Origin of the sequence: Shinella sp. (assembly GCF_052438155.1) — a bacterium.
In the GTDB taxonomy this organism is placed as follows: domain Bacteria; phylum Pseudomonadota; class Alphaproteobacteria; order Rhizobiales; family Rhizobiaceae; genus Shinella.
On sequence record NZ_JBQVPI010000004.1, the window covers coordinates 1 to 111,688 of the forward strand.

Below are 111,688 nucleotides of genomic sequence, written 5' to 3' on the forward strand. Positions count from 1 at the left end.
GGTGCGCCGAGTTTTGCGCCGAAGGCGGCGGGCAGGCCGTAGCCGAGTGTGCCGTAACCGGTGGAGGAGTTGAAGAAGGAACGCACCTGCGGCGCCTGGTAGAACTGGTTGACGGCATAGACCGGCTCGGTCTGGTCGCCCGCCACGGTGGCGTCGGGCAGAGCTTTGGTGATGACCTCCATCAGCCTGCCATGGGTGCGGCAGGCGGGCCACAGGCCGGCGGCCACTTTTTCGCGCACCGCTTTGGCGCGGGATGCGCCGTCACCGGTTTTACGGGTTTCGCCGAGCGCGGCGCTGAGGCTTGTCGCGGCGAGTCTCGCGTCGGCGGCGATCGGCACGTCGCAGCGCAGCCCGGTGACGATCTGCGCCGGGTCGATATCGATGCGGATCAGCGGGCCGCCGAAGGAAAGCGGTTTTGGCTCGGGATACATTTCCGTCTCGCCGAACTCGGTGCCGATGGCGAGGATCGCGTCGCTTGTCGCAAGTTCGTCGAGCAGCGGTTGCATGCTGAGATTGCCGGTCATGATGCGCGGGTCGCCGGGTTTCAGGATGCCGCGGCCGTTGATCGTCATGAAGACCGGCGCGTCGAGCTTTTCAGCAATCGCAGCGATTTCGGCCGCCGCATCGGCAGCACCGCCGCCGGCGATGATCAGCGGGCGTTTGGCCGCCTTGAGGATCGTCGCCGCCTTGGCGATGCCGGCGGGATCGGCCGCGGCACGGCCGGGCAGCGGCCAGGCGTCCGTCGAAAGATGCCCGGCCTGCGCGACGATGACGTCGAGCGGGATTTCGATATGGACGGGGCGCGGGCGGGCCGAATTGAACACGGTGAAGGCGCGCGCCATCACTTCAGGCAGCTGCGCGGGATCGAGCAGCGTGTGGCTGAAGGCACTGACGCCGGCCACCAGGTTGCGCTGCGAGGGCAGTTCGTGCAGGCGGCCCTGGCCCATGGCGAGCTCGTTGCGGGCATTGACCGCGGAGATGACCAGCATCGGCACCGAATCCGCATAGGCCTGGCCCATGGCGGTGGCGATGTTGGTCATGCCGGGGCCGGTAACGATGAAGCAGACACCCGGCTTGCCGGTCACGCGCGCATAGCCGTCGGCCATGAAGCCCGCACCCTGTTCGTGGCGCGGCGTGACGTGGCGGATCTTCGTGGCCGGCAGGCCGCGATAGAGTTCGACCGTATGCACCCCCGGAATGCCGAAGATCAGCTCGACGCCGTAGGATTCCAGGAGACGGACGAGGTATTCGCCGGTGGTAAGACGGGTGTCTGCCATGATGTTATCGCCTCTTGACGCCCGGGAGGACGCAAAGCATTTCAAAGAGAAGGTTCGCCGCCGTGATCGCCGTGTTGCCGGACGGATCGTAGGGCGGAGAGACTTCGACGAGGTCGCAGCCGACGATGTTCAGACCCCAGCAGCCGCGGATGATTTCCAGCGCCTGGATGGTGTTGAGGCCGGCGATCTCCGGCGTGCCGGTGCCGGGCGCAATCGACGGGTCGAGGCTGTCGATGTCGAAGGTGAGGTATACCGGCCGGTCGCCCATCTGCGCGCGGACTTCCTCCATCAGCGGCGTCAGCGACTTGTGCCAGCACTCTTCCACCTGCACGACGCGGAAACCCTGCTCGCGCGGCCAGTCGAAATCGTCGGCGGCATAGCCCGTGCCGCGCACGCCGATCTGGATGCAGCGTTTTGTGTCGAGCACGCCGGCCTCGACCGCCCGGCGGAACGGCGTGCCATGGGCGATCGGCTCGCCGAACATGTGCTCGTTGATGTCGGCATGGGCATCGACATGGATGAGGCCGACGGGACCGTATTTTTCGCCCATGGCGCGCAGGATCGGGTAGCTCAGCGTGTGGTCGCCGCCGAGCGTCAGCGGCTTGCAGCCGTCCTTGATGATCTCGCGATAGGCGTCGGTGATGATATCGACGCATTTCGGCAGGTTGAACGTGTCGATCGCCACGTCGCCGATATCGGCCACCTGCAGGCTGTCGAAGGGGGCGGCGCGGGTCGCCATGTTGTAGGGGCGGATCATGCAGGATTCAGTGCGGATCTGGCGCGGCCCGAAGCGCGTGCCCGGCCGGTTCGACGTGCCGATATCCATCGGAATGCCGACGAAGCAGGCATCGAGCCCCTCGCTGGTCGGCTGCGTCGGCAGGCGCATCATCGTCGCAGGCCCGCCAAAGCGCGGCATCTCGTTGCCGCCAAGCGGCTGGTTGTAGGTTCTGGTCGTCATCTGTTTTCCTCCGGCGGGGCGGTGTTTCATGTCTTTTGCCCCATCCTGAATGGTACTCTACGAGACTTGTCCGAGCGGCTGGAATACCCTTTTCGATTATTCTTCGGCGCGCGGGAGGATGAGGCAGGGCACCGGCGCGTTGTGCACGATCTTGCGGGCATTCGAGCCGAGGAAGACCCGCATCAGCGGCCCCAGCTTGCTGGAACCGAGAACGAGCAGTTCTCCCTCCTCCCAGGCGAGCGACTCGAAAGCCGCCTTCCAGCTCGGGCCGTCGGCGATCTCGGCGGAAAGTCCCGCCTGTCCGGCAAGCAGGGTGGTTTGCGCATCCCGTGCCTGCTCGCGCAGCACGTTGGAGACGAAATGTTCCGCGTCGTAGCCGGCACCCGTTGGGTACATTTGCTTGTCGCGCACCACGAAGGTCACGAGGCGAAGCGGCACCGAATATTCCTGTGCGAGTGCTGCACTGCGGGCGACGATACCAGGCGCGGAAGACGAACCGGAATAGGCGGCGCTGAGTCGGCGAATACGGCTCTCGGGACCGGCCGAATAGCCATGCGGCGCCACCGCGATCGGCAGATGCGCGGAGCGCAAAAGCTCCGTCGTCACGCCGCCCTCGCCGAAGCGGCCGAACGGGGCCTCGCGCGCCGAACCGAGCACAAGGCAATCGGCTCCGATCTCGGAGGCGGTCCTGATGAGGCCTTCGCGGGCCGATGAGGCGGAAACGGCGAGGAACTCCGCGGTCACGTCGTCGGGAAGCAATGCCTTCGCCTCGGCCTGCACCGCGGCGGTGTGCCGGGCAAGGAAGCTGCCATATTCGCCATCGACGCGCGCCGGCGAGGGATAGCCCCAGGTATCGGGTGTCACCGTGCAGGCGACGAGCGAAGCCTTGCAGGACCGGGCGAGTACCGCGCCGAGCGCCAGCGCCTCCTGCCCGCCCTGGTCGGCGGAAAGACCGACAAGGATCTTCATTCTGCCGCCTCGCCGAGACCTTCCGGTTTTTCGAGCCGCGAGTTGCGGGCGGAGTAACCGAAATAGACGAGTGCGGCGATCGCCACCCAGACGCCGGTAATGGCATAGACCATCCAGCTGAGCTTGAAGATCAGGTACAGGCAGGCGACGATGCTGAGCACCGGCAGGACCGGGCCGAAGGGCACGCGGTAGCCGCGCGGCATGTCGGGCTGCGTATAGCGCAGGATCAGCACGCCGGCCGAGACCACGGAGAAGGCGGTCAGCGTGCCCATGCTCGTCAAGTCCCAGAGCAGGCCCGAGGGCACGAAGGCGGCGATCAGCGACACGAAGACCGCGACGATGATGGTGCAGGCGACCGGCGTCATGCTGCGCGGATCGACCCTGTGGAAGATCGACGGCAGCAGGCCGTCGCGCGACACCGCAAAGAGGATGCGCGACTGGCCATAGAGCACGATGAGCGTGACCGAGAAGATCGAGATCACCGCGCCGGCGGCCAGCAGGTTCGCCGGCCAGGCGGCACCCGTCAGGTTCTGCAGGATCGTGGCAAGGCCCGCCTCCTGCCCGTCGAAGGCGCCCGCCGGCTGCACGCCGAGGGCGGCCAGCGCCACCAGCACGTAGAAGCCGGTGACGATGACGAGCGCCGATATGATGGCGATCGGCAGGTTGCGCCGTGGATTGACCACCTCCTCGCCCGCCGTCGAGACGGCATCGAGGCCGACGAAGGTGAAGAAGATCGAGGCCGCCGCCGCCTGCACGCCGCCAAAACCGCTCTCGTTGAAGAAGGGCATGAAATTCGCGCTGTTGAAGGCGCTGCCGGCGATCACGATGAAGAGGGTCAGCACGGCGAGCTTGACCATCACCATGATGGCATTGGCGCGGGCCGATTCCTTGGCGCCGCGCAAAAGCAGGATGCAGCAGAGCATGACAAGGATGACGGCCGGCAGGTTGATGAGGCCGGAGCCTTCCGCGAAGAAGGCCATGGCAAAGGGATGGTCACCATCGACGACGGTGATCGGCCCCTTGATCATCCAGCCTGGCAGCACGATGCCGGTGATGTTGAAGAGCAGTTTTTCGACATATTCGGCCCAGCCGACCGCCACCGCTGCGGCGGAGATGCCGTATTCCAGCACGAGGCAGGCGGCGACGAAGAAGGCGATGCCCTCGCCAAGCGTCGCATAGGCATAGGAGTAGGAAGAGCCCGAGACCGGGATCATCGAACTCATCTCGGCATAGCAGAGCGCCGACAGGCCCGCCGCGACCGCCGCGATGATGAAGGAGAGCATGACCGCAGGGCCGGCCACCGGCACCTGCTCGCTCAGCACGAAGAAGATACCCGTACCGATCGTCGCCCCCACGCCGAACATGATCAGCTGGAACAGCGTGATCGAGCGTCCGAGATGGCCGTGCCCGTCGCCGGCACCCGACGCGTCCGCCAAGAGCCGGTCGACCGGCTTCTTGCGTGTGATTTGTTCCAGGATAGTTGACGCCATCGTTCCCCCCGATGTCTCCCCATATGCAATCACTGTAGCGTCGGGTTCGGCAAAGGTGCTGCCGTATTTCTGTCATTTTCCGACACTTGCTGCTGAGCACGGCACCCTTCTCGAAAGTTCTTGTCGCAAGGGCCAAGGGGGGACCGGGAAGGGCGAAACGGTGACCAGGAGGCCAACTTGACAGGGTCGGGACAAACGTATCCTTATGGTTCGAGGCTGTCGGGCCACGCTCATCGGGAGACGCATGGCCCGTCCATGCAGCAGGGGGCGAGTGAATGAAAGATGAAGACGGGTCGATCCGGCTCGATCAGATCGATCTGCGTATTCTGGCATGTCTTCAGGCCAATGCGCGCATGACGAACCAGGAACTGGCCGATGCCGTGGGCCTTTCGCCCAGCCCCTGCCTGCAGCGGGTGAAGCGGCTCGAAAAGGCCGGCGTCATCACCAACTACCATGCCATTATCGACCTCGCGAAGGTCTGCCGCCATGTGGACGTCATCGCCGCGGTGACGCTCAACAGCCACGGGCTTGAGGATTTCGAGATCTTCGAAACGATGGTCGAAGAGATGCGCTACGTGGTGGAATGCACCAAGGTCAGCGGGCCGATCGATTATCTCGTGCGCTTCGTCTGCCCGGATATCGCCTCCTACCAGATGCTGTCGGACGAGCTTTTGCGGCTCGGCCCCAAGATCGGCAATCTTTCGAGCTACATCGTGCTCAAGTCGAGCAAGCCCTATCGGGGCGTGGCCTTCGACGATCTCGTCTCCCCGACGCCGCGCGGCGTGCCGACCCGGCCCGCCGTCCGCACCGGCAAATAGCTTCCATAGAGATACATCATGTCAGGCACCTTTTCCGACGCAAACGCTATGCCCGCCTCCGCCGGCCGGCGGGATAATTCCCGCTTCATGATCGCCGGCATCCAGATGTCGGTGCCGATCACCGGCCGCAACATCGCGGCCATGACGATCCAGGTGGAAAAGACCATGGCGCTCTATCCGGGCACCGACATGATCGTCTTTTCCGAGCTTGCCATGCATGGTCCGCTGCATGCCTGCGCGGCGGCGGATCCGCTGGCCGACGAGGCCGTCTTCCAGGCGCTCGCCGCAAAACACCGCGTCTGGATCATTCCCGGCACATACTTCGTGCACCGGGAGGGCAGGACCTACAATCATTCGGTCGTCATCAATCCGGACGGCGAGATCGTCGGGCGCTACGACAAGATGTTCCCCTTCATGCCTTTCGAGGCGGGTGTCACCGGCGGCACCGACTTCCTGATTTTTGACGTGCCGGATGTCGGCCGCTTCGGCCTTTCCATCTGCTACGACATCTGGGTTCCGGAGACGACGCGCACGCTGACCTCGGCGGGCGTCGAGGTGCTCATTCACCCCGTGCTGACCGGCACGACGGACCGCAAGGCGGAACTCGCCATCGTCCAGGCGACGGCGGTGATGTTCTCCTGCTACGTCGTCGACGTGAACGGGCTCGATGCCGGCGGCGTCGGCCGTTCACTGGTCGCCGATCCGACCGGCAATGTCGTGCACCAGTGTGGTCAGGTCACGGAAATCTTCCCCATCAACATCGACCTCGGCCTCGTGCGCCAGGTGCGCGCCGAAGGCGCCAACGGCCTCGGCCAGGTGCTGAAATCCTACCGCGACCGCAACGTCGCCTTCACGACTTACGAGAATGGCGGGGCATCGACCTATCTCGACAGCCTCGGGCCGCTGGTTCCCATGCCGAAGCGGCGCTGATCAGGTCCAGGCGTAGCGCACGATGTGAAAGAAGACCGGGGCTGCGAAGACGAGGCTGTCGGCACGGTCGAGCATGCCACCATGGCCCTCGATCATGTGGCCCCAGTCCTTCACGCCGCGATCGCGCTTGATCGCCGAAGCGACCAGGCCGCCGAAGAAGCCCATGATGCAGGCAAGGCCTGCCAGCACGCCGGCTTCGTAGGGCGAGAAGGGTGTCAGCCAGTAGAGCCCGGCCCCAAACAGCGAGGCGCTGGCTATGCCGCCGATCAGGCCTTCCCAGGTCTTCGACGGCGAAATGCTCGGCGCGACCTTGTGCCGGCCGAAGAGTTTTCCGAAAATGTATTGCAGCACGTCGCTGCCCTGCACAGTGGCGATGAGGAAGGCGATCAGCAGCAGGCCGCGTCCCTCGTTGCCCGGAATGGGCAGGGTCACAAGTGCCGGCACGTGGCTGATACAATAGACCGAGAGCATGATGCCCCATTGCTGCTCGCTGACCCGTTCGAGGAAACGGGATGTATCACCTCGAATTGCCGTCAGCGCCGGCATGGCGAGGAAGCAGTAGACGGGAATGAAGATCGAATAGAGCCCGTACCAGTCGATCCAGATCAGGTAGTACTGCACCGGTATGATGATCAGGAACATGCCGAGCAGCGTCCAGCGGTCGGCATGGCGGGTGTTGGTCAGCGTCACATATTCGCGAAGCGCCGCAAAGGAAACGAAGGCGAACAGCAGGATCACGCCGCCCGTGCCGAACAGGAAGGCGACGCTGATGCCCGTCACCATGATCCACCAGGCCTTGATGCGCGCATTGAGATTTTCGAGCGTCGACGGCAGCGGTTTCGGGCTGCGATAGGAAAGCGCGCCGGCCACGACGCTTGCCGTAACCAGCACGGCAACGAGGCCGAAAAAGAGGCGTGTGGTATCGTCGATCATCAGCGGTTTCCATCCTTTTGCGGCGAAAGCGCCAAAAGTGCCTGTCGGGCCCTGTCGAGAAAAGCCTTGCGCTCCTCCTCGGCCTCCAGCACGATCGGCGCGCCAAAAACCACGCGGCAGAGCAACGGCACGGGCAGTACCGCTCCCTTGGGCAGCACGCGCGACATGTTCTCGATCCAGCAGGGCACAAGTTCGACATCCGGCCGGGCGGCCGCGAGATTGTAGAGGCCTGAGCGGAAGCGCAGCAGCGGCTCTTCGGTCATGTTGCGCGTGCCCTCCGGAAAGAAGATCAAGGATTCGCCCGCTTCGAGCGCCGAGAGCATGACCTGCAAAGGATCGGCCGTGCGCTCGACCCAGTTGCGCTCGACGAGCACCGTGCGCAGCAGCTTTCCGGAAATGAAACGGCGGACGGAATCCGCGTTCCAATAGTCGGCGCCCGCGACGGCGGCGGTGCGGCTGCGCTCGGCCGGATGCAGGCAGGTCGAGATCAGGATGAAATCACCATGGCTTGCATGATTGGCAAAATAGATGCGCTGCCGGCCGTTCGGTGCTGCGCCCGCCCAGATCGGCCTGACGCCGGTGACGGCGCGGGAAAGGCCCGCAAGTGCTGCGCCGGACACTTTTTGCAGGAGGGACGCTCCACCACCCGTCATGCGCCGCCTCCATCCATCGCGTCGAGGAGAAGGATGGCATAGAGCACCACACCGATGGCGAGCGATGCGCGCTGGAACCAGACAAGCCGGCGGCATCCCTGAAGACGCTCCGCCAGCGATCGCGGCGTGTGGTCCCTCGCCCGGAGCCCCGTGCGAGACAAGACATCATCGATGGCAGAGAGACCTGCCTCTTCCGTGTCATGGGACGCGGCAAGCTGGAAGAGTGCTGCGTCAAACAGCAGATGGACCGAGACGGCAAGCGGCAACAGGCAGAAGGCCAGCAGCAGCCACCAGCCGAGCGGTGCGGTAAAGCCATGCACGCCCGCCGTTGGCGGGGCGATCGCGAGGATCAGCAGAGCCAGCGCGCCGCCGATCAGGCCGTTCCGCCGCAGGCGGCGACCGGCGTCGCCTGCAACCCCCTTCCAGTCCGTCACCGCGCGGCCTCCTCGATAAGGGCATAGGCGTTAAATGGAAGATGAACCGGTCGGCCCTTCGCCTTGACCTGCGCCACGGCCGCGGCCGCATTGGTGGCGTGGCCCGACCGCATCAGCCAGCAGCTTGCAACGGCGGCGCTCCGTTGGAAGCCGAGCGCGCAACTGACGAGAACGGGGCCGTGCCGCCGCGCCTCCTCGACCGCCATCGCCGCTTCACGAATGCGCGGCGCGGAGGCAGAAAGCAGATCAAGGACGGGAAAGGCGTGCCAGGCGAGGCCAGGCACGTTATGTCCCGGAAATTCCGCCGACAGGTCGATCACCGCGACATAGGTCGAAAGGCCCCCACGGGATGGATAGCGACCGAGGAAGACGCCGTCCGCCACCTCCACTGCCGGTGGAAGCTTCCGGGTCCACCACAGGATGTTCAGCCGCGCGCCAAGGCGGTAGGGTGCAAGCAGCCATCGGCTGGCAAGGCTGACGCGTCCATCCGCCTGTTTCTGGAAAACGGCCGTCCCTGCCCCGGCATAGCTGAGTGCCACGATGGCAAGCGCCAGGCTCGGCCAAAGCAGAAGCAGCCCCGCCCCGGAATCCAACGTCGCGAGGATGGTCAGGATGAGGAACACCACAGCACCGGCGGTGTAGTAGGTCGCGAGCCGCCACGCCTTCGCATCGTTCGTCCTTTGGAAGCCGGCAAGCGGTGATGGTTTGCCCGCCGGAAAAAGCCAGAGCGCGAAGAGGCCGAGCAAGGCGCCGGTCGGGATGTCGATGACGTGATGCTGCCATGTCGTCAGCACGGAAAGGCCGATCAGCAGGCACCAGACATGCCAGACGGCAAGCCCGATCCCGCGCAGCCGCCCGCGCCAATGATCCCAGATGATGACGAGCAGCGCGATATGCAGCGACGGTGCCTGGTTGAACGGCTTGTCGAAACCGCCAAGCACGTCGAACATGAAGCCGGGCAGGCCGTCCGTCTCCGGCCGCACGAAAATGGCCTGCAAGGGCAGGACAATGAAGCAGACGACGGCGACGACCTGTGCCGTAAGATAGCGCCGTGCCAGCCGGCCCACCTCATCCGGCGTGTCGTTGACGAAGAGCGAGAGCGCATAGAAGGCGTTGATCGACCAATAGGGGATGATCGTCCAGGCGATGAAGGGAATGTTTGTTTCCCAGCCGAAAGCGAGGTTCGGCACCCCTGTCCGTAAGGAAGCAAGCCAGTTCGCGGTGCCGTAGGTCAAGTAGAAGAACGGCGCCAGGACGGCAAGCCAGAGTGCCGCCGCGCGAAAGACCGCGCGGCGATCGGTGACAAGAACCGGTACGATGCCCTCCCCCATGCCGGCCTCAGAGACGTTCGGCCAGCGAGACGGTGAAGATGCCCCACTTGTCGATGCGCTGCTCGATCTTGCGGAAGCCGGCGGCGGCAACGAGCTGGTCCATTTCCTGCTGGGTACGCCGGCGCATGATCCAGGCCTCGCCGCCACGGTGGGAGGTGAGTGCGCGGGCGATCATTTCGAGCTGCGGATGCCAGGGCTGGCCGGTATAGATCAAAAGCGACCCGGGCTCCACGGCACGCGCAAGGCCGGCAAGCGAGGCCTCGATCATGGCATTGTCCGGGAAGAGTTCGTAGAGGCCGGAGACGATGGCAAGCGTTGGCCGGGGGTCTATCGTCGCCAGCCCTCCCGTATCGAAGGCATCGGCGCGGTGGAAGGCGGCGACACCCTGAAGACCGCGCTCGGCGATCAGCGCCGTGCCCTTCTCCACGTTGATCGGCGAATAGTCCTGCACGCGGATGCTTTCGGGTTTCGCCTCCGATGCCGCCACCGCGTCGAGCACGTAGCGCCCGTGACCGGCTGCGATATCGAGCACACGAAGCGGCTTGCCTTCGGTCTTGAGGCGCGCGAGTGCCTTGCCGATCAGTTCCTCCAGATGGACCTTGCGCTGGCGGATGCCGCGCCAGCCGATGGCATCGATAAACTGCCGGTCGATCAGGCGACCCCCCGGCCCCAGGCCGCGCGGTTCGTTCTCATAAACGTAATCCAGCGTCGAGCCGGAATCGAAACCGGTGCGCACACCGGTGGCGATGCCTTTGGAAAACAGCCCACCAAAGCGGATCGAGGCGCGCGTCATCGCCCAGTAGAGCCCGCGCGGCGACAGAAGCGGCAGCGGCGTCGCCAGCCGGTCGGCCTCGTCGCGGGTGTAGCCGGAAAGATGTGCGCGACGAACATCCGCCACCACCGGCGGCTCGGCAAAACGCGCCGCGATGAAGGCGCGCACCTTCTCCAGGGCTTTCGCCCGGTCCCGCTCGCCGAGCGTGTCGTGGTAGAAGCCGGGCAGCACATGCCGTTCCTTGATCGTGCTGCCGAGATTTTCGAAGAAGCGATGCTGCGGCCCGTGGCGCACGACGAAATCAGCGCCCGAGATGAGGAGTTGCGTCGGCACGGTAATGGCGCGCGCATCGGCGACCACCCGGTCCGCCGCCTCGTAGAGTTCGAGCAGGATATTGGAGGCGATCGGGCGGGTGATCAGCGGGTCGGCCTCGAAAGAGGCGATTCGCGCCGGATCATGCGTCAGGAAGCGTGCCTTGACGTAGGAATTGACGAAGAACGTGCCCTTCAGCTTCTGCCACAGCGCAATGCCCTCCTTTGCGAAGGGCACGTAGAGCTTGACGTCGAACGCGGGTGAGGCCAGCACCAGCGCCCGGATATCCGGCGCATAGTCATGCACCCAGGTTGCGGCCAGCACGGCGCCAACGCTCTGTGCAACGACCGCGACCTGGTCCATCGCGAAGCCGCCGGTCTCGCGAATGTGGCGCACGAAGCAGTCGAGGTCGCGCACCGAATGGGCAAAGGACGGCGAATGGCCGCGCTCGCCGGGCGATCGGCCATGGCCGCGGGCATCCCAGGCGTAGATGGCAAAGTCGTCGAGGCCGAGCTCTTCGGCGATATGGGCCACCCGGCCGCTGTGCTCGTGGCCGCGGTGCAGGAGCACGATTGCACCCTTCGCCGTGCCGGAGCGTGCGGGCCAGGTGCGATAGAAAAGCTCCACGCCATCGTGGCTCGCAAACGCCGATTCGATCATACGGTCCTCACTCCCTTTCAAACCTTGTCCACTCTATACGGATGAGCCCTGCTGTTTGCAGTTGATTTCATAGCGTTGCGTCTGCATTTGTTGAAGGCAATCGAGCGGATTTAAACTTTCATGTCGATCTATAAACTGAAATCGTCCTTCCAGACCCTTCTTCGCCCGCTTGTCGGCCGGCTCGCAGGCCTGGGCGTCACCGCCAACCAGGTGACGCTTATCGCGGCCACAGTCTCGGTTGCGATCGGCGCGCTTCTTGTTCTGCGTCCCGAGCCCGCCCTGTTCGCGCTCGTGCCGATCTGGATGGTCCTGCGCATGGCGTTCAATGCCGTCGATGGCATGCTGGCCCGTGAACATGGCCAGAAGAGCGCGCTTGGCGGCTATCTCAACGAGATCACCGATGTCATCTCCGATGCCGCGCTCTATGTGCCCTTCGCGCTGATCGCCCCCTTTTCGCTGCCATGGCTCTTCGCGATCATCTTCCTTGCCACGCTGACGGAATTTGCCGGCGTGCTGGGCGTCGCGCATGGCAAGGGTCGCAACTACGAGGGGCCGATGGGCAAGAGCGACCGGGCGCTGCTGTTCGGCGCGCTCGGTGCACTGGTCGCCGTCTTCGGTGTCCTGCCGGCATGGACATGGCATATCCAGCCGATGACCTGCGTGCTGCTGGTCTGGACGGTCGTCAACCGCATCAGGGCCGGCCTCGTCGAGGCTTGAGCCTCAGCGCCCGCCGCCGAACCGGCGCGGCGTCGGACGGCCCGTCACCTGATCCCAATGCTCGTCGGCACGCCGCTCGAAGGTCGCCGCATCACGGGCGTCGCTCTGGTAGAAGCTGCCGCGCGAGACATCCGGCGCATAGACCTGTTCGCTCCAGCCGCGTCCGTCGTCATGCGGAAAGGCATAGCCGACATGGCCGAGTGCGGCCGCGCCCTTGTAATGCGCATCGCGCAGGTGCATCGGCACGGCCGACGGCGCCTCGTTTGCCACATGCCCAAGAGCCAGCGAAATGCCACGGCAGGCGGAGTTGGATTTTGGCGCACGGGCGACGTGCAGTGCAGCGTGCGCCAGAATGATCTGCGCCTCCGGATATCCGATCTTTTCCACGGCGTGCAGCGCGGCGACGGCGGTCTGCAAAGCCGTGTTGTCGGCAAGGCCGACATCTTCCGAGGCGTGAATCATGATGCGCCGCGCGATGTAGCGTGGATCTTCGCCGCCATGGATCAGCCGGGCGAGCCAGTAGAGCGTGGCATCAGGATCGGAGCCGCGCATCGACTTCACGAAGGCCGAGACGACGTCGTAATGCGCATCGCCGGACCGGTCGTGATTGACGGGAGCGGCCGCATAGGCCTCCTCGACCATGGCCTCGGTTATGACGACCGGCTTGTCCGGCACATGCCCAACCGCAAGGCCCTCCAGCACGGTCAGCGCGCGCCGCGCATCGCCGCCGGAACGGCCTGCGATACGGCGCAATTGAGCAGGCTCAAGCCGGACGTCCAGGCCGCGCGCCGCCAGATGGGCAAGGCCGCGCTGCACCACTTCCTCCATCTCCTCGAGGGTAAGCGGCTCGAGTTTCAAGATGGTCGAACGGGATATGAGAGCGGGCGTCAGCGTGTGATAGGGGTTGCCGGTCGTCGCGCCGATAAAGTCGGCGACGCCCTCCTCGCAGAGCGCCAGAAGGTGGTCCTGTTGTGTGGCGCTGAAGCGATGCACCTCGTCTGCGAAAAGCAGCGTCGGCCGCATGCGCGCCTCATCAGCGATCTTGCGAATATCGGCAACATTGTTGTGTGCGGCATGCAGCGGCCGAAAACTCTTTCCGAGCATGTTGCCGATGGCGCGCGCGATCGACGTCTTCCCCAGACCCGGCGGGCCGTAGAGGATGATGCTACCGAGCCGGCCGGCGGCGATGCGCCGGCGCAGCATCGTACCCTCGCCGATGATCTTCTCCTGGCCGATCACATCGTCCAGCGTGGCCGGTCGCAGTTCGGCGGCAAGCGGCATCGAGCCTGTGCGCGGTGCGGCATCGAAAAGATCGGTCATGGGATCCTCGTCGAAAGGTTCTGTCCGTCCGACGAGGCCAGGCGTCAACAAAAACGCCTGCCCCGGTCGAATGACGTTCGTCTATCGGCCGGAGCAGGCGGGGTCAAAGGCAATCGTCAGGGATTGCTGTCAGTGCAGCCCGAAGAGGTTCAGCAGCTCTTCGCGGTGGCGAACGAATTGCGGCGAACTCCGGTCGCGCGGGCGCGGCAGATCGATCTCGATCAACCGCGGCGCGGCGTTCTTCTCGCGCGGCAGGATGAGAATGCGGTCGGCGAGATAGATCGCCTCTTCCAGATCGTGTGTAACGAGAATGGTCGTCACGTCCTCGTCACGCCAGATGCGCGTCAGTTCCTGCTGCATGCTGATCTTGGTCATCGCGTCGAGCGCGCCCAGCGGCTCGTCGAGCAGCAGGATTTCCGGCTGGACGGCAAGGGCGCGGGCAATGCCGACGCGCTGCGCCATGCCGCCGGAGAGTTGGCGCGGGTATGCGGTCTCGAAGGCCTGGAGCCCGACAAGATGCACGTAGCGCCGGGCCCGGTTGCGCGCCTCTTCCCGGCTGACGCCGCCACGGGTATCGAGACCGAAGGCGACGTTGTCGAGTACGGTCAGCCAGGGCAGCAGGCGCGGTTCCTGGAAGATGACGGCGCGCTCGGCCCCCATGCCTTTAACCGCCTTGCCGTCGATCAGCACCTCGCCGTTGTCGGCCTCGTCGAGACCGGCAAGAATGCGCAGCAGCGTCGTCTTGCCGGAGCCGCTGGCGCCGACGATGGCGAGGCTTTCACCGGAGCGGATCTGCAGGTTGACATCGCTGAGAACCGGCAGCGGGCGCCCGTTCAGGGTGAAGGATTTGGAGAGGTGACGGATCGTCACCTCCCCGCGCACAGTCTGTTGAGCAAGGCTCATGATCGTGCCTCAGTTTGTTGCGGCGTCGGGAGAGTAAAGCACGTCCTTGGCCGCAAGCTGGCCTTCCTTCAGCTTGCCCTCGCGGACCAGCACGTCGATCCAGAACTGCACGTCCCGCTCGACCGGAAGACCGCCGGCGCGCACGCCGTAACCACGGAAATATTGCGCGATTTCAGGGTTTTCGCCGCGTTCTCCCAAGGCTTTTGCGAAGATCTTGCGGGTTTCTTCAGGGTGCTCGCGGGCATAGTCGAGGGCGCGCGCGGACTGCTCCACGAAGATCTTGGCAGCCTCCGGATGCGCCTTGATGAAGTCGCGCCGCAACACAATGAAGCCGCCGGCGATTTCGCCGAGCACCTGCGTATCGCCGAAGACCGCGCGCAGGCCGCCGGTCTTTCTAGCCGCCCCCTCGAACGTCGTCTGCCAATAGCCGAAGGCGGAAATATCCACCTGGCCGGACCGCAGGACCTGCTCGAGTTGCGGCCCAGGCACGACGATCTGGTTGGCTGCATCGGTGGGCAGGCCGACCGAATGCAGCGCCTCGCGGATGGTATAATCGAGATGGGCGCCGAGCGTATTCACGGCGATGCTCTTGCCGGCAATGTCCTTGATGTCCTTGATCGGGCTGTCTTCCAGGACGTAGAAAATCGATTCTACCTCCTTGTTGATGCCGTTTGAAGGATAGGCAGCGACGAAATCGTTGCCGCCAACAATGGAATTCAACACCGCCGCGGTTGCGGCGCTGCCGAGTTCCACGTCACCCGAGGCAAGCGCAATCAGCGAAGCCGGGCCGCCCGTGGCATAACCGACGTTTTCGATCGAGATGCCGGTTCCGTCGAAATAGCCAAGTTCGGCGGCGAGTTCATGGGCGGAGAGACCGCCCTGGCTGGCGAGATAGCGGAACTTGACGTCTTCCGCCGAGGCGGCGCCGGCAAGGCCGATAAAGAGGGCTGCGGAGAGGAGAAGCTTGCGGGAATGGAAGGCCATGGACGTGTCCTTTCGGAAAGAAAAAATGGGGATCAGGCGTTGGGCTGCGCCCAGCGGCAGAGTTTTCGCTGGAGAAGAACCAGCACCGCATTGGCAAGCAGACCGAGCAGCGCCAGCAGCAGGATGGCTGCGAACATCAGAGGAATCTGGAAATTGTACTGGGCATTCATCACCTGAAAGCCGATGCCCTTGTTGGCGCCGATCATCTCGGCGGCAATGAGCAGCAGCAGGGCCGTGGTTGCCGAAAGCCGCAAGCCGACGAAGATCGCCGGAACCGAGGCCGGAAGCACGACGCGACGGAAGATTGCGAGGCGTCCCGCACCGTAGGTTCGCGCCATCTCGATGAGTTTGGTATCGACTTCCTTCACGCCGCCGATCGTCGAAAGCAGGATCGGAAAAAGCGTCGCCCAGAAGATGACGAAGACTTTCGAGGTTTCGCCAAGGCCGAGCAGCAGGATGAAGATCGGGTAGAGCGCAAGCGCGGAGGTCTGGCGGAAAAACTGTAGCAACGGATCGAGCGCCTGCTCGACGACCCGCGCCTGCCCCATGACGAGGCCGAGCGGAATGCCGATAACCACGGCGGCGGCAAAGGCGATGCCGGCGCGCTGGAGGCTGATGGCGATATCATCCAGCAACGCCCCGCTCGAAAGGCTGCCCCAAAGAGCAGACAGGATAAGGTCGAGCGGCGGGAAGACGGACGGATTGACCCAACCCTGCGTGCTCGAAACCTGCCAGAGCGCCAGGAAGGCCAACACCAGTCCGTAACGGGCAAAGAATGCCGGTAACAGGGCATTCAACCGAGTGATGAGAGCCGGTGTCGCGCGTGGGCCGTTGGTCAGGCGGAAGTCTGCGCCGAGGGTGGAGTTGACGTTTTCGTAGGACATGGCGCTCTCCTTACTCGGCAGCCTGGGCCGTGGCGCGCGCGCCGGCCCAGCGGTTGATGGGGAACGGCAGGCCGAGATTTTCACGCAGCGTCCGGCCCTCATAGGCAGTGCGGAACAGGCCGCGGCGCTGAAGTTCCGGCACGATCAGCTCGACGAAATCCACGAGCCCTGTCGGCAGCCATGGCGGCAGGATGTTGAAGCCGTCGGCGGCCTCGTTCTCGAACCATTCCTGCAGGGTATCGACGATCGTTTCCGGCGTGCCGACGATGGTGAAATGCCCACGCGCGGTGGCGATCCACTGATAGAGCTGGCGAATGGAGAAATTGTTCTCGTCGGCAATCTGGCGGATCAGCGCCTGCCGGCTCTTCATGCCCTCGGTCGGTGGCGCGGGTGGCAACGGTCCATCGACATCATAGCCGCGCAAATCGAGCGTGCCGCCGGTGAGGCCGTTCAGCAGGCCGATGCCGTCTTCTTCTACGATGAGTGCGGTCAAACGTTCGTATTTTTCCCGCGCCTCGGCTTCAGTGCGGCCGACGAAGGGTGCCACACCCGGCATGACGAGAATATGGTCCGGACTGCGGCCGAGGCCACGGGCACGCGCCTTGATATCGCGGTAGAATTCCTGCGCCGTCTCGATGTGCTGATGTGCGGTGAAGATCACCTCGGCGGTGGCAGCGGCAAGTTCGCGTCCGTCTTCCGACTGGCCGGCCTGCACGATTACCGGATGGCCTTGCGGCGAGCGGGGAACGTTGAGCGGCCCGCGCACCTGGAAATGTTCACCGCGATGTTCGCTCTCATGCAGCTTGTCCTGATCGTAGAAGACGCCGCTCTCCTTGTCGCGAATGAAGGCGTCATCCTCGAAGCTGTCCCAGAGCTTCTTGACCACATCGACATGCTCGGCGGCGCGCCGATACCGCGCGGCATGGGGAAGCTGGGTGTCGCGGTTGAAGTTCTGTGCGGTCGGGTCGCCGGTCGTGGTGACGACGTTCCAGCCGGCCCTGCCGCCGGAGAGGAGGTCCAGCGAAGCGAATTTGCGCGCCGTGTTGTAAGGCTCCTCGTACGTCGTCGACGCCGTGGCGATGAAGCCGATGTTCGTGGTCAAGGGGGCGAGCGCGGAGAACAGCGTCACAGGCTCGAAGCCTGCGATGCGCGCATTGCCGCCTTCCCGCGCCCCTCCAAAGCCGATGGCGAGGTTGTCTGCAAGGAAGTAGGCGTCGAACAGGCCGCGTTCGGCCGTCTCGGCGAGCTGCCTGTGGAACGCGAAACTCGTTGCGCCGTCGACCGGCTGGTCCGGGTGCCGCCACGAAGCGACGTGCTGTCCCCCGCCGGGAAGGAAGGCGCCAAGTCTGATCTTGCGTGTCATCTTGTTTCCTTTCGAAGACGGCCGCGTGGCCGCAGGTTCTCGATCCCGCCAGCTGCGGGTTGGGGCATTGCAGAATGGGTGATGCCTGCGGCGGGTGGCCGCTTAGCCGTTACCGGGGCACGGCGTGATAGCGGCCGTCCTGATAGAGCAGCGAATGGCCGGCACCGATGCGGATCGCCAGAACCCTGCCGATGACGATGACGTGGCTGTGCCGCTCGATGGCTTCCTCGACGGTACAATCGATCGCCGCGACGGCATCGACGAGCAGCGGCGCGCCGCTGACGGCCGTGGTCCATTCGGCACCCCGATAGCGGTCCGGCCCACGAAGGCCGCCGCGTCCGGCGAACTGGTCGGCGAGCGCTTCATGGCTGGCGCCGACGATGTTGACGCCGAGGTGGCCGTAGCGCTCGACGACGGGCCAGGTGGACGAGGTACGATTGAGGGAGACGAGCATGCGCGCCGGCTCCATGGACAGGGCCGTCGCGGAGGTGACGGTCGCGCCCGTGCGGCTTTCGCCCTCGCCTGCCGTGATGATGCTGACGCCGCCGCCCAGCGTGCGCAGCGCCGCCTTCAGGTGATCGGCATCCGCCGGGTGATCGAGCACCGCCGTATCACGGACGTTGAAGAGAGTGTTTTCGGCATGCGCATTCATCGTTCCCGCTCCGCTTGAGACTTCGGATGTTCATAGGGATAACAAACGAAAACGAGAGGTAGCAGGCACGGATTTCTGAAATTGACTATTTTTATAGAAAATATGCATATCAGTCAGAAGGCCCGCCGACTTTCCCTGCCGGCGGGCCTGTTCGCAGGGAGAATGCGACGAAATCTCAGACGCGCCTGCGCCGCGCCGCCATCGCCGTCACCTCGACCTTCATGCCGGGATCGGCAAGGGCCGCGACGCCGACGGCGCAGCGAACCGGATAGGGCTTCTTGAAGTAGGCGCAGTAGACTTCGTTGAAGGCCGGACGCTCGGCCATGTCGGTGAGATAGATCGTCAGGTGCATTACGTCGGCAAGGCTGCTACCGGCCTTTTCCAACGAGGTCTTCAGGCTTTCCAGCGTCGCGATGCTCTGGGTCTTGATGTCCCCGGTTTCCAGCGAGCCGTCCGCTGCGAGTGGAGTATGCGTGGTGACGAGCAGGTTGCCGAGGCCGGCAACATCGGAGGAAATCTCGCCCTCGTCGGTATCCTCGATGAAGAAGGGTGCGTCGTAGTCAGCCATGGCCGATTCTCCTTTGGATCGTTTCGTCCAAGCACCACCGGCTTTGCCAGCCGCCGTCAACCAGAAATGACAGGATCGAGCCCGAGTGGGTCGGCGACACGGGGCCAGATATCGAGGCGCGCCTTGCGGTAGGGCGTCGTCGCCGGGTCCGTCGGATAGGAGGTCGGTGCCGCGATATAGACGATATCCGAGGAGACCGGCTGAAACCCGGCGTGGAAATGGTTGGTCGATTTCACCAGCAGGAAGGCTTTTTCCGTAAAATCGATGCCCTGGTTGGAAAAGATATCTGGCTCGTAGGTCTGGGTGCGGCTGGTGATCAGCACGATGTCGATCGTCGTGCCGACCGGCCGGACGACTGCGGTGCTGCCCAGCGTCACCCGGCTGTTGCGAAAGCTCTGCCAGCCGGCATCGAATACGCGCCGCACCGTCACCCGAAGATCGAGTGGCGCACCGCCTTCGGGGCCTGATTTTCCGCCGAAGCGCAGCGCAAGCTCCGCCCCCTCCCCTGCGGCATGGCAGAAGGACACGGCGATCGGATCCCAGATCGTCGCCACCGCGACGTCTTCGAAGCCGCGTTCAAGCATCCGGCGCAGGATATGCGTCGCGTCGCCCGCCACGCCTCCACCGGGATTGTCCCAGACATCGGCGATGACGACAGGCTTTTTCGGCTGCTCGGCGCGAATTGCCAGCGCCTTGCCGAGACCGGCCTCGGTATCCAGCATCGGCATGGCGGTCTGTTTGCGAAGGCGATAAAGCTCGCGGCCGAGCGCCTGCGCAAGCGCATCGCCCTTCGCCTTGTCACCATCCGTGACGACAACGATGCGCGTGCCCATCTCCGGCACGTCGCCGGCCATGAAACCGTGGATGACGGAAATCGACAGGATGCCGTCCTTGCCCTCCATCGCCTTCAGCCGGTCGACAAAGGAGCGCATGGGTTCACGGCTTGTCGGGTAGATGGTGATCATGCGGCAGTCGAAGGTCGAAATGGCCGGCTTAATCTCCCCGTTCAACGCGCGCAGCGCCAGATCGACGACATGATCGCCGCGCTCCTCGAAGTCGGTGTGCGGGAATTCGAGGAAGGCGGCTAGGATATCCAGATTGGCGACGCGCCTGGCGGTGAGGTGGCTGTGCGGATCGAATTCGACGGCGATCAGCACGTCCGGGCCGACACGGCCACGAACGCGCTCCAGAAAATCCCCCTCCGGGTCGTCATAGCCCTGCGCAACCATCGCGCCATGCAGGCCAAGCACGACAGCGTCGACCGGCATGGCGGCGTCGAGTTCGCCAAGAATCTGGTCGCGCAACGTCTCATAGGTCTTGCGCTGAATGAGTCCGGCGGGTTCCGCCCAGCAGGAAGTCCCTTCGATGACGGTAAAACCCTCCGCCCGTCCGCGATGACGTAGAATCGGCACCACGGAGGAGCACAGCGTCGGCGTATCCGGATGCTCGCCCGGCCCCGCATAGAACGCCGCCTTGAAGGCGTTCATATCGGTGGGCACGGGCGAAAACGTGTTGGTTTCCGTCGCAAGGGAGGCCGTAAAAATGCGCATGCCGTTCATCCGTGGATTTATGAGTCTTCGTGAAGGCTTGTAAATAGTTTTCACAGAAAAGGCATTTTTCTCAGATATGTCAATTATAGGCGAAGAATTTCGATAATTTCTGAAATTATATTACCATACGGTGCCACGTGCAGCCACATCCTCCACCCGTGTCACGATCCCGTCGCGATGGAAAACCATGCGGTCGAACAGGTTGCTGACGACGCAGGTATGGTTGGGCACGACCCGCACCACGCTGCCGATGGCGGGGAAACGATCCCAGCATTCGCCGATATCGACGACCGCGTGTTCTTCCGACAGGGAGACGATGCGCGCTGCCTCAAAACCTTCGATTTCGCCATAGTCGCTGAAACCGAGCAGGTCCGAGGTGAGCGCCTTCGAGCCGGCGTCCAGCACGGCGCGGTCCTCAGTCGGGCGCGAGACCACGGTGGCAAGGATGTGCATGGCGAGATCCGCCCGCGTGCAATGGCCGGCGCGCACCATGCTGCGGTCGTTATAGACATAGGTGCCGGCGCGGTGCTCGGTCGCCGAGGGTACGAGGTGGGCCTGATACAGATCGGGTGAACCACCGCTCGAGCGGATCGGGCAATCGATGCCCTTCTTCGCAAGCATTGCCATCGTCGCGGCCAGGAAAGCCTCGACCGCCTGGGCGCCAGCCGGTGCGGGATAGGTGAGGATGCCACCGAACCGAAGCGCCGGCGATGCCGTTATCCGTTCGGCCAGATGCGCCGCCGCCTCCGGCGTCTGCACGCCACAGCGCTTGCCGCCCGTATCGCATTCGACAAGCACCGTCAGCGGGTGCGCGACCTCGAAGGCCGAGGCCAGCCCCGCGACCGTCGTCTCGCTGTCGGCCACCACGCTCAAACGCGGCATGCGGTCGTGCAGGGCACGCAGACGCTGCAGTTTTGCGGCGCCGAGGATATTGTAGGTGATCAGGATATCCTCGAAGCCGGCGTCGGCGAAGACCTCCGCCTCGCTCACCTTCTGGCAATTGATCCCGATGGCCCCGGCCGTACGTTGCGCCTCGGCGACGGCGACGATCTTGTGCGTCTTGATATGCGGCCTGAATGCCTTCCCATGCGCGTCGAAATAGGCCTGCGCCCGGTGGATGTTCGCAGCGAGCCGGTCCTCGTCCACGACGGGCATGGGGGTTGCGATCTGATCGAGCGGCGTGCCGGCGGCCGGCCAGGGAGACGTCATGGGAACCTGCGGATTTTCGGCGCCGATCGGTCGAGGGCGCCCGTTGAAGCTGCCCGCCACTATGGTACGAAAGGGCGAGAGAAGAAATCGGTTTTCACGGAGCGCGTCCCTCACGGCATGCGACGCGCAGGAGTTTGAATGGATCTGTTCCACGCCCTTTCGGACGAAGAGGGCACGTTTTCGGCCCGGGAGAAGACGCTTGCCCGCCTCGTGCTGGAGGATATCGATTTCGTCGTCAACGCATCGATCAACGCGCTTGCCGAACGTGCCGGGGTTTCGCCGCCAACGGTAACGCGGTTCTGCCGCAGGCTCGGCTGCCAGGGTTTTCCGGACTTCAAGGTACAACTCGCCAAGATGCCCTATGTCGGTTTGCGTTATCTGAAACCGGACGTGCCCACACAGACGCCGGCGGAAGTAGCGGAGGACATCGTCTCCACGGCGCAGAACGCCCTATCCCAGCTTCATCGCCAACTCGATCTCGCAGCGATCGGCAAGGCGGCTGAGATGCTGCGTGGCGCAGGCTTCATCCATGCCTTCGGTGCGAGCGGAAATTCCGCGATGATCGCCAACGAACTGCACAACCGGCTCTTCCGGCTCGGCTGCCGCATCCATACGTCCAACGATCACAACATGAACATGATGCTCTCTGCCGCCGCGGAGCCCGGCACGGTCGTGTTCGCATCTTCTTTCAGCGGTCGCGACCCGGCCCTGGTGCGCTGTCTCGAGTTGCTGCGCCAGCGCGCCATCCCAAGCATCGTCTTGACACAGAGCAATTCACCGGTCGCGCAGCTCGCCGATATCGTGATCCCCATCGACCTGCCGGAAGGCAAGAACATCTTTCGCCCGACCTCGACGCGCTACGCCTATCTTGCCGTGATCGACATGCTCGCCAATCTCGTCGCCTATGCCGACCGCGACCGGGCGACGAGAAGCCTGCGCAGCATCAAGGAGGAACTGGTCCGCCGCCGCGACGGCGACGACCGACAGGCGCTCGGCGACTAGCGGCGGCGGGGAAAGTGCCGTTCCGGGCCTCCCGGTCCGGGATTAGTGCTTTGTCTCCTGCAGGATGTTCCCGCCATCCACAACCAGCACGGCGCCGTTGATGTAGCTCGCTTTCGGCGAAGCGAGGAAGGCGACCGCGGCGGCCACTTCGTCCGGCCGGCCGGCGCGGCCGCAGGGCGTGGCTCGCGCGGCACGGCGTTCCTCTTCCGTGGAGGCGCCGGTTTCGATCCAGCCGGGCGCCACTGCATTGATGGTGACGCCGCGCGGGCCGGCTTCGAGCGCCAGCGCATGCGTCATGCCGACCATGCCGGCCTTGGCGGCGGAATAGGCGGTCTCGCCGGGGTTGGCGACATAAGGCCCGGTCACCGATGCGACATTGACGACCCGGCCATAGCCGTCCGCCAGCATGTCCGGCAGGTAGATGCGGGTGGCGAGGAAGGCCGTCTTGAGGGTGACTGAAATGCCGCGGTCCCAGTCCTCTTCCTCCAGGTCCACGAAATGCCGCTGGAGCGCCGGCTGGGCGAGGCTGCCCATGCCGGCATTGTTGACGAGCACGGCGGCCGGCCCGGTCACCTGCCGGAGTTTTTCGACGGCGGCTTTGGAGGTGAGGTCACAGAGATGGCCCGTGGCCGAGAAACCCGCGGCTCGCAATTCTTCGGCACGGGCGAGAATACGGTCGCTGGTCGCGACGAGATGAACCGAAAATCCCTCTTCAGCAAGGCTTTTTGCGCAGGCAAAGCCGATGCCGTCCTTGGCCCCTGCCCCTGTGATGATCGCCGTCTTGCGCTGCATAACCGTTTCCTCAATAGCCTGCCGTCACGCCGAAATCGACCGATAGAGCGGCGCCGGTGATCGGTGCCGCGTCCGGTTCGCAGAGGAAGGCCACCATGCGGGCGATTTCCTCCGGCTTGATGAAGCGCGCCGCCGCTTTCTGGGGGTAATTGGACAACAGTTTCGCCTTGTAGCCATCCGGATCGCCGTCGCCATAACGGTCGGCCTGGAACTCGATCATCGGCGTCGCGACATCGCCCGGGCAGACGGCATTGACGCGGATCTGGCGCGGGGCCAGTTCCAGCGCCAAAGCCTTGGTGAGCAGCACGAGCCCGCCCTTCGAGGCGCAGTAGATGGCCGCGCCATTGTTGCCGACGAGGCCGGCGTCCGAGGCGATATTGACGATCGAGGCGCCGGCGCCGAGATGCGGAATGGCGGCCTGGATGAGAAAGAACGCCCCCTTGAGGTTGACGTCCATGACGATGTCCCAATCCGCCTCGGTCATCGTCACGGAATCGCCTTCGCGCCAGACGCCGGCGGAATTGACGACCACGTCGAGGCGGCCGTGCCGACCGATCACAGCTTCGACTGCAGATGCGCAGGAAGCGACCTTGCGCATGTCGAGCGGTACGGCGAGTGCATCGCCGCCCTCGGCCGCGAGCCTTTCCACCGTTGCGGTCAGGCGCTCCGATTCAAGGTCGGCGATGGCGACGGCATAGCCGTCGGCGGACAGCCGTGCGGCGATCGCCGCTCCCATGCCGCCGGCCCCGCCGGCAATGAGTGCTACTCTTCGGGTGGCCTGATCGGTCATGTCTGCCTCTGCTGGATTGGGTGCCGGCCGCTACTTGCGGGTCAGGCTGAAGGAAAAATGGCTGCCGCGATGATAATCGATCGCATAATTGACCGGCTCGCCGGCCGCGTTGAAACAGACCTCGGTGATCAACAGCGCCGGGCCGAAATCCCGCAGTCCATGGCGTTCGACCACGTCTTCCGGCAACAGGACGGAGGAGACGCTCGCCGCCGACATGCGCGGGCGGTTGCCGTATTCCTCCAGAAGGTTCAGGAGCGAACCGCTCCAGTCGATGTCGTAAAGCCGGCCCGGAATGATGCCGCGCGGCAGGTAGTCAACGCAGTAGAGGATCGGCTCATCCTCATGCAGACGGATGCGCTCGATGCGGATGACGCGGTCGGCCGGGCCAAGGCGCAGGCTCTCGGCAACGCGCGTGTCCGGCGTCTCTTCCGAGATCGACAGAACCTTGTTGACCGGGTGATAGCCGTATTGCCGCGTCATGTCGGTGACGCTCTCGAAGACGGTGATCGGCCGGTCAACCTGGACGGCGGAGAGCGCCGAGACGAAGCGTCCGCGGCCATGCTCCACATAGATCACGTCGTCCTGTTCGAGCAGTTTTAGCGCCTCGCGCAGTGCCGGCCGGGAAATCTTGAACCGCTGGGTGAGCTGCGCCTCCGTCGGAAGCTTGTCGCCCGGCCGCAGCCCCTCGTCACGGATGAGATCGGCAATCCGGTCCCGTAGTTGGACGGCGAGGGTGCGCGAATCGCGAAGGGGCTCGTCCACCGAAATGCCTCTGTGTTCATTGGTCTCACCTGCTTTCTTGTCTGACAAATTTTGAGCGGTCAAGTGTGGGCAGACGCGGCGTAACCTTGTGCAATATGTTACGCTTAGGCGTCCCCTGAAATTTCGACCCTGCCGTCTTGACAGGCAAATGCCGTGATGTCAGTTGTCAGACAACATTGAGATCATCCTCATCGGGGCAGGACCATGCTGAATTTTGACGAACCGAGATTTCTCCGCATCCAGTCTGGCGCAGTCGGCCTGCAGAAACGACTGGAAAGCGTGATCGGCTCCTGCCTCGCGGCGGGCGCCGAAAACATCTTCTTCCTCGGCACCGGCGGCGCGGCGATCCTGATGCAACCGGCGGCGCAATTGCTGCAACGCCGCTCGCGCTTCCCGGCCTTCATCGACATGCCGGCGGAACTCGTGCTCACCGGCTCGGCCAATCTGACCGAAAAGTCGATCGTCGTCATGCCCTCCCTCTCCGGCACGACGAAGGAGAGCGTGGCGCTGCTCGACAAGCTCAAGGCGATCGGCGCGACGGTCATCACGCTGGTCGGTCACGCGGAAACGCCGCTCGGCAAGGGCGGCGACCATGTCTTCGTCAACTTCGCAGAGGACGATACGTCCTGCGAGTCCTTCTATCTCCAGTCGCTCTTCGTCGCGCTCGCGATCCTGAAACATCGCGGCGAAATCGAAAACCATGACGCGATGGTCGCCGAACTCGCCCGCATGCCGGAACTGCTGCTGGAGGTGAAGCGCGCCTATGAACCGAAGGCGAAGGCATTCGCTGCGGTGCTGGCCGGCTCCGACTACCATATTGTCACCGGCGCCGGAAACGTCTGGCCGGAAGCCTTCTACTACGGCATGTGCATCCTCGAAGAGATGCAGTGGATCCGCACCCGCCCTGTCCATGCCTCCGACTTCTTCCACGGCACCCTGGAACTGGTGGAAAAGGGCGTGAGCGTCATCCTCTTCAAGGGCGAAGACGCGTTGCGCCCGCTCGCCGACCGCGTCCAGGCTTTCGTGCCGAGCTACACGGACAAGCTGACGGTGCTCGACACCGCCGACTTCGACCTGCCGGGCATTTCGCCGGAGGTGCGGGCGCTGGTCTCACCGGTGCTGTTGGCGACCGTTCTGGAGCGCATCAGCGCGTATCTCGAGGTCATGCGCAACCATCCGCTGACGACGCGGCGCTACTACAAGCGCGTCGCCTATTGAAATCAGCGGCTTGACGTCCCCTCCAAAGCTGCGAATGCAGGTAATATCGCATTCGCGGCTTTGAAGCCCATCACGAGATCCGCATGAGACCCCTCCGCTTCGCCGCCGTCGGCGACAATTGCATCGACCGTTTCCGCCCGCCCCTCTCGCAGTCGCTTGTCGGCGGCAATGCGGTGAATGTCGCCGTGCAGCTCGCCCGCCTCGGCCGGAAGTCGCTCTACTTCGGTGCCGTCGGCCCCGATGCGGCCGGCAGGCGGACACGCGCATTGCTCGCGGCAAATGGCGTCGACGTGACATATCTTGGCGAGCGACCCGGTATCACGGCCTATACTGATGTCGACGTCCTGCCCTCCGGCGACCGCATCTTTGTCTACGAGGATTTCGGCGTGTGCGCCGGCTACAGGCCCGATGATGCAGACGTCGCCCTCCTCAAGACCATGGATCACGTCCATATCGGCTGGATGGACGATGGCGGCGCCCTGCGTCGGACGCTTGCGGCCGCGGGCGTCAGCGTCTCGCAGGACATTTCCGTCAACGCGGATCCGGCCAATCTCGGCACCGATGGTCTCTCCATTGCCTTCGCCTCGGCCGGAAGCCACGACGACGTGGCCGAAATCCTGCTGCAGCGCCTTCTCGCCGAGGGGGTGCCGCTTGCCGTCGTCACGCGTGGCGGCAAGGGCTCGTTCGCCAGCGATGGCGTGGACCGCTTCGAGATCGGCATCCGACCAGTCGATGTGGTCGATACGACCGGTGCAGGCGACAGTTTCATTGCCGGGTTTCTCTCGGCCTGCATCACCGGCCAACCACTACGGCAATGCCTTGAAGCCGGCCGCGATCAGGCGGCGCTGACCTGCACGCATGTCGGCGGGTTTCCGCAGGAGCCGCAGCCGCTGTAGGCTGTGTAAGGGGTCGCGAAAGCAAAGGCTCCTATTTCAGAACCAGCCAGCCCGAAAAGATGATGATCGCCGCGCCGGCAAGCGTGTGCATCTCGATCGGCGTTGCAAAAAGAAGCACACCGTAGAGACAGCCCCAGATGATCTGGCTGTACTGGAACGGGGCCACCACCGATGCTTCGCCGACCCGGAATGCGCGCACAAGCAGCGCATGGCCGCCGAGCATCATTGCTCCGCCGGCGATTGCAAAACCCAGGTCTGCAAGATCGATCGCGATCAATCCACCAGAGCTGGCGGCGACAACCAGGACGACCGGCGTCATGACGACCAGCAGGCTTGCAACGAGCGCCTCGTCCGTTTCTCCGACCTTCGCCCGGCGCAGCAGGATGAGCGAGAAAGCAAAGAAGACGGCCGAGCCGAGGGCGGCGGCATGGCCGAGATTGAGGGGTGCCGCGCCCGGCTTCAGGGCAACGGCCACGCCGGCAAAGCCGATCAGCACACCGGCCCAACCCACTGCGGAAAGCCGTTCGCCGAGCAGGAAGAAGCCGAGCATGGCGACGAGGATCGGCGTCAGGAAAGCTATGAGATAGGCTTCTGCCAGCGGCAGTTTTGCGAAGGCGTAGTGGATCAACAGCGTATCCACGGCAAGCAGCAGCGCGCGCCAGAAGGCAAGGCTCGGCTGGCGCGGCATCAGGCGGCGAATGCGCCCCGTGACGAAGGCGTGGAGTAGCAGCAGCACAAGCGCCGTGACGGTGATGAGGAACGTCACCTGTGGCGCCGGAATATCCGCCGCCATGATCTTCACGATGGCATCGGTTCCGGAAAAGATCGAGAAGGCCACGAGCACGAGCAGCGCAGCCCGGCTGTTCGACGGCGCGATGGGTGCGCCGTCGGTCTTTATAGCCGGCGCTTCAGCGGGCATTGAAGCGGCCGAACCGTTTCTCGATGCGGGACTGGGCATATTCCAGGCCGATCGACAGGATCCAGTAGATCATCGAGGCCGTGATCAGCATCTCGATATGGCGGAATTCGGTCTGGCCCAGGGTGCGGGCGAGATACATGATTTCCCAGACGCCGACGACCGATACAAGCGACGAATCCTTCAGCATGGCGATGAACTGGTTGCCGGTCGGCGGGATGATGACGCGCATGGCCTGCGGCAGGATGACGAGCGTCATCGTCTGTGCCGGGCTAAGGCCGAGCGCGGTGGCGCCCTCCGTCTGCCCGCGGTCGATACTCTGGATGCCGGCGCGGAAGATTTCGGTCATGTAGGCGCCGTAGCAGAGCGACAGCGCGAGGATGCCGGCCGGGACCGCGCCGATCACGTAGCCCACCTGCGGCAGGCCGAGATAGATGATGTAGATCTGCATGAGCAGCGGCAGGCCCCGGAACAGCGAGGTATAGAAGGTCGCAAGCCCGTAGATGACGCCGTTGGTCGAGAGTTTCGCAATCGCGCCGGCAAGCGCGATGATCGTGGCGATGACAATGGAAATCGCGGAAATGTAGAGCGTTGTCGTGACGCCCTGCGTGATGAGAAAGCCGACCTTCTTGGCAATGAAGGCGAAGGAGAGGTCGAAGGAATAGAAGAACAGCATCAGGAGCGAGAACAGCTCGACCCAGACGGCGACGGTCTGCTGGCGGCGCGATAGCTGGCGCAGCGCCTTCCAGTTCGCGGCTACGATAAGGGCGATCAACACCGCCGATACAAGTCGTCCGGCTGCCGGGTTCTCCCCAAGCCAGGTTGCCGAGGACGGCAGGAGATGCCCGAGCCAGGCGGAACTGACCCCGATGGAATAAAGCGCCGCCGTCACCATGGCGAGGATCAGCAGGGCCCCGGCCCTGCGCGATGTTTCAGGGTAGGTGAGTATCAGTCGACCGATCATGTTCCGCCCTTGCCTTGTTGTTCTCTGTCCGCATGCTGTCGCCGCAAACGCTTCAGGCGGCGCGCTCGCGCCACCAGTCCTGTGCCTGGAGCTTCCAATAGGTGAGCTGTGCCACCGCGAGCCCCGCAAGACCGCCGGCCCAGACGAGGCCGAACGGCTCATACAGCTTGTAGCGCTCACTCTCGCCCAGAATGCCTTCCGCGATGACCATGCCGCCGATGGCCGTCGTATTGAGGCCGTGCCCGCCGAACGCGGTGCAGTACCAGACGCCGGGGCTCATGCGCCCGATCTGGGGCATCAGGTGGCGGGCATAGGACATGAGGCCCGACCAGGCGAGCTCCGTCTTCAGGCCGGCAAGCTGCGGATAGGTGCCGACCATTTCGTCGCGCAGTTCCGTGACAAGGCCTGCCGTCGAGGCGGCATGGGTGGTGATGCGCCCGCCCCAAAGCAGGCGGCGGCCGTCGTCGACGACGCGGTAATAGTCGCCCGCCCGGCGGTTATCGCCGATCGCATTCCTGGTGGTGATCGCCGAGGCGATCAGCTCCGGCGCCTCTTCGCTCACCATGACATAGGTGGCGATCGGCAGGAAAGAGCGCTTCAGCTTGCCGTTGAGCGCGCCGGTATAGCCGCCCGTCGTGAAGACCACGTCGCGGGCTTTCACCGCGCCGCCGGCCGTCTTCACACGTTTTTCCGGACCGGAAAGATCCACGGACGTCGCTGGCGACTGTTCGCAGATACGCCCGCCAAGACGCTCGATTTCCTGCGCGATGGCACGCAGATAGTTGAGCGGGTGCATGTGAAAGGCGTTCGGATTGCGCAGCGCCTGGAAATAGCGCTCGGATTTCAGCACTGAACGCACGGCATCGCGATCCATGTATTCAAGCTCGCATCCATAGTCCCTGCGTGTCGCTTCCGCATAGGCCTTCAGGCCCGCGCCATCGTCGTAGCGCAGCACGCTCATGATGCCCGACTCAGGTTTGGCATCCACGATGCCGAGCGACTGGATGTTTTCGCGAATGAATTCCATGCCTTCGACGGAAAGCTGGTGAAGCTGGCGCGCCGCGCTCTTGCCGACGACACGCGCGATATCGTCGCCGCCCGTTGCATAGCCAGGCCCAACGAAACCGCCATTGCGTCCGGAGGCGCCGAAACCGATGCTTTCGGCCTCCAGAACCGTGACGCGCTTGCCGGCGCGGGCAAGCTGCAAGGCGGCCGAAAGGCCGGCAAGGCCGCCGCCGACGATGACCGCGTCGCATTCGACCGTGCCCGAAAGGGCGGCGCGCGTCGTCTGGTCCGCCATGGTGCGTTTGTAATAGGTGTCCGGATAGGCCATGCGCATGCTCCCCATAGAATATCAGGGGCGCGGACGAGAAATCCGCCCGCGCCGGCAGTTCGTCAGTCGGCGCTGTAGTCCTTGCCGTACCACTTGGTGGTGAGCGTGCCGAGCGTGCCGTCCTTCTTCATCTCCTCGATGATGCCGCCGACCTTGGCGGTCCATTCCGGATCGACCTTTTCGGCGATGACGACGAGCGGCTCGCGGAAGGCATAGTCGCCATCCAGAACGCGCAGCGGGTAGCCGTTCTTGATGGCGTTGAGCGCGGTCTGTTCCGGCGCGATCACGGCATCGAGACGCACACCGGCGCCAAGGCGCAGGTCATCGAAGGGCAGCATGGAATCGGCGAAAGTGCGAACCTCGCCCGGCTCAAGCTTGTATTCGATCGGCGGCAGGCCCGGCGCATCGATTTCCAGCTTGCGGTTGATGAAGTCTTCCGACGTCGTCGCCGTCTCGACACCGATGACCTTGCCGTTAAGATCGGTGACGGTCTTCGCGCCGCTGTCCTTGTGCACGACGTAGACATAGGGGCTGTAATAATAGATGCCAACGAAGTCGATGACCTGGGCGCGCGCCTTGGTGGGCGTTACGGAGCCGACGCCGAGATCGTAACGGCCCTGCCAGCGGCCGCCCGTCAGCGTCGCCCAGTCCGGGGTATCGAAGGTGACCTCGACGCCGAGTCGCTTGGCGATCTCGCGCGACACGTCGATGTCGAAGCCAACCATCTCGTTGCTGTCGTCCAGATAGCTCTGGGGCGGCCAGCCGCTGTTGGTGGCGACGACCATCGCCTTCTTTTCCATGACGCGGTCAAGCGTCTCGCCGGCCTGGGCAGAGACGGCGGCTGCGACGAAAGCGGCACCTACGGCCAGTCGCATGAAGAGCGTTTTCATGTGGTCCTCCTTTTGATCCGTTACCGGAATCCCCGTTTATGTAAGATGTCTGACAACAAAGTGTGTCAGTTGGGATGTTTCGGAGTCAAGGGCGCAGAAGGCCAGAAGTCATGAAACGATGAGATGAGCCCATAGAATTCCGTGATGACTCAGCCAATCAACAACGACACGGTTCGCCACGCGATTCAGTGCAGTTGTCGTACATCTTTGCCCGAGCCTACGGAAAGTGCCGGGGGCGACACGGCCCATGATCGGGCTGTGCGACTGCCTGCTTCACCTGTCATGTTGGTTCGAGGAAATCCGTCAAGCGGCCTCGCCCTGACGCTGCCAGTCGAAAGCGCCGGGTTCTTCGCGGAAGGCAAATCGGACAAGGTGCGATTCGATGACCGACTGGCCCCAGCCGAGGCTCTCCTCATCGTCCGCCTTCACGGTCATGCGCAAACCGTCCGCATCCGCATCCAGTGTGGCGACGCCACGGTCGAAGCGGCATTCGCCGCGATTGTCCGAGTAGGTGACCTCAACCTTGTGGGCGAAGTGCTTGCACAATTGCACCAGATATTTCGAGCCGTGCTCGGTGTTCAAATAGGCGACGGATTCGATCATACCTTTTCCTCTCATCCTTGGACTGCGGCGGAACATTTGCACGCAGTTAAAACATAACCTTCATACTCATGTTTTTCGACAAGAAAAGCCGGGTGCCAAGGCCGATTCTCAGATGCCGGCCAGATGATGACCCGGCAGGAAGCATCGCGTTGCCGTCAATTCAGCCGCTGTTCCGTTTCCGCGTCGAAGACGTGAAAGGCGTCGGGATCGGCGCTGAGCACGATCTCGTCGCCAGCCTGAAGCTTCGTAGAGGCTGGAAGGGCTGCAACGATGCGCTGGTTGCCGACCATCGCGGTCACGACCAGTTCCGGGCCGGTCAATTCCGCGACCTCGCAGCGCGCCGAGAGCGACAGGACACCGTCGGTTTTTCCGATTGCCTCCGGTCGGATGCCGAGAACGAGCCGGCGGCCCGGAGCGATGGACTCCAGTCCCGGCACTGACACAACGATATCCGTACCGTCAACGCGGAGACCGCCCTCACCCGCGGTCGCTGCCAGCAGATTCATCGGCGGCGCACCGACGAAGGTAGCGACGTAAAGCGTCGCCGGCCGGTTGTAGATGTTTTCCGGCGTGTCGAGCTGTTCGATGCGGCCGTTGCGCATCACCGCGATGCGGGTCGCAAGCGTCATCGCCTCGATCTGGTCGTGCGTGACGTAGACGACCGTCGTCCGGGTCATCTGGTGCAGGCGCTTCAGTTCGGTGCGCATTTCCATGCGCAGTTTCGCATCGAGGTTGGAAAGCGGTTCGTCGAAGAGAAAGATTTTCGGATTGCGCACCAGCGCCCGGCCGATCGCCACGCGCTGGCGCTGGCCGCCGGAAAGCTGGCCGGGTTTACGTTCCAGAAGGTTTTCGATCTGCAGGAGCTTTGCGGTCTCTTGCACCGCGCGGTCACGCTCCGCCTTTTCGACTTTGCGCATTTCAAGCCCGAAGCCGATGTTCCGGTGCACGGTGAGATTGGGGTAGAGCGCATAGGACTGGAACACCATGGCGATGTCGCGATCCTTCGGATGCACGCCGACGATGGAGCGCTCGTCAATGCGGATATCGCCGCTCGTCGGCTCGGCAAGGCCGGCAATGATGTTGAGCAATGTGGACTTGCCGCAGCCGGATGCCCCGAGCAGCACGAGGAACTCGCCGCTTTCCAGCGCAACGTCGATTCCCTTCAGCGTCTCGATAGCGCCGTAGCTCTTGCGGATAGCGTTGATGGTCAGCGTGCTCATGCGAGGGCTTCCTGCACGGTCGGTGCGTAGCGTCTGGGATGGGTCGAAATGGCGCATGAGGCGACGCGGGTGCCGGCCGCAAGGCTTTCCTCGAGCCCGTTGCCGGCGGCGAAGGCGGCCAGGAAGGCCGCGTTAAACACGTCCCCGGCGCCGATCGTGTCGATGACCGTCACCCGGGGTGCCTCGGCGCGAAAAACCTTGCCGTCAGCATCGAGAGCAATCGCGCCGTTCGGCCCGCTTTTCACCACGACGATGGCATCCGTCGGCATGCCCCGGCGAAGGATGGACGCCGCCTCGGTCGGGTCGGAAACACCGGCGAGGTTTGTCGTCTCCACCTCATTGAGCAGGGCGATGCGGCAGCGCGACAGCCAGCGTCTGGCCGCCGCCTTGTTTTGCTCGGTCCAGCCCGCCAGCGGCCAGCCGGTATCGAGGGCGACGGCGATGTCGTGGCGATCCGCCCAGTCGAAGAAACGGTCGTAGTCCTCCACCAGCTTGTCGGTGAGGAAAGAGCCGCAGAGCAGTGCGATGCCGCCGGCAAGACGCGGGCCGTCGAGCACGGCGAAAACATCCTCCAGGCTGAAGAGCGGCAGATGGCCCCGCGTCGTGAAGAAGGTGCGTTCACCGTCCGGATGGGTGATGCCGACCGAGAGCGTCGTGCTTTCGCCATGCACCGGCCAGTTCTCGGCATGCGTACCAAAACTCTCCGCGAGCCAGGTTCCGAAGCGGTCGCTGCCGATGCTTGCGGCTATCTCGAAGGGCGTGCCGAGGGCGAGCCACGCAAGGGCTGCATTGCCGGCCGAACCGCCGACGCGCAACTCGTCATGGTCGACGATGATTTCCGTGCCAGGCTGCGGCCAGGGCGCGGCCGGGCCCATGATCAGGTCGATATTGACGTTTCCAATGACGGCAAGCGGTTTCACTCATTCACTCCGGGTAATCTTGCTGGAGCGCACCGGCGTTCCGGCATCGGCAACGCGTGCGGCGGCAAAGGCGATCATCAGGCGCTGTGCCGTCGGCAGCATGGCGAAGACAGCGGCAAGCCCTGTCAGCGGCGGAAAGGTAATCGTTGCCGCGCCGGCGACCGGCGGGTGGCCGCAGGCATCGAAGACCACGAGCTTGGCGCCGGCCGCGACCACGGACGTCGCCATGGCCGTTACGAGATCGGCCGTCTCATCATCGCTGCGGAACAACACGACGCCCATTTCCGGCGACAGCATTTCCATCGGCCCGTGCCGCAACTGGCCGCCTTCCAGCGAGAAGCACGGCACGCGGGAGAGTTCTGTAAAGCCGAGTGCAATGGCCTCCGCAAGACCCTGCAGCCGCCGCCCGGATGTCACGACAGAGCGGACGCCGGAAAGGGCGGCAAGAGCCTCGTCTATGGCGGGTTCCAGCGGGTTCTCCAGCGCATCGACAGCCTGCGAGGCATCTTCGCCCAGCGCTTCAAGGATGGCGAGGTGCAAGGCGAAACTCACCGTCAGGCTTCGCGTCGCGGCAAAGGCCTGTTCGGTACCGCCGTGGCCCACTAGGCAAGGGGCGGTGCGGGCGAGGAAGGAGCCGGTTTCGAGCGTGAAGCCGAAAGTCTCGGCACTGCCGCTGGTCTCCTCGAACCAGCGCAGCACTTCCGCGCTTTCACCGGATTGCGAGGTGATGAAGACAGTGCGGCCGTCAAGCGACAACGGCGCGCCGAGCTGTTCGGACAGCGGCAGGGCGATCGCGTCGATGCCGAGCAGGCGGTAGAGCGGCTCGACGGCTCGGCCGACGGCGTGCGAGCCGCCCATGCCGAGCAGCAGCAGCCTGCCGGTGCGTTTCAGGCTTGCGGCTGCTTTGGCCGCCACTTCGCCATTGGTGCGGAAGGAGGCAAGCGCATCGGCGTGCTGCCGGGCCATTTCCCGATCGATGGCGAGAAGGCCCTCCGGTCGTGTCGTCGTCATGGTCATCCTTTCACACCGCCGCTGGTGAGGCCCGAGATCAAGGCCCGTTGCATGAGGAGGCCGACCAGGACCGGCGGCAGTGCGGCAAGCACGCCGGCCGTGGCGATCAGCCCGTAATCGGAAACACGACCGCCGGCGAGGTCGGCAATGGTCACCGTCAAGGTTCGTGCGCGCTGGTCCGAGGTGAAGAGCAGCGCATAAAAGAACTCGTCCCACGCGAGCAGGAAGGCGAACAGCGCCGAGGTGGCGACGATCGGCATGGCGAGCGGCAGGGTAACGATGCGCAGCGTGGCAAAGAGGCTCGCACCGTCCATCATCGCGGCCTGCTCGATCTCGCGAGGAATGCCGTCGAAGCCGGATTTCATGAGCCAGGTCGTGAACGGGGCAAGGATGCTGAGATAGACGAGTGCCAGACCGAAGACGGAGTTGAGCAGCCCCAGGGCTGCGAGTGCCATGTAGAGCGGCACGGCCAATGCGACCGGCGGCAGCATGTAGGTGGCGATCACCAGCGACAGCGACCAGCCGATCGAGGGCGTGCGCGAGACGGCCCACCCCGCCGGAACGGCAAGCGCGATAGCCGCGATCGTCGCCATGCTGGCGACCAGGATGCTGTTGACGAGCGAGGCGGTGAAGGCAGCGCCGGCACTGTTCGGGATGGTCGACAGCAACGTGGCATAGCGCGAGAAATCGACCGTGCTCGGCCACCAGCGCAACGGTTTTTCGACGAGATCGGCTGCTGGCGAGATGCTCATGACGAAGAGCCAGAAGATCGGAGCGAGAATGACTGCGGCAAACAGAAGGGCTGCGACATGGATCAGAATGGAGGCAAGTCGGCTGCGATGTTCCATCAGGCGGCACTCCCGGCGGCGCGGCGCACCAGCATGCCGTAGCCGATCGCCAGCACCGTCACGATGAGCGTGACGACAAGGGCGAGCGAAGCCCCCGAACCTGCGCGCTGGAAGGAGAACGCCTCCTGATAGACGAGGATCGACAGGGTGCGCGTCGAGTTGGCAGGGCCGCCGCGCGTCATCACCCAGATGATGTCGAACACCTTGAAGGCCTCGATCGTGCGCAGCACGAGCGCCACCATCAGCGGGCCGGCAAGATAGGGCAGGATGACGAAACGAAAGCGGGCGAAGGAGCCGGCACCATCGACCAGCGAGGCGGAGGTAATGTCGCGCGGCACGGCCTGAAGGGCGGCGAGTGCAATGAGGGCGACGAGCGGAAAATTCTTCCAGCAATCGGCGACGATCAGCGCCGTCATTGCCGTGCCGGGTTCGCCGAGCCAGGAGCGGTAACTGTCAAGCAGGCCGATCTGGGTCAGCGCCGCATTCAGCGCGCCGTATTCCGGATTGTAGATGAGCCGCCACAGGGTCGCGTTGACGACGGTTGGCAGAGCCCAGGGCAGGATCAACAGCGCGCGCAGCACCGTGCGGCCATAGAACTGCTGGTTCAGCAGCAGGGCAGCAAGAACGCCGATCACCATTTCCGCCGTCACGGACACTACGGCAAACCAGGTGGTCGCCCAGAGAGCACGCTGGAAGTTGCTGCTGCCCAGCATTTTCAGGTAGTTGTCGACGCCGACGAAATTGCCGGAAGCTCCGACCAGCTTGGCATCGGTGAAGGACAGCCGGACCGTGTCGATCATCGGCCAACCGATCACGGCGAGCATGATTATCAGAAGCGGCAGCATGAGAAGCCATGCCCGGGTGGTCATCCAGGTGCCGGACATAGCGTCCTCGTCATCGATTGTCGGGAAGGAAAGTGTGCGGGCGACCGGAGCCGCCCGCAAGGCGTGATTATCAGAGGCCGCTGTTTTCTGCGGCGGACTTCAGCGCGTCTTCGGGCGACGCCTGATCAAGCAGAGCCTCCTGAATGGCCTGCTGGAGCGCCGTGGACAGTTCCTGATACTTCGCCGTCGTCGGACGCGGATACATCGCGGCAAGGCCGAGCTTGGCGGCGGCGATCAGCTCTTCCTGGCCGGCGGTGACGGCCGGATCTTCGTAGGAGGATGCCCAGATCGGCAGGCTGAGCTTCGCATAGGCGTTCTGCGTCTCCTGCGAGGTCATGTGCACGATGTACTTCCAGGCCTCATCGGGATTCTTGCTCGTCGTGGTGACGCCGAGGCCCATCGAGCCGTTGACGGCCGAAACCGTGCTCTTGCCCTCGACGCCCGGCGCCGGCACGACACCGACCTTGCCGGCAACCTTGCTGTCCTTGCCGCCATTGGCCATGTTGTACATGTAGGTCCAGTTCAGTGCGAAGGCCGCCTCGCCGTTCTGGAAGACGTTGCGCACGTCCTCTTCCAGGAACTCCTTGGAGTTGGGATTGGTGAGGCCGGACTTGTAGCTGTCGACCATGTACTTCAGCGCGTCGAGACCGCCGCCTTCAGTAAAGGCCGGTTTGCCGTCCTTCAGGAACTCGCCGCCATAGGCACTGACCAGCGTGGTGTAGTCGCAGATCGCGGCTTCGGCCTGCGACCAGCTCCAGGCGATCGGCGTCGCCAGCAGGCCCTTGTCCTTGATGATCTTGGCCTGATCGTTGAGTTCGGCCCAGGTCTTCGGCGGTGACTTGATGCCGGCCTTTTCGAGGATTTCCTTGTTGTAGAACAGGTATTTCGTGTCGAGGATCCAAGGCATGCCGTAGGACTTGCCGTCATAATTGACGGTCGTCCAGGCGCCCGGCAGCACGCCCTTCTTCATGTCGTCGGTAATGCGCGAGGAAACGTCGACGAGCACGTTGTTCGTCGCATATTCGGCCGGCCAGATCACGTCGAACAGCACGACGTCATAACCACTGCCGGACCCTTGCGCGAGCACCGCCTTGTCGTGCAGGCCCTCGTAGGGAACGAATTCGAGGTTCACCTTGACGTCCGGGTTCGCCTTGCTGAAGGCGTCGGTCATGGCACGCACATCGGCTTCGCTATAGGCGGCCTGCGCCATGAAAAGCGCGTTGAGTGTGGTTTCCGCAAAGGCGTGCGGCGCCGAAACGGCCGCTATCAGCGCCGCGCCAAGCAGGGATTTCTTGATTGATTTCAACATGTCTTCCTCCGGTTTGCTTCTTGATTGCGAAAGTGACGGAAAGGCGCCTGTCGTTGTGGGAGCCGGTCCGTGGTTCGTGTTCCCTGGAACTCTTTGGTCCCTATTAAGTCAAATGGCTTGACTTAAGTGTTCTGTATTATTCAAATGGTGTCAAGAGGGAATTGCCGATGCATGATTTGCGGACGATCCGTGCCAAAAGCGGGACCAATCAGGAAGGCACGAGCGCGCATAACCGGCGCGTCATCATCGAGGCCATCCGCCTGAACGGACCGCTGTCGCGCGCCGATCTCGCCCGCGCCACCCGGCTGACCAAACAGACGATTTCCAACCTCATCGAAAGCCTTGAAGCAGACGGGCTCGTCGCCTCGCAAGAGGTGGTTCGCGGCGCGCGGGGGCAGCCTTCGACGCCCTACCGGCTGGTTCCGGAGGGCGCCTTTGCGCTCGGCGTGCAGATCGACCGTCACCTGACGCGTGTCGTCGCCGTCGACCTGATGGGCCACGAAGTGGCGCGTGTCGTGGCAAACCTACCGCCCGGCGGCCCGGCGGAGGGCAGCAAGCTCATTCTCCACCTGATCGATACCGTTCGCCGCGATCTAGTCGCCCGCTTTCCGGAGTCCGTGCACCGGCTTGCCGGCCTGGGGGTCGCCATGCCGGGCCCGTTCGGGTTGCCGCCTTCAGATGACGACACCTGGATGATGGCGCAGTGGCAATCCTTTCCGCTCGTGGAAACGTTGGCGGCCGGCACGGGGCTTGTCACCAGCCTGCAGAACGATGCGACGGCCTGCGCGACGGCGGAAAGAATGAATGGGGCCGCCGATGGCCTCGATCATGCCGTCTGTATCTATTTCGGCTATGGTATCGGCGCTGGCCTCATCCTCGGCGGAGAACTTTATACCGGCAGCAACAGCAATGCGGGCGAGATCGGCATGGTGCTGTTTTCGCGGGGCGGCACCCAGTCGCCGCTCGAGCATCGCGCCTCCCTCGCCTCGCTGTTCCAGCATCTCGGCCTCGATTCGGCGACCACCGAAGCCTATGCCGACGTCGAGCGGCTCACACTTGCTGGGGATCCGCGCATCCTTGATTGGATAGCCGGCGCCGCTGCCGACATGCGGCAGGCGGTGCATATGGTCGAAACGATTTTCGACCCGCAGACGGTGATTCTTTCCGGTAGCGCGCCAAGCCCGCTCGCAAATCGGCTGTTTGAGGCGATGTTCCCCCTCCTCCCGTCGAACGCCGACCGGCCCGACCGCAGTCTGCCGCGCCTGCAGATCGGCATGATCGGCCCCTGGGCGGTAGCGCTTGGCGCAGCGGCCGAGCCGATCCGCCGCGCCTTCGACCCGCGCTTTTCGGCGATCTTGAAAGACGCCCCATAGGCGATGCGCGCTTGGTTGACATGGACAGGGCCATTGCTCATTTCTCAGGCATTTGCCGCCTGAGAGAGGCCAAACCAGCGGCTTCTGCAGTTTATTTGCACGAGCGTACCGGAATCGCCGAATCAGACCTTCCCTGCATTTCGGCAACATCCTACTGGGATATCACTCGCGCAACCCGCGAGCTTCCCCGCGTCATTGGGAGCCAAACCGTGGCGCTTGCTGCCCCGCTTCGTGCGGGGCTCTTTTTTTGTGCTCACCCCGGAAAACTCCTCGGAAATGCTTGGCGCAGCAGGGCCATGGCCGTCTTGTGCAGGGCGTCCGAGCGGGCCATGTCGGGGTTGAACGTGTCCCAGTACCAGGCGCCCTGAACGAGATAGTTCAGACCCTCGGCGAGCGTATCGGTATCCACGCCCTCGTAGCCGCCATCCAGCGCCACCTCGGCCAGCAGCGCGCGCGACTGGGCGAGATAGGCCTGGTCGCTCGGCAGGCTGATCAGGCGGTCGAGTTGCATGGTCTGCCGATCGCTGCCGAACAGCACCCAGACCGAAACCCAGTCCGGATGCTGGTTGCGGAAATGCCGGGCGCAGTCGATGGAGGCGACGACGCGTTCAGCGGCCGAAAGACCGGGCTTGTTCACCGTCTCCTCCCAGAGCCGCGCGAACTGTTCGTCCAGATATTCGAGAACCGCGCGAAAAAGCTTTTCCTTCGAACCGAAGTGAAACACCACTAGCGCATTGGAGGAACCGATCTCACGCGCGATGCGCTGCATGGTGACACCGGCAATCCCCTCCTCTGCGATGAGGCGGATGGTGGTGTCGATGATGCGCTGTGCACTTGCCTGCCCGCGCAGATGGCGACGATCCTGCCTGCCGGCCTTGGTCATCGGCGTGGAGGCGTCCGCATCGTCGTTCGGCGCCGGAGCGGCTTTCGGTGTCTTCAACGCATCGCCCCAGGTTCGCGTGGTCCGCCCTTATCGAATGACGAACCGTCGTGGTCAACGGCTGCCGGCTAGGCGGCGTTCGGCAGGTCGAAATCGAGCGTCCACTTGTCGCCGATCAAGCGGTCATATTGCGGGGGGTCGAAGCGCTCGAAGCCACCACCGGGATAGAGCGTCAATTCGCCGAGCTTGATCCAGTCGTCGCTGGCATAGAGGTCGATGCGCAGGAAATCGAAGCCGCGGCCGATGGTCTGGGCAACGCGCATCATTTCGTCGAAACGGGCCGGCTTCGGTACCTCGCCCGGATAGAATGTCAGATAGTCGGGATCGTGGAACGGCAGCTTCACCCAGTCGGGCGTGTAGTGGCACGCATAGCCCTCGCCATCAACCCGCAGATTGATCTCGATATGCGACACGACGCCGTCGAAGGTGAAGAAGCGGTAGTCCCACGGCACGCCGCCATCGACGACGAGCATGGCCTCTATGAGGACCTGCGGCTTCACACCGCTATAAGCCCATTCGCGATTGTAGTGGGCATGATCGAGCTGCAGCCATGCCGGCGCGGGGTTTTCCGCAAGCAGCCGCTGGATATCGTCCTGCGTATAAAGGAACCGCCCCTGCGCGCTGGCATGGGTGGGTTTTACCACGGCCGGCAAGGGAACCGCCGTCCAATCCACCGTCGAAAGATCCGTACCGACCCAATAGGTCGGCGTCACATAGGCCGGCCCGAGCTTTTCGGCAACGAAGGGCTTCACGGCGGCCTTGTCGACCAGCGTCGCATAGACCGGCTTGCGATCGTAGAGTTTGCGCGCCTGCACCTTCTCGCAAAACGTCCTTGGCTGGTCGATATCCGGCCATTTACCCTTGATGACCCAGTATTTCAGCTTGAGGTACGGCTTGTCCGGCAGCGGCTTGATCACGCGCCAGATCAGGTGATGGAACATCTCCTTGAGCGTCCGCTGCTGATAGCCGGGGACAAGGAACGTCTCCTTGCGCTCCGGTTTCTCCATCATCGCCCCCACCGCCTTTATTTTGCCACGCTCCACCAATGCCCGGCTTTATTTAATGCAAAGTTATCTTTTCGTGAGAAAAGGGCGAATGACCAGCATCCTCGGCTCTTCCTTGCTCAATTTGGCGGCAACACTCGTGTCGCTGATGGCAGGCTTCCTCGTCAGCGTCATAAACGCACGCGTGCTCGGCCCGGCCGGCTCGGGCACGGTCGCCTATGCCATGTGGGTGGTCGTCTGCGCCGCGGCGCTTGCGGACCGGGGTTTTCCACAGATGGTGCTGCGCTACGTAGCAGCGTTGCGTGACCAGGGCGAGGCTGCGTGGCAGCCGGTTGTGCGGCAGGCTTTCCGGTCGTTCCTGCCCGTCGTGCTGGTGGTCTTCCTGCTGCTGCTTGGTTATGGCCTCTACCACCGTACGCTGGATCGCCCTGCCCCGTGGATCTGGATCGCCGCGAGCGTGCTTTTCCTTGCCTATGTCTTTTCCGCTTTCTCCGCCGCCGCGGCGCGCGGGCGCGGGCGCTTCGGCGAGGTTGCGGCCATCACCGCCGTCGGCAGCCTTTTTCAGATACCGCTTGTCTTCATCGGCGCGTTGCTTGTGGGACCGGGCGGCGCCTTTCTCGGCATGCTGACCCGCTACCTGCCGCAGGCTCTCAGCCTGCCAAAACACCTCGGCCGCCGCTCCGCGTCGGACGCCACCGCCCTGTCGCCCGAAATGCAGGGCTACCGCCGCAGCATGTGGGCGAGCGACGCAATCGACATCGTCCTGCTCACCCGCATCGAGTACCTCGTCATCGGCTACTTCCTGGCGGATGCGGATATCGGCTATTTCGCCGCCGCAGTGGTGTTTGCGGGCCTGGTGGGCCAGATGACCCTGCAACTGTCACCCGCCTTCCTCGTCGGTCTTACGGCGCGTGCTTCCAGTGAAGGCACGTCCGGTCCACCCACGGAACTCTACAGGAACAGCCTGCGGCTGACCGCCCTCTTCATGATGCCGCTCGGCCTTGGCGGGGCTGCCGTCGTCGGCCCGCTCGTTCCCCTCGTTTTCGGCGCAGACTTTGCGCCGGCTGCAAATGCCGCCGTGCTGTTCATGCTGGCTTCCGTGCCGGCCGGGATCGCCGTGGTGCCCTGGGCCTATCTCGCGGCCGGAGCACGGGGGCGGACCTTGATGCATGTGACGCTTTTTTCCGCCGCGCTGATTTTCGCCCTGCTTTTCGTCGTCGTGCCGGCCGCGGGCATTTTGGGTGCGGCAGTGGTCCGGGTCCTGTCGGAGGCGCTGACGCTGGCGTTTTTGCTGAGGGCTGCAAGCAGCCATGGCGGTCCTACTGCGCCCTGGAGTGCGCTTTTGCGCACGCTGGTGGCCGCAAGCGCATGCGGCGTGGCAGCGTTTTCCGTCACGACCGTGGTGCCGGGCGCCATCGGGATTGTTGTGGCTATTGGTACGGGTGCTCTCGTCTACCTGGTGGCAATCCGCCTGCTCGGCCTCATCGCCGCAGACGAGGCAACGCGTATATTCCAGATGGTTGAAGCACGCCTGCCGGGGTCGCTCCGCCCCCTTGCCCAGCGGCTTGTCGGGTTGATCGCCGCATCTCCGGCGAGGAATGGCTAAGCCTCTTGCGGAAACACCGTGGCGAGCGTCTGTGCCGCCACATCCTCCCAGCTGAGGATGCCGAGACGGTAGGACCTATCGTGCGGCCAGCCGAGTGCCGTGTCGATGATTGCCCGCCAATCGTTGGCGGCATCGAGGGAATAGGTGATCTCGTTGCCGCGGGATACGGGAATGATATCCGGAAGCACGACGGGGAGCAGGCAATAGCCGTATTGCAGCAGCTTGAGGCTCGATTCCGCCAGATAGACTTCGCTGGTGTTCACCTTGTATGGCGCAAGGCCTATATCGGCATGCCGGATATAGGCGGCCAGCGTCTCGAATGACTGCTCGCCATGAACCTCGATATTGGCAGGCGCATCCCCGCGCCACTTGATGCCGAAGAGATGGAACGTCACTTCCGGCGCGACGGCAGCCATCTGTTCCACGGCGGCCTGGTCGAACAGCATGTCGCCGACGGCAACCGCGTTGCGGGTGCCCTGCGCATAGGGCGAGACCTCCGCTTTATCGAAGGCAGCCCCTTCTATGCCTTGCGGAACAAAATTCACCTTGCCACCGGGCGGAAGCATTTCGCCAAGGTGGCGCGACGGAACGCAGACGCTGTCGAACAGATCTACGACCCGGCGCTCGGTTTCGCAAAGATAGGGCGCTGCCCCCACGCTGCGCAGGAGGTCGCGGCAGAAGTAGAGCAATTTCGCCTTTGGATTCAGGCGCCTGAGAAGTGGCACGAAGGCGATCGGCGTACCACTCTCGATGACCACGAGATCAGCGTCCTTGATCTTCTGTGCCACGAATCCGGGAAGAAAACGTCCGTAGAGCGCGAAAAGCGGTTTCACCGCCGCATTGACGAGCGGATTGGACGTGCTGAAGGCGTGGACCGGCGGCAGATAGGCGCCGGCATGAAGATGCGGCTCAATCTCGGCATATCGATTGCCTTGCGTGCGGCGTAGCGCCTCCAACCGCGCCTTCTGCTTGAAGCGGCTCAGCCCGCTATGGCCGACTGTCGTGAAAAACACGTCATGACCGGCGGCTGCCCAATTGCGCGCAACAAAATGAATGCTCGCCTTCCTGAAACCGTCGAGGAAGACGTGCGACGTCAAGACGACGATTTTTCTGGCATGCATGATCGGCTCTTCCATGATCGACGCATCACGGGTGGCGTGTTTTGAATGGCTTTGCCCCATGGCCGGGCAAATTAGAGGGGGCAGCCTTAATATTGCTGGAACATGCTCCGCAAGTTCTTACAACCGCAAAATCATTCGGCGTCCGCAATCTCGACCGGCGGCTGGGCGGGTCCTTCGGCCGGAACGCCCGGATTTCGCTCGGTTCGGTCGCGATGCAGCGCCGCGCGGGCAAGCAGCATGAGCGTGACGGGCGTGGTGACCGTCACAAAGATACCGATCAAAATTTCGTGAACGACCGGCCGCGTAGAGAGCACGGTGAAGAAAATCATCGAGGCCATGACGATGCCGCCCGTGCCCCAGCTAGTGCCGAGCGTCGGAGCATGGATGCGCTCGTAGAAAGTCGGCAGGCGAACGAAACCGATCGTGCCGATCAACGCAAGACTGGCGCCGATGACCAGGAAGAAGGAAACGAGGATTGCAGCCCAGGCCGGCAGCTCGCTTGCGTGTTCGATCGTGCTCATTCGACCACCTCCCCCCGCATCAGGAATTTGGCGAGGGCCACCGTCGCGACGAAGCCGAGCATGCCGATGACCAGAGAAGCCTCGAAATAGATGACCTTGCCGGTACGGATGCCGAACACCATCAGGAGAAGCATGGAATTCACGTAGAGCGTATCGAGCGCCAGCACGCGGTCCTGCGCGCGCGGGCCGCGCGACATGCCCAGGGCGGCGAGCGCCATGGCTACGGCAAGGCAGATCTGTGCGAAGGTCACGGACCAGAGGAGGATCGTTTGGCTCATTCGAAGATCTCCATCAGCAGCGCCTCGTAGCGGGTCTTGATCAGCACGCGCCACGCCTCCTCGTCGACAAGGTCGAGCACGTGGATCAGCACCGATTTGGTCAGGGAGTTGTATTCCAGCCAGGCTGTTCCCGGCGTGCTCGTCACCACCACGGCGAGCACTGCAAGCGCCGTCGGGTTCTCGAGTTCGAGCGGCACGGTTATGAAGCCGGATTTGATGCGCTTGCTGCGCCCGGTCAGCAGGATGGAGGCGACGGCGATGTTGGAGCGCACGATGTCGTAGAGCACGATACCGACCAGCTTCGGCAGCAGATACCATTTGCGCAAACGCGGTTTGGCTGGCCGCAGTGCCGCCATGCCCCAGGAGGCGAAGACCGAAACGATGCAGCCAAGAATAAGATGGCCGAGCGTGAACCCGTTGAGGGCAAGCCACATGACGACGAGCGAGGCGCTGAGAAGCGGATAGGGCAGCATGTCAGATCCCTCCCCCGCCATCCGGCCCGCTCGGCTCGCTCACACCGGCGCGGCGCGCATTGATCACGGCATCGATATAGACCGAAGGCTGCTGCAGGTTTCGGACGGTCTCCTCCATGTAGCTCATCGCTGGCCCTGCCTTGATGGTCAGTGCGAGCGTCAGGGCGATCAGCAGCATGACGGGCGCCATTTCCATGACAAGCACGCGGGGGACCGTGCCCTCCATCGAGGCCCAGAAGGTGCGGATACCGGCACGCGTCATGGAGATGAGTGCGGCGAGCCCGGACAGGATAAGCAGCCCGACGATCCACCAGGCGGAGGCTGCGATGGGCGCGTCGCCCTGCGCGGTCGGGCCGATCATGCCCGACAGCATGGCAAACTTCGCGACGAAGCCGGAGAGCGGCGGCAGGCCCGACAGCAGGATGCCGCAGGCGGCAAAGCATATGCCGAGCACCGCAATCGTTCCCGGCATGGTTACGCCCACCTCGACCTCTTCGTCCTCCTCGTCCGCGTCGCCATAGGCTTCCATCGTCACGGCGAGAACCGATGCACCGGCGTCCTGCCCGCGCTCGACAAGTTCGATGAGCAGGAAGAAGGCGGCGATGGTGAGCGTGGAGCTTACCATGTAAAAGAGCGCGCCGGCCGTTACCACGCCGTTGTTGAGGCCGAGGACGGCGAGCAGCGTACCCGAGGAGACGAGCACGGAGTAACTCGCCAACCGCCCCAGCGCCTGCGAGGCCAGTACGCCGATCGTCCCGAAGGCGATAGTTGCCATGCCGCCGTAGAGCAGCACGTTGAGGCCGAGACCGGCGGAATCGCCCTGCCCGAAAACCAGCAGCGACAGACGCAGGATGACGTAGATGCCGACCTTGCTCATGATCGCGAATATGCCGGCGACTGGAGCGGTCGCAGCACTGTAGGCGCCCGGCAGCCAGAAATTCAGCGGCCACATGCCGGCCTTGATGAGGAAGACGATGCCGAGAATGCCGGCGCCGGCCTCCAGCAGCATACGCCGCTCGCCTTCGATTTCGCCGATGCGCACGGCGAGGTCCGCCATGTTGAGCGTGCCCGCCGAACCATAGATGGCGCTGACGCCGATCAGGAAGCAGAGTGCTGCCGCAAGGTTGACGGCGATGTAGTGCAGGCCTGCCTTGACGCGCATGGGGCCGGAGCCGTGCATCAGCAAGCCGTAGGAGGCGGCCAGCATCACCTCGAAGAAGACGAAGAGGTTGAACAGGTCGCCCGTCAGGAACGCGCCGTTGAGCCCCATCAGCAGGAACTGGAACAGCGAATGGAAATGCGCGCCCGCGGCGTGCCAGCGGGCGAGCGCGTAGACGAGCGTCGGGATAGCAAGAATCGAGGCGAGGACGAGCATCAACGCCGAGAGCCGATCAACGACCAGCACGATGCCGAAGGGCGCCGGCCAGTTGCCGAGCAGGTAGACGCCCTCGAAACTGCCGTCGCCGTTATTGGCAAGCCGGAACAGGCTGATGGCGACAGCGGCAAGCGCCAGGCCCGAGACGACGCTGATCATGGCCTTGATGACGCGCTCGCGCTCATCGAAGAAGAGCAGCGTCGCGCCGGCGACAAGCGGGATGAGGATCGGCGCGATGATGAGGTGTTGCTGCCAGCCGCTCATTTCGGCTGCTCCCTGCCGTCGACATGATCCGTGCCGGTCAGGCCGCGCGCCGCGAGCAGCACGACGAGAAAGAGCGCCGTCGTCGCAAAGCCGATGACGATGGCGGTCAGCACCAGCGCATGCGGCACCGGATCGGTCACCGCCGAGATGTCGACGCCGTCGCCGAGCAACGGCGCGGCATTGGATTTCACGCCGCCGACGCCGAAGATGAAGAGGTTGACCGCGTAGGACAGCAGCGAAAGGCCGATGATGACCTGATAGGTACGCGGGCGCAGGATGAGCCAGACGCCGGAACCCGTCATGATGCCGATGCCGATCGAAAGGACGAGTTCCATCAGGTTTCCTCCGCCTTGGTGGCTTCGAGGCCGCGGACCCGATGCGTACGTATGGACTGGTGTGCAAGCGCGATCAGGATCAGCACCGTGGCGCCGACGACAAGCGAGAAGACGCCGAGGTCGAACAGCAGCGCGGTTGCTGCCGGCACTTTGCCGATGAACGGCACTTCTATGTATTGCGAATAGGTCGTCAGGAACGGATAGCCGAACAGCCAGGCGCCCATGCCGGTAAGGGCTGCCAGCAGAAGGCCGATGCCCATCCAGCGCAGCGGCAGGATGCGCAGGCGATCCTCCGCCCAGCGCACGCCGCCCGCGAGATATTGCAGCAGGAAGGCGATCGCCATGGTGATGCCAGCGGCAAAGCCACCGCCTGGCAGGTCATGTCCACGCAGGAGCAGGTAGATCGAAAAGGTAATGATGACCGGGAACATCCACTGCATGATCACGGACGGCACGAGCAGATAGTCGCGCACGGTATCGCCGGCCGAACGCTCCGGACGCTCCGCATCATAGGCATTCTGGATGCGCTGCTGCTCCGGCTTGTCCACGCTGTCGGCAGCCGGACGGAAGCGGCGCAGCAGCGCGAAGACGGTCAGCGCCACGATGGCGAGAACCGCAATCTCGCCCAGCGTGTCGAAGCCGCGGAAATCGACGAGGATGACGTTGACCACGTTTCGTCCGCCGCCTTCCGTATAGGCCTTCTCCAGGAAATAGCTGGCGATCGCGTCCGGGACCGGCTGCTTCATGATCGCGTAGGAGAAAACGAACATGCCGAAGCCGCAGGAAATCGCGAGCAGGAAGTCGCGGAAGCGGCGGCTGCGGGCAGTAAACGATACGGAGTTGTCGACCTTCTCCGAACGCTTGGGCAGCCAGCGCAGGCCGAGCAGCAACAGGACCGTCGTGACGATCTCGACGACAAGCTGTGTGATGGCAAGGTCCGGCGCCGACAGCCAGACGAAGGTGATGCAGGTGGTGATGCCCGCACCGCCGAGCAGGACGAGTGCCGCAAGACGGTGATACTTCGCCTGATAGGCGGCACCCAGCGCGCAGAAGGCACCGATGCACCAGACGGCGGCGAAGATCGGATCGACGCCGTCAAAAACCAGCGGCGTCGGCGCAAAGCCGGCGATGTAGAGCGGTACGACACCCGCCAGCAGACCGGCCGTGGCGATGAGGCGCAACTGTGGTTGCAGATTGCGGGTACCCAGACGGCTCTCCATCCAGCGTGCCCATTTCCACGAGACGGTCACCAGCACGCGTTCGAAGATGCGCTGGCCGCCGAGATGACGGAAGAGCGGCGGACCGTCGTCGCACTTGGCAAGATAGTCCTTCAGCACGGCATAAAGCGCGACGCCGCCGACGAGTGCAATCAGGCTCATGATGAGCGGCGTGTTAACCCCATGCCAGACAGCGAGGCTGTATTCCGGCGTGCGGTCGCCAAGCACGGAGACGACGGCCGAATGCAGGAACGGGCCGATCGACAGGCTGGGAATGATGCCGACCACCAGGCAGGCAAGCACCAGGAACTCAATCGGGAAGCGCATCCAGTGCGGCGGCTCGTGGGGTTTCGGCTTCGGCAGGTCGGTCGGTTCCGGACCGAAGAACACCATGTGGATGAAGCGCAGCGAATAGGCGACCGAGAAGGCGCCAGCGAGCACCGCGACATAGGGAAGGATTCGGTCGAGGACAGAATCCGCATGCGTCTCAACCGCTTCGGCAAAGAACATCTCCTTCGAGATGAAGCCGTTGAGCAGCGGCACGCCAGCCATGGCCGCGCTCGCCACCATGGCAAGCGTCCCGGTAATCGGCAGGTATTTTAAGAGCCCGCTTAATCGTCGCATGTCACGCGTGCCGGTCTCGTGGTCGATGATGCCGGCAGCCATGAAGAGCGATGCCTTGAAGGTGGCATGGTTCATCATGTGGAAGATCGCTGCGACAGCCGCAAGCGGACTGCCGAGGCTGAGCAGCGTCGTGATGAGGCCGAGATGGCTGATCGTCGAATAGGCGAGCAGGCCCTTCAGGTCCTGCTGGAACATGGCGAAATAGGCGCCGAGAAGCAGCGTGCTGATGCCGGCGATGCCGAGCAGCATGAACCATTCATAGGTGCCCGACAACGCCGGCCAGAAACGTACGAGCAGGAAGACGCCCGCCTTCACCATGGTCGCGGAATGCAGATAGGCTGAGACCGGCGTCGGCGCCGCCATGGCATTCGGCAGCCAGAAATGGAACGGCACCTGCGCGCTTTTGGTCAGCGCACCCATGAGGATCAGGACGAGCGCGGTGAGATAGAGCGGATGTGCCTTGATCTGGTCGCCGGAGGCGAGCACCACGTCGAGATCGTAGCTGCCGACAATATGGCCGAGCACCAGCAGGCCGGCGAGCAGGCAGAAGCCGCCGATGCCGGTGATCGTCAGCGCCATGCGCGCACCGTCGCGCGCCGCGGCATTGTGGTGCCAGTAGCTGATCAGCAGGAAGGAGAAGATGCTCGTCAGCTCCCAGAAGACCGAGAGCAGGATGATGTTGCCTGACAGCACGATGCCGAGCATCGAGCCCATGAAGGCAAGCAGGAAGGAGAAGAAGCGCGGGACCGGATCCTCTTCCGACATGTAGTATCGCGCATAGAGCACGATGAGGCAGCCGATGCCGGTGATGAGCATGGCGAAGAGCCAGGCAAAGCCATCCATGCGCAGCGTGACGTTCAATCCGAGCTGCGGCAGCCATTCGAGATCGAACCGCACCTTGCCGCCATCGCGCACCGCAGGATAGAGCGCAGCCGTCAGCAGGAGCGCTACAAACGACACGGCGCCCGACATGCGCGCTGCGAGAATGCGGGAATCCGTCCGCAAGAGAATGGTCGCGGCTAGGCTTCCCGCAAAGGGAAGGCAGACAAGCAGGACCAGAATCATTTCACCTGTCATCGGATGATCGATCGCTTTCGAACGTCAGAACTTCTCACATGCCGGCACGCCGGCAACATCGGGAAGACCGCGGCGATCGACGGGAACGATCGAGGCGGCCGTCAGGCGAAATCGCGCGGGGGCGCACGCGCCCGATGCGTCTGGATACGACCATTGCCGATACCGGAAGGCGGAACAATGGCCACGTTGACGGCAATGCCGTTCTGCTGAACGTTCGCCTCTATCGGCAGACAGCCGTGGTCGATTCCGCTGCCATCAAAAGCCATCGCCTTGCCGGCCACGACGCGCTTGCGGCATTCCATATCGGCAAGAGCAGATGAGGTATTCGCCGCCTTCAGCGTGCCATACCGAAGCACTTTCGACGGAGAACTGGCGGCAGTGGGAACCGTCAGCGTCGATATCAACAACAAAAGACAGGTCAGCGAGGTGCAGAGAAGACGAAAAGTCCGACAAGCTGGTCGATGCTGTTGCCCGAATGCCGTCAAACGCCCTGCCTCTCTAGTTCGTCGCTTGTCTTGAAGATTCTGTCATTCGGACAATACGTTGGCGGGATTGGCGCTGTCCACCCGCAAGCACGAAACTTTTCCAAAATTACGCTGTTTCGCTGCAAGGAACGCGATAAAATTCCTTCCCCATCCCTCAAACGGCGATCTTGCCGCAATCCGCTCGGCTTGATGCCATTTCCCTTTGGGCGCATTCTAATCTGGCGAATCGCATGCAGCAGACCTGCTCCCGGAGGCTTCGGCCGGAGCGAAAGGTACGTCGAATATCTGGGCCTGCCGGTCGATGTTTCCCGGTCGTCCAGTGAGTTCCGTGTCCCGGTTACTGCTCGCAAATCTGCGGCATATCCGGCACGGCGTCAGTCCACTCTGGAACGGGGATACACCATGACGGATGCGAAAAGTGAATGGATCAGCAAGCGGGCCTACACCATCTGGGAAGAGGCCGGCCGGCCACATGGCCATGACGCCGACCATTGGGCTCAGGCTGCGCTTGAGCGCGAAGAGTTCGAGCGCGTAGCCCTCGTCTCAGAGGCAACGCCAGCGAGCAGGAAAAAACCGCTGATCGAAATCTCCACGAAGGCCGAGGGAAAGAAGTCAGAGGCGGCCAAGCCGAAGAAGAAGGCGGATGCTGCTGCTGAGAAACCTGCCGCAGCCAAGGCCGTCGCCAAGGCGAAGTCGACCAAGGCTTCGGCAAACAGCAAATTGATCTGAGCGCTTTCACAAGGTGGCGAGCGTTCTGTTGGCAATCGCGCCGGCATAGGCATCGCGCTGGGCCACCTTGTCTTCCAGCGCCGCGATGATGTTATCGGCGAAGTCGACATCGTAAAGGTCGAGCATTGAGTTGAGGCCGCCTGGCGTGAAGACGTTGATCTCTAGGATCTTGTCCCCGACAATATCGAGGCCGACGAGAAACATGCCGTCCTCGATAAGCTTGGGACGGACCATTTCGGCAACCTCCAGGATCTCCGGCGTGATCTCGACTGCGACCGCCGTGCCTGCTGCGTGAATGTTCGACCGCACCTCTCCCTTGGCCGGCACGCGGCGGATGGCAGCATATTTGCCATCCTGCTCCAGCGGACGCCCGTTCATCAGGAAAAGGCGGATGTCCCCTTCGGTTGCCGCCGGCAGGTAGTTCTGGACGATCAGGTATCCCTCGCCGCTGACCGCCTCGAAAATCTGGTTGAGGTTCGCTTCATCGGGAGAACCGATCTTGAAGACGTTCTTGCCGCCGGACCCTTGCAACGGCTTCATGATGACGCCTTCCTTGTGGCTGTCGATGAAGGCGCGAATCTCGTCGATGCTCTTGGAAATCAGCGTTTCCGGGCGAACCGCCCGCGGAAAGCCCTGAAAGTAGAGCTTGTTCTGCGCCAGCGTCAGGCCATCGGGATCGTTGACGACAATGCTACCGCGTGCGGCGGCCAGCCGGCCGAACATTGCGCCGACATGGGCGGCCCAGGGCCGGTCGTCGGCGTCGAGCGACGGGTCGTTGCGAAGGAAAACCACGTCGACGTCGCCCACGTCCATCGTTTCAATGGTTGCGTCGTCGCCCTGGAGGGCGGCGTGAAAACTCTCCGGCTTCTTGTAGCGTTTGCCGGGCAGAACCCGGCCGCGGATGGCGAGACTATCGTCGGCCCGCAGCACGAAGTCGCCGGGCGTTATGTAGCAAATGTCGTGTCCGCGCGCGACCGCCGCCATGGCGAGCGCTGTGGTCGTATAGGTCGGGGTCTCCCCCTCGATCGAGTTGACGAAAAAGGCGATACGCATGGTTGCTCTCCTCAAGCTTCGAGCATGGAAAGGGGTGTGAGACCGGTGCGGGCGCGTTCCAGCCTTGTGCGGCCCCGGTCGGTTTCTAGGCAGAGTGGTCGCAGGATCGGCGCCTTCAGCAGGCCGCGGGCACCAAGCTCCTCCATAACGCTGAAATGGGACGCGGAAATCTTGCCCATCCAGAACGGGTCGAGCGCGCCACCGGCCTTCAGGTGACTGAGCAGTGACAGGAGCCCCCGCAGATAAATCGCATCCTTGGCGAGCCCTCCTCCCCGGAAGACCCGTAGCAGAAGGCCGAATGATGTTTCCGCATCGAAATCATGCTCTTGCACCAAAATTTGAAAGCTTTCGACGAAAGACGCCCCAGCCAGCATGAGATCGCAGCCGATGACGCGGGCAGCCAGCAGGCGCAGGCGCTCCGGCGTAAAACCGCCGGCCAAGAACTCGGCGAAAACCGCAAGTCCCTCCTGCATGCCCTCGTAGCCGGAGAGGCCCGTCCGGAACACACGCAGCCCCTGTGCCGACCCGTTGAAATAGGTGAGAAGATGGACGCCCACTTCGTGGCTGAGCAGCGCCTCGACTCGGTGGCGCATCATGCGCGTGCGACGGGAAATGAGCAGGCGCCGCCCCGACACCAGCAAACCGGCAGGCACGTCGTCGCGCAGTTCGATGGCGGCGTCGAAACCATCGTAGCGAAGGTGATAGTCCAGCATCATCGTGCGTGCGCGGTGCTCGACGTAAAAGCAGTCCACGACCTCGTCATCATCGCCCGAAAGGGAAGGCAGGCGCCTGGCATCGGAGGTTCCATCCAGAACCTCGCGCGCCGCCTTCAACAGCGACGGCTCGACCGGACCGTAAAGCGCGCGTCCGAAGTCGACGAACCGCGCTTTTTCGCGCTCGGCGATCAGCGTCAATTGAAGATCGAGTTCCTGCTGTTTTTCCCGGTAGATCTGGTGCAGCACGGGGTCTTCGAGCCGGTCGAGCGCGATCGAATAAAGCCGGCGCTTTTCCTGCTCCACCAGCAGGCTCAACGGCCGATACAGGAAGCGCGGCGGCTTTTCGAATTTGTTCGCCTTGAATTCCTTCCAGGCCGCATCCGCATTGATTGGGGTGACGGCGAGCAGAAAATCGAAGCTCGAGGCGACCTCATCCATCCCGCGGTCCGCCCGTTCGACGGCATCGATGAACGCCTTGCGGCCAAAGGCACGGTAAGTGGTCGGCTTCGGGAAACCATCCGCATCGAGAAACGCTGCGAAGGCGCGCAGGCCCGCATCGAGGAAATTGTCGATGAGACGTTCGCGCAAATCCGGATAGGTGGCGTCCGATCCGGTGACGCGGTAGATCGGCGCGAAACGCAGCGTCAGAAGCGGCAGCCGCAGCGCCAGAAGCTCAGGGCGCACGCACGGATCGTCCTCGGCGGCGCAAAGCTCGACATGCGGCGTGCGAAAACGGGCCTCGAACCCCTTCACCGCCGCCTCGAACGCTCCGAGCGCCCGCTTCGCCGCAATGCCTGAAGTTGCCGACAGCATGACTTCGAAGGGTTGCAGAAACGGCGCATCGTCGCAAAGCAATCGGTCGCGGTCGAATTCGTCCACATCGAGCAGCACGAAGGTACCGAATTTCCGGCGGAGAGCCTCTGCAATCGGTACGATGAGTTCAACCGCATCCTCGATGCGGCTTACAAGCAGATAGGAAGCGTTTGCGGCCGCAACCTCGCGGGCCACGATATGGCCGCCCGGATCCCCGGCATGCAGGCACAGGAACGGCAACGGCCGGTCGATATGCAGGCGTCCCCCGTCGAGATCCCGGCGCACGGATTTCCCGGCCTCGAGCGCCTCGACCACTTCTTCGACGAGAGACTTCTCTTTCTTTCGTCGTGGCTTGCGGGCCGTCTTGGTGGGGCTCATGCGACCTCCCGCAGCGCCCTTTCGAGCACTGGCACGGATCCGGCTATCAGCGCGCCAAACGCCGCGATGGCCTGCCAGTCCGGTGCGCCCGTCCACTCATCCATGAAAATCTTCTTGAATTCGATCGCGATGGCGCAGCCGGTTTCGGGAAACCGCTCATGGATGAACCGCGTCTGCTCACCGCGCCCCTGGAAGGCGATGTTCTCGCGCACATCCAATCTATGGCCGAGAAAATCGAAATCGGCAGCAAAGCCCATGAACGCATCGACAACCGGCGCCCAGCGGTCGCGGTCCATCGAGATGGTGCCCATATTGATCTCCGGCGCGTCGCTCGCCTCGGTCGAGGCGGCCGCCGCTCCGGCCCGGCGATGGTTGTAGCTATGAATGTCGAGCACGATGAAACGGCCGTATTGCGCCGTGACACCCTGCAGGTAGTTTTCCAGCATGTCGTAATAGGCGTCGTGAACGGCGAGCGTCTCTGCGATCTCCGCATCGGAGGGCGTTTCGCGCCAGACCTTCAGTCCCCAGGCCTGCTCGGGCCGGAGATAGAAAGCCCCATCCCGGGCACGATTGAGGTCTACCTCGAAACGGGAACGATGAAAGACGATACGGTTTTGAAGATCGCGGATGGTTTGCGCGGTGAAGGGATCCTCTTCACGCAGGCGTTCATCCTCCTTGAGCGCCATTTTCGACAGGAGATTTTCACGAACCGCATGGCCATCGTGAATGGCTGTCGCCACCACGGGCGACGCGCCCCGGTGCGTCGTCCACCAGGCTTTCGTGTTTTCGCCTGCGGCATCATCCAACATTCGCTTCGCCCTGCCCTGTTCCAGTCGGCAAAGGAATGCCTGACGAAGATGTTCGTTCCAATCGTCGCGACGTCGTGGCCTCTTGGACACAAGGACAAAGCACTCTATCTGAACGGTCAACACCGTTTGTGATGAGGAACCTCGTGCGCTCGATCTACATGCTGGCTGGCCTGCTGATGACAGCGCTCGGCATCGTCGGGGCCTTCCTGCCTCTGCTGCCCACAACGCCGTTCCTGCTGGTCGCCGTCTGGTGCTTTTCCCGCTCCTCGCCCCGCCTGGAGCAGTGGCTTCTCAACCATCGCACGCTCGGCCCGCCGTTGAGAAACTGGCAGCGCGAGGGAGCGATCGCCGCGCGTGCGAAATTCGTCGCGGTTTCTCTCATTGCGGTGAGTTACGGCTTCTTCTGGTACCGCACGCAGCCCTCACCGCTTCTCGCTGCCATCGTCGGGCTCATCCTGTCGGGGAGCGTGCTCTTCATTCTGACCCGGCCACTGCCGAAATGATCGCCTATGTCGCGACACAAAAAGGAAACGAGACATGACGATGAAAAGTGGGCCTCCGATCATCGTCTGGTTCCGCAAGGATTTGCGCACAGACGACAACCCTGCTCTGATCGCTGCGGCCGAGACCGGCCGTCCCGTCATCACGCTCTACATACGCGAGCCGGAGGAAGCTGGTACCGGTCCGCTTGGGGCGGCGCAGGACTGGTGGCTGCATCACTCGCTGACCTCCCTTGGCGGGACGCTCAAGAGGCTTGGTACGCCCCTCACCCTTCGCAGTGGAGCGGCGAGCAAAGTTCTCGATGACCTGATCAGCGATACCGGCGCCGACAGCGTCTACTGGAACCGCAGGCACAATCCAGCCGGCGTGAAAATCGACATGGATATCAAGGCAGCACTCAAGGCGCGTGGTGTCAACGCCAGCAGCTTCGCGGCGGAATTGCTGCACGACCCGATGCGCCTGCTGACTGGAGAAAAGAAGCCGTACCGCGTCTATACGCCCTTCTGGAAAGCACTGGAGCGGGACGGAGAACCATACGAGCCGGTCGATGCGCCGAAAAAACTGACGCCTCCCACGACAGCTCCAAAATCGGAGGTACTGGACGATTGGCAGCTGCTGCCGACGAAACCGGACTGGGCAGCCTCTTTCAGCGACATCTGGACGCCGGGAGAAGGCGCGGCACGCGAGCGCCTTGACGACTTCGCCGATGGTGCAATCGACGGCTACAAGACGGATCGCGATTTTCCGGCAATCGATGCCACATCCATGCTGTCGCCCCATCTTGCGTTCGGCGAAATCTCCCCCGCCCGCGTCTGGCACGCGACCCGTGGCCTGACGTCAGCGAAGGACGATGTCGTGCATTTCCGCAAGGAACTGGCATGGCGTGAGTTCTGCTACCATCTGCATTTTCATTTCCCGGAACTGGCAGAAAAGAACTGGAACGACCGGTTCGACGCCTTTCCATGGGAGGCGGCGGGCAAGAATTTCAGGCTCTGGACACGCGGTATGACCGGATACCCCATCGTCGATGCGGGGATGCGGCAGCTCTGGAAACATGGCTGGATGCACAATCGCGTGCGCATGATCACCGCTTCCTTCCTGATCAAGCACCTGATGATCGACTGGCGACACGGCGAAAAATGGTTTCGCGACACGCTTGTGGATGCCGATGCCGCGTCGAATGCGGCAAACTGGCAATGGGTGGCGGGCTCCGGCGCGGACGCCTCGCCGTTTTTCCGCATCTTTAACCCGATCCTGCAGGGGGAAAAGTTCGATCCCGATGGGACTTACGTACGCAGCTTCGTGCCGGAGCTGGAAGAACTGGATTCCGCCTGGATCCACAAGCCCTTCGATGCGCCGGAAAATGCCCTCAGCGAAGGCGGCGTAGACCTCGGAAAAACCTATCCCAAGCCGATCGTCGACCATCGCAAGGCCCGCGAACGCGCACTCGCAGCCTACAAATCGCTGAAGAACGATTGAATTAGTCGTTGCGCGCAAGCGCCGAGGCAAGCAGCGAGACAAACGCATCGCCCGCCTCTTCGAGCGCACCGCTGTTGTCGATGACGACGGTATCGGCCGTGACGACGATTTCCGGCACGGCACGCTCAAGCCGCCTGGCGATCGCCTCGGTGCTTTCCCGGCCTCTCGCTGCAAGGCGGGCAGCGAGAATGTCGGGGCGGGCGGTGACGAGCACGACCTTCAGCCGCGGATAGGCCTCGGCAAAAGCCGGCAGTGCCGAGCGGCTGCCATTAGCGACCAGCGTCACGCCTTGTCCCAACTGCTCCAGGGTTTCGCGCGGAATGCCGTAAGACAATCCGTGCGCGTCCCAGCAAACGGCAAAGGCGCCTTCGGCCGCGTGTTGGCGAAAACCATCCGCATCGATCGCCTCATGCGCCTCCCCGCCGGCATCCGCCGGGCGGGTGATGACACGGCGCACGAAGCGCACGCGCGCCTCTTCGGCAAAATGCTGTGCGGCGTAGGACATCACGCTGTCCTTGCCGGCCCCGCTCGGGCCGACCACGACAACCATCGTGCCCGCCGCGACAGGCGATGGCCGCACGACGACCTCTTCGGCGGCCATAGTCATGCCACCCGCTTGCCCTGGCGCCAGACCGAACGCACGACCGGCACGCCTGACGGACGGCGGACGCGGGCGAGATCGGCACGAAGGCCCGTGGCAATGGCGCCGCGATCGTCGAGACCGACCGTGCGGGCGGGCGTCGTCGAAACCATGGCGATCGCCTTCGGCAGGCTCATGCCCTCGTCGGCGAGGATGAACGGTGCATGCATCAGGCTGAACGGCACGTAATCCGACGAGAGCACGTCGAGCACTCCCATATTCGCCAGATCGCGGGCGGCGATGTTGCCGGAATGCGACTTGCCGCGCACGATATTCGGGGCGCCCATCAGCACGCTCATGCCGGCGCCGTGCGATGCTTTCGCAGCCTCGAAGCTCGTCGGGAATTCGGCAAGGCGGATGCCGTAGCCGATCGCTTCTTCGACATGCTCCAGCGTCGCGTCGTCATGGCTTGCGACCGAGATGTTGCGCGCGGCACAGGAGGCGGCGATCGCGTCACGGTGCGGCTTGGCGTAGCGGGCGGAAAGGTCCTGCTGGCGCTTGCAGAAGGCGTCGAACTCATCGTCGGTGAGGCCGCGCTTCTTCTTGTAGTAGAGGATATATTGTTCCAGCGTCTGGAACTGGCGCTGGCCGGGTGCGTGGTCCATCAGCGAGACGAGGCGGACCATCGGGTCGTTCTCGAATTCCTCGTAGTGCTCCAGCACATTGTCGGTCGAAACCTCGCAGCGCAGGTGGATGAGGTGTTCGGCGCGCAGGCGATCTTCGGCCTGCGCTTCGGCGATGGCGCTGGCCATGGCCCGCATCTCGCCCTTCTCGAAACCGCCGTCCTCGTCCGATCCCATGCGCAGGCAGTCGAAGACGGTGGTGATGCCCGAGGTGACGACCTGGGCGTCATGCGACTGGATGGCGGCCGTCAGGCCCCAGCGCACGCCGGGACGCGGCGAGTAGTGGGCTTCGAGGTGATCGGTGTGCAGTTCCACGAGGCCGGGGAGCAGGAAGTCGCCTTCCATGTCCTCGCCGGCGGCGGAAGCACCTTCCGAGATGTCGGCGATGAGACCATCGCGCAACACCAGCGTGCCGTCGAGGATCTTGTCCTCAAGCACGATACGGGCATTGGAGAGAACGATTTCGCGGGTCATGTCAGGCGGTCTTTCTGTTGGCTGCTCCACCCAGCGGGAAGAGCGAATGGACGGTGAAATCGGCGCCGCGCGACTGTTCACGGAAGAGCGCGAGGCCATGAATTGCCAGCGGGCGGTCGTGGAAATCGGCGAATTGATCGAGAAGCACGCCTTCGACGGCATCGCGGCGCTCGGCCGGCACGCGTCCCGTCAGCGTCATGTGGAAGCGGAACTCGTCGAACACGTAGGGATAGCCCCATTGCACGAGGTTCTGTCGCTCGGCGCCGGTCAGTTCGTCGGGCTTGCGGCGCGCGATATCGGCGGAGGTGAGCGGCGCACGGAAGCGCTCGAAACGGCGCACGACCTCGCCGGCAAAGCTGTGCAGCGGCTCGCAGTGATCGCCGGGTACCAGCGCAAAGAAGGAACCGAGGCGCCCGACGACAAGCTCGGGGATTTCAAATGGCTCGACTTCGGAGACGAAGCGCCCGACCTCGGCCACCAACTCGGCCTCCGTGCGGCCTTCGGCAAGCGAAAACGGCGCCTTCAGCGTCGCATGAAAGCCATAGCGGCGCGGGTCTGCCGTCAGTCCTGCGAGTGTGGCCGCATCAAAACCCTGCACGGACAGCTGCGCAAGCGTGGCACCCGTAAACGCGTTGCGCCCCAACCAGCGCTGGGCGGAAAGGGTCAGCGGATCGCTTGCGGACGGGGTGAAGTAGAGGGCGTAACGCAATGGCTCATTCCTATGCAATTCAGAAGATGCCGCCGGACCGGCGACATCGAACCTTGTAGGGATTCGTGTGGCAGCATCATGCCGCCTCACGGGTCTTTCGTTTTTCGCACGTCCGGACGCAAAACCGCTCTACGCTTTTGCTGGACTGCTCAGTGCGCCGGTTTTCCCATCAGGCGCGAACGCAGCGCATTCGAGATACCGTCGAAGACGAAGACCACGATGAGGATGAGCAGCACCATGTAGGCGACGTTCTCCCAGTCGGAATTCGTGCGCATCGCTTCCCAGAGCTTGAGACCGATGCCACCCGCGCCGACCGCGCCGATAATGGTCGCGGAGCGGGTGTTCGATTCCCAGAAGTAGAGCGCCTGCGAGGCAAAGAGCGGCATGACCTGCGGCAGCACACCGTAGCGTTGTACGGCAATCGGGGCTGCCCCTACCGATTTCACACCCTCGCGCTGCTTGTCGTCAATGTTCTCCAGCGCTTCGGAATAGAGTTTTCCGAGCGTGCCGGTATCGGTGAAGAAGATCGCCGACATGCCGGCGAGCGGCCCCGGACCGAAGGCGCGGGTGAAGAACAGCGCCCAGATCAGCATGTCGACGGAGCGCAGGAAATCGAACAGGCGTTTGGTGACCTGGTTGGAGATCCAGTTGCGCGTGATGTTGCGCGCCGCAAGGAAAGCGAGCGGGAAGGCCAGCAGCATGGCGAACAGCGTGCCGACAAAGGCCATGACGATGGTCTGGAGCAGCTTCGTCCAAACGTCGAGATGCTGCCATTCCGCGTTGTAGAGAATGTTGTTCCAGGCGAGCGAGAGGTTCGATTGCTTCGCGTCGATCCGGTCTCCCGAGGTGATCAGCGAGACGACTTCCGAAGTCGACTTTCCATGGAAGGGCGAGTTCGTGTCGAAGATGAAGTTCGCCCAGCCGAGGAAGCGCCTGCGGATGCTGATATCGCCCGGCTCGATCTCGCCCCAGCCGGCAAAGCCAAATGCAAGCGTGATCTTCTGACCTGGCGTCTTCTGCGTCGCCCAGGCTGGAAGTGCGCCCTCGACTGCCATCTCGGCCCCATCCATATCGACGACCAGCGTCTCGCCGGCATGCTGCACGGTCACACGCTCCGGCACGACCTCGACGCTCGTCGAGGAATTGAGCGTGATCTTTGCACGCTTGACCACCTCTTCGTCGCGCGTCGTCGCGGTTGCCAGGCCTTCCACGGCAGCCGCCGAGCCGCCGAGGGTGGCGCCGGTTCCCATGAAGCCCATGGATGCCGGTTTCTTGGCCGCCGTGCTTGCGGCATCTGCGGCCGGCGTGGTGCGGGTCATCGTACCAAGCTCGATCTCCACCCAGTCCGGCGCGGCATTGGGTCCGAGCGGCGAAAAGCGTGGATAGGTGAGCTTCATGGCGCCATCGGGAGCGATCGCCACTTCCGGGCGCACCTCGTAGGAAACCCAGTCGGCGAGATAGGTGCCGGCAATGTTCCAGTTGGCCGTGGTCAGCACATGGCCGATGGCAAAGAACCACCAGCAATAGAGCGCGTAGAGCACGAAGCCGCCGGTGATGATGGCGACGCGAAAACGTTGCCAGAACGAGCGGTGGAAGACGGCCGGATGGCGTGCCGCGATCTCATCCATCTGTGCGGGATTGAGGGTCGTCATGGCACACTCCTATTGGGCCAGCCGGAAGGCATGATCGCCCACGAGCTTGCGGCGCAGCCAGGCGGAAAACTGGTCGACGGCGATGATGGTGATGAGGAGAAGCAGCACGATGGCAAGCGTCTTCGCCTGATGGTTCTGGCCGATCGACAGGCGCAGCAATTCGCCGATACCGCCGCCGCCGACGGCGCCGATGATCGTCGAGGCACGCACGTTGATTTCGAGGCGCAGCAGGAAATAGCTCACGAAGTTCGGCAGGACCTGCGGCACGATGCCGAACCAGACGCGCTCGATCCAGCTGGCGCCGACGGCGCGAAGCCCCTCCTCCGCCTTCATGTCAGCATTCTCGACCACCTCGAAGAACAGCTTTCCGAGTGCGCCGACCGTGTGGATCGACACGGCGATGACGGCTGGGAGAGGCCCAAGGGAAAGAATGGCGAGGAAGAAGCCGGCGAGCACCACTTCCGGGAACGCGCGCAGGATTTCCATGAAACGGCGAACGAAGCCGCGCAGCAGGCGGTTGGCGACGAGGTTCTTGGCGGCCAGGAAACAAAGCAGGAAACCGAAGACCATGCCGATCAGCGTGGAGAACAGCGCGATGTTCAGCGTCTCCAGCATCTTGTGGAAATATTCCGGGATGTAGAAGCTCTCGGTGAGATAGAGCCGGCCTTCGGGATAATTGTACTTGAAGCTGCCGTCATCATAGGGCGACGGTAGATCGAACAGCGCGCGGAACACTTCGAAGCCATCGCGCGGCACCATGTCGCCGACGAAGTCGAAGAGATAGGGCAGCCGGTCGAAGAATTTGCCGGCATTCGTCTCGTTGGCGAACCAGAGCGAACCGGAAAGTGCAACAGCAAGGATGGCGAGCCCGAGCCAGGTGTAGAGGCGGCGCCGTGCGTTCAACTCCTGCCAGTGCCGCTCGATGAGAGCGCCCTTCTCGCTGAAGCCGTCGTGAAGCGTGTTCAAGGCCATGTCTGTTCCGCCTGGGCTCAAAAAAGACGAGGCGCCGGCCGGGTTGCGGCCGGCGCCAGTGTCTGCGTGGCTATCAGCCGCCGATCGTTGCCTTGCGGGCGTCGATGATCGGCTTGTAGAAGTCGACGTTGACTTCCGTGAACGCGGTGAAGTCGCCGCCCATGACGGCGGAGAAGCAGGCTGCGTCCTTCTTCGGCAGGTCGAGCATGAACTGCTTGAACTTCGCCTTGGTCTCGTCAGCCATCGAGGTGCGAACGACGATCGGGCCGTTCGGGATCAGCGGCGACTTCCAGAGTTCGACGATGTCGTTCATGTCGAGAATGCCCTTCTCGACCATCTTGTGCAGGTTGCCGGACGTATAACCGTCCTTCCACTCGCCAACGCCCGAACCGAAGGTCGTGCCGGCATCGAAGGTGCCCTTCAGCACTTCGAGGACGAGGTTTTCGTGACCGCCGCCGAAGCCGGTTTCAGCGAAATATTCCTTGACCGGGCCGCCGATGGCTTCCGGCAGGGTGACGAGCGGTACGAGGTAGCCCGAGGTCGAGTCCGGGTCGGCGAAGCCGAGCTTCTTGCCCTTGAGGTCTTCGAGCTTGGTGATGCCGGAATCCTTGCGGGCGACCATGATCGAGTGGTAGCCGGTCGAGCCGTCGGTCTGGACGGTCGTCAGGATCGGCTCGACGGCGTCAGCCTTCGCGAGGTAGATCTTGGCAAAGCCGGACGCGCCGAGTTCGGCGTAGTCGAGCGTGCCGCCGAGCAGGCCCTGGATAACGCCGTCATAGTCGGCAGCCGGGAAGAACGAGACCTTCTCGAAGCCGAGTTCGGCCTTCAGGTGATCGCCGAGGCACTGGTAGTTACGCAGGCGGTCGGCTTCGTTTTCGCCGCCGATGATACCGACGCGGAATTCCTTGAGGTCTTCAGCCTGGACGTGGCCGGCGAGCGCGATGAGCGCGACGGCGCCGAGAAGTACTTTCTTCAGCATGGTCTCTCTCCTGTTTGACCGGCTTTGCCGGACTGGAAGTTGTCTGACCCTTTACGCGGGTCGTTCGATCCCGGCGAGGCTCAGAGCCCGGCCAGTGCCAGCGGTGTCGGGCTGGCGGATTCCTTGATATTGTCCTGACGGGCCGGGTTGCGGATCGCCGTGGAGGTGAGGCTCTCGTCGATCTCCGCGCCATCGGCGCCCGTGCCGTAGATCGTGCGCACCGCTTCGCTGTCGAGTTCGCGTGCCGATCCGTCGAACACGACGCGGCCGTGCGCCATGCCGATGATGCGTTCGCAATAGGCGCGTGCCGTGTCGAGCGTATGAAGGTTGGTGATGACGGTGATGCCCTCGCGCTCGTTGATGTCGCGCAGCGCGTCCATCACGATCTTGGCGTTCAGCGGGTCGAGCGAGGCGATCGGCTCGTCGGCGAGGAGCATCTTCGGGTTCTGCATCAGGGCGCGGGCAATCGCCACGCGCTGCTGCTGCCCGCCGGACAGCGTGCCGGCCGGCTGGAGCGCCGTCTGCTCGATGCCTAGGCGCTCGAGGGCGGCAATCGCCATGATGCGCTCTTCGCGGGTGAAGAGATTGAGGATGCTGAGCGTCGTCGAACGGTGGTTGAGGCGGCCGAGCAGCACGTTGGTCAGGACGTCGAGGCGCGGCACGAGGTTGAACTGCTGGAAGATCATCGCACAGTCACGCTGCCAGTTGCGTAAGCCCGAACCGCGCAACGACGAGACCACGACGTCGTTGAAGTGGATCGAGCCTTCACTCGGATCGGCAAGACGGTTGATCATGCGCAGCATGGTGGACTTGCCGGCACCCGAGCGGCCGATGACGCCGACCATCTGGCCCTGCGGGATGTCGAAGGTCACAGCGTCGACCGCAACGCGCTCGCCAAAACGGCGGGTGACATTCTTCAGTCGGAACATGGCGGATCCCTCATAATTTCCAGTAATGAGCCCATGGTGGGGCGATGTCGTTTTCGGGATTGGCTGTAAACGCTGTTGATGAAGCGGCGATGTCAGTTTCATGTCGGAAAAATTACAGTCCACAGGCCTGAATTTCCGGCATTGCACATGCCCGCTCAACCGTCGTGACGGGCAAGAAAGGCTTCTGCGTCAAATTTGCGAAAGTCGTCCAAAGCGGCACGCAACCGGGCATGATCCCAGTCCCACCAGGCGAGTTTTTCCATGCGTTCGGCGATGCTTCGCGGGAAGCGTTCGCGGATGACTTTCGCTGCCACGCCGCCGACGATCATGTAGGGTTCGACGTCTTTTGTGACGACCGCGCCGGACCCTATGACAGCCCCGTTGCCGATTGTGACACCCGGCAAAATCGTCGAGCCATGGCCGATCCACACGTCATGGCCAACGGTGACGCGATGCTCGCGCCGCCAGGCAAAGAAATCCGGTTCCTGCTCCGCATCGGGCCAGTAATCGTTGGCCCGATAGGTGAAGTGATGCAGCGTCGCGCGCCACATCGGGTGATTGGTGGCATTGAGGCGCACCGACGAGGCGATGTTGGCGAACTTGCCGATCGTTGCACACCAGACCGAGCCGCCATCCATGATGTAGGAATAGTCGCCGATCTCGGCTTCGCTGATGCGGCAGTTCTCGGCGATCTCGGTGTAGCGGCCGAGCACCGTATCGGAGACGATAGCTGTCGGGTGGATCAGCGGCGTTTCGGACAGCTTGGTCATGCGGCGGCCTTTCGCGGGGAAAAGGCAGAGACGTCGACGATGCGGTCGGCAACCTTCTCGCGCACGTCCTCGTCGTGGAAGATGCCGAGTAGGGCCACGCCGGCTGCCTTCTTCTCCTCGATCATGCCGACGACGACGGCGCGGTTCTTCGCATCGAGCGAGGCGGTCGGCTCATCGAGCAGCAGGATGCGGTGATCGGTGATGAAGCCGCGGGCGATATTGACGCGCTGCTGTTCGCCGCCGGAGAAGGTGGCGGGCGGCAACTGCCAGAGTTCGCGCGGCAGGTTGAGACGGGCCAGCATGGCTTCCGCTATGGCTTTCGCCTCGGCCGCATCGACGCCACGGGCCGTGAGCGGTTCGGCCACGACATCGACGGCCGCAACACGCGGCACGGTGCGCAGGAACTGGCTGACGTAACCGAGCGTCGCCCGGCGAACCGACAGGATCGTGCGTGGATCGGCGGTCGCGAGATCGAGCAGCTTGCCGTCGTGATCGACCAGGATCTGGCCATTATCGACGGCATAGTTGCCATAGACCATTTTCAACAGCGAACTCTTGCCGATGCCGGACGGACCGCCCAGCACGACGCATTCGCCAGCCTTTACCGAGAAGGTAACGTTTGACATGACCGGCAGGCGCAGGCCATCGCGAAGATGCATGGTAAAACTCTTCGCGACTTCGGAAACAACGAGGGGTGTGGGCATGGTTATACCTGCAGGATCGAGGAGACGAGGAGCTGGGTATAGGCTTCGCGCGGATCGTCGAGCACGCGGTCGGTCAGGCCCTGCTCGATGACGAGACCGTCCTTCATCACCATCATGCGATGCGAGAGGAGACGCGCCACGGCGAGATCGTGCGTGACGATGATCGCCGAGAGGTCAAGGTCCTGCACGAGGCCGCGCAACAGATCGAGCAGGCGGGCCTGCACCGAAACGTCGAGACCGCCGGTCGGCTCGTCCATGAAGATGAGGCGCGGCGATGTGACGAGATTGCGGGCAATCTGCAGGCGCTGGCGCATGCCACCGGAAAAGTCGCGCGGCTGGTCATCGATGCGATCGACGCTGATCTCGACGCGGCCGAGCCAGGAGCCCGCCGTCTCGCGGATATTGCCGTAATGCCGCTCGCCGACGGCCATCAGCCGCTCGCCGACATTGGCGCCGGCCGACACGGCCATGCGCAGGCCGTCCGCTGGGTTCTGGTGCACGAAGCCCCAGTCCGTGCGCATCAGGAAACGGCGCTCCGCCTCGCTCATGCGGGAAAGATCTCGCATCTGGCCGTCGCGCATGCGGTATTCCACGGCGCCGGAGCTCGGCATCAACCGGGTTGCCAAGCAATTCAGCAATGTCGTCTTGCCGGAGCCGGATTCGCCGACGATCGCCAGCACTTCACCGGGCCAAAGATCGAAGGAGACATTCTGGCAGCCGATGCGCGCGCCATAGAATTTCGAGATATCGCGGACTTTGAGAAGCGGCGTGTCGGTCATTCGGCAGCCTCCTTGTTATAGGCGAGATGGCCGCGGTGGCCATGGGCGCAACGGTCTTCGCAATGGTCGGTATCCGAGCAGACGAACATCCGCCCGCCTCTGTCATCGAGCACCACCTCGTCGAGATAGACATTCTCCGCGCCGCACAGCGCGCAGGGCTTGTCGAAGGTCTGGATCTCGAAGGGGTGGTCCTCGAAATCGAGGCTGACGACTTCGGTATAGGGCGGCACGGCGTAGATGCGCTTTTCGCGACCCGCGCCGAACAGCTGGAGCGCTTCCGACATGTGCATCTTCGGATTGTCGAATTTCGGGGTCGGCGACGGGTCCATGACGTAGCGACCCTCGACCTTCACCGGATAGGCATAGGTCGTGGCGATATGGCCGTTTTTCGCGATGTCCTCGTAGAGCTTGACATGCATCAGGCCGTATTCTTCCAGCGCATGCATCTTGCGCGTCTCGGTCTCGCGCGGCTCGAGGAAGCGCAACGGCTCCGGGATCGGCACCTGGTAGACCAGCGTCTGGCCGGCCGTCAGCTTTTCTTCCGGAATGCGATGGCGCGTCTGGATGATCGTCGCCTCGCGGGTCTTCGTCGTCACCGCGACATTGGCCACCTTCTGGAAGAAGGCGCGGATGGAGACGGCGTTGGTCGTGTCGTCAGCGCCCTGGTCGATGACTTTCAGGACATCGTCCGGTCCGAGGATTGCCGCCGTCACCTGCACGCCGCCGGTGCCCCAGCCATAGGGCATGGGCATTTCGCGCGATGCGAAGGGCACCTGATAGCCCGGAATGGCGATCGCCTTCAGGATCGCCCGGCGGATCATGCGTTTCGTCTGTTCGTCGAGATAGGCGAAATTGTAGGTCGCCAGATCGGTCGTATTCATTCTGCGGCCTCCGGAAGATCGATGTTCTGCGCGGCCTCGTATTCGCGCCGCATGCGGCGTACGAGATCGAGTTCGGCCTGGAAATCCACGTAATGCGGCAGTTTCAGGTGCTCGACGAAGCCGGTTGCCTGGACGTTGTCCAAATGGGAAATGACGAACTCCTCATCCTGCGCAGGCGCCACGATGTCCTCGCCGAACTCTTCCGCGCGCAGAGCCCTGTCGACCAGCGACATCGCCATGGCCTTGCGCTCGCTCTGGCCGAAAACGAGGCCATAGCCGCGGGTGAACTGCGGCGGGTTTTTCGCCGAGCCCTTGAACTGGGCGATCATCTGGCATTCGGTCACCTGGACGCGGCCGAGCGAGACGGAAAAGCCGAGTTCCGGCATATCCAGCTCCACCTCGACCTCGCCGATGCGCACTTCGCCAACGAAGGGATGGGTGCGGGCGTAGCCACGCTGGGTCGAATAGCCGAGCGCCAGCAGGAAACCTTCATCGCCCCGGGCGAGCGCTTGCAGACGCAGGTCACGCGCCATCGGGAACTCCAGCGGCTCGCGTGTGATGTCGCCCGCGACATGGCCATCCGGCAGGCTGCCATCGTCCTCGACCAGGCCTTCATCGGCCAGGATGTCGGAGACGCGCATGACCGGCTCGCCGGGCTCTTCCCGCTCCAGGCCCGCTTCGACAGCCTCGTCACCCAGAAGCGATGGGTCGAGAAGGCGGTGGGTATAGTCGAAGGTGGGGCCGAGAAGCTGGCCACCCGGCAGGTCCTTGTAGGTCGCCGAGACGCGGCGCTCGATCAGCATGGCACCCGTCTCGACCGGCTTGGAATAGCCGAAGCGCGGCAGCGTCGTGCGATAGGCACGCAGGATGAAGATCGCCTCGATCATGTCGCCGCGCGATTGCCGGATGGCGAGCGCAGCCAGCGCACGATCATAGAGCGAGGCTTCCGCCATGACACGGTCGACGGCGAGGCCAAGCTGGGCGACGATCTGCTCGATGCCGATTGCCGGCAGCGAGCGGTCACCGCGGCGGCGGTCGGCGAGAAGGCGATGGGCGTTGGAGATGGCGGCTTCGCCACCCTTGACGGCAACGTACATGGTTCAGGCCTCCCCTGCGGCGGATTTGACGCGAAGAACGGTGGTGCGCGGCAGGCAGAGGATGGCGTCACCGGCAACGAGGATCAGGTCCACGCCACGCGGAAAACCCTGCCGGTTCTCCGACCAGAAATGCGGGAACATGTCCGGCAGGCCGAGCGGCGCGATCTCTTCTTCCGTGCGGATGCCCGGCCCGGTCAGCACCAGCGGCCGACCACCCTCGAAGGCCTCGATTTCGACGACGAGTGTCGTCGAACGATCCGGATACTCCTGCGTGCCCTGGGCGAACAGGCAGAGATTGGGCAGCATCGCGCCCTTTTCCACGAAGGCGAAACGGGCGTCCTGCCGCTCTTCCGTCACGGTCGCGCCGGCATTGAAGGCGAGCCAACCGGGCAGCGCCGACTTGGCAAGCACCGGCGTCAGCCAGACCGATGTGTCGTGATCGCAGAGCGTGAGCGCCACGGCTCCAGCGGCAGCCTTGAGCGGTGCGGGCGGCGTCACGGTCGCGGCAACGCGGCCGATCGTGCCGGGACGGGCCATGCAATCCATCAGCGTGCGGAAGACGGCCTGCGCCTCGAACACCGGCTTCTGAAAACCGCCGGCAAAGGCGAGCGTATCGAGTGACATCAGTCCTCTCCCCGAACCATGGTGAAGAAATCGACGCGGGTGGCCGCCGTCTGGCGGGCCTTTTCGGCGTCCTCTTTGGCAACGCGGGCAGCGATGGTTTCGAGCAGCGTCTCGACCTCGGCCTTGCGGGCCGGCTGCTGGAACAACGCGTCGAAGGTCGCCGCAAGGCGCGCCTTTGCGCCATCGGTGCCGAGCGCCTGGCCGTGACCGACCGTGCCGTCGTCAAGGCGGATGCTGGCGCGGCTCGCCGTCGCCTCGCCGAGGTTGAACGGCGCACCGCCGCCACCGATACGGCCACGTACCATGACGAGGCCGGTTTCCGGACCACGCACCGGCTGGACCGCCGGCTTTTCGTCGAACGCATCCCAAGCTGCCTGCAACTCTGCCCGGCTCGCCTTCGCAAGCAGGCCCATCGCCCTCTGCCGCTCGCCGCCCGCGCTCTTGGTGGCGGCCTCGGCAGATTTCTGTAGTGATGCCATTGTCATTTCTCCAAATGTCTATTAATCTAGACAACCGAACATCTAAGTCTTGTCTTAACGGGGGCGCGTGACAAGGGTATGACAGGCACAAAATGGTAGAGCGGCAATCGGGCGTCGCCCTCTGGCGGCAGATCGCGGACCGCATGCGGCTGGCGATCAACAACGGGGATTTCGACGAAACCAACATGATGCCGCCGGAAGTGGTGCTGGCGAGCCGCTTCGGCGTGAACCGGCACACGGTGCGCAGTGCGCTTGCAGCACTGGCGGAAGAAGGCATCGTTCGGCCGATCCAAGGTATCGGCACGCGCATCGAGCGGCGCGACCGCCTGCGCTTCCCGATCTCGCGGCGCACCCGCTTTTCGCAGGGACTCGGCAATCAGACACGCGATATCGAAGGTAGATTGCTGGAGGCGATGACGGAGGTCGCACCCGCTGTCGTCGCGGAAGCGCTGGGATTGCCGGCAGGCACGCTTTGCGTGCGGATGGAAACCGTCAACAGCGCTGACAAACGGCCGATCTCGCGTGGCACGCATTATTTCCCGGCTAACCGCTTCGCCGAGATTGGCGCGGTCTACGAGCGGACACGCTCCGTCACTGCCGCCTTCCGCGAACTCGGGGTGCCCGACTACGTGCGTCGTTCAACGGAAATATCCGCCATCCATGCGGAGGGCGACGACATGCGGCACCTGAAACTCTCACCCGGCGCGATCATCCTGGTGGCGACGGCCGTCAATACGGACCTCGACGGCACGCCGATCCAGTTCTCCCGCACGCGCTTTGCCGCCGACCGGGTCAAGCTCACGGTGGAACCGGAGCCCGATGCTACTTCCGGCAGCAAAGGATGAAGCGGCGGTAAAGCAACGTGCGCAGCTTGTTGCGCAGGTCAGCCGTACGGCGTTGTGCCGCTGCGATCGGCGCGTGGGAGCCGATCGTCATATCCCGAAAACCGACCGCTTCGAGCAGTGGCAACACGCGTTCGACGCGCAGGCCGTCGCCAAACGGCAGACGCTCCATGATGCTGGAGTGCCGGTCGCTCATCGCGCCGTCATAGAACGGATCGACACCAGCGAACCTGTCGATGATGGCAATGGCGCGGCTCGCCAGACGGCCGACGCGGGTAGGCGCTGCCCAGTCGCCATCGAAGAACAGCAACATGCCGCCGGGTTTCAGCATGCGGTACCATTCGGCAAAGGCCTGTTCCGGCGTGGTCAACGTCCAGACGAGATGGCGGCAGACGATCGCGTCATAGCTCTCGTCCGGTTCCATCGGGTTTTCCGCATCGGCAAGCAGGAAGCGAAGGTTTTTAGCGCCGGCATGTTTTTGCCGCGCAATCGCCAACATCGCTTCGGAAAAATCGAGTGCCGTCACCTCATGGCCGAGCGAGAGCAGCAGGCGCGTCACCTCGCCAGTACCGCAGGCAAGCTCCAGCACGCGACGCGGCTCCGGGCCGAGCCGTTCGCGGATCGCCGCCGCCCAGGCGTCGAATTCCGGTCCTTGCGGAATGCGGTGGCCGAAGGCGAGGTCGAAGGTCTCCGAGCGGCGCGACCAGTAGTCCCGGATGTCTTCCTTGAGATTGCTGTTGGAAAGCGTGCCGTGCATCACTTCCCCTCACCCGCATCCACGCGGGCAAAAAGGTCGTCAAAGCGCGGTCGGGCGCGGGCAGGCACCTCGACCGTGCGGATCGCATCCGTCAGTTCCGCCTCGCCGACCTTCACGAGCATGACCATGCCCATGCCGAAATGCGGCGAGCACTTGATGCCGTAAAAGCCCGGCTGATCGAAGGTGACCTCGATCTCCTCATTGATCTTCCCCTTGAAGCCGGCATAGCCCTCCGGAACCATGCCGTCGATGCTCGCGGCATTGTGGCTCTTGTGGGTGGCGATGAACTTGATGCTGTCGCCCGGCTTGATCGCAAGGAAATCCGGCTCGAACACCATCGAGCCCTTTTCGCCGCGATTGCGCATCTCGACCTTGAGCGTCTCGGCGGCGGCCGGAAGGGAATGGAAAAGAACGGCCATCACGGCCATGGCGAGAAGGAGCCGGATTTTCATCTTGCCTCTGCAACGAGTTTGAGTTTGGTCGGTCGCGGATTGGGCCGGCGGTAACGGATGAAGCAGCCGCCGGCGCTGTCACGCTCGATATCGACGGTGACGCCGAACACGTCGTGCAGGCGCTGCGGCTCCAGCACCTTGGCGGGCGCGCCGAGGGCCACGATGCGGCCTGCCTGCATCACGGCGATGCGGTCACAGAACATGGCGGCATGGTTGAGGTCGTGAAGCGCTGCGACCACGGTCAGTTCCTGTTCACGCACGAGCTGGAGCAGGCCGATCTGGTGGCCGATGTCGAGATGGTTGGTCGGCTCGTCGAGCAGCAGGATCGGCGACTGCTGGGCAAGCGCGCGGGCAATATGCAGTCGCTGGCGCTCGCCGCCGGATAGCGTGTGCCAGAGACGGTTGGCGAAATGCGCCATGTCCACTTCCTCCAGCGCCCGGTCGACGATGGCATCATCCGCCTTCGACCAGGGTGTTAGCGCGCCGAGATGGGGCGTGCGGCCGAGTTCGACGGCGTGGCGCGCCGTGATGCGTTCCGTCGTTTCCGCTTGCTGCTCGACGAAGGCAATGCGCCGCGCGATCGCCTGCCGCCCGTGCGCCAGAAGTGGTTTGCCGTCCAGCGTCACCTCGCCCCGCTGAGGTTTGCGGATGCCGGCGATGAGCGCCATCAGGCTGGTCTTGCCCGACCCGTTAGGGCCGATGATACCGAGGAATTCGCCGGGGCGCACGTCGAGCGAGACATCCGACAGGATTGTCGTGCCACCCGCCGACCAGGAAAGTCCGTTCGCAACCAGTGTCATAGCGCCGATCTCCTCTGACTTAAGATGAGCGCAAAGGCCGGCGCGCCAAACAGCGCCGTGATGACGCCGATAGGCAGCACCTGGCCGGGAATGATGATGCGCGACAGCACGTCGGCGGCGATCATGAAGATGGCGCCGATCAGCGCCGAGGCCGGCAGCAGCAGACCGTGGCGCACGCCGACGACCATGCGCGCGGCATGGGGAATGACGAGGCCGACGAAGCCGATCGAGCCGACGATCGAGACCATGACGGCCGTCATCAACGCGGAAATAGCAATCAGCACGACGTAAACGCGGCGCACCGGAATGCCGAGGGAGGCGGCCGATTCCGTGCCGAAGGTGAAGGCGTCCAGAGCTCGGGCATGCCACAGGCAGACGAGCAGGCCGGCAAGCGCGACCGGCAGTGCCAGCCAGACATCCGGCCAGCGCACGCCGGAAAGATTGCCAAGCAGCCAGAACATGATGCCGCGCGCCTGCTCGGCATTGGCCGCCTTGGTGACGATGAAGGAGGTGAGCGCGTTGAACAGCTGGGAGCCCGCGACGCCTGCCAGAATGATCGCGCTGGTGCCGCGCCCGGCGCGCACGGCCAGAACGCTGACCAGAGCGAAGGCGACAAGCGCGCCGATGAAAGCGCCGATCGGCAGCGTCAGCATGCCGGCGCCAATGCCCAGGATCGCGACGGCGACGGCGCCCGTCGAGGCACCAGCCGAAATGCCGAGAATGTAGGGATCGGCAAGCGCATTGCGCAGTAGCGATTGCAGGATGACGCCGGAAAGCGCCAGGGCCGAGCCGCAGCAGGCGGCGACCACGGCGCGGCTCAGCCGGTAGTTCCAGATGATGCCCTCGTCGATCGGCTCCAGCGCATAGCCCGCCTGCCAAAGACGATTCGCCACCGTCTTGGCCACGACATCGAGCGGGATCGCCGTCTCGCCGACCGCCGCGCCCACACCAAGTGCGGCAAGCAGGAGCACGAGCGCCGCGAAAGCGGCGCCCGTCCGGAGCAAGAGGGGGCGATCTGCCATCACTTGGCGAGGCCGGCCTTTTCGACCGCGTCGGCGAGCACTTCGATGCCCTCGATGGTGCGGATCGTCGGGTTCATCGCCTGGGCGTCCATGTCGACCACATAGCCGTTCTTGACCGCCGGCATCAGGCTGGTGACCGGATCTTCCTTCAGGAACTTGTGCTTGACGGCAACGTCATCGGCCGGGAAGCGGCGGCGTTCCATCTTGCCGGCGACGATGATCGTCGGATCGGCCTTGGCAACGGTTTCCCAGCCGACCGTCGGCCATTCCTCGTCGCTCTCGATGACGTTCTTGATGCCGAGCGCGGACAGGATGTAACCCGGCGCGCCGTTGCGGCCGGCGACATAGGGATCGATATCGAGTTCGGCGCTGGAGAACCAGAAGACGGCGGACAGCTTGCCATCGGCAGAGGCGATCTTCTTGCGCGCCGCGGCCTCGCGGGCCTTGAGATCGGCAATGACCTTCTCGCCTTGATCTTGTACATTGAAAATCTTCGCCAATTCGCTGATTTCCTGATAGATAAGCTCCATGGTAAAGATCGTCTTGCGCACGCCGTCGCCGCCGCCGGTATTGTCCTTGCCGATGCAATCGGCCGGCGAGGTGTAGACGGGGATCTTCAATTCCTCGAACTGTTCCGGCGTTGCGACGATACCCTCGGGGCCGACATGCCACTGGAACTGCGCCGTCACGAGGTCCGGCCTCTTGGCGACGACACTCTCGAAGCTCGGGTCGTTGTCAGCAAGGCGTTCGACCTTGGCGTTGGCCTCCTCGTAACCGGCGAGAACCGGGCCGATCCACACGGCCGTGCCGACCATGCGGTTGCCGACGCCGAGCAGGTAGAGGATTTCGGTCGAGCTCTGGCCGAGCGAGACGGCACGCTCCGGCGCCTTCTCGAAGGTGACCGGGCGGCCGCAATTCTCGAACGTCAACGGATACTGGGTTTCGGTGGCGTGGGCCGCACCCGAGGAGAGAACAAAAGCTGCCGTGCCGGCAATGAACGAAAGCAGAGGAGCGGCACGCGAGGCCGCGGCAAAAATGGTCATGGGTTTCTCCCGGATGAAGGACTGCGCTAAAGGCGCGAAGGGACACGACGGCAGGCAGAAGCCTAGCCGGCGCACCAACAGAAACGGGCCGGTTGCGGTCGGGAGAAAACGTGCAGATATCTGCCGGGTGCGGCAGCGAAAATCGTCATGGCGTCTCCGTTCCGGGCATCCCCGCCCGTGATTTGGATTGTTGCAATGACGGCAGGTCTCCTGGCTCACGGATATCTGCTGCCTGTCTGCCTTCCCACGGAAAACCGCAGTGGCATGACGCGTAAACGCGTCCGAGGACAGGCGGCAATCCGCCTACAGTTGCGGGGGCAGCCACGGAATGGGTCCCTGTTGGGTCGTCCGCACCGTGTTCCCTATTAATCCCCTGGGAGTCATCCGTCAGGGAACCGTCACGTTCTCCTTAGTCCGCGGCACTCGGCAGCGTCAAGGCGGATCATCGTCAGGTCTCGAAATCCCCGAAGACATCCTGCAGGCGGGTCAGCGTATCGACGCGTTCGCTGACTGCCTCACCCATCACAACGATGATGTTGCTGAGCATGAGGTCCATGACGGCCGTCATGGTGGCGGCACCATCCCAGAGCGGACCGTGCGAGCCGGGCACGACGAGGCAGATATCGGAGACCTCCGGTCCCCAGGGGCAGAATTCATCGGTGAGCAGCACGACCTTGACGCCCGCGCGCCGGGCCTCCAGCGCCAGCGGCCGCGCCTTGGCGGCGAAGCGGCGCACATCGTGCAGGAAAAGCAGCCGCCCCTCGACGGAACCGTCCAAAACTTCGGCATAGGTGCCGTTGACGCCATCGACGAACTGCACGCGCGGACGGGTATAGGAAAGCTGGCTGGCAAAGTACTGGGCGATGCCGCGCACATTCTGGTAGGCCGCGACATAGACCTCGCTGGCGCCGACGAGCGCGTCGATCGTCTGCTGCCATTCCGGCGCGGTGGTGATTTCGTAGATCTGGCCGAGATTGTCGATCTGCTGCTGGATGAGGCCGGCGAGCAGCTTGCCCTCCTTGCGGTCCTGTTCCAGCCGGTCGACCTGGCCCTTGACCTGCCAGGCCGGGTTGGAACTGCCATGCCGCAGTTCGCCCTTCAACTCATCAAGGCCATCAAAACCCATGCGGCGCAGATAGCGGCCGACTGTCATCGGCGAAAGTTCGAGGCGCTGGGCGATGGAGCGCGCCGTCTCGAAAGGGAGATCGGCGATATTGCGTTCAATATAGTTGGCGATCAGCTTGTCGGATTTGGACCGCCGGAGGTCGTCGGACTGAACGAGCTTTAGAATGCGTTTCGACACGTCGCCCCTCCTCGAAGCCCGCCCATCCGGAGACAGGCGGGCCAGCGCTGTCACTGCGCGGTCTTCACCTTCGTCCAGACCCGGTCCAGCTGGCGCAGCGCAGGACCCAGATCTTCGAAGATCTGGAGACGCGCCATCGTTTCTGCCGGCGGATTGATCTCCTTGCTATTCTTGATCTTTTCCGGGGTCAATTGCCGTGCCGGCACGTTGGCCGTGCCGTTGGTCTGCTGCGAGACGTTGAGGGCAACGATCTCCGGACGCGTATAGAACTGCAGGAATTTTATGGCATTTTCCTTGTTCGGCGCGCTTTTCAGCACGCAGAGATCTTCCTGGTACATGGTCGCGCCTTCCTCGGGGATCACGTAGCCAAGGTCCTTCTCATCGGCGAAAACATCGACCATGGCGCCGACGAAGAAATGGCCGGCCGCCACGTCGCCCGACTGCACCATCGGCCGCGTGTCATAGGTGAAGGCAGCGACGTCCGGTTTCATGGCGATAATCGTGTCCGCCGCCTGCTGCAACTCGGCCGGATCGGTGGAGTTGATCTTGTGACCGTTGAGCATCAGGCCGACCGCGAGCACCTCGCGCATGTCGTCGAGCAGCGTGAACTTCAGTCCCTTCGCCTTGACCGTCTCAAGCAGGTCCTTCCAGCCGGTGATGTCTTTGCCGAGGATCGTGCGATTGTAGAAGATGCCGACCGAGCCCCAGGCATAGGGCAGGCAATATTCGCCCTTCGGGTCGCTTTTCGCGCGCAGGAAGGCGGGGTCGATGTTTTTAAAACCTTCATAGGTGTTGATGTCGGTCTTTTCGAGCAGGTCGAGCTTGGCCATGATGTCGTGCATGTGCACGGACGGGAAGACGACGTCATAACCCGTGGCGCCGCCCTGGATTTTTGCCAGCATTTCCTCGTTGGAGGAATAGGTCGAGAGGTTGACCTTGATTGAGGTCTCCTCCTCGAACTTCTTCAGTACCTCTGGATTGATATATTCACCCCAGTTGTAAACGTTGAGTTCGGCTGCACCCGCCAGGCCCGCACTTGCCACGAGGGCGGCAAGCGAGAAGGCGGTGCGGCGCGTCCATGCGCGAAGGCCGGATGCGCCGGCGCGATCAAATTTCGTCATCGAATAGTCTCCTCTGATGGTTTGGCCCGTCGAGGCCCCGGCGCTTTCCCTGCGCCGTCTGTTCCCGTCCCGGCTTCTGGCGGCCGTTGACTTGGATGCATAAATGGTATCCAGATATCGAAATCGCACAAGCGTTATTTTTATAACATAATGGGGAACGACGATGCGAGATTCCATAGTCCGCCTGGAGAAGGCGGCGAAGGCCTTTGCCACGCCCGAAGGCCAGACAGTCACGGCGCTCGACGCGATCGACCTCGATGTCGCGCGCAACGAATTCCTGACGCTGCTGGGGCCGTCCGGCTGCGGAAAGACCACACTGCTCCAGGCAATCAGCGGCTTTGTCGAGCTTGATGCCGGCCGTATCCTGATCGACGGCGAGGACATCACCGACCGGCCGCCCTACCGCCGCCCGGTCAATACGGTCTTTCAGAACTACGCGCTCTTCCCGCATATGACGGTCGGCGAAAACACCGCCTATGCCTTGGAAGTCGCAGGTGTCGCGAAAGCGGAGCGTGTAAAGCGCGTCGCCGATGCGCTGCGCATGGTGGGCCTCGAAGGCATGGAGGGCCGCAGGCCGCGCCAGCTTTCCGGCGGCCAGCAGCAGCGCGTGGCGCTTGCCCGCGCCATCATCGCCCGCCCGAAGCTGCTGCTGCTCGACGAGCCGCTGTCCGCGCTGGACAAGAATTTGCGGCAGGCCATGCAGATCGAGCTGAAGACGTTGCAGCACGAGCTCGGCATCTCCTTCATCTTCGTCACGCACGACCAGCAGGAAGCGTTGACCATGTCGGACCGCGTTGCCGTGCTCTCCGGCGGCCGCATCCAGCAACTCGACACGCCGCGCGCCATCTACGATCAGCCGAAGAACAGTTTTGTCGCGACCTTCGTCGGTGCCAGCAACCTCTTCGAGGGACAGGCGGACGGAGCGCGGCTCGTGACCGGCGACGGCCTGTCCATCGCCCATGCGAAAACAGGGTCGAACGGCGCCGCAACCGCTCTCATCCGCCCGGAGCAGTTCTTTATCGCACAGCCGGACGACAGCTCCCCGGGCCTCGACGTCGATCTTGAACAGATCGTCTTCGTCGGCTCCACCTTCGAGCTGTTCGGTCGCACCGCCACGGGCCGACGCGTCATTGCGGAAATCCCGGCGACCCGCCGCAACCTCGTCGGCGAGATCGAGCAGTCACGCCGCGCACGCCTCGCCTACGATCCGGCGGCGGTTCACCTCATTGCGGCGGAGGCGGCCTGATATGTCCTCGATTGCGCTTCGCCGCCGCGCCCAGCTCGGCCTGTTGCTCGGGCCGGTCTCGCTGTTCCTCGCCGTCTTCTTCCTCGGCCCGCTCGCCATCATGATCGTGACAAGCTTCCTCGCCCCCGGCCTCTATGGCGGCGTGGAATGGACCTGGTATCCGCATAACTACGGCCGCATCCTCGGCTTCGCCGATCCGATGTTCGAGGATTTCGACCCGGTCTATATCGCGATCTTCCTGCGCTCGCTGAAGATCGCCGCGCTGACGGTCGTCGCAACGCTGATCGTGTGCTACCCGGCCACCTTCTGCATCAGCCGGCTTTCCGAGCGCTGGAAGAATTTTTGTCTCTTCCTCATCACGCTGCCCTTTTTCACCAGCCTCATCGTCAGGCTGTTCATCTGGGTGCTGATTCTCCGCCAGACCGGCCTCGTCAATTCCGTGCTGCTGGACACCGGTGTCATCGCCCGGCCGCTGGAGCTGATCTACACGGATGGTGCGATCATCCTTGGCATGGTCTATGTCTTCATCCCCTTCATGTTCATGCCGGTCTATGCCAGCGTCGAAAAGCTCGACTGGACGCTGGTGCGCGCCTCGCTTGATCTCGGTGCAGGGCCGATTCGCACCTTCCTGCGTATCATCCTGCCGTTGACGGCGCCCGGCATTGCCGGCGGCGCGGTGATCGTCTTCATCCCGGCGCTCGGCAATTTTGTCGTGCCAGCCATCCTCGGCGGCGCCAAGGTGATGATGCTCGGCAACCTCATCGAGCAGCAGTTCCTTGCCGCGCGCAACTGGCCGTTCGGCTCAGCACTGGCGATGATGGTGATGGCCGTCATGCTCGTTCTGCTCTTCGTCCAGGTCATCGTTTCCGGCCGGCGCGGCAATGATGCCGCGACCGGACGCTGAGGGAGGGCACAATGAAGATTCTCGCATCGCTCGCCCGCGGCAGCCTCATTGGCTATACCGCGCTGTTCTTCGCCTTCATCTATATCCCGCTGGTGCTGATCGCGGTCTACTCGTTCAACGCCAACCCGATCAACATGATGACCTGGACCGGGTTCACCACCGAATGGTACGCTCAGGTCCTCGGCTTCAAGACGGCGATTTCGGAAAGCGCACTTTATATCGAATCGACCGACCAGCTGCTTGAGGCCGTCTGGAACAGCGTGATGATCGCCGCCTCCACGACGACCATCGCCACCGTACTTGGCACCGCGATTGCGATTGCCCTTTACCGCTTCGATTTCTTCGGCCGGCGCTTCTACCGCGTCGTCATGTTCATGCCGATGCTGATGCCGGATATCGTGCTCGGCATCGCGCTGCTGATCTTCTTCGTCAATGCCGGCGTCAATCTCGGCATGAAGACGATCATCATCGGCCAGTGCACCTTCCTGATCTCCTACGTCTTCATCGTCGTCTCCGCCCGGCTCGCCGGCATGGACCGCACGCTGGAGCACGCCTCGGCCGATCTCGGCGCCAACGAATGGACGACGTTTCGCAAGGTGGTGTTTCCGCAGCTCCTGCCCGGCATCGTCGGGGGCGCGCTACTCGCCTTCATCATCTCGATGGACGATCTCGTGATTACCTATTTCATCGCCGGCGTCGATGTGACGACGCTGCCGATGTTCATCTTCGCCATGCTCCGGCGCGGCATCAAACCGGAGATCAACGCCATCGCCGTGATGATGCTGAGCTTCTCCTTCGTCGTCGCCTCGCTCGGCCTCTACCTTCGCTCCCGGCAGAAATGACCATGAACCAGACAACAAAACCCCGCGCCCGCGCCCTCGGCCTGCCCTTCACCGGCCGCACAGGCCCCTTCAATGCCATTACCGATGTCGATGGCATCGCCGTTGGTTTCCGCACCATTCAGGAAGAGACACCCCGGCCCGGCCGCAAGCTGCCGGTGCGAACCGGCGTCACCGCCATCCTTCCGCATTCAGCCAGCGAAACACCGGTCCCCGTCTATGCCGGCGTGCACCGCTTCAACGGTAATGGCGAGATGACCGGCACCCACTGGATCGAGGACGGCGGCACGTTTCTAGGTCCTGTCATGATCACCAACACCCACGGCATCGGCGTCACCCATCACGCGACGACCCGCTGGATGCTGGAGCGATACGCCTCGACCTACGATGCCGGCGATTTTCTCTGGCTGATGCCGGTCATCGCCGAGACCTATGATGGCGTGCTGAATGACATCAACGGCATGCCTGTGACAGAGGCGGACGTGCGTGCCGCGCTGGAATACCTCTCCCGCGGTCCCGTTTCGGAGGGCAATTGCGGCGGCGGCACGGGCATGATCACCTATGGCTTCAAGGGGGGCACCGGCACGTCGTCGCGCGTCGTCACCTGTGGCGGCAAGGATTACACGATCGGCACGCTGGTTCAGGCCAATCACGGCCAGCGCGACTGGCTGACGATCTGCGGCGTACCGGTGGGGAAACATCTTCAGGACAACACGCCGCAAAGCCAGCTCAAGGAGCGCGGCTCGATCATTGTCGTCATCGCCACGGATGTGCCCATGGCACCGCACCAGCTGAAGCGCCTCGCCCGCCGCGCCGCCATCGGCATCGGCCGCAACGGCACGCCCGGCGGCAACAATTCGGGCGATATCTTCCTCGCCTTCTCGACCGCCAATCCGCAGCCCATGGCGCACAAGGCCCCGGCCATGCTCGGCCTCGAGATCATCAACGATGAACATCTCGATCCGATCTATCTGGCGGCGGTGGATAGCGTGGAAGAGGCGGTGGTCAATGCCATGCTGGCGGCGGAAGACAGCGGCGGCACGCCGCATGATCGCCTCCGCATCGATGCGATCAAGCATGACCAGCTAATGGCCGTCATGCAGCAATACGGCCGGCACCTCTAGGCACCGGCCCTTATCTATATCAGTTGGCCGTCCCGTCCGGCGTGTCGCTCTGGCTATCGCCACCGCTGCCGGACTGCGGGGTCGGGTCGCGTTCCGTCGGAACCGTCTCGCCACCGCCGGGAACTGTGTTGTCGATCGTATCCTGAGTCGGCGTGCCGTTCGTGGAGGACGTCTGCTCGGTATCGACCGTCGGATCGACCCGCTCGCCCCAGATTTCGACGCCGCCCCAGACGAGGAGCGCAAGTGCAAGGCTGATGCCGAGCACCATCAGCACGGGCCGGCCAAGACCGCCCTGACGGCTCTCCTGCGCGGCATAGTGCTTGCGGACGGGATCATGGGTGCGGCTCAGCGGATCGCCGCGTTCGTCTTGCTGATGGGTCATGGCTTGCACTCCCTGAAGATCGTGTCAGGGAATGAACCTGCGGTGCGCGCGAAAGTTCCTCGTCCTATCCGCCCGCCGGCCCGTCCAGGCCGAGCGCTTCTATCAGGCGGCGCTGCCGCAGCAGCAAATGGGTGAGCGAGGCCACGTCGCCATCGGCCGGCTGGTGCGTCATGCCCTCGTCCACCGCTTCCACGATGGCTTCGAGCGTATCGGCGATCTCGCGGGACAGGTCGTGCAGCTCTGCAAAGCGCGGATCGACGGCCGCCGCCGCCAGCGTCGCTGTCGTGACGCGTCCGATGCCGTGCGGCACCTTCGCACCCGCATCGACATAGCTTTCCGGCAGATCGCCCTTGATATTGGTGACGCGATGATAACGGATGGCGTCGATCATCTGGTCGACGGCCTGACACGCACCCGCCACCCGGGACGGATGGTCCGTATCGGCCGCCGCATGCGGTAGCAGTTCCAGCTTGCCCGGATGCCGCTCGGCGAGCTTGAGATAGGGCAGCATGGGACCGCTCAAGGCGCCGCTCGTCGCGTTCTTGAAGAGGTCGGCATCGATGGCGGCGTGGCGCACCTGTCCCGACGTAATCGCCCGGTCGAGCGCGCTCACATCGACCACCTCACCGCGATCGTAATTCACCACGACCGCGCCCCGGTTCATCGCCGATAGCACCGCCTCGCCGACGATGCCCGCATTGGCATGGATGTGGGTCGCCGCATCGAGCCGGCCGAGGCCGACATGAACGGAGAGCGCGTCGGCGCCCTTAACGGCCTCCACCGGCGTCTGCGCATAGTCAAAGCCCTCGGCCTCAATCCATTGCCGGTGTTTGGCGCGGGCATAGACCACGACCCCCATGCCGAAAGCACGGCCGAGTTTCGCCACTTCGCGGCCGATATTGCCATAACCGAGCACCGCCATGCGGCGACCCTCGAGCTTGGCGGTCGGGTAGGACTTGAGGTCGCGGCCGGTATCGAAATCACCCGCTGCAACGCGCTGGTGCAGAAGGTCGACCGGCAAATCGGGCGTGACCTTCATGAGGGCCTTCATCACCATCTGCGCCGTCGCGCGACTGTTGATGCCCGGTGTGTTCATCAGCGGCGCGGCGCCACCTTCGCCATCACCGCCGCCCCAGGAGGCTGAGCCCATATTGCCGGTGCCCGCGCCGATGCGCACGCCGCCGAGCGGAAAGATCGCCTGTTTGGGGATGAACGTGGCGGCCGCGATCAGCGCGTCGTACCGGCCATCGGCCGTCTGCGCAATGATCTCGGCCTCTGCGCTGAGATCGGGAGCATAGAAGAAATGGATGCCCGGCGGCAGTGTTTCGCGCTGATAGGCGCCGTCGTGGAAGACGCCGCCCCGTGCCTCGATGTGGGCCTTCACCTCGCTGGGATCGGGCCGGCCCTCCGCATCGAAGCGCAGGCCGACGAGATCGGCGATCAGGATTCGATAGGCACGCTGCGGCTCATCCAGCCGAGCGCTGTCGTTCGAAGCCGCTTGTTGATCCTGCATGGTAGCCCTCCCTGCTCGCCCCTCATTTTCGTAGGCGAGTTTTCCGGGCCGGGCAAGCGGCGGCGGTCCCGCGCAAAAGCGACACGGCACGTCAAAACCATCGTATTGCCCGTCCGCAGCACGCCCTCCATAAAGAAGCGCTGAAGAGGATTGCCCATGACATCTCGCGCTTTCACCGTCATCGAAAACGAATGGATCACGCTTGCCGACGGCACGCGGCTTGCCGCCCGAATCTGGATGCCGGAGCGCGCGGAGCAAGACCCCGTGCCTGCCGTCTTCGAGTTCCTGCCCTACCGAAAGGGAGACGGAACCAGCCCGCGAGATGAATCGACCTATCCGGTCTTCGCCGCCGCCGGCATTGCCGGCGTGCGCGTCGATATCCGCGGCTCGGGTGAATCCGATGGTGTCATCGACGGCGAGTACACGCCGCTCGAACTTGCCAATGCCTGTGAACTCGTCGCCTGGATCGCGGCGCAGCCGTGGTCGAACGGTTCCGTGGGCATGATGGGTATCTCCTGGGGCGGTTTCAACTGCCTGCAGGTCGCGGCCCTCAAGCCACCGGCCCTCAAGGCCGTCATCTCCATCGCCTCCACCGTCGACCGCTACAATGACGACATCCACTACAAGAACGGCACGCACCTCTCCGCCCAGCTCTCCTGGGCCGCAACCATGCTCGCCTACCAGTCCCGCTCGCCCGATCCGGACATCGTCGGCGACCGCTGGAAGGACATGTGGCTGGAGCGATTGGAAAACGAGCCCTTCTTCCTGGAGGAATGGCTGCAACACCAGCGCCGCGACGCCTTCTGGAAACACGGCTCGATCTGCGAGGATTTTTCCGGCTTTCCCGTGCCGGCTCTCGTGATCGCCGGCTGGGCGGACGGTTATCGCAGCACGCCGCTGAAGGCCGTCGAGGGGCTTGGCGACAAGGCCAAGGCCCTGATCGGACCGTGGGTCCACAAATATCCGCATTTTGCCTGGCCGAAGCCGCGCATGGATTTTCATGGCGAGGCCATCGCCTGGTGGAACCGCTGGCTGCGCGGCGAAGAGAACGGTGCGGAAAACACCCCGCAGGTCCGCGCCTATATCCAGGACGCTGCCCGTCCCGCGCTCCGCCGCGAGGTCGATCCCGGCTTCTGGATTGGCAAGGATACTTGGGAGACGCCGGACATGGCGACCTTTTACGTTGAGCAATACGGCACGCTCACGCCCGGAATGCCGATTGTCGGCGCTTCCGGTCATGACCGTTATCTGAAATCACCGCTCGATACCGGCATCATGGCCGGCGAGTGGTTTACGCTGAAGCCGGACGCGGAGATGGCGCTCGACCAGCGCCTTGACGATGCCGGCTCGCTCATCATCGAGACGCCGCCGCTCACCGAGCCCCAGGACTTCCTTGGCCAGCCGGTGCTGGAACTCGATGTTTCCACTGAGGCCGAGATCGGCAATCTCTGCGCCCGCCTCGTCGATATCCACCCGGACGGCACCGCGACGCGCGTCACCTTCGGTGTCGTGAACCTCGCGCACCGCGACGGCAATGCCGAGCCGAAAGCCATGCCGAAGGGCGAGAAGACCCGCATCCGCCTCGTGCTTGATGCGATGGGCTACCGCTTCCGCGCCGGCCATCGCATTCGCCTGTCGCTCTCGACCGCCTACTGGCCGATGGTGCTGCCGCCGCCGACGGATGCCGGTGTGACGATCGATCTCGCCTCACTCGGCCTCGCCCTGCCGAAACTCGGCGCGCACGAGATCGTCTCGATCCCCGAGCCGGCCAATCCAGATCCGTTGCCGAAATATACCGAGCTTGCGCCGGGCGAGACCGCCCGTGGCGTCGAACGCGACCTGACGAACGGCCTCACCGAATATTCGATCTACGAGGATACCGGCCTCTTCGAACATCCAGGCACGGGGCTTGCCACGCGGCAGGTGCGCGACGAACTCTGGTCGATCGCGCAAGACGATCCGCTGTCGATGACCGGCACCTCCGTCTGGACCTGCGACATGCAGCGCCCCGGCTGGTTCGTGCGCACGGTTTCGACGGCAACCATCGCCTGCACGGCGACGGACTGGCTGATCTCGGCCTCCGTCCGTGCCTTCGAGGGTGAGGTGCAGATTTTCGAGAAGACCTTTGAAAAGGCAATCCCACGCGATTTCATGTGAGGGGCTGTTCCCTCCGGTGCAAATCGGTGGTCTTTGCTGGAGCCGTCTTCAGTGGAAGTCGCGGGATTTGACGCGGATGGTTTCCACTTGTCCTGCGCCCTCCGGTCCCGAGGCACCGCGCCGGCCGATCGTGGCAAAATCCGCGGAAAGATCGGTGAGGTGCTGCACGACGAGGTGCACCACCTCGCCTTCCCGCTGGATATAGCCTTTGACGCCGATCATCGGCGCACCCATCACAATGGGGCGATAGGCGAGAAAGACCTTCCGCCAGACGACAAGATTGGCGATGCCCGTCTCGTCCTCGATCGTCACGAAGATGACGCCCTTGGCCGAGCCCGGCTGCTGGCGGATGAGCACGATGCCGGCCGTCTCGACTTTCCGGCGGTCACGCAGCCGCGTGGCCTCTGCACAGGTGACGATACGGCGACGCGCGAGGCTTTCACGCAGAAAGCTGACCGGATGGGCCCGGAGCGTCAGACCGACGTGGCCATAGTCCTCCACCACTTCCCCCCCCGTTGCCATGGGGCGGAGCGCCACCGCGGGCTCGCTGATTTCCGGAACCGTTGCCGCTTCCCGCTCGGCGGCGGCGGTAAAGAGCGGCAAAGGCTCGTCCCGAAGGCCGCGGATCGCCCAGAGCGCCTCGCGGCGGGAAAGGCCAAGCGACGGCAGGAAGGCGTCGGCATCGGCCAGCCGCACCAGCGTATCGGCGGAAAGGCCTGAGCGACGCCAGAAATCATCGACTGAAGCGAAGGGCTCCTTCTCACGGGCGGCGATGAACCTGCCCGCCGCCTTGTTGTCGAGCCCTTTCACCAACCGCAGCCCGAGGCGGACGGCGAACCGTCCCGCCTCTTCCGTCGGCCCCAGCGTGCAGTCCCAGCGGCTTTTGTGGATGCACACGGGCCGCACCTCCACCCCATGCTCGCGCGCATCGCGCACGATCTGTGCCGGGGCATAAAACCCCATCGGCTGGGAATTGAGCAGGGCCGCGCAGAAGACATCCGGATGATGGCACTTCATCCAGGCGGAGGCATAGGCGATGATGGCGAAGCTGTAGGCATGGCTTTCCGGGAAACCATAGGAGCCGAAACCTTCGAGCTGGCGGCACATGCGCTCGGCGAAGTCGCGCGGATGATTGTGACTGACCATGCCCTCAACGAGTTCCTCCCGGAACTTGTCGACACCGCCGGTATGCTTGAAGGTCGCCATGGCGCGGCGCAACTCGTCCGCCCGGCCGGGCGTGAAGCCGGCGCACTCGATCGCCACCTGCATCGCCTGCTCCTGGAACAAGGGCACGCCGAGGGTTCTTTCCAGAACCTTTTTGAAGGCGGCGCTCGGATAATCCACGGCTTCCAGTCCCTGCCGCCGCCGAAGATAGGGATGCACCATGTCGCCCTGGATCGGCCCCGGCCGCACGATCGCCACCTGGATGACGATGTCATAAAACTCCTTCGGACGAAGGCGCGGCAGCATGGACATCTGTGCCCGGCTCTCGATCTGGAACGTACCGACCGTATCGGCCTTCGAGATCATCTCGTAGGTCGGCTCGTCTCCCGCCGGGATGGTGGCGAGCGTATAGGTCTCTCCCTTGTGCTCCGTCAGGAAATCGAAGGCGCGGCGCATGCAGGTGAGCATGCCGAGCGCCAGCACGTCGACCTTCATGAACTTCAGATATTCGATGTCGTCCTTGTCCCACTCGATCACCTGCCGATCATCCATGGCCGCGGGCTCGATGGGCACAAGATCGTCCAACCGGTCGCGCGTCAGCACGAAGCCGCCGGGATGCTGCGAGAGGTGGCGCGGTGTATTGATCAATTGCCGGGCCAGCTCGAAAAGCAACCGGATACGGCGATCGTCCACGTTAAGCCCCACCGATTGCGCATGGGTTTGCGGAACATCGTTGGACCAGCCCCAGACCTGCGAAGACAGCGCCTTCAGCACATCCTCCGGCATGCCGAGCGCACGCCCCACATCCCGCATGGCCGCCCGCGAGCGGTAGCGGATGACGGTGGCGCAAAGGGCTGCCCGTTGCTTGCCGTAGGTCTCATAGATCCACTGGATCACCTCTTCCCGGCGCTCGTGCTCGAAATCCACGTCGATATCGGGCGGCTCGCCACGTTGCTCCGACACGAAACGTTCGAACAGAAGGCCGTTCACGGTCGGGTTTATGGAGGTGATGCCAAGAACGAAACAGACGGCGCTGTTGGCCGCCGACCCCCTGCCCTGGCAGAGAATGTCGATGGAGCGGGCGTAGCGCACGATCGAATTCACCGTGAGGAAGTAGGGGGCATATTTCATCTTCGCGATGAGCGTCAATTCATGATTGAGCTTCTTGCGGACCATTTCCGGTATGCCGTCAGGATACCAGCTGGCCGCCCCCTCCCACGTATATTTCTCCAGCGTTTCCTGCGGCGTGAGGTCCGGATGCGCCTTCTCTTCCGGGTACTGATATTCCAGCTCGGACAGTGAAAACCGGCAGCGCTCCACAATCTCCAGCGTGCGGGCGAGCGCTTGCGGGTAACGCGCAAAGAGCCGGTGCATTTCCGCAGGCGGCTTCAGGTAGCGGTCGGCATGGCGCTCGCGCAAAAAACCGGCATTGTCGATGACGACGGTGTGGCGGATGCAGGTGACGATGTCCTGCAGCATGCGGCGGCCGGGCTCGTGGTAGAGCACGTCGTTGGTGACGACGGTGGGGACGCGGTGTTGGGTGGCGAGGTTGGAGAGGTTGAAGAGCCGCACCTGGTCGTTTGGTCGGCGACGGAGCGTGAGGGCTAGATAACAGCGATCGCGAAAGGTTTCGCGCAGGCGGCGCAGGTGAAAGGCGACAGTCTCGTCCGCGTCGTCTGGTACCAGCACGGCGAGTAGGCCTTCGCTCCATTCCACGACGTCCGCCCAGTCGAGATGGCATTTTCCTTTGCCGGCCCTCTTCTTGCCGATGGTAAGCAGGCGGCAGAGGCGGGCATAGGCGTCACGGTCGGTCGGATAGACGAGCAGCGACATGCCGTCGACAAGATCCAGGCGGCAGCCGACCACCAGACGTACCTGTGCCACATCCGGCGGAAGCTCCCGCGTCGCCTTGAAGGCCTGGACGACACCGGCAAGGCTGTTGCGGTCGACGACGGCCACAGCCTCGATGCCGAGGGCGCTGGCCTGGGCGAACAGCTCCGCGGAGCTACTCGCACCCCGCAGGAACGAGAAGTGGGACGTCACCTGAAGCTCGGCATAACGCGGTTTCATGCGAAAACCCCATGCAGGAACCAGCGGCCCACGCCGTTCGTCGCCTGCTGTTCATCACCCGAACGGAAGAGCCAGAAGCGTTCGCCAGAAGCATCCTCGACCTGAAAATAGTCCCGCACGCCGGCAAGCTCGGCATCGCGCTTCCACCATTCGCCAAAGATACGTTCCGGGCCGTCGGCGCGCTTCACCAGCCGCCGCACGCCGCGCCAGGTGAAGGCACCCGGCGGGTGATCCGGCAGGAGCGCCATGACCTCGATCGGCTCCGGCCGGGCGAGCAGGCGTGACGGACGCGGCCAGCGGCCCTGCCAGGTCGCACCGTCATCCGGGGCAAGCGGGGCGATACGACGGACGGAGCGCTCGGGCACATCGCTCTCGACGGGGGCCATGCGGTAAAGCCTGCGCGCGCCGATGCGGTTGGCGATCACGTCGACAAGGCCGGTAATATCCGCCTGTTCCTCCTCGATCAGCGAAGATACGGCCTGCTGCAGGACGAGCGGTTCGGCAAGCGTGGCGGTCAGGTCCATGATCTCGATGCCGAAACCCGGATCGATCGTCTCTATCCGATCCGAGAGGAGCCGGGTGAGCCGTTTTTCATCCCGAACGGGCTGTGCCGTGCCGACGCGGATCGCCTGGAGCGAATTGTCGACGCGGTGGAAGAGGAGATCGAGCCTTCGGGCGCCGAGGCCGCGCTTTTCCAGCGCCAGGCAGAGGTCATGGACGAGGCTTGTCGTGTAGCGCGCGATGGTTTCGGGCGCACCTATAGGTTCGCCGAAGACTTTTCGCACGCTGGCAAGTTCAGGGTCGCGGAGCGGATCGACGGGTTCGGAAATGGTACCCTGCAACTGGTTGAGCCGGCGGCCGAGGAGCGGGCCGAAACGCAGGACGAGCGGCGCGCGTGGCACGTCAAACACGTCGCCGATCGTGGCAAAGCCCAGCACGTGCAGGCCTGCCACGATGTCCGGCGGGATCCTGAGCCCGGGGATCGGCAGCGGCGCCACCATGTTGCTCGTCGCGCCGGGCGCAATGATGCAGACGGGATCGGCGCGGAAACGGGCGGCGGCGTGGGCTGCGCCCCAGCTATCGGCAATGGCCGCGCGAGCGGCGATGCCGGAGGCGCCGAGCCGGTTGACGAGGCCGGTCAGCATGCGTTCTTCGCCGCCGTGCAGGTGGTCGGCGCCGGTCGTGTCGATGACCAGGCCATCCGGCGGGTCGGGTGCGACGATGGGCGCGTAATGCTGCAAGGCCCAGAGCGCCAGGCGGTTGAGTGCTGCCGCATCCGCTGCGGGATCGGCCGGCATGGTCATCACATCGGGCAAAAGCGCATGGGCCTTGGTGAGCGGCATGCCGACGCGCAGACCAGCCTGCTCGGCAGGCCGGCTCACCGCCGTGACGATGCGACGTGAGCCCTCCCGTCCGACAAGCACGAGCCGATCATCAGGCGGAGGCGCCGAAGCGCCCAAGGTGCGTCTCAGGCGATCGATCGGCCAGCCGGGAAGAAAAAGCGATACGACCCTCGGCATCGGAGGCCTCCACGTCAAAATCTGCTGCCGCGCCAGCCCGACAGCGCACAAGTTGCAAATGCCACTGCGCCCGGCCGATGCCGGGCACAGGAAGGGCGACGGACGGGCGGACGGCAACCCGCCAGCGCGTTACCGCGGCGGACGGTTGGGCAAAGGCATCCACCTCCGCCCGGTGGCGCAAGCGCCGTAGCGCAATGGCGAGCGTGCCGCCGGCTTCGGCAGCCAGTTGCAAGCGGCGCGAGGCGGTCATCGACAGCCGCGCCACTTCCGCCACCACCGCGCCGAGCCCGCCATGGCGCAACCCCTCCTCGAAACAGAGGAGCAGGCTCTTCTCGTCGCCCGCCTCCACATAGATTACTCGGCCCGGCGCAAGCCCCGCCTGCGCCAGCGCCGGCGCGAAGAGGTCTGGCCGTGTCAGGCACCACAGCACCTGCCCCTTGGTGCGTGCCGCAATCCCCGCGGCAAAGAGCATGGCGGCAGCACCCTCCACCGCGTCGTTGCCGCCGCCGCACACCTCATGCAGGCTCGCAAGGGCCAGTCCGCCACCCGGCAAGCGGTCGTCGATCTCCGGCACGCCGAAGGGCAGCACCGCCCGGTCGCGCGCCGTACGGTCATCGAACTGCCGGATGCGGTCGCGCAGGTCGGCGACAACGGCACGGGCGGCGAAGGCGGACATCGGCGTGGCAGCTCCCGGATTGAAAAGAGTTATGTTCTCTATTTGTTCCATTGAATGCATGAGAGTCAATCGCCAAACCGCCTTACGGCGATCACAGTTTGAATCACCTGTGGAACCAACTGGCGCGAAGGAAGTTCTTCCTTCGCCATTCCATCAAATTCAGGAGACATGTTCATGGCTGACGAAAAGAGCACCGGCAAACGCACGCTCGGCGTCGTTGAAGGTCGCGACAGCATTTCGGAAGATGCCCGCGCCGCGGCGGCGGAAGCAACGGTCAACGAGCAGATCGAAGCGCTGAAGGCCGAAATCAGCCGGCTGAAGGAATCCGCTGGCCTTATCGCCGAAGGCACCGGCCAGCTTGCGGTTGCCAAGGCGGAATCGCTGCGCGACGAAGTGCGCACCACCATCCAGACCAATCCGCTCGCGGCGCTGGCCGGTGCCGCCTTCATCGGTTACCTTTTCGGCCTGCGCCACCGGTAACGAAACAAGGGAGCAATTGCTCCCCCATCGTTCCATGAAAAAGCCCGGCATTGCCGGGCTTTTTCGTTTGTTCAGAACCAGCGTTGACGACGTGGCGGTTCGCTTTCCAGGGAACCCAGCAGATAGCCGATGACGACACCGGCAAGGCCGGCCGTCAGCACGACGGTGGAAAGGGCCGCGGGGTGCTCGCGTGCTGCCTGGGCGACTGCGGCACCTTCGTTGCGAACATACTTCGTTGCCGACCGGACGGCGGGCCGTGCAGCCTCGACGGCATTGCCGGCGCGATCGCGGATCGTCTCATAGGCTTCTGTGCCCCGCTCCCCAAGATCCTTCTGAAGCGCGGCGATTTCTGCGCGAAGAGCGGAAATCTGGGATTGAACGTCAGTGCTTGCCATTGCGGTCTCCTTGTCTGCAATGGAAACCGAACGGCTGGCGAGCGGCTTGGTTCCAATCGGCTAGCGCAATTCCAGCAAAAGTGTAAAGCGGCCCTGCGGCCGGAATTGTGCAGGAACAAAGAAATGGAATTGCGCGTCAGCTTGCCTGGCGGCGCCCGTCTCGACGGATTTGCGAGGGCGTATCGCCAAAGGCGGCGCGGAAGCGGCGCGTGAAGTGCGACAGGCTCTCGAAGCCGGTTTCGAGCGCGATCTCGATCAATGGCTTGTTGGTGCGCACCACCATGTTGAGCGCCGCCGCCATGCGGATTTTCATGTAGATCGCGCTCGGCGAGGCGCCCATGTCGCTTTCGAACAGTCGTTCGAGCTGGCGGCGGGAGACGTTGGTCATGGTGGCGATGCTGTCGATCGACAGTAGGTCTTCCGTGTGCTGCTCCATCATCATGATGGCGAGGTGCACGCGGCGGTCACGCGCCTCGAGGCCGAGCGGATTGCGCGGCTGGAGATCGGTCGCATCGCGGCGGTGGCGGATTTGCAGGATTTCCAGCGCGTTGCGCTCCGCCGCCTCGCCGACATGGTGGCGGACCAGCGTTGCCGCGAGATCGGCGACGCTGCTGCCGCCGGCACAGGTTGCGACCTTGCCGTCGAAGCGGAAGATCTGCTCGGACGTCGCCTCGATGTCCGGGAAGCGACCGCGGAATTCACGATGATGCAGCCAGCTCACACAGGCCGTGTGTCCCTTGAGCAGCCCGGCTTCAGCGAGAATGAAACTGCCGGTACACAGACCAATCAGCCCGACGCCCGCATTGGCCGCCTTGCGCAGATAGGCCTGCGCATAGCTGTCGATCGGCTCGTCGACCTTCAGCAGGCCGCCGACGACGGCGATGTAGTCGAAACAGGAGGGATCGGCAAAGGGGGCTGTCGGCGCGACTTGGATGCCGCTCGACGACGAGATGAAATTGCGCGTGCTGCTCAGAACGTCCCAGTCGCAATTGACGCGACGGGAGCGATCTTCGCTGTCGCTGGCGAGCCGTAGCGTGTCCACGAACAGCGCGAAGGCAGAGAGCGTAAAGCTCTTCGAGAGGATGAAACCGACACGCAACGCCTTCGGCGCTGCCGTCGCACTCATCTCCTTCCCCGTCCGAACATCCACCGCCATCCAGATCTCCCAGACCGTTCCGCAAGACATTATCGCCGCGGGCCAACACCGTTGACAGGAGTCCTATCAGATTTTACGGGCTCGCTCCATTCCCTGGCCGATGTTTGTCTCTTCATTCACGCCGGCGCGCACCACGCACAGTCAATGACACGGCATAAAGCGACGTGGTGGCGGTAATGAAAAGGCGGTGGCCGTTCCGGCCGCCGAAACAGACATTGGAAACGGTCTCCGGCACGAGGATTTTTCCAAGGCGGCGGCCATCCGGCGCGATGCAATGCACGCCGTCGCCCGCCGAAGACCAGAGATTGCCGTTCTCATCGATCCGCATCCCATCCGCACAGCCCGGCGCAATGGTGTGAAAGACCTCACCGCCGGTGAGCCGCCAATCCGCATCGACATCGAAGGCACGGATATGACGCGGTTCATCGCTGTGGATGCGCCCGGTATCGGCGACATAAAGACGTTTTTCGTCCGGACTGAAGGCAAGGCCGTTCGGGCACTGGAAATCCGTGAGCACGGCGCTGACCGCGCCGGAAAGCGGATCGACGCGATAGACGTTGCACGGCAGCTCCTGTTCCGAGCGGGTGCCCTCGTAGTCGGAAACGATGCCGTAATGCGGATCGGTGAACCAGATCGCGCCGTCCGAGGCGACGATCACGTCGTTCGGCGAATTCAGCGGCCTGCCTTCGTACCGATCCGCAATCACGGTGATGGAGCCGCCATATTCGGTGCGGGTGACGCGGCGTGTGCCGTGCTCGCAGGTCACGAGCCTGCCTTCCCGGTCGCGGGTATTGCCGTTGGAAAAGTTCGATGGCTCGCGGAAGGTCGTCAGGCCCGACGCCGGGTGCCAGCGCAGCATGCGGTTGTTGGGAATGTCGGAGAACAGCAGGCAATCGTGATCGCCGAACCAGACGGGGCCTTCGGCCCAGTCGAAACCGCTGGCAAGCTTCTTGAGGGGAGCATTTCCCAATACGAAACTGGAAAAAACCTTCTCCTCGGCCTCGAAAAACGACATCAGCCTCACTCCCTCCGCGTTGCACCGCGGCAGGATAGCCATCGCGCCGCTCCGGGCAAGCGTAACAAAGCGTCAGCGCGCAAACTTCCGGGCGCCGGCAACGCAGAGCACGATGGCGAGCGTGGTGACCACCATCAGGGGGCTGACCTTTTCATGCAGCAGGCCGGCGGCGAGCAGCAGGCCGAAGAAAGGCTGAAGCAACTGCAACTGGCCCACGGCCGCGATACCGCCGAGCGCTAGTCCGCGATACCAGAAGACAAAACCGATCAGCATGCTGAAGACGGAGACATAGGCGAGCCCCATCCAGGCGCCGCCGCCGATACCGGCCCAGGTCTCGGGCAAGGAGAAAAGCGCGACGACAGCCATCAAAGGAAGCGCAAGGATGAGCGCCCAGGAGATGACCTGCCATCCGCCGAGGGTGCGCGAGAGTTTTGCACCTTCCGCATAACCGAGGCCGCAGGCGATGACCGCCGCGACCATCAGCAGGTCCCCGACGAGCGAGACCTCCGCACCGGCGCTCAAGGCAAAACCCACCACCGTGGCGCTGCCGATGACGGAAAACAGCCAGAACAGCGGCTTTGGGCGCTCCCCGCCCCTGAGCACGCCGAAGATCGCTGTCGCAAGCGGCAGGAGGCCGATGAAGACGATGGAATGGGCCGACGTGATGTATTGCAGCGCGATCGCCGTCAGCAGCGGAAAACCGACGACGACGCCGAGCGCGACGATCAGCAGCGACAGGAGATTGTCGCGCGACGGCTTTTTCTGCCGCAGCGCAAAGAGCAGCGCAGCGCCGAGCAACGCGGCGATGACGGCGCGCGCCGAAGTCAGGAAAAGCGGTGAGAAGTCCGATACCGCGACGCGCGTCGCCGGGAGCGAACCGCTGAAGATGATGACCCCGGCAAGCCCACTGCCCCAGCCGTCCATGGATGTTTTCATAGTACCTCGCATTCCACCGGACGATACAGGCGCAGAGGCTAGAAAAGACAGGAACAAAGCAATACAATTTGGAAGAAGTGTACCGGTGTATGAGGCAATACAGTGGAAGTGAGCATGACTGAAAATTCAACCGGAAGCCGGATTGCGGATGTCATGTCGGCGATCCGCAAACGCATCGCCACCCGCGCGCTTGCCCCCGGCGACCGCCTTCCCTCGATCCGCCGCTTTGCCACCACGATGGGCGTCTCGCCCTCAACCGTGGTGGAGGCCTATGACCGGCTGGCGGCGGAGGGTTTGATCCGCGCGCAGCGGGGATCCGGCTTTTACGTCGCCGGCGTCGGCCTGCCGCCGCTGAAACTGGCGGAGGCGGAAACGCCGAAGGCGCGTGCGGTCGATCCGTTCTGGGTGTCGCGGCAATCGTTGGATGCCGATGCCGCCGTGCTCAAGCCCGGCTGCGGCTGGCTGCCGGCGGACTGGATGCCGGACGCAGCACTGCGCCGGGCCATCCGCAGCCTGGCCCGCAGCGACAGCGACCTGCTCTCCTATTACGGCAGCACGCAGGGTTCGCTTGCGCTGCGCCGCTTGCTGCTCGGCCGGCTGGCGGAGGAAGGCATCGAGGCCGGGCGGGATCATCTGATGCTGACCAGTACCGGCACCCAGGCGCTGGACCTGATTTGCCGCTTCCTGTTGCGCCCCGGCGACAAGGTGCTCATCGACGATCCCTGCTACTTCAACTTTCAAGCTCTTCTGAAAGCGCATCAGGTCGAGGTGGTCGGCGTCCCCTACACGCCGTTTGGGCCGGATGTCACGAGGTTTGAAGCGATACTCGCCACCGAACGGCCACGGCTCTACATCACCAATTCCGCGATCCACAATCCGACGGGTGCTACCCTTTCGCCCCAGACGGCATATCGCGTGCTGAATGCGGCTGCCAACAGCGAGATGATCATCGTCGAGGACGATATTTTTGCCGACTTCGAGCCCGAGCCCTCCACACGGCTGGCGGCGCTCGATGGGCTCGACCGCGTCATCCGCATCGGCAGCTTTTCCAAAACGCTCTCCGCCTCCGCGCGCTGCGGCTACATCGCCGCGCGACCGGACTGGATCGAAGGGCTGGTGGATTTGCAGATCGCCACCAATTTCGGCGGTCCGAGCCCGATGTCCAGCGAGATCATCGCCCAAATGTTGGCCGGCGGCGGTTATCGCAAGCATATGGAAGAGCTACGCCGGAAGCTGGTGCGCGCCCGGCGCGAAACAGCAGACCGGCTCGCCCGGCTCGGCATAGAGCCGTGGCTCACGCCGCGCGGCGGCTTCTATCTCTGGTGCCGGCTGCCGGAGGGACTGGATTCCGGTGACGTCGCGCAGGCCGCCGTGGCCGAGGGCGTCGTGCTCGCGCCCGGCAACGTCTTCAGCGTGTCGCAGACGGCGGCCGGCTTCATGCGCTTCAACGTCGCGCACATGCTGGAGCCGCGCGTGTACCAGGTGCTCGGCACGGTGCTGAAACGCGCCGCCTAGCGGCGCTTGGCGAGCATGGAGCGCGACAGCACGACGACGAGGCCGATGATCACCGTCGCCACGATGAACAGGAAGGCGGCGGCGGCAATGGCGGGGCTGATGTTTTCGCGGATGCTGGAAAACATCTGCCGCGCCAATGTGCGCTGGTTGGGACCGGCAACAAAGAGGGTGAGCACCACCTCATCCAGCGACGTGGCGAAGGCAAGCACGGCGCCGGACAGCACGCCCGGCATGGCGAGCGGCAAAGTCACACGCCGGAACACCGTCGTCGGCGATGCGCCGAGGCTCTGAGCTGCCAGTTCCACCCGTTCGTCGATGCCGGCAAGCGCCCCGGTAACGCTGACGATCACGAAGGGTACGGCGACGACCGTGTGGGCGATGATGACGCCGGCATAGCTGTTCGTCAGGCCGAAGCCCGCCAGCAGCACCTGCATGCCGACACCGAGCACCACGGCGGGCACCACCATCGGCAGCAGGAAGAGCGTGCGGATCGAGCCGCGAAAGAACAGCAGTCGGTTGCGCAGGCCAAGCGATGCCGCCGTGCCGAGAATGGTGGCAAGCAATGTCGTGCCCGTGCCGATGATCAGGCTGTTGACGATCGCGCGGCGCCAGGCATCGGCGAAGAACAGTTCTTCGAACCAGCGCAGCGACCAGGAGGGGATCGGATAGGTGAGGATGACGCTCGACGTGAAGGCAAGCGGCAGGATGGCAATCAGCGGCGCGACGAGAAAGAGGACCGTCAGCGTGGCAAAGGTGGCCTTGGCGATTTTCATCGGCATGGTCAGCGCCTCCCCGGTTCGTCGCTGGAGAGACGCGCATAGACGCTGTAGAGCACGAGCGTTGCGACAAGCAGCACCATACCAAGCGCGCCGGCCATGCCCCAGTTCGCCGAACCCGTCGCGTAGAAGGCGATGATCGAGGAGATCATCTGGTCGCCCGGCCCGCCGATCAGCGCTGGTGTGATGTAGTAGCCGATGGCCGAGATGAAGACGAGCAGGCAGCCGGAGGCGACCCCGCGCAGGCTGAGCGGCAAGAGCACGCGCAGGAACGCCCGCACCGGCGGCGCACCGAGCGAGGCGGCGGCCGGCATGAGGTTCTTCGGGATGGTGATCAGAACCGAATAGATTGGCAGCACCATGAAGGGCAGGAGCACATGGGTCATGGCGATGATGACGCCGGTGCGGTTGAAGATCAGTGCCAGCGGCGTGTCGATCAGGCCGATGCCGCGCAGCAGATCGTTGATGAGACCCTGCTCCTGCAACAGGATGAACCAGGCGGCGGTGCGCACGAGAAGCGATGTCCACAGCGGCAGCAGCACGGCGGCGAGCATAAGGTCGCGCTTCCAGCCGTCGAGCGAAGCGGCGATGATGGCATAGGGAAAGCCGATGCAGGCGCAGAAGAAGGTGACGAGTGCTGCTATCCAGAAGGTGCGCACGAGGATCACGCGGTTGACGGACTGGTCGGCCGGCAGGTGCTCTATACTACCGGCGGCGTTGCGGCCAAGGTCGACGGCGGCGAGCAGGTTGCGGTCGGTATAAGGGGAAAGCGCATCGGCGATGGCGATCCAGAATTCCGGTTTTTCCCAGCGCTTGTCGATCGAGACGAGATCGGCGGGCGGGTTGGCCGCGTCGGCCAGCGCGCTCGTGGTCTTGCCCATCAGCGTGCGAAAGCCGGAGCGGGCGCTGTTCAGGCGCCGCACCATGTCGCCGAGCGCCTGGTCATCGTCGACGGCCTTCAGGTCCTCCATCAGCGCCGTCTGCATGGACATGGTCGGTGGCGATTTCCGATCCCAATCGCCGATGACCTCGGCGCTGCGTGGCAGCAAGCGTAGCACGGCCGGATCCGATATCGCCTGCGACATCATGCTGAACAGCGGCCAGACGAAGAAGCCGATGAGGAAGACGAGCAGCGGCGCCAGCAGCAGCAGCAGCGACCGCCCGGTGCGCGACGAGCCCCCGCTCATGGCGCAATGACCCGGCAATCGCCCGCCGCAAAGGCCGCATACACCTTGGTGCCCGGCGGGAACTCGCGCGACCGGCGCCCAAGCTTGGCGATGAGCGGATGCGCCGCATTTTGCAGCTGCACACGCAGGTGATCGCCCTGATAGACGCTGTCCGTCACCTCCGTTTCGAGACTGTTGCGGGCGTCGCCGGCGATCTCGGTGAGATCGACCCGCTCGGGACGGATGGAAAGATAGACGGTCTGGCCCGGCGTAACGGTGCCGGAAACGGCCGAAACGATCTGGGCGCCGGAACTCAGCCGCACATTGGCTTCCGCGCCCTGCACCGCCTCGACGACACCCTCGACCAGGTTGGTCTCACCGATGAACTCGGCGACGAAGCGCGTCGCCGGTTCGTCATAGACCTGCCGCGGCGTGCCGATCTGCTCGATCTTGCCCTTGTTGAAGACCGCGACGCGGTCCGACATGGTCAGCGCTTCGGACTGGTCGTGCGTGACGAAGACGATGGTGAGGCCGAGGCGGCGATGCAGGTCGCGGATGTCGAGCTGCATCTGCTCGCGCAACTGCTTGTCGAGCGCGCCGAGTGGCTCGTCCATCAGCACGACGCGCGGCTCGAAGACCAGTGCCCGGGCGAGCGCCACGCGCTGCTGCTGGCCGCCGGAAAGCTGCGAGGGCCGGCGATCGACAAGCGCGGACATCTGCACCATGTCGAGCGCCCGCTTGACCCGCTCGCCGGTCTCCGCCTTGCCGAGCCCCCGCATCTGCAAGGGAAAGGCGATGTTGTCGCCAACGGACATGTGCGGGAACAGCGCATAACTCTGGAAGACCACGCCCATGTCCCGCTTATGGGTCGGCACGGTATTGATCGCCGTTCCATCAAGCAGGATGTTGCCGGAGGTCGGCTGCTCAAAGCCGGCGAGCATCATCAGCAACGTCGTCTTGCCGGAACCGGACGGGCCGAGAAGGCTAACGAACTCGCCCTTCGCAATGCCGAGGTCGAGGTTCTCGACCACGCAGAGCGGACCGTAGAATTTGGTGATGCGGTCAAATCGAATGAATTCGGCCAAGGAAGACTCCATCGCTAGAGGCGAAGGATACATCATGCGGCAACCCCGCGAGGACGCATCCAGCCGGACAGGAAGGGCGCCCGTTTCGAGCGCCCTCCATCGCGGATGTGCTTACTGGGCCAGCCAAGCGTTGAAGCGCTGCGTCAGCGATTCCGCATTGTCGATCCAGAAGTCGACATTGAGGGCGATCGAGTCCGTCATGTTCGCGGGATCGGTCGGCAGGTCCTTGGCGAATTCCGCCGGCACCTTGGCGGCCGCTTCCTTGTTCGGCAGGCCATAGGCGACGAATTCCGGCAGCTTTGCCTGGTTGTCCGGCAGGCTCGCAAACGCGATGAAGTCCTGCGCGGCGTCCTTGTTCTCAGCGTCCTTCAGCACGACCCAGCTATCGACGGCGTAGATGCTGCCGGGGAAGACGACCTTGAAGTTCTTGCCTTCCGTGCGGTTGATGCCGGTGATGCGGCCATTATAGGCCGAGGCCATCGCGACTTCGCCAGAAGCAAGGAACTGCAGCGGCTGGGCGCCGGATTCCCACCAGACGATGTTCGCCTTCAACTCGTCGAGCTTCTTGAAGGCGCGCTCGACGCCCTCGTCCGTGCCGAGCACGTCATAGAGCTCGTCCTTCGAGACGCCATCGGCGAGCAGCGCGAATTCGAGCGTGTATTTCGGCCCCTTGCGCAGCGAGCGCTTGCCCGGGAATTTTTCGACATTCCAGAAGTCCGCCCATGAGGCCGGGCCTTCCTTCAGCTTGTCACCGTCATAGGCAATCGCCGTGGACCAAACGATGGCGCCAACGCCGCAGTCATTGACCGCGCTGTCGAGGAACTTGTCCTTGCCGCCCAACTTGTCCCAGTCGATCTTCTCGTAGAGACCGTCGGCGCAGCCGAGCGCCAGTTCTTCGGCTTCCACCTGAACGGCATCCCAGTTCGGCGCGCCGGCCTTGACCTTCGACTGGATGACGCCGATACCGCCGTCCCAGGCCTCGTCCAGCACAGGCTTGCCGGTCTTTTCCGCGAATGGCTTGAAATAGATGTTGCGCTGCGCATCCTGATAGTTGCCGCCCCAGGAGACGACGGTCAGGTCGCGCGCCAGGGCCGGCAGAGCAAGGCTTGCGGACAGCACGACGGCGGCGGCCGTCAGAATCCCGGATTTCACGATGGTTTTCATGGCACTCCCCTTTTCTCTTTTATGAAGGAACCGGCAGGCCGGCTCCGATGACGAACTTATGCGACTGCGCCGCCCTCGCCTTTGGCGTATCAGCGGTGTTGCAGCCTCTCCGGTCGCTGCGCCCTTTCCCCGGGGCACGTATCGGCCGATTGATGCATTCCGGTCTGCGTCGGTCAACGGGTTTCGTTGCCGTCTTGACCGTTGTCAGACGTGCTGCCCTCCGTTGATGTGGATTTCCGCACCGTTGATGTAAGACGATGGTTCGGTGCAGAGGAAATAGATGGTTTCCGCAACTTCGCGCGGGTCGCCCAGCCTCTCCATCGGCACTTCCGCCGCCACCAGTTCATCGGTCCCCGGCGAGAGGATGGATGTTTCGATTTCGCCCGGCGCGATCGCATTCGCCCTCACACCACGGCGGCCGAATTCATGGGCCATTTCCCGCGTCAGCGACGCGAGCGCCGCCTTGGAGGCCGCATAGGCGACGCCTGCGAAGGGATGCACGCGGGAGCCGGCAATCGAGGTCACGTTGACGATCGATCCCTTCGCGGCCTCCAGTTCCGGCATCAGCGCGCGGGCGATCAGCGCGGTCGAGATGAGATTGACATTGAGTACCTGCGTCCAGACATCCGCCTCGGTCTCCAGCACGCCAAGGCGCGAGCGGCCCGGTCCCTTCGGCGAGATGCCGGCATTGTTGACCAATGCATGCAGGCGGCCGTTCGGCAGGCGTTCGCGCACGGTCGCGGCGAGACGTTCGATCTGGCTCAGATCGGCAAGGTCGGCCTGGATATGGCTTTCGCGGGCGGACGGCCAGGCGCATTCCTCGGAAAATGCCTGACGCGAAACGGTGAGAATGCGCCAGCCTTTCGATTGGAAGAGTTTTACCGTCGCATGGCCGATGCCGCGGCTCGCTCCCGTCAGCAACATGTAGCGGCGTTCTTCGGTCATGGACGCATTCTCCATTGATGCTTGATGCATCGTAATAGGCAGCTCACGAAATGCAAGCCTCTTGTTCGCACGGTCATCACGCGCGGCGGGCGGGTCGTTCCACACCGTGCACGATGCGCTCGAGGATCGGCTTGCCGCCGAGCAGGATATCATCGACGATCGCCATTGAAGCGGCGGCAGGATCATGCCGTTTCAGCGCCTCGATGACGGGGTAGTGATGATCGATCATCGCCCGTCCGCCTTCAATGTAGGCATCCGAAATATGCGGCCCCATCTGCAACCAGAGCCGTCGAAGAATGTTGTTCAGCACTGGAAGACCGGCAATCTGCGGCAGCATGAAGTGAAAGGCCTGGTTGAGCTGCGTGCCCTTCAGGCGATCGCCAGCGTCGATTGCCTGCTCGTTTTCCCGCAAAATGCCCTCCAAAGCATGAATATCGGCACTGGTAGCGACTTGCGCGGCCGTCTCCGCGGCCAGCCCCTCCAGCCGGATGCGGATCGCCCGGATTTCCCGGTAGCGGCTTTCGGCCATGCCGGGAATGCGAATGTCGCGTGGCGAGCGGAAGGTGATTGCCTCATCGTTGGCAAGGCGCAGGATGGCGTCACGGATCGGCGTGACGCTGGTGCCGAACTGTTCGGCGAGATCGCGGATCTTCAGCCGGTCGCCGGGCTGGAACCGTCCCTGCATCAACGCATCGCACAGTGCGGCGTAGACGACGCTGTTGAGGTTCTCATGTTCCAGTGTCGTAAATTCAGCCATGGAACTCATCCGCAAAATAAAATAATAAGATACTTGATGCATCTTTTTTGACGTGTTTCAAGTATGAGCCTCTGCCGGACGTTATCTTTCTCTACCGGATGGCACATACTCCCGCCGTAAGCACCTCAACGGCGGGACGATACAGGCAAGAAAAGTGCGGACCACCGCATCAACGGAGCAAACATGACGGAGCCATCGCCCGCCGCCAAGAAACCGGATTCCATGTCGGCGACATGGAGCGTGACGTCGCTCGAGGATGCAAAGCTGGCAGTCGAGGATGTTTACGGCCTTTCAGGCGCCGTCAAACGGCTTTCAAGCGAGCGGGACGAAACCTTCCTCTTCACCCGAATGGACGGTACGGATTTCGTCCTAAAGATCGCCAATCCCGCCGAGGACCCGGCCGCACTGGAATTCCAGGACGGCGCGCTGCTGCATCTTGAAGCGGCAGCCCCCACAGTGCCCGTGCCGCGGCTGGTGCGCACGAGGGATGGCGAACAAAGCCAGACGCTCGCAACCGCCGACGGCCCGCGCATCATGCGCCTGCTGACCTTCCTGCCGGGAGAACTGCAATATCGCACGCCCACCACCGAAGCCCAGAGCCGCAATGTCGGCCGCGCGCTGGCGGAACTGGGCCTTGGACTTGAGACCTATGATGGCCGCCCGCCCGCCGGAAAGCTGATGTGGGACATCTCCCATATGCTCGATCTTGCTGCTGTCATCGACGATGTCGCGCCGGAACGCCGGGCGCAGGCGGCGGGCGTGATCGCGGAGTTCGAGCGGGCACTGCCCGCCATCGCCGCGCTCAAGCGGCAGCAGATCATCCACAACGATTTCAATCCGCACAATATCCTGCTCGACCCTGCATCACCCACCCATGTCGTCGGCATCATCGATTTCGGTGACATGGTGCATGCACCGCTGATCAACGATCTCGCCGTCGGACTGTCCTATCATCTGGCGACGGACAACTGGCAAGCGCGGACCCGCGCCCTTCTCGAAGGGTTCCTCTCTGCACGCCCACTCGAGCCCGGCGAGATCGAACTTCTGCCGCTTCTGTGCCGCTGCCGGCTGGCGATGTCCATCATCATCGCCGAATGGCGCTCCGCACGGTTTCCGGAGAACCGCGACTACATCATGCGCAACCACGCCACCGCCTGGCGGGGTCTGCAAAACATATCCGATCTGACACCCGCCGGGCTGAAACGGCTCGTGCCCAACCTTTCCGAGGCCTGACCATGTCGATGGTGAATGCATTTTCGCAGGAAGATTTCGAGCGGCTGAACGAGGCCGACCGGGCGCTGATCGCCCGCCGGGAAAAGGTGCTCGGCCCCGCCTACCGCCTGTTCTATGAAAAGCCGCTGCATCTGGTGCGCGGCGAAGGCGTCTTCCTCTACGACGCCTCGGGTGAAAAATATCTCGACGCCTATAACAACGTCGCCTCGCTCGGCCATTGCCATCCGCGCGTCGTGGAGGCAATCACCAAGCAGACGGCGGTGCTCAACACCCATACGCGCTACCTGCACGAAGGTATCATCGAGTATGCCGAGGCGCTGACGGCGACTTTCCCCGAAACGCTCAGCCAGGCCATGTTTACCTGCACGGGCAGCGAGGCAAATGACCTTGCGGTGCGCATCGCCCGCCATGTCACGGGTGGCACCGGCATCATTGCGACGGAGCTCGCCTATCACGGCCTGACGAGCGCGGTTGCCGAATTCTCGCCGTCGCTTGGCGAATCGGTGACACTCGGGCCGCATGTGCGCACCGTGCCCGCACCGGACAGCTATCGCCATTCGCCGGAAGAAGTGATGGAAAAGTTCGGCCGCGACGTGCGCGCCGCCATCGCTGATCTCCAGCGCCACGGCATCAAGCCGGCCATGCTGATCACCGACACGATTTTTTCCAGCGACGGCATTTTCGCCGGCCCGAAGGGTTTTCTGAAGCCGGCTGTCGATGCGATCCATGCGGCGGGCGGCCTCTTCATCGCCGACGAGGTCCAACCCGGCTTCGGCCGCACCGGCGAGGCCATGTGGGGTTTCGAACGCCACGGTGTTTCACCCGACATGGTGACGATCGGCAAGCCGATGGGTAACGGCTATCCGATGGCGGGCATTGTGTTGCGGCCCGAGGTGATTGCCGAATTCGGCCCGCGGGCGCGCTATTTCAACACGTTCGGCGGCAATCCGATTGCTGCCGCAGCCGGCAAGGCGGTGCTCGACACGATCCAGATTGAAGGCTTGCAGCAGAACGCGCTGGAAGTCGGCCGTTATCTGATGGACGGCCTCAAAAGCCTTGCCGACCGTTATCACGCCATCGGCGACGTGCGTGGCTCCGGCCTGTTCATCGGTGTCGAGATCGTCGCCGATCCGGCTACCAAGAGCCCCGATGCGGCCCTGACCACCCGCATCGTCAACGGCCTGCGCGAGCGCCGCATCCTCATCAGCGCTTCCGGCCCGCGGGCCAACGTCCTCAAAATCCGCCCGCCGCTCGTCTTCTCCCGAGAGAATGCCGACATGCTGGTGGATGCGCTGGGCGATGTATTGAAGACACTGTGACGGCAAGGGGCTGCGAGCCCCCGGCGCTTACAGCGAAGCGCCAATCTTTAGCCCCTCGTAGACCGCCTCTTCGGCGGTGCGGGGGGCGAGGCTGTCGCCGATGATGTGGACTTCCTTCACCAGGCCCCGCAGCATTTCCGCGAGTTCGTCCACCGGCTCATGGCCAAGACAGAGCACCAGCGTTTCCACGTCCTCGAACAGGATCGGCAGCTCGCTCACCGTGTGCTGCATGTAGACCGTGCCCCCGTCGCAACCGTAGAGGCGGGCATAGGGCGTGATGCGCACGCCGATGCGGTGCAGTTCGGCGGCGATGTTGTCGCGCACGTAGAGCGGCAGGAGTTCGGCTGCATGGGTGCCGTTGACGGCGAGCTCGACGCTGCACCCCTCGCCGGTCAGCAGTTCTGCAATGCCGGGACCGATCCAGTCGCAACGCCAGTCCGCGACGACGACGCGGCTGCCGGTTTTTACCTCGCGGCGCAACACCTGCCATGCATCGACGATCTGGACGCTGCCATCCTGCTCGATATCGGGCCGATAGGGTTTCGCGCCGGTGGCGAGGATCACCGCATTCGGCTTTTCCGCCTCCACCAGCACGCGGTCGACACGCGTGCCGCGCACCACGCGCACATTGGCCCGCTCCACCTCGTGGGCGAGATTGGTGACGATACCGCCGAACTCGGCACGTCTGGGAAGCTGCTGGGCAAGCAGCGCCTGGCCGCCGAGTTGCGGTGCGGCTTCGTAGAGCGTCACGCGATGTCCGCGACTGCCGGCAACCGCCGCAGCCTTGAGGCCTGCCGGCCCGCCGCCGATCACCATGACGGATTTCGGCCGTGCGGCCGGCGTAAGTGTGCCGAATTTCAGCTCTCGCCCGGTTTCGGGACGCTGGATGCAGGAAATCGGCACGCCGCGGTGAAAGTGGCCGATACAGGCCTGGTTACAGGCGATGCAGGCGCGGATATCGTCGGTGTGTCCCGCCTCGGCCTTGCCCGGCATGGCCGGATCACAGATCATCGCCCGCGTCATCCCGCAAACATCCGCCGAACCGCCGGCAAGGACCGCTTCGGCCTCCTGCGGCTGGTTTATGCGACCCGTGACGAAGACGGGAATGGCAAGCGCCTGACGAAACCGCGCGGCATCGCCGGCAAGATAGGCATGACGATAGGCCATGGGCGGTACGATGTGCACGGCCCCGCCGAGCGAGGCGGAGGTGCCGGCCGTCAGGCTGACATAATCCAGCAGCGGCTCGAGCCGGCGACAGATGGCGAGCGCCTCGTCGCCCGTCAGCCCCTGTTCGTCGCGCTCGCTGGTGCTGATACGCATGCCGATGACGAAATCCTCCGACGTCTCGGCACGCATCGCCAAGAGCGCGTCGACCGCAAAGCGCAGCCGGTTTTCCAGATCGCCGCCATAGGCATCGCTGCGGCGATTGACCCGGGGATTGAAGAATTGGGCGGGCAAGTAGCCGTGGCTTGCGACAAACTCGACGCCATCGATGCCGGCCGCATGCATGCGGCGCGCGGCGGCGGCGTAGCCGGCAACGATTTCGTCGATCATGCGCTGGTCGAGCTGTCGCGGCATCACGCGAAAACGCTCGTTCGGCGAGACGGACGGTGCGTAGGCAACGGTCAAAAGCCCGTCGCCGCCCTCCATGATCTCGCGCCCGGGATGAAAGAGCTGCGAGAACAGCGCACATCCCTCGGCGTGACAGACCTCCGCAAGCCGTCGATAGCCCTCGATACAGTCGTCGCTGACCGCCATGAGCATGTGCGAGGTATAGCGTGCCGTCTCATGCACGCCGGCCACCTGGCTGACGATCAGGCCCGCCCCGCCCTGCGCCCGCGCTGCGTGATAGGCAATCAGCGCATCGTTGATCAGGCCGTCGGTTGGCAGTGTCGTATCGTGGCCGGACGACATGATGCGATTCTTCAGTCGCACGCCACGGATCTGCAGCGGCTGAAACAGATGGGGGAATGCGTCTGTCGTCATGAAACCCGGCCTCCTCCTGCGGTGACTACGAAAGCTTGACGATGCATATTTTATCCTGAGTAAAAAATACATGCGATATTTTTACTTTGGGCAAAATTTGTTGTCATTCGCGCAGGGTTGTGCATGCCTGTGCCGAAAATCTGCGCAGCGAAGGATAGTCTGGAGCCGTGCCCCTAGAGAAAGACGGAAGGCAGCAATGGCCTCTGACGACCATCTCGGCTTCAAACTGCCGGCCGATCCTGCCGGTGAGGAGGCCGTTCTCGGCGAACGCATTCGCGACCTGCGCAAGCGGCGCAAGATGACGCTGGCGCAGCTTGCGGACAGCGCCGGCCTTTCGACCGGCTATATCAGCCAGATCGAGCGCAACCTCGCCTATCCGTCTATCCCCGCGCTGGTGGGGATTGCCCGCAGTCTCGGCGTGACCGTTCAATGGTTCTTCGCCGGCGCCTCGCGGGTGCCGCAGGAGGAGCATGGCTATGTCGTCCGGCGCGGCAACCGGCTGAAGATCCAGTATGAACAAGGCATCATTGACGAGTTGCTGACGCCGAAAATGAGCCTGCAGGTAGAGTTGATCTACACAAACCTGCCGCCCGGCAGCGAGAGTGCGGAAAGCTACAGCCACACCGGCGACGGCGTCGGCTTCGTGCTGTCCGGGGAGCTGGAAATCTGGGTCGGGGAGCGGCGCTTCCATCTCCACGAGGGCGACAGTTGCTCATACTCGGCCGGCGAGCCGCATCGCTATCGCAATCCGGGGCAACGGGATGCCGTGGTGCTATGGGCGATCAGCCCGCCGAATTTTTGAAAATGGTGCGGAAAAGGCGGCCTTGCAAAGGCCGCCCGCGGGTCAGCCGACGCGCTTTTCAAGCTCGTCCTCGTCGATGATGGCGGCCGCGCCCGGTACGGCGACGAACTGTTCCAGCGTCATCGTGTCGAGGATCGAGGCGATGGCGTCGCGCACATCCGTCATGGCGCGCCGGACCTGACAGGTATCCGGGTCGGCGCAGTCCTCGCAGGCCTCGAAGGCCGTGCGGCTGGCACAGCGAATGGGGGCAAGCGGCCCGTCAAGCACGCGGATGGCATGGCCGATGCGGATTTCGGAGGCCAGATGGGACAGCGAATAGCCGCCGCCCGGACCCTTCTTCGAGCGCAGCATGCCGGCATTGCGCAGTTCGAGCAGGATCGTGTCGAGGAACTTCTTCGGAATATTATTGCGCAGCGCAATTTCGGCCACGAACGCCGTTTCGCCCGGCCCGAGGCGTGCCAGGTCCACCAGCGCCTTCAGTCCGTATTTTCCCTTTTTCGTCAGCATGTCGGTCTGCTTTCCATCAGCACTGGGGCATCGTCCGGATACGCCCGGGAGCGCGGACGCGTACATCCCGCGTCCCAGGGGTTCCATCCGTCGATCTTGGGGAAGATCGATGGCTCACCCTTGCCGGGTGATTCTGGCTCATTCTTGGCACCGAAGTGCGAAAAACATATAAAAACGGTATAATTTATTTGTGCGGGGTGCAGCAAGGGAATTGGCGCCTTTTGTCAAGCTCTTATGCAGGTTTCGTCGGCGACGTGCCCAATCTGCATCGGTTTTACCGGCGAATTGTTCGTTCCGTGCTTTTCGGCGCACCCAAGCCGTCTTTGACACCAGGCGAAATGCAGGGCGGCCGTTTTCGGCACTGCTCCCGGAAAACGCAAAAGCAATCGCCGATGCGCGGTGAAATTGAGGCAAAAATTTCTCTACTAAATTTATTGATTATATAGCCTTGAGAAACCGGCCCGCACCAACCTCGGGCAACGGCAACTTGAGGAGAGGACCATGACCATCAACCGCAGAACCCTGCTTGCCGCGACCGCCGCCCTTGCCATGGCCGCGTCGTTCGGCACCGCCTTTGCCGAAGAGGTGACGCTCAACATCGGCTACCAGCCGATTGTCGAGCCCTCGCGCGTCCCGCAGGCCGACGGCACCTACGAGAAGGTGACGGGCGCCAAGATCAACTGGCAGAAGTTCGACGGCGGCGCCGACGTGATTGCCGCGATCGCCTCCGGCTCACTTGACATCGGTTATGTCGGCTCCTCGCCGCTTGCCGCAGCATCAAGCCGCGAACTGCCGATCGAGACGATCTTCGTCGTCGGCCTGATCAGCGAGGCGGAAGCACTTGCGGTCAAGACCATCGACAAGCCGGAAGACGTTGCCGGCAAAAAGATCGCGACGCCCTTCGTTTCCACGGCCCATTACAGCCTACTGACGGCGCTGAAGCACTGGAAGGTCGATCCGAAGTCCGTCGAGATCCTCAACCTGCGTCCGCCGGAAATCGCGGCGGCGTGGGAACGTGGCGATATCGATGGCGCCTATGTCTGGGATCCGGTCCTGGCGCAGTTGAAGAAGAGCGGCAAGGTTCTGGCCACGTCTGCGGACGTCGCCGATTGGGGCGGCCCGACCTTCGACGCGTGGATCGTCAGCAAGAAGTTTGCCGAAGAGCATCCGGACGTCGTGACGGCCTTCGTGAAGGTGACGGGCGATGCGACCGCCGCCTACCGCGCCAACCCAGACGCCTGGAACGCGACGTCACCGGAAGCTGAAAAGATCGCCCGCCTGACGGGCGCCAAGCAGGACGAGGTTCCGGCCCTTCTCAAGGGCTACATCTTCCCGACGCTCGAAGAGCAGGCCGGTGAGGCATTGCTTGGCGGCGGTACGGTGAAGGCGGTTTCCGATACCTCTGCCTTCCTGCTGGAGCAGGGCAAGATCCCGGCGGCACTCTCCGACTACAAGCCCTACGTCTCGACCCGCTGGGTGACCGACGCGGCAAAGCTCGCCTACTGATCCGGCAACAATCCTGCGGCGGAGATGGCCCGGTCGCGCGAAAGCGCCGCCGGGCCATCGCCAGATAAAACGCCACCCCATTTCCGGAGGCCCCATGAGCGTCCTGACATTCCGCAACGTTTCGCTGCGCTACCCGCCAAGGGCTGGCCGCGGCGGCACCAGCGAACAGCTTGTGCTCGATACGATCGAGCTGCAAATCGCCTCGAACGAGCTGGTTGCCGTCATTGGCCGTTCCGGCTCCGGCAAGACGAGCCTGCTCAATCTCGCCGCCGGTTTTCTTAATCCCTCCTCGGGCACGATCACCGTCGACGGCGAGCCCATTCGCGGCCCCGGCGCTGACAGGGCCGTCGTCTTCCAAGACGATGCGCTTTATCCCTGGCTCGATGCCCGCGACAACATCGCCTTTCCCTTCAAGCTGAAGGGCATTCCGCTTGCCGAACGTCGCGCGCGTGCCGACGCGCTTCTCGACCGCGTCGGCCTTGCGGATGCCGGCGACCGGCGCATATGGGAACTGTCCGGTGGCATGCGCCAGCGTGTCGGCATCGCCCGGGCGCTCGCCGCCGAGCCGCGCTTCCTGCTGCTCGACGAACCGCTCGGCGCGCTCGATGCGCTGACCCGCACACGCATGCAGGAGTTCCTGCTGCGCATCAAGGCCGAGAGCGGTGCCGGGGCTCTGCTCATCACCCACAGCATTGAGGAAGCCCTGTTGCTCGGCACGCGCGTCGTCGTACTCTCGCCCAATCCCGGCCGGCTGACGGCGGAGATCGAGGCCGGCTTCAACGCGGAGGTGCAGAATGGCGCCTCGGTGGCCGCCGTGAAGGCCTCACCGCTCTTCAAGCGCATGCATGCGGGGCTCACCGGCCTCATCCATTCCACCAGTGACGAGGAGATTGCCGCATGACGCTCTCCACTGAAATCGACGCCTTGCCGCAACAGATCGCGGCTGAGAATACCACCCGCCCGCGGACCGCGCGTCCCCTGCCCGTTGCCGTCATTTCGGCGATCACCGTTGTGCTGATCATCGGGGCATGGGGGCTTGCCTCGGCCTATGCGCTGGTCTCGCCGGTCTTCCTGCCCTCGCCGCGAGAGGTCGTGCTTGCCCTCTACAATCTCATCGTGAAGGGTTTCGTCGATGCGACGCTTGCCGAACATGTCGGCGCCAGCCTTACCCGTATTTTTGGCGCGCTGATTGCGTCCATCATCATCGGCATACCCGCCGGCATCGCCATCGGCACCAGCCGGGTCGGCCGCGGCATTCTTGATCCGATCGTCGAGTTCCTGCGACCGCTGCCGCCGCTTGCCTATCTGCCGCTCATCATCATCTGGGTGGGCATCGGCGAGGCGTCGAAGATCACCGTGATTGCACTCTCCATGCTGCCCTCGATCATCCTGTCGGCCTCCGCCGGCGTGCGCGCGGTCTCCAAGGATCATGTCAATGCAGCGCGTTCGCTCGGCGCGAGCAAACGGCAGGTTCTGGCGGAAGTCGTCTTGCCAAGCTCCGTGCCGTCGATCCTCACCGGCATCCGCATCGCGCTCGGTGCAGGCTGGACGACGCTGGTGGCGGCGGAGCTGGTTGCAGCGACGAGCGGTATCGGCTTCATGATCCAGTCAGCCGCACAGTTCCTCGTCACCGACATCGTGATCGCCGGCATTATCGTCATCGCGCTGATCGCCATTCTGCTGGAATACATCGCCCGGCTAATCGAACGGCGCCTGGTGCCCTGGGCTTCGCACCGCTGAGACCATGCTGGCGCTCAGTTGAGCGCCAGCCCCAGGTTCGCGACGGCCGCCGTAAACAGGCGGCCGTCTTGTTTTACGGGGAAGATCGACCGCCCCGCCCTTGCCTTCAGGAGCTCGAGGAAATCGTAGCCCGCCGTCCAGCGGCCAAAACCGCTGGCGACATTGATATGGCCGGCATCGCCGATATCGACGAGATCGCTGCCCCAGGCGCGCGCGGTCTGGCGAAGGCAGTCGACCGGCATATAGGGGTCGTTCAGACTGCCGACCACGAGTGAGGGAAACGGCAGTCGCGCCTGCGGCATGGCACCGAACCTGATGATACAGGGATGCATCGTTTCAGTCGTATCGAGATCGCAGGGGGCGACGAGCAGCGCACCGCGAATCCGCGACGCCAGCCGGCTCTGCGCAAAATGCGCCGCCAGCACGCAGCCGAGGCTGTGGCCGACAAGCCAAACGTCGTTGCCGACCATCTCGACCTGCTGCTCCACTTGCTGGAGCCAACTCTGCCGATCGGGGCAGGCCCAGTCAAATTGCTCGACCACACGGCTTTCGGGATTGTCACGTGCCCAGTGGCGCTGCCAGTGCCCTTCGGGCGAGCCGTTGAGGCCGGGCAGGATGAGCGTGTCGATGGGAATATCGATTGACGGCATGAGGCAGCCTTCCTTCGCAAATCATATTGCTTGCGATGATGCCCGCCGGGAGTCGTAAAGGTAAGAAAGCTGCTCCTATTGCCGGCAAAAAC

General features: G+C 63.7%; 108 protein-coding genes, 1 pseudogene and 1 riboswitch. Of the genes and pseudogenes, 25 read left to right on the forward strand and 84 right to left on the reverse strand.

What is annotated here, in order from left to right:
* From ACT6VE_RS08935 to ACT6VE_RS08950, 4 genes are all read right to left on the reverse strand, one after another.
* The coding region (locus ACT6VE_RS08935; RefSeq protein WP_444798267.1) for a 5-guanidino-2-oxopentanoate decarboxylase at positions 1-1,277 on the reverse strand (1,277 nt) is incomplete at its 3' end.
* A 4-nt stretch (positions 1,278-1,281) separates the two neighbouring features.
* A complete protein-coding gene (speB, locus tag ACT6VE_RS08940) occupies positions 1,282-2,235 on the reverse strand; it encodes an agmatinase (RefSeq protein WP_444783514.1) in 954 nt (317 codons plus the stop codon).
* Between the two features lie 96 nt (positions 2,236-2,331).
* Entirely contained in the window at positions 2,332-3,204 is an 873-nt protein-coding gene (locus ACT6VE_RS08945; RefSeq protein ID WP_444798268.1) for a universal stress protein, read from the reverse strand.
* Positions 3,201-4,694 carry an APC family permease gene (locus ACT6VE_RS08950; protein ID WP_444798269.1) on the reverse strand — a complete coding sequence of 498 codons (1,494 nt, stop codon included), beginning with the start codon at positions 4,692-4,694 and terminating at the stop codon, positions 3,201-3,203. The genes ACT6VE_RS08945 and ACT6VE_RS08950 overlap by 4 nt, the downstream gene beginning before the upstream one ends.
* A 275-nt stretch (positions 4,695-4,969) precedes the next feature.
* Between ACT6VE_RS08950 and ACT6VE_RS08955 the strand changes: the two genes are divergently transcribed.
* Positions 4,970-5,512 (forward strand): Lrp/AsnC family transcriptional regulator, encoded by a 543-nt coding sequence (locus ACT6VE_RS08955; RefSeq protein ID WP_069063019.1) that lies wholly within the window; start codon positions 4,970-4,972, stop codon positions 5,510-5,512.
* 18 nt (positions 5,513-5,530) lie between these two features.
* A complete protein-coding gene (locus ACT6VE_RS08960) occupies positions 5,531-6,442 on the forward strand; it encodes a carbon-nitrogen hydrolase family protein (RefSeq protein ID WP_444798270.1) in 912 nt (303 codons plus the stop codon).
* On the opposite strand, the gene ACT6VE_RS08965 is transcribed toward ACT6VE_RS08960, so the two are convergent.
* From ACT6VE_RS08965 to ACT6VE_RS08985, 5 genes are read right to left on the reverse strand one after another with little or no spacing between them, the layout of a single operon-like run.
* Positions 6,443-7,375 (reverse strand): phosphatidate cytidylyltransferase, encoded by a 933-nt coding sequence (locus ACT6VE_RS08965; RefSeq protein ID WP_444798271.1) that lies wholly within the window; start codon positions 7,373-7,375, stop codon positions 6,443-6,445.
* Positions 7,375-8,028, reverse strand: coding sequence for a lysophospholipid acyltransferase family protein (locus ACT6VE_RS08970; protein ID WP_444798272.1), 654 nt, complete (start codon positions 8,026-8,028; stop codon positions 7,375-7,377). Before ACT6VE_RS08970 ends, ACT6VE_RS08965 begins: the two co-directional genes overlap by 1 nt.
* Positions 8,025-8,462: a hypothetical protein gene (locus ACT6VE_RS08975; protein ID WP_069063016.1), complete on the reverse strand. Its 438-nt coding sequence runs from the start codon at positions 8,460-8,462 to the stop codon at positions 8,025-8,027. The genes ACT6VE_RS08970 and ACT6VE_RS08975 overlap by 4 nt, the downstream gene beginning before the upstream one ends.
* Entirely contained in the window at positions 8,459-9,793 is a 1,335-nt protein-coding gene (locus tag ACT6VE_RS08980; protein WP_444798273.1) for a phosphatase PAP2/dual specificity phosphatase family protein, read from the reverse strand. The genes ACT6VE_RS08975 and ACT6VE_RS08980 overlap by 4 nt, the downstream gene beginning before the upstream one ends.
* 7 nt (positions 9,794-9,800) lie before the next feature.
* Entirely contained in the window at positions 9,801-11,537 is a 1,737-nt protein-coding gene (locus tag ACT6VE_RS08985; RefSeq protein WP_444798274.1) for a bifunctional alpha/beta hydrolase/class I SAM-dependent methyltransferase, read from the reverse strand.
* Positions 11,538-11,657: 120 nt separating this feature from the next.
* Here ACT6VE_RS08985 and ACT6VE_RS08990 point away from each other — a divergent pair, with 120 nt between their 5' ends.
* Positions 11,658-12,254 (forward strand): CDP-alcohol phosphatidyltransferase family protein, encoded by a 597-nt coding sequence (locus tag ACT6VE_RS08990; protein ID WP_069063013.1) that lies wholly within the window; start codon positions 11,658-11,660, stop codon positions 12,252-12,254.
* Positions 12,255-12,257: 3 nt separating this feature from the next.
* Here the strand turns inward: ACT6VE_RS08990 and ACT6VE_RS08995 are convergent, their stop codons facing one another.
* The 9 genes from ACT6VE_RS08995 to ACT6VE_RS09035 form a co-directional block, all read right to left on the reverse strand.
* A complete protein-coding gene (locus ACT6VE_RS08995; RefSeq protein ID WP_444798275.1) occupies positions 12,258-13,574 on the reverse strand; it encodes a replication-associated recombination protein A in 1,317 nt (438 codons plus the stop codon).
* 129 nt (positions 13,575-13,703) lie between these two features.
* Positions 13,704-14,477, reverse strand: a complete 774-nt coding sequence (locus ACT6VE_RS09000) for an ABC transporter ATP-binding protein (protein ID WP_444798276.1) — start codon at positions 14,475-14,477, stop codon at positions 13,704-13,706.
* 9 nt (positions 14,478-14,486) lie between these two features.
* On the reverse strand, positions 14,487-15,461 hold the full coding sequence (locus ACT6VE_RS09005) for an ABC transporter substrate-binding protein (protein ID WP_444798277.1): 975 nt from the start codon (positions 15,459-15,461) through the stop codon (positions 14,487-14,489).
* 32 nt (positions 15,462-15,493) lie between these two features.
* Positions 15,494-16,345, reverse strand: a complete 852-nt coding sequence (locus ACT6VE_RS09010) for an ABC transporter permease (protein WP_444798278.1) — start codon at positions 16,343-16,345, stop codon at positions 15,494-15,496.
* Between the two features lie 10 nt (positions 16,346-16,355).
* A complete protein-coding gene (locus tag ACT6VE_RS09015; protein WP_444798279.1) occupies positions 16,356-17,708 on the reverse strand; it encodes an LLM class flavin-dependent oxidoreductase in 1,353 nt (450 codons plus the stop codon).
* Positions 17,709-17,817: 109 nt separating this feature from the next.
* Positions 17,818-18,360 (reverse strand): flavin reductase family protein, encoded by a 543-nt coding sequence (locus ACT6VE_RS09020; RefSeq protein WP_444798280.1) that lies wholly within the window; start codon positions 18,358-18,360, stop codon positions 17,818-17,820.
* A 175-nt stretch (positions 18,361-18,535) separates the two neighbouring features.
* Entirely contained in the window at positions 18,536-18,928 is a 393-nt protein-coding gene (locus ACT6VE_RS09025; protein ID WP_444798281.1) for a RidA family protein, read from the reverse strand.
* A 56-nt stretch (positions 18,929-18,984) separates the two neighbouring features.
* The gene (locus tag ACT6VE_RS09030) at positions 18,985-20,478 is read right to left on the reverse strand and encodes a M81 family metallopeptidase (RefSeq protein WP_444798282.1); all 1,494 of its coding nucleotides are present in this window, start codon (positions 20,476-20,478) and stop codon (positions 18,985-18,987) included.
* Between the two features lie 120 nt (positions 20,479-20,598).
* Positions 20,599-21,687, reverse strand: a complete 1,089-nt coding sequence (locus ACT6VE_RS09035) for a D-TA family PLP-dependent enzyme (RefSeq protein WP_444798283.1) — start codon at positions 21,685-21,687, stop codon at positions 20,599-20,601.
* Between the two features lie 138 nt (positions 21,688-21,825).
* Here ACT6VE_RS09035 and ACT6VE_RS09040 point away from each other — a divergent pair, with 138 nt between their 5' ends.
* Complete coding sequence (locus ACT6VE_RS09040) at positions 21,826-22,689, forward strand: MurR/RpiR family transcriptional regulator (RefSeq protein ID WP_444798284.1); 864 nt, start codon at positions 21,826-21,828, stop codon at positions 22,687-22,689.
* Between the two features lie 42 nt (positions 22,690-22,731).
* Here ACT6VE_RS09040 and ACT6VE_RS09045 read toward each other — a convergent pair whose 3' ends face one another.
* Genes ACT6VE_RS09045 through ACT6VE_RS09055 form a run of 3 tightly spaced genes read right to left on the reverse strand, consistent with a single transcriptional unit; the run spans position 22,732 to position 25,033 of the window.
* Complete coding sequence (locus ACT6VE_RS09045) at positions 22,732-23,481, reverse strand: SDR family NAD(P)-dependent oxidoreductase (protein WP_444798285.1); 750 nt, start codon at positions 23,479-23,481, stop codon at positions 22,732-22,734.
* Between the two features lie 10 nt (positions 23,482-23,491).
* Entirely contained in the window at positions 23,492-24,271 is a 780-nt protein-coding gene (locus tag ACT6VE_RS09050) for an SDR family NAD(P)-dependent oxidoreductase (RefSeq protein WP_444798286.1), read from the reverse strand.
* A gap of 30 nt (positions 24,272-24,301) precedes the next feature.
* Positions 24,302-25,033, reverse strand: coding sequence for a GntR family transcriptional regulator (locus tag ACT6VE_RS09055; protein ID WP_444798287.1), 732 nt, complete (start codon positions 25,031-25,033; stop codon positions 24,302-24,304).
* A gap of 204 nt (positions 25,034-25,237) precedes the next feature.
* On the opposite strand from ACT6VE_RS09055, the gene ACT6VE_RS09060 reads away from it, so the two are divergent.
* Together ACT6VE_RS09060 and ACT6VE_RS09065 are read left to right on the forward strand one after the other, a co-directional pair.
* Positions 25,238-26,251 (forward strand): SIS domain-containing protein, encoded by a 1,014-nt coding sequence (locus ACT6VE_RS09060; RefSeq protein WP_444798288.1) that lies wholly within the window; start codon positions 25,238-25,240, stop codon positions 26,249-26,251.
* 83 nt (positions 26,252-26,334) lie between these two features.
* Positions 26,335-27,147: a PfkB family carbohydrate kinase gene (locus ACT6VE_RS09065; RefSeq protein WP_444798289.1), complete on the forward strand. Its 813-nt coding sequence runs from the start codon at positions 26,335-26,337 to the stop codon at positions 27,145-27,147.
* Between the two features lie 31 nt (positions 27,148-27,178).
* Here the strand turns inward: ACT6VE_RS09065 and ACT6VE_RS09070 are convergent, their stop codons facing one another.
* From ACT6VE_RS09070 to ACT6VE_RS09120, 11 genes are all read right to left on the reverse strand, one after another.
* The gene (locus ACT6VE_RS09070; RefSeq protein WP_444798290.1) at positions 27,179-28,066 is read right to left on the reverse strand and encodes a DMT family transporter; all 888 of its coding nucleotides are present in this window, start codon (positions 28,064-28,066) and stop codon (positions 27,179-27,181) included.
* Positions 28,056-29,027, reverse strand: coding sequence for an amino acid ABC transporter permease (locus tag ACT6VE_RS09075; protein WP_444798291.1), 972 nt, complete (start codon positions 29,025-29,027; stop codon positions 28,056-28,058). Before ACT6VE_RS09075 ends, ACT6VE_RS09070 begins: the two co-directional genes overlap by 11 nt.
* 52 nt (positions 29,028-29,079) lie before the next feature.
* Positions 29,080-30,360 carry an NAD(P)/FAD-dependent oxidoreductase gene (locus tag ACT6VE_RS09080; protein ID WP_444798292.1) on the reverse strand — a complete coding sequence of 427 codons (1,281 nt, stop codon included), beginning with the start codon at positions 30,358-30,360 and terminating at the stop codon, positions 29,080-29,082.
* Between the two features lie 62 nt (positions 30,361-30,422).
* Positions 30,423-31,250 (reverse strand): transporter substrate-binding domain-containing protein, encoded by an 828-nt coding sequence (locus ACT6VE_RS09085; RefSeq protein ID WP_069063000.1) that lies wholly within the window; start codon positions 31,248-31,250, stop codon positions 30,423-30,425.
* Positions 31,251-31,553: 303 nt separating this feature from the next.
* Positions 31,554-31,853 (reverse strand): DUF2218 domain-containing protein, encoded by a 300-nt coding sequence (locus ACT6VE_RS09090; protein WP_444798293.1) that lies wholly within the window; start codon positions 31,851-31,853, stop codon positions 31,554-31,556.
* A 155-nt stretch (positions 31,854-32,008) separates the two neighbouring features.
* Positions 32,009-33,073, reverse strand: a complete 1,065-nt coding sequence (locus tag ACT6VE_RS09095; protein WP_444798294.1) for an ABC transporter ATP-binding protein — start codon at positions 33,071-33,073, stop codon at positions 32,009-32,011.
* A complete protein-coding gene (locus ACT6VE_RS09100; RefSeq protein WP_444798295.1) occupies positions 33,070-33,993 on the reverse strand; it encodes a PfkB family carbohydrate kinase in 924 nt (307 codons plus the stop codon). The genes ACT6VE_RS09095 and ACT6VE_RS09100 overlap by 4 nt, the downstream gene beginning before the upstream one ends.
* Positions 33,994-35,010, reverse strand: a complete 1,017-nt coding sequence (locus ACT6VE_RS09105; protein ID WP_444798296.1) for an SIS domain-containing protein — start codon at positions 35,008-35,010, stop codon at positions 33,994-33,996.
* Positions 35,007-35,852 carry a carbohydrate ABC transporter permease gene (locus ACT6VE_RS09110; RefSeq protein WP_444798297.1) on the reverse strand — a complete coding sequence of 282 codons (846 nt, stop codon included), beginning with the start codon at positions 35,850-35,852 and terminating at the stop codon, positions 35,007-35,009. Before ACT6VE_RS09110 ends, ACT6VE_RS09105 begins: the two co-directional genes overlap by 4 nt.
* Positions 35,852-36,736, reverse strand: coding sequence for a carbohydrate ABC transporter permease (locus ACT6VE_RS09115; protein WP_444798298.1), 885 nt, complete (start codon positions 36,734-36,736; stop codon positions 35,852-35,854). The genes ACT6VE_RS09110 and ACT6VE_RS09115 overlap by 1 nt, the downstream gene beginning before the upstream one ends.
* 70 nt (positions 36,737-36,806) lie before the next feature.
* On the reverse strand, positions 36,807-38,045 hold the full coding sequence (locus ACT6VE_RS09120) for an extracellular solute-binding protein (protein ID WP_444798299.1): 1,239 nt from the start codon (positions 38,043-38,045) through the stop codon (positions 36,807-36,809).
* A gap of 167 nt (positions 38,046-38,212) precedes the next feature.
* Between ACT6VE_RS09120 and ACT6VE_RS09125 the strand changes: the two genes are divergently transcribed.
* Positions 38,213-39,418 (forward strand): ROK family protein, encoded by a 1,206-nt coding sequence (locus tag ACT6VE_RS09125; RefSeq protein WP_444798300.1) that lies wholly within the window; start codon positions 38,213-38,215, stop codon positions 39,416-39,418.
* A 253-nt stretch (positions 39,419-39,671) separates the two neighbouring features.
* On the opposite strand, the gene ACT6VE_RS09130 is transcribed toward ACT6VE_RS09125, so the two are convergent.
* Both ACT6VE_RS09130 and ACT6VE_RS09135 read right to left on the reverse strand, forming a co-directional pair.
* A complete protein-coding gene (locus tag ACT6VE_RS09130) occupies positions 39,672-40,358 on the reverse strand; it encodes a TetR/AcrR family transcriptional regulator (protein ID WP_444798301.1) in 687 nt (228 codons plus the stop codon).
* A gap of 68 nt (positions 40,359-40,426) precedes the next feature.
* Positions 40,427-41,368 carry an ATP-grasp fold amidoligase family protein gene (locus ACT6VE_RS09135; protein WP_444798302.1) on the reverse strand — a complete coding sequence of 314 codons (942 nt, stop codon included), beginning with the start codon at positions 41,366-41,368 and terminating at the stop codon, positions 40,427-40,429.
* Positions 41,369-41,453: 85 nt separating this feature from the next.
* Between ACT6VE_RS09135 and ACT6VE_RS09140 the strand changes: the two genes are divergently transcribed.
* Positions 41,454-42,968 (forward strand): lipopolysaccharide biosynthesis protein, encoded by a 1,515-nt coding sequence (locus ACT6VE_RS09140; RefSeq protein ID WP_444798303.1) that lies wholly within the window; start codon positions 41,454-41,456, stop codon positions 42,966-42,968.
* On the opposite strand, the gene ACT6VE_RS09145 is transcribed toward ACT6VE_RS09140, so the two are convergent.
* The 8 genes from ACT6VE_RS09145 to ACT6VE_RS09180 all read right to left on the reverse strand — a co-directional run bounded on the left by ACT6VE_RS09145 (position 42,965) and on the right by ACT6VE_RS09180 (position 50,738).
* A complete protein-coding gene (locus ACT6VE_RS09145; protein ID WP_444798304.1) occupies positions 42,965-44,089 on the reverse strand; it encodes a GumK N-terminal domain-containing glycosyltransferase in 1,125 nt (374 codons plus the stop codon). The two genes, ACT6VE_RS09140 and ACT6VE_RS09145, sit on opposite strands and share 4 nt — an antisense overlap.
* Before the next feature lie 131 nt (positions 44,090-44,220).
* Positions 44,221-44,610 carry a monovalent cation/H(+) antiporter subunit G gene (mnhG, locus tag ACT6VE_RS09150; RefSeq protein WP_444798305.1) on the reverse strand — a complete coding sequence of 130 codons (390 nt, stop codon included), beginning with the start codon at positions 44,608-44,610 and terminating at the stop codon, positions 44,221-44,223.
* The gene (locus ACT6VE_RS09155; protein WP_444798306.1) at positions 44,607-44,888 is read right to left on the reverse strand and encodes a K+/H+ antiporter subunit F; all 282 of its coding nucleotides are present in this window, start codon (positions 44,886-44,888) and stop codon (positions 44,607-44,609) included. Before ACT6VE_RS09155 ends, mnhG begins: the two co-directional genes overlap by 4 nt.
* Positions 44,885-45,361 carry a Na+/H+ antiporter subunit E gene (locus ACT6VE_RS09160; RefSeq protein ID WP_444798307.1) on the reverse strand — a complete coding sequence of 159 codons (477 nt, stop codon included), beginning with the start codon at positions 45,359-45,361 and terminating at the stop codon, positions 44,885-44,887. The genes ACT6VE_RS09155 and ACT6VE_RS09160 overlap by 4 nt, the downstream gene beginning before the upstream one ends.
* Before the next feature lies 1 nt (position 45,362).
* Positions 45,363-47,000: a monovalent cation/H+ antiporter subunit D gene (locus tag ACT6VE_RS09165; RefSeq protein WP_444798308.1), complete on the reverse strand. Its 1,638-nt coding sequence runs from the start codon at positions 46,998-47,000 to the stop codon at positions 45,363-45,365.
* Positions 46,997-47,335 carry a Na+/H+ antiporter subunit C gene (locus ACT6VE_RS09170; RefSeq protein ID WP_444798309.1) on the reverse strand — a complete coding sequence of 113 codons (339 nt, stop codon included), beginning with the start codon at positions 47,333-47,335 and terminating at the stop codon, positions 46,997-46,999. The genes ACT6VE_RS09165 and ACT6VE_RS09170 overlap by 4 nt, the downstream gene beginning before the upstream one ends.
* Positions 47,335-50,253, reverse strand: coding sequence for a monovalent cation/H+ antiporter subunit A (locus ACT6VE_RS09175; protein ID WP_444798310.1), 2,919 nt, complete (start codon positions 50,251-50,253; stop codon positions 47,335-47,337). The genes ACT6VE_RS09170 and ACT6VE_RS09175 overlap by 1 nt, the downstream gene beginning before the upstream one ends.
* Before the next feature lie 101 nt (positions 50,254-50,354).
* The gene (locus ACT6VE_RS09180; RefSeq protein WP_444798311.1) at positions 50,355-50,738 is read right to left on the reverse strand and encodes a hypothetical protein; all 384 of its coding nucleotides are present in this window, start codon (positions 50,736-50,738) and stop codon (positions 50,355-50,357) included.
* Positions 50,739-51,140: 402 nt separating this feature from the next.
* On the opposite strand from ACT6VE_RS09180, the gene ACT6VE_RS09185 reads away from it, so the two are divergent.
* A complete protein-coding gene (locus ACT6VE_RS09185; protein WP_444798312.1) occupies positions 51,141-51,467 on the forward strand; it encodes a DUF2934 domain-containing protein in 327 nt (108 codons plus the stop codon).
* 6 nt (positions 51,468-51,473) lie between these two features.
* Here ACT6VE_RS09185 and ACT6VE_RS09190 read toward each other — a convergent pair whose 3' ends face one another.
* From ACT6VE_RS09190 to ACT6VE_RS09200, 3 genes are read right to left on the reverse strand one after another with little or no spacing between them, the layout of a single operon-like run.
* Complete coding sequence (locus ACT6VE_RS09190; RefSeq protein WP_444798313.1) at positions 51,474-52,520, reverse strand: glutathione synthase; 1,047 nt, start codon at positions 52,518-52,520, stop codon at positions 51,474-51,476.
* An 11-nt stretch (positions 52,521-52,531) separates the two neighbouring features.
* Entirely contained in the window at positions 52,532-54,427 is a 1,896-nt protein-coding gene (locus ACT6VE_RS09195; RefSeq protein ID WP_444798314.1) for a flavohemoglobin expression-modulating QEGLA motif protein, read from the reverse strand.
* Entirely contained in the window at positions 54,424-55,236 is an 813-nt protein-coding gene (locus tag ACT6VE_RS09200) for an N-formylglutamate amidohydrolase (protein WP_444798315.1), read from the reverse strand. The genes ACT6VE_RS09195 and ACT6VE_RS09200 overlap by 4 nt, the downstream gene beginning before the upstream one ends.
* A 143-nt stretch (positions 55,237-55,379) precedes the next feature.
* On the opposite strand from ACT6VE_RS09200, the gene ACT6VE_RS09205 reads away from it, so the two are divergent.
* Both ACT6VE_RS09205 and ACT6VE_RS09210 read left to right on the forward strand, forming a co-directional pair.
* Positions 55,380-55,739, forward strand: coding sequence for a YbaN family protein (locus ACT6VE_RS09205; RefSeq protein ID WP_444798316.1), 360 nt, complete (start codon positions 55,380-55,382; stop codon positions 55,737-55,739).
* A gap of 34 nt (positions 55,740-55,773) precedes the next feature.
* Positions 55,774-57,216, forward strand: coding sequence for a cryptochrome/photolyase family protein (locus ACT6VE_RS09210; protein ID WP_444798317.1), 1,443 nt, complete (start codon positions 55,774-55,776; stop codon positions 57,214-57,216).
* A gap of 1 nt (position 57,217) precedes the next feature.
* On the opposite strand, the gene phnN is transcribed toward ACT6VE_RS09210, so the two are convergent.
* The 14 genes from phnN to phnG all read right to left on the reverse strand — a co-directional run bounded on the left by phnN (position 57,218) and on the right by phnG (position 69,528).
* Positions 57,218-57,823 (reverse strand): phosphonate metabolism protein/1,5-bisphosphokinase (PRPP-forming) PhnN, encoded by a 606-nt coding sequence (gene phnN, locus ACT6VE_RS09215; protein WP_444798318.1) that lies wholly within the window; start codon positions 57,821-57,823, stop codon positions 57,218-57,220.
* A complete protein-coding gene (locus ACT6VE_RS09220) occupies positions 57,820-58,953 on the reverse strand; it encodes an alpha-D-ribose 1-methylphosphonate 5-triphosphate diphosphatase (protein ID WP_444798319.1) in 1,134 nt (377 codons plus the stop codon). The genes phnN and ACT6VE_RS09220 overlap by 4 nt, the downstream gene beginning before the upstream one ends.
* Position 58,954: 1 nt before the next feature.
* Positions 58,955-59,662: a DUF1045 domain-containing protein gene (locus tag ACT6VE_RS09225; protein WP_444798320.1), complete on the reverse strand. Its 708-nt coding sequence runs from the start codon at positions 59,660-59,662 to the stop codon at positions 58,955-58,957.
* A 149-nt stretch (positions 59,663-59,811) separates the two neighbouring features.
* A complete protein-coding gene (phnE, locus tag ACT6VE_RS09230; protein WP_444798321.1) occupies positions 59,812-61,314 on the reverse strand; it encodes a phosphonate ABC transporter, permease protein PhnE in 1,503 nt (500 codons plus the stop codon).
* A 9-nt stretch (positions 61,315-61,323) separates the two neighbouring features.
* Entirely contained in the window at positions 61,324-62,286 is a 963-nt protein-coding gene (gene phnE / locus ACT6VE_RS09235; RefSeq protein WP_444798322.1) for a phosphonate ABC transporter, permease protein PhnE, read from the reverse strand.
* A 73-nt stretch (positions 62,287-62,359) separates the two neighbouring features.
* Positions 62,360-63,265: a phosphonate ABC transporter substrate-binding protein gene (gene phnD, locus ACT6VE_RS09240; RefSeq protein ID WP_069062973.1), complete on the reverse strand. Its 906-nt coding sequence runs from the start codon at positions 63,263-63,265 to the stop codon at positions 62,360-62,362.
* An 80-nt stretch (positions 63,266-63,345) separates the two neighbouring features.
* Positions 63,346-64,194 carry a phosphonate ABC transporter ATP-binding protein gene (gene phnC / locus ACT6VE_RS09245; protein WP_444798323.1) on the reverse strand — a complete coding sequence of 283 codons (849 nt, stop codon included), beginning with the start codon at positions 64,192-64,194 and terminating at the stop codon, positions 63,346-63,348.
* Positions 64,195-64,349: 155 nt separating this feature from the next.
* Complete coding sequence (locus ACT6VE_RS09250) at positions 64,350-64,964, reverse strand: DapH/DapD/GlmU-related protein (protein ID WP_444798324.1); 615 nt, start codon at positions 64,962-64,964, stop codon at positions 64,350-64,352.
* Positions 64,961-65,668, reverse strand: a complete 708-nt coding sequence (gene phnL / locus ACT6VE_RS09255) for a phosphonate C-P lyase system protein PhnL (RefSeq protein WP_444798325.1) — start codon at positions 65,666-65,668, stop codon at positions 64,961-64,963. The genes ACT6VE_RS09250 and phnL overlap by 4 nt, the downstream gene beginning before the upstream one ends.
* Before the next feature lie 2 nt (positions 65,669-65,670).
* Complete coding sequence (phnK, locus tag ACT6VE_RS09260) at positions 65,671-66,447, reverse strand: phosphonate C-P lyase system protein PhnK (RefSeq protein WP_444798326.1); 777 nt, start codon at positions 66,445-66,447, stop codon at positions 65,671-65,673.
* Entirely contained in the window at positions 66,444-67,328 is an 885-nt protein-coding gene (locus ACT6VE_RS09265; protein ID WP_444798327.1) for an alpha-D-ribose 1-methylphosphonate 5-phosphate C-P-lyase PhnJ, read from the reverse strand. Before ACT6VE_RS09265 ends, phnK begins: the two co-directional genes overlap by 4 nt.
* Complete coding sequence (locus ACT6VE_RS09270; RefSeq protein WP_444798328.1) at positions 67,325-68,425, reverse strand: carbon-phosphorus lyase complex subunit PhnI; 1,101 nt, start codon at positions 68,423-68,425, stop codon at positions 67,325-67,327. Before ACT6VE_RS09270 ends, ACT6VE_RS09265 begins: the two co-directional genes overlap by 4 nt.
* 3 nt (positions 68,426-68,428) lie before the next feature.
* A complete protein-coding gene (gene phnH / locus ACT6VE_RS09275) occupies positions 68,429-69,049 on the reverse strand; it encodes a phosphonate C-P lyase system protein PhnH (RefSeq protein ID WP_444798329.1) in 621 nt (206 codons plus the stop codon).
* Entirely contained in the window at positions 69,049-69,528 is a 480-nt protein-coding gene (gene phnG / locus ACT6VE_RS09280) for a phosphonate C-P lyase system protein PhnG (RefSeq protein ID WP_444798330.1), read from the reverse strand. Before phnG ends, phnH begins: the two co-directional genes overlap by 1 nt.
* A gap of 92 nt (positions 69,529-69,620) precedes the next feature.
* Between phnG and phnF the strand changes: the two genes are divergently transcribed.
* Positions 69,621-70,373, forward strand: coding sequence for a phosphonate metabolism transcriptional regulator PhnF (gene phnF, locus ACT6VE_RS09285; protein WP_444798331.1), 753 nt, complete (start codon positions 69,621-69,623; stop codon positions 70,371-70,373).
* Here phnF and ACT6VE_RS09290 read toward each other — a convergent pair.
* From ACT6VE_RS09290 to ACT6VE_RS09320, 7 genes are all read right to left on the reverse strand, one after another.
* Entirely contained in the window at positions 70,351-71,127 is a 777-nt protein-coding gene (locus ACT6VE_RS09290; RefSeq protein ID WP_444798332.1) for a class I SAM-dependent methyltransferase, read from the reverse strand. The genes phnF and ACT6VE_RS09290 overlap by 23 nt on opposite strands.
* Positions 71,127-71,579, reverse strand: a complete 453-nt coding sequence (locus tag ACT6VE_RS09295; protein ID WP_444798333.1) for a pseudoazurin — start codon at positions 71,577-71,579, stop codon at positions 71,127-71,129. Before ACT6VE_RS09295 ends, ACT6VE_RS09290 begins: the two co-directional genes overlap by 1 nt.
* Positions 71,576-72,379 carry an ABC transporter ATP-binding protein gene (locus tag ACT6VE_RS09300; protein ID WP_444798334.1) on the reverse strand — a complete coding sequence of 268 codons (804 nt, stop codon included), beginning with the start codon at positions 72,377-72,379 and terminating at the stop codon, positions 71,576-71,578. Before ACT6VE_RS09300 ends, ACT6VE_RS09295 begins: the two co-directional genes overlap by 4 nt.
* The gene (locus ACT6VE_RS09305) at positions 72,376-73,401 is read right to left on the reverse strand and encodes a FecCD family ABC transporter permease (protein WP_444798335.1); all 1,026 of its coding nucleotides are present in this window, start codon (positions 73,399-73,401) and stop codon (positions 72,376-72,378) included. Before ACT6VE_RS09305 ends, ACT6VE_RS09300 begins: the two co-directional genes overlap by 4 nt.
* Positions 73,401-74,408: an ABC transporter substrate-binding protein gene (locus ACT6VE_RS09310; RefSeq protein ID WP_444798624.1), complete on the reverse strand. Its 1,008-nt coding sequence runs from the start codon at positions 74,406-74,408 to the stop codon at positions 73,401-73,403. Before ACT6VE_RS09310 ends, ACT6VE_RS09305 begins: the two co-directional genes overlap by 1 nt.
* A gap of 219 nt (positions 74,409-74,627) precedes the next feature.
* A riboswitch (cobalamin riboswitch) is annotated at positions 74,628-74,859 on the reverse strand.
* Positions 74,860-74,892: 33 nt separating this feature from the next.
* Entirely contained in the window at positions 74,893-75,747 is an 855-nt protein-coding gene (locus ACT6VE_RS09315; protein ID WP_444798336.1) for a MurR/RpiR family transcriptional regulator, read from the reverse strand.
* A 50-nt stretch (positions 75,748-75,797) separates the two neighbouring features.
* Positions 75,798-76,868, reverse strand: coding sequence for a polyamine ABC transporter substrate-binding protein (locus ACT6VE_RS09320; protein ID WP_444798337.1), 1,071 nt, complete (start codon positions 76,866-76,868; stop codon positions 75,798-75,800).
* A gap of 163 nt (positions 76,869-77,031) precedes the next feature.
* On the opposite strand from ACT6VE_RS09320, the gene ACT6VE_RS09325 reads away from it, so the two are divergent.
* From ACT6VE_RS09325 to ACT6VE_RS09340, 4 genes are read left to right on the forward strand one after another with little or no spacing between them, the layout of a single operon-like run.
* Entirely contained in the window at positions 77,032-78,114 is a 1,083-nt protein-coding gene (locus ACT6VE_RS09325) for an ABC transporter ATP-binding protein (protein ID WP_444798338.1), read from the forward strand.
* Between the two features lies 1 nt (position 78,115).
* Positions 78,116-79,018: an ABC transporter permease gene (locus ACT6VE_RS09330; protein WP_444798339.1), complete on the forward strand. Its 903-nt coding sequence runs from the start codon at positions 78,116-78,118 to the stop codon at positions 79,016-79,018.
* An 11-nt stretch (positions 79,019-79,029) separates the two neighbouring features.
* Entirely contained in the window at positions 79,030-79,860 is an 831-nt protein-coding gene (locus tag ACT6VE_RS09335; RefSeq protein ID WP_444798340.1) for an ABC transporter permease, read from the forward strand.
* Entirely contained in the window at positions 79,857-80,981 is a 1,125-nt protein-coding gene (locus ACT6VE_RS09340) for a DmpA family aminopeptidase (protein ID WP_444798341.1), read from the forward strand. The genes ACT6VE_RS09335 and ACT6VE_RS09340 overlap by 4 nt, the downstream gene beginning before the upstream one ends.
* A gap of 19 nt (positions 80,982-81,000) precedes the next feature.
* Here the strand turns inward: ACT6VE_RS09340 and ACT6VE_RS09345 are convergent, their stop codons facing one another.
* Together ACT6VE_RS09345 and ACT6VE_RS09350 are read right to left on the reverse strand one after the other, a co-directional pair.
* Positions 81,001-81,363 (reverse strand): hypothetical protein, encoded by a 363-nt coding sequence (locus tag ACT6VE_RS09345; RefSeq protein WP_444798342.1) that lies wholly within the window; start codon positions 81,361-81,363, stop codon positions 81,001-81,003.
* A 64-nt stretch (positions 81,364-81,427) separates the two neighbouring features.
* A pseudogene (locus ACT6VE_RS09350) lies at positions 81,428-82,840 on the reverse strand (NAD(P)-dependent oxidoreductase); the annotation flags it as partial.
* Positions 82,841-83,032: 192 nt separating this feature from the next.
* Between ACT6VE_RS09350 and ACT6VE_RS09355 the strand changes: the two are divergent.
* Positions 83,033-85,033: a CocE/NonD family hydrolase gene (locus ACT6VE_RS09355; protein ID WP_444798343.1), complete on the forward strand. Its 2,001-nt coding sequence runs from the start codon at positions 83,033-83,035 to the stop codon at positions 85,031-85,033.
* Between the two features lie 48 nt (positions 85,034-85,081).
* On the opposite strand, the gene ACT6VE_RS09360 is transcribed toward ACT6VE_RS09355, so the two are convergent.
* Genes ACT6VE_RS09360 through ACT6VE_RS09370 form a run of 3 tightly spaced genes read right to left on the reverse strand, consistent with a single transcriptional unit; the run spans position 85,082 to position 90,463 of the window.
* On the reverse strand, positions 85,082-88,267 hold the full coding sequence (locus ACT6VE_RS09360; RefSeq protein WP_444798344.1) for an error-prone DNA polymerase: 3,186 nt from the start codon (positions 88,265-88,267) through the stop codon (positions 85,082-85,084).
* Positions 88,264-89,787: a DUF6504 family protein gene (locus ACT6VE_RS09365; RefSeq protein WP_444798345.1), complete on the reverse strand. Its 1,524-nt coding sequence runs from the start codon at positions 89,785-89,787 to the stop codon at positions 88,264-88,266. Before ACT6VE_RS09365 ends, ACT6VE_RS09360 begins: the two co-directional genes overlap by 4 nt.
* Complete coding sequence (locus ACT6VE_RS09370; protein ID WP_444798346.1) at positions 89,702-90,463, reverse strand: ImuA family protein; 762 nt, start codon at positions 90,461-90,463, stop codon at positions 89,702-89,704. The genes ACT6VE_RS09365 and ACT6VE_RS09370 overlap by 86 nt, the downstream gene beginning before the upstream one ends.
* A 174-nt stretch (positions 90,464-90,637) precedes the next feature.
* Here ACT6VE_RS09370 and ACT6VE_RS09375 point away from each other — a divergent pair, with 174 nt between their 5' ends.
* Entirely contained in the window at positions 90,638-90,943 is a 306-nt protein-coding gene (locus ACT6VE_RS09375) for a hypothetical protein (protein ID WP_150130163.1), read from the forward strand.
* 71 nt (positions 90,944-91,014) lie between these two features.
* Here ACT6VE_RS09375 and ACT6VE_RS09380 read toward each other — a convergent pair whose 3' ends face one another.
* The 4 genes from ACT6VE_RS09380 to ACT6VE_RS09395 all read right to left on the reverse strand — a co-directional run bounded on the left by ACT6VE_RS09380 (position 91,015) and on the right by ACT6VE_RS09395 (position 94,445).
* On the reverse strand, positions 91,015-91,338 hold the full coding sequence (locus ACT6VE_RS09380; protein WP_444798347.1) for a hypothetical protein: 324 nt from the start codon (positions 91,336-91,338) through the stop codon (positions 91,015-91,017).
* Positions 91,339-91,474: 136 nt separating this feature from the next.
* The gene (locus ACT6VE_RS09385; protein WP_069063741.1) at positions 91,475-92,464 is read right to left on the reverse strand and encodes a GlxA family transcriptional regulator; all 990 of its coding nucleotides are present in this window, start codon (positions 92,462-92,464) and stop codon (positions 91,475-91,477) included.
* A gap of 142 nt (positions 92,465-92,606) precedes the next feature.
* Positions 92,607-93,509, reverse strand: coding sequence for an SMP-30/gluconolactonase/LRE family protein (locus ACT6VE_RS09390; RefSeq protein WP_444798348.1), 903 nt, complete (start codon positions 93,507-93,509; stop codon positions 92,607-92,609).
* A 72-nt stretch (positions 93,510-93,581) separates the two neighbouring features.
* Entirely contained in the window at positions 93,582-94,445 is an 864-nt protein-coding gene (locus ACT6VE_RS09395; RefSeq protein WP_444798349.1) for a DMT family transporter, read from the reverse strand.
* A 114-nt stretch (positions 94,446-94,559) separates the two neighbouring features.
* Between ACT6VE_RS09395 and ACT6VE_RS09400 the strand changes: the two genes are divergently transcribed.
* Entirely contained in the window at positions 94,560-95,960 is a 1,401-nt protein-coding gene (locus ACT6VE_RS09400; protein ID WP_444798350.1) for an aminotransferase-like domain-containing protein, read from the forward strand.
* Here the strand turns inward: ACT6VE_RS09400 and ACT6VE_RS09405 are convergent.
* The 6 genes from ACT6VE_RS09405 to ACT6VE_RS09430 form a co-directional block, all read right to left on the reverse strand.
* Complete coding sequence (locus ACT6VE_RS09405; protein ID WP_444798351.1) at positions 95,957-96,739, reverse strand: ABC transporter permease; 783 nt, start codon at positions 96,737-96,739, stop codon at positions 95,957-95,959. The two genes, ACT6VE_RS09400 and ACT6VE_RS09405, sit on opposite strands and share 4 nt — an antisense overlap.
* Before the next feature lie 2 nt (positions 96,740-96,741).
* Complete coding sequence (locus tag ACT6VE_RS09410; RefSeq protein WP_444798352.1) at positions 96,742-97,923, reverse strand: ABC transporter permease; 1,182 nt, start codon at positions 97,921-97,923, stop codon at positions 96,742-96,744.
* Entirely contained in the window at positions 97,920-98,999 is a 1,080-nt protein-coding gene (locus ACT6VE_RS09415) for an ABC transporter ATP-binding protein (protein ID WP_444798353.1), read from the reverse strand. The genes ACT6VE_RS09410 and ACT6VE_RS09415 overlap by 4 nt, the downstream gene beginning before the upstream one ends.
* 99 nt (positions 99,000-99,098) lie before the next feature.
* Positions 99,099-100,139, reverse strand: a complete 1,041-nt coding sequence (locus ACT6VE_RS09420) for an ABC transporter substrate-binding protein (protein WP_444798625.1) — start codon at positions 100,137-100,139, stop codon at positions 99,099-99,101.
* 216 nt (positions 100,140-100,355) lie between these two features.
* Positions 100,356-101,096: an SDR family NAD(P)-dependent oxidoreductase gene (locus ACT6VE_RS09425; protein WP_444798354.1), complete on the reverse strand. Its 741-nt coding sequence runs from the start codon at positions 101,094-101,096 to the stop codon at positions 100,356-100,358.
* A 76-nt stretch (positions 101,097-101,172) separates the two neighbouring features.
* On the reverse strand, positions 101,173-101,853 hold the full coding sequence (locus tag ACT6VE_RS09430) for a GntR family transcriptional regulator (protein ID WP_261003367.1): 681 nt from the start codon (positions 101,851-101,853) through the stop codon (positions 101,173-101,175).
* Positions 101,854-102,036: 183 nt separating this feature from the next.
* On the opposite strand from ACT6VE_RS09430, the gene ACT6VE_RS09435 reads away from it, so the two are divergent.
* Positions 102,037-103,086 carry a phosphotransferase gene (locus ACT6VE_RS09435; protein WP_444798355.1) on the forward strand — a complete coding sequence of 350 codons (1,050 nt, stop codon included), beginning with the start codon at positions 102,037-102,039 and terminating at the stop codon, positions 103,084-103,086.
* 2 nt (positions 103,087-103,088) lie between these two features.
* Positions 103,089-104,405, forward strand: coding sequence for an aspartate aminotransferase family protein (locus ACT6VE_RS09440; protein ID WP_444798356.1), 1,317 nt, complete (start codon positions 103,089-103,091; stop codon positions 104,403-104,405).
* Between the two features lie 27 nt (positions 104,406-104,432).
* Here the strand turns inward: ACT6VE_RS09440 and ACT6VE_RS09445 are convergent, their stop codons facing one another.
* Positions 104,433-106,391: an oxidoreductase gene (locus tag ACT6VE_RS09445; protein WP_444798357.1), complete on the reverse strand. Its 1,959-nt coding sequence runs from the start codon at positions 106,389-106,391 to the stop codon at positions 104,433-104,435.
* Positions 106,392-106,587: 196 nt separating this feature from the next.
* Here ACT6VE_RS09445 and ACT6VE_RS09450 point away from each other — a divergent pair, with 196 nt between their 5' ends.
* Positions 106,588-107,193, forward strand: coding sequence for a helix-turn-helix domain-containing protein (locus tag ACT6VE_RS09450; protein WP_444798358.1), 606 nt, complete (start codon positions 106,588-106,590; stop codon positions 107,191-107,193).
* Between the two features lie 42 nt (positions 107,194-107,235).
* On the opposite strand, the gene ACT6VE_RS09455 is transcribed toward ACT6VE_RS09450, so the two are convergent.
* A complete protein-coding gene (locus ACT6VE_RS09455; protein ID WP_444798359.1) occupies positions 107,236-107,700 on the reverse strand; it encodes an RrF2 family transcriptional regulator in 465 nt (154 codons plus the stop codon).
* Between the two features lie 501 nt (positions 107,701-108,201).
* On the opposite strand from ACT6VE_RS09455, the gene tauA reads away from it, so the two are divergent.
* The 3 genes from tauA (at position 108,202) to ACT6VE_RS09470 (ending at position 110,946) form a co-directional block, all read left to right on the forward strand.
* Positions 108,202-109,206 carry a taurine ABC transporter substrate-binding protein gene (gene tauA, locus ACT6VE_RS09460; RefSeq protein ID WP_444798360.1) on the forward strand — a complete coding sequence of 335 codons (1,005 nt, stop codon included), beginning with the start codon at positions 108,202-108,204 and terminating at the stop codon, positions 109,204-109,206.
* A gap of 94 nt (positions 109,207-109,300) precedes the next feature.
* The gene (locus ACT6VE_RS09465) at positions 109,301-110,107 is read left to right on the forward strand and encodes a taurine ABC transporter ATP-binding protein (protein ID WP_444798361.1); all 807 of its coding nucleotides are present in this window, start codon (positions 109,301-109,303) and stop codon (positions 110,105-110,107) included.
* Positions 110,104-110,946, forward strand: coding sequence for an ABC transporter permease subunit (locus ACT6VE_RS09470; RefSeq protein ID WP_444798362.1), 843 nt, complete (start codon positions 110,104-110,106; stop codon positions 110,944-110,946). Before ACT6VE_RS09465 ends, ACT6VE_RS09470 begins: the two co-directional genes overlap by 4 nt.
* 14 nt (positions 110,947-110,960) lie before the next feature.
* On the opposite strand, the gene ACT6VE_RS09475 is transcribed toward ACT6VE_RS09470, so the two are convergent.
* The gene (locus tag ACT6VE_RS09475; RefSeq protein WP_444798363.1) at positions 110,961-111,596 is read right to left on the reverse strand and encodes an RBBP9/YdeN family alpha/beta hydrolase; all 636 of its coding nucleotides are present in this window, start codon (positions 111,594-111,596) and stop codon (positions 110,961-110,963) included.
* Positions 111,597-111,688 lie beyond the last annotated feature (92 nt).

What these genes read in the sequence shown, in the direction of transcription:
- speB (WP_444783514.1), bottom strand. Translation starts at nt 2,235, where the DNA reads ATGACGACCAGAACCTACAACCAGCCGCTTGGCGGCAACGAGATGCCG.
- ACT6VE_RS08945 (WP_444798268.1), bottom strand. Translation starts at nt 3,204, where the DNA reads ATGAAGATCCTTGTCGGTCTTTCCGCCGACCAGGGCGGGCAGGAGGCG.
- ACT6VE_RS08950 (WP_444798269.1), bottom strand. Translation starts at nt 4,694, where the DNA reads ATGGCGTCAACTATCCTGGAACAAATCACACGCAAGAAGCCGGTCGAC.
- ACT6VE_RS08955 (WP_069063019.1), top strand. Translation starts at nt 4,970, where the DNA reads ATGAAAGATGAAGACGGGTCGATCCGGCTCGATCAGATCGATCTGCGT.
- ACT6VE_RS08960 (WP_444798270.1), top strand. Translation starts at nt 5,531, where the DNA reads ATGTCAGGCACCTTTTCCGACGCAAACGCTATGCCCGCCTCCGCCGGC.
- ACT6VE_RS08965 (WP_444798271.1), bottom strand. Translation starts at nt 7,375, where the DNA reads ATGATCGACGATACCACACGCCTCTTTTTCGGCCTCGTTGCCGTGCTG.
- ACT6VE_RS08970 (WP_444798272.1), bottom strand. Translation starts at nt 8,028, where the DNA reads ATGACGGGTGGTGGAGCGTCCCTCCTGCAAAAAGTGTCCGGCGCAGCA.
- ACT6VE_RS08980 (WP_444798273.1), bottom strand. Translation starts at nt 9,793, where the DNA reads ATGGGGGAGGGCATCGTACCGGTTCTTGTCACCGATCGCCGCGCGGTC.
- ACT6VE_RS08985 (WP_444798274.1), bottom strand. Translation starts at nt 11,537, where the DNA reads ATGATCGAATCGGCGTTTGCGAGCCACGATGGCGTGGAGCTTTTCTAT.
- ACT6VE_RS08990 (WP_069063013.1), top strand. Translation starts at nt 11,658, where the DNA reads ATGTCGATCTATAAACTGAAATCGTCCTTCCAGACCCTTCTTCGCCCG.
- ACT6VE_RS08995 (WP_444798275.1), bottom strand. Translation starts at nt 13,574, where the DNA reads ATGACCGATCTTTTCGATGCCGCACCGCGCACAGGCTCGATGCCGCTT.
- ACT6VE_RS09000 (WP_444798276.1), bottom strand. Translation starts at nt 14,477, where the DNA reads ATGAGCCTTGCTCAACAGACTGTGCGCGGGGAGGTGACGATCCGTCAC.
- ACT6VE_RS09005 (WP_444798277.1), bottom strand. Translation starts at nt 15,461, where the DNA reads ATGGCCTTCCATTCCCGCAAGCTTCTCCTCTCCGCAGCCCTCTTTATC.
- ACT6VE_RS09010 (WP_444798278.1), bottom strand. Translation starts at nt 16,345, where the DNA reads ATGTCCTACGAAAACGTCAACTCCACCCTCGGCGCAGACTTCCGCCTG.
- ACT6VE_RS09015 (WP_444798279.1), bottom strand. Translation starts at nt 17,708, where the DNA reads ATGACACGCAAGATCAGACTTGGCGCCTTCCTTCCCGGCGGGGGACAG.
- ACT6VE_RS09020 (WP_444798280.1), bottom strand. Translation starts at nt 18,360, where the DNA reads ATGAATGCGCATGCCGAAAACACTCTCTTCAACGTCCGTGATACGGCG.
- ACT6VE_RS09025 (WP_444798281.1), bottom strand. Translation starts at nt 18,928, where the DNA reads ATGGCTGACTACGACGCACCCTTCTTCATCGAGGATACCGACGAGGGC.
- ACT6VE_RS09030 (WP_444798282.1), bottom strand. Translation starts at nt 20,478, where the DNA reads ATGCGCATTTTTACGGCCTCCCTTGCGACGGAAACCAACACGTTTTCG.
- ACT6VE_RS09035 (WP_444798283.1), bottom strand. Translation starts at nt 21,687, where the DNA reads ATGACGTCTCCCTGGCCGGCCGCCGGCACGCCGCTCGATCAGATCGCA.
- ACT6VE_RS09040 (WP_444798284.1), top strand. Translation starts at nt 21,826, where the DNA reads ATGGATCTGTTCCACGCCCTTTCGGACGAAGAGGGCACGTTTTCGGCC.
- ACT6VE_RS09045 (WP_444798285.1), bottom strand. Translation starts at nt 23,481, where the DNA reads ATGCAGCGCAAGACGGCGATCATCACAGGGGCAGGGGCCAAGGACGGC.
- ACT6VE_RS09050 (WP_444798286.1), bottom strand. Translation starts at nt 24,271, where the DNA reads ATGACCGATCAGGCCACCCGAAGAGTAGCACTCATTGCCGGCGGGGCC.
- ACT6VE_RS09060 (WP_444798288.1), top strand. Translation starts at nt 25,238, where the DNA reads ATGCTGAATTTTGACGAACCGAGATTTCTCCGCATCCAGTCTGGCGCA.
- ACT6VE_RS09065 (WP_444798289.1), top strand. Translation starts at nt 26,335, where the DNA reads ATGAGACCCCTCCGCTTCGCCGCCGTCGGCGACAATTGCATCGACCGT.
- ACT6VE_RS09070 (WP_444798290.1), bottom strand. Translation starts at nt 28,066, where the DNA reads ATGCCCGCTGAAGCGCCGGCTATAAAGACCGACGGCGCACCCATCGCG.
- ACT6VE_RS09075 (WP_444798291.1), bottom strand. Translation starts at nt 29,027, where the DNA reads ATGATCGGTCGACTGATACTCACCTACCCTGAAACATCGCGCAGGGCC.
- ACT6VE_RS09080 (WP_444798292.1), bottom strand. Translation starts at nt 30,360, where the DNA reads ATGGCCTATCCGGACACCTATTACAAACGCACCATGGCGGACCAGACG.
- ACT6VE_RS09085 (WP_069063000.1), bottom strand. Translation starts at nt 31,250, where the DNA reads ATGAAAACGCTCTTCATGCGACTGGCCGTAGGTGCCGCTTTCGTCGCA.
- ACT6VE_RS09090 (WP_444798293.1), bottom strand. Translation starts at nt 31,853, where the DNA reads ATGATCGAATCCGTCGCCTATTTGAACACCGAGCACGGCTCGAAATAT.
- ACT6VE_RS09095 (WP_444798294.1), bottom strand. Translation starts at nt 33,073, where the DNA reads ATGAGCACGCTGACCATCAACGCTATCCGCAAGAGCTACGGCGCTATC.
- ACT6VE_RS09105 (WP_444798296.1), bottom strand. Translation starts at nt 35,010, where the DNA reads ATGACCATGACGACGACACGACCGGAGGGCCTTCTCGCCATCGATCGG.
- ACT6VE_RS09110 (WP_444798297.1), bottom strand. Translation starts at nt 35,852, where the DNA reads ATGGAACATCGCAGCCGACTTGCCTCCATTCTGATCCATGTCGCAGCC.
- ACT6VE_RS09115 (WP_444798298.1), bottom strand. Translation starts at nt 36,736, where the DNA reads ATGTCCGGCACCTGGATGACCACCCGGGCATGGCTTCTCATGCTGCCG.
- ACT6VE_RS09120 (WP_444798299.1), bottom strand. Translation starts at nt 38,045, where the DNA reads ATGTTGAAATCAATCAAGAAATCCCTGCTTGGCGCGGCGCTGATAGCG.
- ACT6VE_RS09125 (WP_444798300.1), top strand. Translation starts at nt 38,213, where the DNA reads ATGCATGATTTGCGGACGATCCGTGCCAAAAGCGGGACCAATCAGGAA.
- ACT6VE_RS09135 (WP_444798302.1), bottom strand. Translation starts at nt 41,368, where the DNA reads ATGATGGAGAAACCGGAGCGCAAGGAGACGTTCCTTGTCCCCGGCTAT.
- ACT6VE_RS09140 (WP_444798303.1), top strand. Translation starts at nt 41,454, where the DNA reads ATGACCAGCATCCTCGGCTCTTCCTTGCTCAATTTGGCGGCAACACTC.
- ACT6VE_RS09145 (WP_444798304.1), bottom strand. Translation starts at nt 44,089, where the DNA reads ATGCATGCCAGAAAAATCGTCGTCTTGACGTCGCACGTCTTCCTCGAC.
- mnhG (WP_444798305.1), bottom strand. Translation starts at nt 44,610, where the DNA reads ATGAGCACGATCGAACACGCAAGCGAGCTGCCGGCCTGGGCTGCAATC.
- ACT6VE_RS09155 (WP_444798306.1), bottom strand. Translation starts at nt 44,888, where the DNA reads ATGAGCCAAACGATCCTCCTCTGGTCCGTGACCTTCGCACAGATCTGC.
- ACT6VE_RS09160 (WP_444798307.1), bottom strand. Translation starts at nt 45,361, where the DNA reads ATGCTGCCCTATCCGCTTCTCAGCGCCTCGCTCGTCGTCATGTGGCTT.
- ACT6VE_RS09165 (WP_444798308.1), bottom strand. Translation starts at nt 47,000, where the DNA reads ATGAGCGGCTGGCAGCAACACCTCATCATCGCGCCGATCCTCATCCCG.
- ACT6VE_RS09170 (WP_444798309.1), bottom strand. Translation starts at nt 47,335, where the DNA reads ATGGAACTCGTCCTTTCGATCGGCATCGGCATCATGACGGGTTCCGGC.
- ACT6VE_RS09175 (WP_444798310.1), bottom strand. Translation starts at nt 50,253, where the DNA reads ATGACAGGTGAAATGATTCTGGTCCTGCTTGTCTGCCTTCCCTTTGCG.
- ACT6VE_RS09185 (WP_444798312.1), top strand. Translation starts at nt 51,141, where the DNA reads ATGACGGATGCGAAAAGTGAATGGATCAGCAAGCGGGCCTACACCATC.
- ACT6VE_RS09190 (WP_444798313.1), bottom strand. Translation starts at nt 52,520, where the DNA reads ATGCGTATCGCCTTTTTCGTCAACTCGATCGAGGGGGAGACCCCGACC.
- ACT6VE_RS09195 (WP_444798314.1), bottom strand. Translation starts at nt 54,427, where the DNA reads ATGAGCCCCACCAAGACGGCCCGCAAGCCACGACGAAAGAAAGAGAAG.
- ACT6VE_RS09200 (WP_444798315.1), bottom strand. Translation starts at nt 55,236, where the DNA reads ATGTTGGATGATGCCGCAGGCGAAAACACGAAAGCCTGGTGGACGACG.
- ACT6VE_RS09210 (WP_444798317.1), top strand. Translation starts at nt 55,774, where the DNA reads ATGACGATGAAAAGTGGGCCTCCGATCATCGTCTGGTTCCGCAAGGAT.
- phnN (WP_444798318.1), bottom strand. Translation starts at nt 57,823, where the DNA reads ATGACTATGGCCGCCGAAGAGGTCGTCGTGCGGCCATCGCCTGTCGCG.
- ACT6VE_RS09220 (WP_444798319.1), bottom strand. Translation starts at nt 58,953, where the DNA reads ATGACCCGCGAAATCGTTCTCTCCAATGCCCGTATCGTGCTTGAGGAC.
- phnE (WP_444798321.1), bottom strand. Translation starts at nt 61,314, where the DNA reads ATGACGACCCTCAATCCCGCACAGATGGATGAGATCGCGGCACGCCAT.
- phnE (WP_444798322.1), bottom strand. Translation starts at nt 62,286, where the DNA reads ATGGCCTTGAACACGCTTCACGACGGCTTCAGCGAGAAGGGCGCTCTC.
- phnD (WP_069062973.1), bottom strand. Translation starts at nt 63,265, where the DNA reads ATGCTGAAGAAAGTACTTCTCGGCGCCGTCGCGCTCATCGCGCTCGCC.
- phnC (WP_444798323.1), bottom strand. Translation starts at nt 64,194, where the DNA reads ATGTTCCGACTGAAGAATGTCACCCGCCGTTTTGGCGAGCGCGTTGCG.
- ACT6VE_RS09250 (WP_444798324.1), bottom strand. Translation starts at nt 64,964, where the DNA reads ATGACCAAGCTGTCCGAAACGCCGCTGATCCACCCGACAGCTATCGTC.
- phnL (WP_444798325.1), bottom strand. Translation starts at nt 65,668, where the DNA reads ATGCCCACACCCCTCGTTGTTTCCGAAGTCGCGAAGAGTTTTACCATG.
- phnK (WP_444798326.1), bottom strand. Translation starts at nt 66,447, where the DNA reads ATGACCGACACGCCGCTTCTCAAAGTCCGCGATATCTCGAAATTCTAT.
- ACT6VE_RS09265 (WP_444798327.1), bottom strand. Translation starts at nt 67,328, where the DNA reads ATGAATACGACCGATCTGGCGACCTACAATTTCGCCTATCTCGACGAA.
- ACT6VE_RS09270 (WP_444798328.1), bottom strand. Translation starts at nt 68,425, where the DNA reads ATGTACGTTGCCGTCAAGGGTGGCGAAGCCGCCATCTCCAACGCCCAT.
- phnH (WP_444798329.1), bottom strand. Translation starts at nt 69,049, where the DNA reads ATGTCACTCGATACGCTCGCCTTTGCCGGCGGTTTTCAGAAGCCGGTG.
- phnG (WP_444798330.1), bottom strand. Translation starts at nt 69,528, where the DNA reads ATGGCATCACTACAGAAATCTGCCGAGGCCGCCACCAAGAGCGCGGGC.
- phnF (WP_444798331.1), top strand. Translation starts at nt 69,621, where the DNA reads ATGGTAGAGCGGCAATCGGGCGTCGCCCTCTGGCGGCAGATCGCGGAC.
- ACT6VE_RS09290 (WP_444798332.1), bottom strand. Translation starts at nt 71,127, where the DNA reads ATGCACGGCACGCTTTCCAACAGCAATCTCAAGGAAGACATCCGGGAC.
- ACT6VE_RS09295 (WP_444798333.1), bottom strand. Translation starts at nt 71,579, where the DNA reads ATGAAAATCCGGCTCCTTCTCGCCATGGCCGTGATGGCCGTTCTTTTC.
- ACT6VE_RS09300 (WP_444798334.1), bottom strand. Translation starts at nt 72,379, where the DNA reads ATGACACTGGTTGCGAACGGACTTTCCTGGTCGGCGGGTGGCACGACA.
- ACT6VE_RS09305 (WP_444798335.1), bottom strand. Translation starts at nt 73,401, where the DNA reads ATGGCAGATCGCCCCCTCTTGCTCCGGACGGGCGCCGCTTTCGCGGCG.
- ACT6VE_RS09320 (WP_444798337.1), bottom strand. Translation starts at nt 76,868, where the DNA reads ATGACGAAATTTGATCGCGCCGGCGCATCCGGCCTTCGCGCATGGACG.
- ACT6VE_RS09325 (WP_444798338.1), top strand. Translation starts at nt 77,032, where the DNA reads ATGCGAGATTCCATAGTCCGCCTGGAGAAGGCGGCGAAGGCCTTTGCC.
- ACT6VE_RS09330 (WP_444798339.1), top strand. Translation starts at nt 78,116, where the DNA reads ATGTCCTCGATTGCGCTTCGCCGCCGCGCCCAGCTCGGCCTGTTGCTC.
- ACT6VE_RS09335 (WP_444798340.1), top strand. Translation starts at nt 79,030, where the DNA reads ATGAAGATTCTCGCATCGCTCGCCCGCGGCAGCCTCATTGGCTATACC.
- ACT6VE_RS09340 (WP_444798341.1), top strand. Translation starts at nt 79,857, where the DNA reads ATGACCATGAACCAGACAACAAAACCCCGCGCCCGCGCCCTCGGCCTG.
- ACT6VE_RS09345 (WP_444798342.1), bottom strand. Translation starts at nt 81,363, where the DNA reads ATGACCCATCAGCAAGACGAACGCGGCGATCCGCTGAGCCGCACCCAT.
- ACT6VE_RS09355 (WP_444798343.1), top strand. Translation starts at nt 83,033, where the DNA reads ATGACATCTCGCGCTTTCACCGTCATCGAAAACGAATGGATCACGCTT.
- ACT6VE_RS09360 (WP_444798344.1), bottom strand. Translation starts at nt 88,267, where the DNA reads ATGAAACCGCGTTATGCCGAGCTTCAGGTGACGTCCCACTTCTCGTTC.
- ACT6VE_RS09365 (WP_444798345.1), bottom strand. Translation starts at nt 89,787, where the DNA reads ATGCCGAGGGTCGTATCGCTTTTTCTTCCCGGCTGGCCGATCGATCGC.
- ACT6VE_RS09370 (WP_444798346.1), bottom strand. Translation starts at nt 90,463, where the DNA reads ATGTCCGCCTTCGCCGCCCGTGCCGTTGTCGCCGACCTGCGCGACCGC.
- ACT6VE_RS09375 (WP_150130163.1), top strand. Translation starts at nt 90,638, where the DNA reads ATGGCTGACGAAAAGAGCACCGGCAAACGCACGCTCGGCGTCGTTGAA.
- ACT6VE_RS09380 (WP_444798347.1), bottom strand. Translation starts at nt 91,338, where the DNA reads ATGGCAAGCACTGACGTTCAATCCCAGATTTCCGCTCTTCGCGCAGAA.
- ACT6VE_RS09385 (WP_069063741.1), bottom strand. Translation starts at nt 92,464, where the DNA reads ATGAGTGCGACGGCAGCGCCGAAGGCGTTGCGTGTCGGTTTCATCCTC.
- ACT6VE_RS09390 (WP_444798348.1), bottom strand. Translation starts at nt 93,509, where the DNA reads ATGTCGTTTTTCGAGGCCGAGGAGAAGGTTTTTTCCAGTTTCGTATTG.
- ACT6VE_RS09395 (WP_444798349.1), bottom strand. Translation starts at nt 94,445, where the DNA reads ATGAAAACATCCATGGACGGCTGGGGCAGTGGGCTTGCCGGGGTCATC.
- ACT6VE_RS09400 (WP_444798350.1), top strand. Translation starts at nt 94,560, where the DNA reads ATGACTGAAAATTCAACCGGAAGCCGGATTGCGGATGTCATGTCGGCG.
- ACT6VE_RS09405 (WP_444798351.1), bottom strand. Translation starts at nt 96,739, where the DNA reads ATGCCGATGAAAATCGCCAAGGCCACCTTTGCCACGCTGACGGTCCTC.
- ACT6VE_RS09410 (WP_444798352.1), bottom strand. Translation starts at nt 97,923, where the DNA reads ATGAGCGGGGGCTCGTCGCGCACCGGGCGGTCGCTGCTGCTGCTGCTG.
- ACT6VE_RS09415 (WP_444798353.1), bottom strand. Translation starts at nt 98,999, where the DNA reads ATGGAGTCTTCCTTGGCCGAATTCATTCGATTTGACCGCATCACCAAA.
- ACT6VE_RS09425 (WP_444798354.1), bottom strand. Translation starts at nt 101,096, where the DNA reads ATGACCGAAGAACGCCGCTACATGTTGCTGACGGGAGCGAGCCGCGGC.
- ACT6VE_RS09430 (WP_261003367.1), bottom strand. Translation starts at nt 101,853, where the DNA reads ATGGCTGAATTTACGACACTGGAACATGAGAACCTCAACAGCGTCGTC.
- ACT6VE_RS09435 (WP_444798355.1), top strand. Translation starts at nt 102,037, where the DNA reads ATGACGGAGCCATCGCCCGCCGCCAAGAAACCGGATTCCATGTCGGCG.
- ACT6VE_RS09440 (WP_444798356.1), top strand. Translation starts at nt 103,089, where the DNA reads ATGTCGATGGTGAATGCATTTTCGCAGGAAGATTTCGAGCGGCTGAAC.
- ACT6VE_RS09445 (WP_444798357.1), bottom strand. Translation starts at nt 106,391, where the DNA reads ATGACGACAGACGCATTCCCCCATCTGTTTCAGCCGCTGCAGATCCGT.
- ACT6VE_RS09450 (WP_444798358.1), top strand. Translation starts at nt 106,588, where the DNA reads ATGGCCTCTGACGACCATCTCGGCTTCAAACTGCCGGCCGATCCTGCC.
- ACT6VE_RS09455 (WP_444798359.1), bottom strand. Translation starts at nt 107,700, where the DNA reads ATGCTGACGAAAAAGGGAAAATACGGACTGAAGGCGCTGGTGGACCTG.
- tauA (WP_444798360.1), top strand. Translation starts at nt 108,202, where the DNA reads ATGACCATCAACCGCAGAACCCTGCTTGCCGCGACCGCCGCCCTTGCC.
- ACT6VE_RS09465 (WP_444798361.1), top strand. Translation starts at nt 109,301, where the DNA reads ATGAGCGTCCTGACATTCCGCAACGTTTCGCTGCGCTACCCGCCAAGG.
- ACT6VE_RS09470 (WP_444798362.1), top strand. Translation starts at nt 110,104, where the DNA reads ATGACGCTCTCCACTGAAATCGACGCCTTGCCGCAACAGATCGCGGCT.
- ACT6VE_RS09475 (WP_444798363.1), bottom strand. Translation starts at nt 111,596, where the DNA reads ATGCCGTCAATCGATATTCCCATCGACACGCTCATCCTGCCCGGCCTC.